The organism is Neorhizobium vignae, from assembly GCF_000732195.1.
In the GTDB taxonomy this organism is placed as follows: Bacteria; Pseudomonadota; Alphaproteobacteria; order Rhizobiales; family Rhizobiaceae; genus Neorhizobium; species Neorhizobium vignae.
Genome location: NZ_JNNU01000016.1, coordinates 1 through 115,343, shown reverse-complemented (window position 1 = coordinate 115,343; position 115,343 = coordinate 1). Strand labels below are relative to the sequence as shown.

Below are 115,343 nucleotides of genomic sequence, written 5' to 3'. Positions count from 1 at the left end.
GACTGTCGGGATCGAAACTCAGGCTCATCGGCATATCTCCGGTCACTTGACGGCAATATTACCGGATCGGTGGAACGGCTTGATCCGGTAGAGCGAAGGGCCGCAGCGGAAAAATCCGTTTTGGCGGTCGATCACGGCGTATTCTGCGGAGCGGGCCGGACGTCGTTGCCGCGCCGCGGCGGCACCTATCAAGGGGTAACGGTGACGTAGATCTTGCGGACGGTCTCGATGGTCTTCCACACGCCGACGAAACCCGGCTTCATGACGAAACTGTCGCCCGCCTTGTAGACAACGGGTTGGCCGCCTTCGGGGGTGAGTTCAACGACGCCCGACAGGATGTGGCAGAATTCGAAGGTCTGGCCCTTGATCGAATGTGTGACGCCCGGCGTTGCTTCCCAGACACCCGTGTGTACCAGTTCGCCATGGGCTGCGTCCTGCGCCCAGGTCTTGAACTGCGGATCGCCCGAGATCAGCCGTCCCGGTGCGGGAACGTTTTCGCGCGGTGTAAAGGACGGGTGAGGCTCGATGGTCTTGAGAAGCGACATGGTATTCCTTTCGAGGTTGAAGGTTCAGTAACCGCGCCGCCGATCGACCAGGCCGACCGGATCGAGCCCGGCGCGAAGCCGCTTGATATTGTCGATGACGGCGCGCGCGGCTGTATGAGGCTGGGTGATGCTGGCAATATGCGGGGTCAGCAGGATGCGTGGGTGATGCCAGAAGGGATGGCCGGGCGGCAGGGGTTCCGGGTCGGTGACGTCGATCACGGCGCCGGATATCTGCCCGCTGTCGAGCGCCGCGAGAAGCGCGTCCTGGTCGAGCTGGGGGCCACGTCCGACATGAACCAGTCCGGCGCCCGCCGGCAACCTGGTGAAAAGCTCTGCGTCGAGAAAACCGCGGGTTTCGTCGGTCAGTGGCAGGAGGCAGATCAGCACGTTTGTCTCGGCAACCATGGTCTTCAGACCATCCTCGCCGGCGAAACACCTGACACCGTCAATCTCGCGCGGGGACCTGCTCCAGCCCGACAGGGGAAAGCCGAAGGGTTTCAGCCGCTCAAGCACGGCCTGGCCGAGATTGCCAAGCCCCAGGACGCCGATACGGCGCTCTGCGGCCTGAGCCTGCGGCAGGACCTTCCAGACCTCCGCCTGCTGCTGCGCCAGATAGGCCGGCAGATTGCGGTGGAGCGACAAGACGCCGAGGAGCGCATATTCCTGCATCATTCGCACGATGCCTTCTTCGACCATGCGCACGATCTTCACGTCTTCGGGCACGCTGGCGGTGCGGAACTGGTCGATGCCGGCGCCGGTCGAGAACAGCACTTCGAGATTGCGGTAACGCGCCAGATTTTCCGGCACTGTCCATGTCATGAGATAGCGCACCCGTTCGGGATCCACCGTCACCGGATCCATGGAGAATGGCAGGTCCGGGATTTCCCGAGCGAAGGCATCCTGGAAAATCCGGCCGCGGGCCGCATCGGAATTGAAGAGGAATGTCATGGTCCAGATACGTTCCTCATCATTGGAGTTCTGGGCGGCAATGCCGACCAAGTGCTTCAATCATTGCCTGACAGTCGTCGAGTTCGCTCGCCAGGATGAACTCATTGGGTTTATGGGCGCGGGCAATATCGCCGGGCCCGCAGATGATCGCATCTACGCCGGCGCGCTGGTAGAGACCTGCCTCCGTCCCGTAGCTGACAGCCGCCAGCGGCTCGATCCCCGTCAGACTTTGCAAAAGACCGGCAAGGGGAGAGGTTGGCGCCAGCAGCAGCGCCGGATAGGTGCTGAGAACCTGCCAGTCGACATCGAAGCCCTTCATGGCCAAGGCTTCGGCGACCGCCCGCACCGGAGCGAGCAGCACTTCGGGATCGACCGAAGAAATGGCGCGGGCCTCAAGTTCGAGGCTGCAGATTTCGGGAATGATGTTGACCGCCTGACCGCCACTGATCGTGCCGATCGACAGAGAGGAATAGGGTGGCTCGAATTCCTCCTCGAACGGTCCGCGGGAAAGATCGACGGCCGCGGCAACCGCAGCCTGCTGCACGTCCGTCATGGCGTGGATCGCGTTGAGGCCGAGATCCGGTCGGGAGGAATGGCCTGAACGGCCCTTGAGCGTCACCCGGGCTGCAGCCTTTCCCTTGTGGGCCAGAATGGCGCGCATTCCACTCGGCTCCCCGATGATCGCGCCGAGCGGCGGCGCACACAGGTCCTGCAACCGTGCGAGAAGATGCGGCACGCCCCGGCAACCGGCTTCTTCGTCGTAGGACAAGGCAAGGTGGATCGGGCGGGAAAGTGGACTTTCAAGAAGTGCAGGGACGGCTGCCAGAGCGGCCGACAAGAACCCCTTCATATCGCTTGTTCCGCGCCCGTAGAGCTTGCCTTTCTCGTTCCTCAATGAAAAGGGATCGGTGTCCCAACCGGCCTCGGTGGCAGCAACCACGTCCATATGGCCGGACAGGATGTAGCCCGGCTGGTCGGCTCGACCGAGCGTGGCAAAAAGATTGGCCCGATCACCTTCAGGCCCCGGCAGGATATGCGCGGCGATCCCGAAGGATTTGAGATAGCCAGCAATCCATTCGACAATATTGCCGTTGGGCGTGCCGACGACCGAGGGAAAGCCGACCAGCTTCTCCAGGATGTCCAAAGCGCGCATCGACTGTTCCCGCCCCTAAAAACCATGACCTTTTGGCCGACACACCTTGCTTTTGCAGAGCAGCGAACCAATCCTGGCCGGCAAGGTTAGAGGCAGGAGAAACCAATGGCTGCCGAAAGTGGACGCTATACGGTCAAATCTTGTGTCCGGTCCCGCTTCAGCAGTGAAATGTTTCGCGGGATCTCGACTAACGTGACTGCCGGGATATCCGAGCGGTTCGCCCCAAGGAGGATATATTCTCTCGGCTGGATAATGATGGATAGCGAATTACCAGGAACCCTGAATGTCGATAATTTCGAGATGCGCTTTGCGGATATCTCGAGTGTCGAAATCTCCAGGCTGCAGGCTTTGTCGATCTCGGTGGGCTGGCCCCATCGGGCGGCCGACTGGCAGCATCTGCTCGACATCGGGAAAGGATATGTGGCGCTCGACGAGATCGGCCGGGTGGGAGCCTCTGGCATGTGGTTTCCTCATGGCGACGGCTTCGCCACCTTCGGGATGCTGATTACCTCTCCGAGGCTGCAGGCCAACGGCGCGGCCAGGTGGCTGATGAAGCGGATCATGACGGACTGCGGCCGCAATCGCATTCGGCTCAACTCGACGCGGGAAGCCCAGCGTCTTTATGCTTCGTTGGGATTGAAGCCAAAGCAGACGGTTTACCAGTATCAGGGGACAGCGATCGCGCCTTTGGCGCCTCCGCCTCTGGAGAAGGGGCTTTTTCTGAGGCGGCTGGATCGCGGCGATCTCGACACGATGATCGCCTTCGATGCTCCAGCCTTCGGTGCGGATCGAAGCCTGCACCTCCTGCGATTGTTCGAGAGTTCGATCTGTTACGGTCTTTACCAAGGCGAGCGGTTGCGCGCCTTCTCAATGCGCCGGCGCTTCGGGCGAGGGCATGTGGTCGGGCCGGTGGTCGCCGGCAACGACGAGGACGCCATCACGGTGACCCACCCGCATATTGCGGCCCACGCCGACGGCTTCCTGCGCGTCGATACACATTTCGATAGCGGCCCGTTTGCTGGGCTCATCCAGCAGTGCGGGCTCAGCATCTACGCCACCTTGACGACGATGGTGACTGAGGAGGCAGCCAGTTACGGCGCCGGACAAAATGGTCGTGCGAGGGTCTATGCCCTGGCTTCGCATTCCCTCGGGTGAGCCTCCTTCCCCGGGCCCCCTGCCATGGCGATATGGAAAATCGAAGCTGCCCACTCCGGTGACTGCGGGCAGAGGCTCGAGTGAGGGCCGAGAAGCAGCCTCTTCCATCTGGCTTTGACCTCAGTCAAGAAATCGAGCTAACATCCGGGACAGCAGCGGCGGGGGCCTGTCGCCGGGGGAACCCTGTGAACGGAGATGCAGATGAGGCGCGCGCTTTTCCTCCTGAAAATCACGACAATGGTGATCGGGACGATTTGTCCGGCATCCGGCGTCTTGGCGGGTGCTCAGCCGGTTCTTTGGAGCGCCCTGCGGCCTGCGGATCAATCGAGGTCTGATGCTGCCCTGCCGGGCATGGCGTCCAGCCGACCCCAAGGGGAAACACTTTCATGGCGTGACGAAGCCCGTACGGTGGAACTGACCGGGTTCATCCTGCCGGTCGACCAGGATGGCGAGATGGTCTACGAGTTCATGCTTGTCCCCTGGGCCGGCGCCTGCAGCCACAGTGCTGCTCCCCCGCCGAACCAGCTGGTGCATGTGGTCGCTGCCGAGCCGTTCCATCTCTCGCGTGTCTATGAAGTCGTCACCGTGACAGGAAATCTGCGGCCCGGTTTGGACAAGGCCCAGCTCTTCATCATGGACGGGGTACGCGTCCTCGACTACGGCTACAGCATGAGCCACGCCCAGGTGGCAAAGGCGACCGGCTTCGTGGACCCGGACCTGAAGACCATCTCGCCATTGGGGATTCTTGCGCGATAAGCAAACCGCCAACGCTGACGGCAGCGTTGCCGCCGTTCTCCCGAACAGATATGAAAGCCGGCTTTCGACCAGCGTCACGCTCGGCCATTGTCGAAAAACCCGTTGAGCAGGACGGTGACCAGGGCGATCGCGACGCCTGGCCAGATCATCAGCATTGGGTGGTCGAAAATGAACATGCGATATTCAAAGAGCATCGATCCCCAATCGGGCTTCGACGGATCGGCGCCGAGGCCGATGAAGGCGAGCGAGGCATAGGCAACTGCCGCAAGTCCCGCCTGGTTGCCGACATAGGCGAACATCAGTGGCAGGGTGTTGGGCAGCAGATGCCGGGCGATCATCCGCAAGGGGGAAACGCCGAGGCTCCTCGCCGCCAGGATGAACGGCCGGCCAAGCACCCGCTGGCTCAGCGAGTGCGCAAGCAGCGCGTGAGGCCCGATGCCGGCCAGGCCGAGCGCCAGTCCGGCGCTGAGTGGCGACAGGCCAAAAATCGCCGCCGCCGTCAGTGCGACGATGAGCGTCGGCACCATGACGAAGAACTCGCAGAAGCGCAGGATCACCGTTTCGCGCCAGCCTCCGAGGACGGCGGCAGCGGTGCCGAGCAGGGTGCCAAACACAAAGCCGATGGCGCCGACCGACAGAATGACGCAGGCCGTCCGCCAGCCGCCGGCCATGATCCGCGACAGAAGATCGCGACCGAGATGATCGGTACCGAGCGGATGGCTGGCGGTCATGCCGGAATGACGGGCAAGCATGTCCACCGCATCGGGATCTTGTGGCTGCCAGAAGCCGCCGACACAGAGAAAGACGGCGAGCGCCGCGAGCATGATCAGCCGGGGCATCAGGCGAGACGCGGATCGAGAAGGCGCATGGCGAGATTGGCGCCGGCATTCATCACAAGCATCCAGATGGCAATGACCATGACATAGGCCTGCAGCACCATCTGGTCGCGTGCCGCGATGCTTTGCACCAGGAACTGGCTGATGCCGGCAAGGCCGAAAAGGATTTCCATGGTCGCGGTGCTGCCGATCACCCAGCCCGCTTCGGAACGGACTGCCGACGAAAGGGCATAGAGCGCGCTGCGGTGGCCGTGTCGCCAGAGCGCCTGTTTGTCCGACAGGCCCTTGGCAAGTGCCGTGCGGAAATGCGGCTGCCCGGCGGTCTCCTTCAGGTCGCGCCGGTAGACCCGGGAGAGAACGGCAACGGAATGCAGCGCGATCAGCAGGACGGGCAGGACGATCGCGGTCCAATCATTGGCGAAGGGTCTGATCCATCGCAGCTGCACACCGAGGACAAAGAGAACGACAAGGCCCAGCCAGAAGGCGGGCACCGCCTGCACGAAGACCGATAGAGCCCGGTTCATCCGATCGACGACACCTGCGGGATAGGCCGCCGAGAAGAATCCGAGCGGAATTGCCAGCACGATCGCCAGCGCCAGGCCGGCGAGACCGAGCGACAACGAGACCGGCAACCGTTCGGCGAATTCGACAAGTACGGGCTCCCCGGTCCGGAAGGAGCGGCCCCAATCTCCGCCGAGGAAATCTGCCAGCCAGTGGAGATAGCGAAGCGGCAGCGGCTGGTCGAGCCCCCACTGCGCCCTCAATGCCGCGACGGTGTCATCCGTCGCCGGCAGGCTCCAGAGACGAATGGCGATCGCGACCGGATCGGCCGGCATCAAGGTGATGACCGAGAAAGAGGCGAGCGAAACCGCCAGCAGCCCCGCTATCGATTGCATGCCGAACCTGACCAGTCGCATCACGTGGCCTACTCCGCCTCGCCGATATCGGCGCGCAGGACGTGGTAGTCGGATCCCCACGGCTCGTAGTTCTTCAACCGCTTCGACAGGCCGACATACCACACGGGCGATACCAGGAAGGAGGCGGGCGCATCGGCGAAGATCTTCTGCTGGGCCTCCAGCGCGATCGCCACTCGCTTTGCCGGATCGCCCTCGGCCGCAAATTGGTTAAGGATCGCGTCGAAGTCCGGCGAGGCATATTTCGCATAGTTCAGCGAAGCGTCGCTTCTCAGCATCGAATTCAGGAAAAAGGCGGGGTCGCCGCTCGGGGCCGTGTGCTGCGCCCAGAGCGCGATGTCGAAGTCGCCGGCCGAAGCCACCTGCTGGATGTTCTCCACCACCTGCGTATCGACCGCGATGCCGATCTTGGCGAGTTCTGCCTTGACCACCGGCAGCATGGTGACGAGATCCGGGCGTTGCGGATAGGTGATGACCAGCAGGCGCAGCGGCGTGCCGCCCTTTTCGCGCATGCCGCCGCTGCCCTTTGCCCAGCCGGCTTCGTCAAGCAGCGCGCCGGCCCTGGCAAGATCGGTCGGCCGTGCCTCCCGGCCTGCAAAGGGGAAATAGGCGGCGTAGGCACCTGTGGCCGGTTCGCCGCCGTTGATCGCGGCTGCAAGCTCCTTGCGGTCGAAGGCCAGATCGATCGCCCGGCGTACCGTCACGTCACTCATCGGCGGGCGGGCGGTATTGAAGAAGGCGAGATACTGGTATCCGACCGGGAACGACTTGATCGTCAGGTCCGGATTGGTCTTGAGCCGGGTCACGACCTCCGACGGCAAGCCGAACGCCATGTCGAGTTCGCCTGCTTCCAGCGCCAGCGTCAGGGTCTGGGCATCGCCGAACTTTCGGAAATTGACCGGCGAACGCTGGTCGGCGCCGGCGAAATGCGCGTTGGGCTCCAGCGTGATCGAGGCATCCGTCTTGAAGCCGGAGATCCGATAAGGACCGCTGAAGACGGTTTTGCCGGCCTCGGTGGGTTTATAGGCAATCAGTGGCCATTCGGCGAAGAGTGCCTGAATGAGCGGCACCGGTTTTTCGGTCGTCACCTTCAGCGTCAGGTCGTCGCCCGCCTCGAAGCTCAGCCTGCCGCCGGTCGCGAGCGCCGCCTTGTTGTTGGCGAACGTGGTGTCGAAGCCGGCGGCCAGTGCCCTGGCGGTCACGGGCGTGCCATCGGAGAACAGGCGGCCGGGTTTCAGGGTCACGGTCCAGGTCAGGTCGCCGACGCGCTCCACCTTCTCGGCCAACTCCGGCACGAGCTTGCCGTCCCGATCGACGGTGAAGAGGTTCTCGCCGACGCCATGGCTGACCAGCGCCCAGCCGTTCGAGCCCTTGGCCGGGTCCGTTCCGCTGGTGATGTAGGTGGCACCGACGCGAAGCGGCTCGCCTGCGAGGACGGTGCCTGCGGTGGCAAAGGTGGCGGCGGCGAGCCAGGCGGCGGCCAGGCGCGACAGAGTCTGCGACGTCAATTCTCTCTCCTCTTGTTCTGTTCGGATGGAGTGCGAAGCCGCTGCTTGCGGCCCGTTGGGTGATAGGCGAAGTTTTCGACGATCCGGCCGCCAAGCAGGTGCTCGCCGATGATCCGGTCGATCGCACCTTCGTTGACCCCGCCGTAATAGGTGCCTTCCGGAAACACCTGCAGCACGGGCGCCAGACTGCAGGGACCGAGACAGGTGGATTTTGCGGTCATCGTGCCATCGCCGGCCGTGCGCAATTTCTGCCGCTCCTGCTGGTTGCGCAGATGTGCCCAGATCACATCGGCTCCGGCCGCGTTGCAGGGACCGCCCTGACAGACGAGCACGCGGCGTTTCTGGGCGGGCACGAGTGAACCTTCGATGACAGGTGGATTTTCGGTCTTTGGGGCATCCAGCTCCTCAGCCGTTTCCAGCAGTTCGCCGAGAAGATGCGCCATCAGCGTGCTGGAGGCGATATCCCTGGCGACGGACAAGGCCGGCCAGGGGCGGCTGTCGGCCGCCTTCCAGCGCGTCAGCGATTTCGTCAGCCAGATATGGAAGCTCGGCTCCTTGGGCAGGACGAGTGGTACGATAACGATGGTTTCGACATCCTCATCGAGCAGACTGGACAGCGCTTCGCGCAGCGAGGGGGTTCCTTGCTCGGTAAAGGCGAACCGGACGATCCCGGCCCCGGTCATGCCGGCCGCAAGCTCCGCGAGCCGCTGCATTTCCAGATGCGGCGATGCCGCAAAGGCGGATTTCGCGATCAGGAGGACGGCGCGCCCGGATGCATTCTGGGAAGATAATCCCTGTGTTTTCACTGCCTTCGTCTCACTCAAAGGAGGAGGCAGCAAAAATGAAGGTTGCGGCAGGCACGATGGCCCGACGGAACCGTCATTCCTGTGGCACACCCCGACCACGGAACTTCTATCGTCAGGCAGGTCTCCTGGCTCGCGGGTCAAAGCCTTCATCGCCCGTCTTCCCGGCATTGGCTGCCAGTGACATGTTGGACGAACGGCTCACCGCTCACAGTTGCGGGACAGCTCCGGTTTTTACCGGATTCCCTCTTAGCTTCCATCGCGGGATGGAAGAACCTTGACGCCGCCAAACTACACTCCATCTGCCGACTGTCAACGCAGCCGCTCCATGCAGCATCACGCGGCTCGTGGTTGCCAAGGTTCAAAAAGGATCCGGGAGGGCTGTCGATTGGGCGCCAGCTGCTGGATAGTCGTCCTGAAATAGGTCCTGGTCCGGAACTGCCGTGGCAATTCCGGACCCGAATGGTATCGCATCAATGCGATGCTCCGGAGCCGCCGACGGCAACGATCGTGAAGGGCTTGCCTTCGACGGGAATCGTACGGACCTCCTTCAGGCTTTGCGCATCGACAACCCGAACCAGCGAGTGCCGCGGATCGGTAATGACGATATGGCCGTCCGCAACGGCAAGGCGTGGGCGCGGATCACGCCAATGGCCGTCCTTGCTGTAGGGCTCGGTGACCTTGGCCTTGCCAACGATCTCGCCCTTGATCACGTCCAGCACATGAAGATCACCGTCCTCCGTCAGGATGTAGGCGTTGCGCGGCGTTGTCGGATCCAGGAGGAAATCGACGCGGCGGGTGGGCAGGCCGATCAGCCGGAAGTGCGCCTCGGCGTCCGGATCGATCAGGACGATTTTGTCTTCGCCGTAGTTGCCGAGGAAGAACTGCATCGCCTTGCCACCAAGCAAGGTCCCGGTGCTGCCCTTTGGCAGGTCCGCCGGGTAAGCGAGCATTTCCAGCCTCGGCCCATCAAGGCCCCCGGGCCGGGCAAGGAGAACGCCTTCCTTGCAACCGAAGGCGACGAGCCGGGTAGAGGTGGCCTCGCCGTGAAGATCGGTGCATTTCGCGACGTCGCCGATCTGTTTGCCCGCCTCATCGACGACGCGAAGACCGACCCTCGGAGGCAGTTCGTCGGGCTTGGTTTCGACTTCAGTGTTTGGGACCGACACGAGCACGAAACGACCCATCGTCACCGCTACGCCGTGATGCGGCTTCGTCGTGTCGATTGTCTTCACGTCAGCCCTGCCTTCAAGAAGAGCTGTTTCGTCGATGATATCCGCCTTGCCGCCTCGATCGTAAAAGAGGATCGCATGGTCGTCATGCGGAACGACGTGGAAGGGACGCTTGCCCTCGAAGGTCACGGGCAACAGCCCGACGTCGGAAACATTCAGATCCCGATGCTCTCCGTGATCGGAGAAATCGATGCCGGTTTTGATGACGTGAACGATGTCATGATCTGACTGGGTCGCGAACACGGTCTGGCCGGACGCGCTGGCGGTGAGAGCTGCGGGACCCTTGACGTCGTAGCTGCCGAGTTCCTTGCCGTTCTCGAAGTTGATGGCACGCACGACGGGGTTCGTGTGATCACCGACAAACAGGCGCCATGCTTCCTTCGTCTCACGATCTTCATCGGCAAACGCTCCGGAAGCCGCAAAGATCAGACCTGACGCGACAGCGGCTAGCAGACGGTTTGGGTTGAGTGGCAAATTCATGAGGTTACGTCCTTAATGTTTGAACTTTTGTCACGCCGAGCGGCGGGTACAGCACATGACCTGCCTTTAGATCTATGGCTGCTGCGATGGTGGGTCTGCATGTGTTATACTGTTACGTCCGGCTGATAAATGTAATAACATTACATGGGCGACTGTTGTCAATCCCCGCGGGGACGACACTTGCCCGTTTCACGCCAGCCACCAGGCCGTGCAGTTTTTTCGGGTTCGACGCGGCAGCGGAAAAATGGCCCTCAAAGATTGCCTGGCGGCAGGCGGGCCTTGCCGGGTTCGAGGAAAATCCGTCGTTGCTGACATAAAACTCTTACATGCCTGGAGGAAACCTGCAGCCGGCAGGCCCCGAGGCCCGGCAAACGGAAGAGGGCATTCTCTGATGACGACATTGCAGCAGGTGGCGATAAGAGCCGGATGTTCGCTGGCGACCGCGAGCCGGGCGCTCAATCGCAACGGCCATGTCAGCGACCGCATGGCCCGCAGGGTTCGCCGCGCGGCGGCAGAACTCGGATATCGGCCGATCAATTCAGCGTCCGGCAGACCCGGGCAACGGCCGGTGGTCGGCGTGCTGATCCCCAGCATCACCAATCCCGTCTTCGCCTCGTCGCTTTCCAGCATCCAGAACCGCATGCTGGTTGCAGGCCATGGCGTGCTGATCGCCCAGTCGAACTACGACCCGGCACGCGAGGCGGACGCGGTCGCCTCGCTTCTCAACGACCGGCCGACGGGCCTGATCCTGACCGTCTGCGATCCCGCCACGAGCGTCGCCCTCATGGCCTCGCTGCCGCCCACCGTGCTTCTCAACAACATGCCGACCTCGCTCTTTCCCGCCGCCGTGACCGTGGACAATCGCGGTGCCGGCCGGGAACTGACGCAGATGCTGATCGGTCTCGGCCATTGGCGCATCCTGTTCGTCTCGGGAAATTTCGCGGCTTCCGACCGCGCGCGTCGCCGGCATGAGGGTTATCGCGATGCGATGATCAAGAATGGATTTGCACCCTTGGAAGCGGTCGAGATTTCCTTCCTCAACGGCTACGACCAACTCGATCTCAGCGCTGCACTCGCGACCGTGTCGCCGACGGCGATCATCGCCTCAAATGATCTTCTCGCACTGGGCGTCATCAGTGCGCTGCGGCGCGAGGGACTTTCCGTACCACGCGATATTTCGGTGGCCGGTTTCGACGGGATCGCCATCGGACGGCTGATGGACCCGCCGCTGACGACGGTGGAGATGCCGGACGCGAGCATGGGGGCGGCGGCGGCCTCGCTGCTGCTGGACATGGCCGAGAATGCGGCGCCCGCCCGGCATCTCGACGTTGCCTATATGCTGCGCCGGGGCGGCACGGTGCAGGCAATCCGGTAACGCTTCGTCAAAAAAAGGAAAACCGCCGCTTCCGATCGGAAGCGACGGCTCGTGGTGCGGTTAGGCCGGATTGGAGTTTAGCTGCGCGGCAGTAAACCCTTCACTTCGGAAGCGGCATCTTCGAGCGCTTCCTTCGGGGTAGCCTGCTGCTCGACGATACGCGACAGGTTCTCGACGATTGCCTGGGTGACCTTGACGCCGTTGGTGCCCGGGAAGGCGTACCAGGGAACCATGCGGTCCATCTGGCTGAGGCCGGCGACGAAGAGCGGGTTTTCCTTGTAGAAATTGCCGAGGTACTCCGGCGACTTGGCGGCAAGCTCGTTGTTGGGAACGTAGCCGGTGCCCGGAACGACGACCGAGGCGCCGTAGGGGCCGGCGGCGAACTTGGCGAACTTCCAGGCGGCCTGCTGCTTTTCGGCATTGCGGGCGAGGATGACGACGGCGTTGCCGCCGGTCGGCAGCTTGCCCTTGACCGGATCGATCAGCGGGATCTGCGCGGTGCGCAGGTCGAATTTGTCGCCGACGCTCTTGATCGTGTTGCGCAGGGCGCCGGTCGTCTTGAACTCGATGCCGACCTTGCCGGCAAAGAAGGCCTGTTCACCGGCCTGGGCCGTGAAAACGGGCAGGCCGCCCTGCTTGACCATGCGGTCGAGCGTTTCGACAGCCTTCAGGCCTTCCGGTCCGGCGAAAGCGACGGACTTTTCGTCGGCGCTCAGCATCTGACCGCCGGCGCCGAACAGGAGTGCCGAGAACATCCAGTCGTCACCCTGCCAGCGGAAGTCGATGCCTTCGACGCCGTTGCCGAGCGCCTTGATCTTGGCACCGAGCGCGATGACTTCGTCCCAGGTCTTCGGAGGAACGTCCGGATTGCCGCCGGCAGCCTTCACCAGGTCGGCATTGTAATACATGATCGGGTTCGACGTCGCGAAGGCGAGGCCGACCTGCTTGCCCTTGACCTGGGCGAGCTTCAGGATGTTGTCGGAAAAGCCGAGCTTGCCCATATCGCCTTCCTTGGCGATGAAGGGAGCGAGGTCGACGGGCAGGTCGCGCTCCTGAACCATGCGCAGGCGGTTGAGGCCGATGAAGGTCAGGTCCGGCATTTCCGCCGTGCCGGCCTGGCGCATGATGAGCTGGATGCCCTCTTCATACGTCGCGGACGGGTTGGCGAACTGGATCTTGATTTCCGGATTTTCTTCCATGAACTTCTTCGAGATCGTGTCCATCACGTCCTTGAAGAAGCCGGGCATGGGATAATGCACGGTCAATGTCGTCTCGGCATGGGCCGGAAGCGACACCGTCATGGCAATCGCCGCGGCGGCGAAAAACTTGGTGAGATGCTTCATCGCATAGTCTCCTGGTTGATGCCGGTCAGCCTTTGAGACCGGTCATGGTGATGCCCTCGACGAAGCGCTTCTGTGCCAGAAGGAAAGCCGCAACGAGGGGAGTGGTGATGATCAGCGTGGCGGCCATCAGCGCGCCGTAGTCGTCGCCGGCCTCGGCGGCGCGGAAATAGAGGAGACCGAGCGGCGGCGTCGCATATGCCTGGTTGGAAACGACGATCAACGGCCAGTAGAGGTCGTTCCAGTGCGCGACGACCGAGAAGATCGCGAACGCGGTGATCGCCGGCCAGGCGTTGGGCACGATCACGCGGCCGATAATGCCGAGTTCCGACATGCCGTCGAGCCGGGCTGCATGGATCAGATCGTCCGGTATCGCACGGAAGAACTGCAGGAAGAGGAAGATGCCGAAGACCGAGATGGTGAAGGGGGCGACCAGCGCAAAATAGCTGTTTAGCACCGCCAGGCGGTCGAAGGCGACATAGAGGGGCAGAGCGGTGGCATGGATCGGCACCAAAAGGCCGAGCATGACGAGCACCATCATCAGCCTTGCGGCGCGGAACTTCAGCTTGGCCATGGCATAGGCGCAGGGGATGGCGATCATGACCTGGAAGACGAAGATCAGCGCGCAGACCACCACGCCGTTCCACAGCAGCGTCGTCATCGAGACACGGGTCAGCGCCTTGGTGAAGTTGGCGACATAGGACCAGTGCTGCGGGATGAGCGACAGCGACGAGGAAAAGATGTCGCTCTGCGCCTTGCCGGCGGTCGAGATCATGAAGACGTAGGGGGCGAGGAAGATCACCGCCCCGAAGATCAGGATCGACAGGCGGACGGCACGCCCGAGAGTGAAGGCTGAAGCGTTCATGAGTAATGCACCTGCTTGTCCTGGACGCGGTATTGCAGGAACATCAGCACCACCAGGATGAGCAGGAAGACGACCGTCATCGCCGAGGCGTAGCCGACCTTCAGGTAGACGAACCCTTCCTGGTAGATGGTAAAAAGCAACACTTCGGAAGCCTTGTTCGGCCCGCCCTCGGTCAGCGTCTTGACCGTCTCGAAGACCTTGACCGCATTGATGATGCTGATCGTCGTGACGAACAGCGTCGTCGGCCCGAGCATTGGCCAGGTGACCAGCCGGAACCGGTCGAAGGCGGAGCGGGCGCCGTCGACATGCGCGGCGTGATAGAGATCGCGGGGGATTGCGGTAAGGCCGGCCAGGAACAGGACGAGATTGAAACCGACCGATTGCCAGATACCGATGATCGACAGGCTGTAGAGGACGGATGTCGAGGCGCCGAGCCAGTTGGGACGCGGCAGGCCGCCGAGCGCCAGAAGCGCGTTGATCGGGCCGATTGTCGGATGGAACAGATATTGCCAGACCGTCGCCATGGCGACGAGCAGCGAGGCAACCGGCAGGAAATAGGCGGTTCGAAAGAGGGAACGGCCGATATTCTCGCTTTCGATCAGCATCGCAAGGCCGAGCGCCATGAAGATCGAGATCGGTGCGACGATCGCGGTATAGACCGTCGTGTTCCACAGCGAGCGGCGGAAGGTCCGGTTCGTGAAGAGCTCGGTGTAGTTGTCGAAGCCGACGAAGCGGAAACCCGCATAACCGAGCTCGTAGTCGGTAAATCCGAACAGGATCACCACCGCCACCGGCAGCAGGATGAAGACGAACAGAAGAACCATTGCCGGCAGCGACAGCACGAGTGCTGCGCGCGCCTCCTGCCGTTCGGCGGCCGAGCGGGAAGGTTTTCTGACCACCGGGAGTGGAGCAGCGATCGCCTCAGCCATGAGCCGTCTCCAAGCTGGCGGGAGCATCGACCGGTGTCGAGGGCAAGCGGCGGCCGTTCTCGGCAAAGACGAAGAGATGGCCGGCCGAGAAGTCGAGACGCACCGGCATGCCGGCGGCGAGACCGTCGCCTTCGGCAGGCGAAAGCTTGACGACCGCGGGTTCGCCGATCGCATCCAGGCGGCAGTAGAGGATGATCTCGGAGCCCAGGAACTCGATGCGGTCGATGCGTGCCGGCAGGCCCTGCTGCCCGCTGCGGGAGACGCGGATGAATTCCGGCCGAATGCCGATCGTCACGGAAGCGCCCGCAGGAACCGTCTCACGGTGTAGTCCCACCCGGATATCGCCGAACCCTATCGTGCCATCGGCCCCGACCTGCGACGGAAAAAGGTTGATGCGCGGCTGGCCGATGAAACGGGCCACCTCGATATGCGCCGGATCGTCGTAGATCACCTGCGGCGAGGCGAGCTGCAGCAGCGACCCGCCGATCATCACCGCAACGCGGTCGGCCATGGACAGTGCTTCCGCCTGGTCATGGGTGACATAGAGCGTCGGCACGCCGGCGCGGCGGTGCAGTTCGACGATCTCGCCACGGGCGTGGACGCGCAGGTTGGCGTCCAGGTTGGAAAGCGGTTCGTCCATCAGGAAGACGGAGGGGCGGCGCACCATGGCGCGGCCGAGCGCGACGCGCTGGCGCTGGCCGCCGGACATCTGGCCGGGCTTGCGATCGAGCAGATGGTCGATCTTCAGCGACACCGCCATCTCGCGCACGTCGCGCTTGATCGCGGCCACCGCCTTGCGCTGGCCGGGCATTAGCGGGCCGATCAGCGGCAGGCGCTGCGCCCGCGTCAGCTTGCGCATGACCAGCGGCACGGCGATGTTCTGCGCCGCCGTCAGATGCGGATAAAGCGCGTAGGACTGGAAGACCATGGCAATGTTGCGGTCTGCCGCCGGCACCGGCAACAGGTCGCGGTCGCCAAGCATGATTTCGCCGGCGTCAGCGCCTTCGAGGCCGGCAAGGATGCGCAGCAGCGTGCTCTTGCCGCAGCCGGAAGGGCCGACGAGGGCAATGAACTCGCCCGGACCGGCGTCAAAGCTGACGCCCTTGAGGATCGGATTGCCGGAGAACGACTTTTCGAGGCCGCGAAGCGAAAGGGCGGTCATTCGGCCGCCTCCGTCTTTACCGGACGCGGATAAATCTCGTCGATAACATCGTCGATGACATAAGCGGTCATACCCGGCACGGCGACGATCTCGGTCTTTACGTCGTCGCCGAAGGTGTGAACGGCGGCGCCGATCAGACGCTCTCCCGGCATTTCACGCTCCAACTTGTCGATGATGAAGGCGGCCGAGGGACCCCAGGTGAGTGCCATATTCTCATGGCGGCCCTGCCATGCCCAATGCAGGTGGCCACTGGCAAAAAGTGCCACGTCATGCGCGGCGAACAGGTCGAAGAGCCGGGCGCGCTCCTTCGGCCGCGCGCCCCAGTAACCGGTATCGCCCTCATGCGGTTCGTCGACGAACAGTGGCTTGTGGGCGAAGAGGGCGATGCGGCGGCTGTTCCGCTCTTCCAGGGTTTTGGTCAGCCATTCGAATTGGGCCTCTTCTTCTTCGTTTTCCTGACCGAGGAGTAGCGAATTGAGCCCGACGAGACGCCATTCGCCGGCGTCGTGAAACCAACGGTCGTCTCCTGCGAGTTCCCGCCAGCGCTCGAGGCGCTCGGCGTTGACCGGCTGCGCGGAACCGGGCGAATGCCCGACATCGTGGTTGCCGGGCAGGATCAGCATCGGGATCGAAGTCTGCCGCATCAGGTCCATGCAGAAGGTGATGTCGCCCGGCTTGTCTGCGCCATCGACGGTCAGATCCCCTGTATGGATGATGAGATCGGCCCGGGTATCCTCCATCCAGGTCAGCAGCGGCGCCCAATTGCCGTTGAAATGCGACTTCTCCGGGCTGAAATGGGTGTCGGTAATCTGGATGATCTTCACGGCAACTCTCCGGTCTCGCAAAATACCTTTCGCAAGTGCGAAGGCGTTTACGGTTCCTTAGAGCGCTATCGTGTCAGGCCGGTTACAGAGTTTTCCAGCTTTCTTTCATTTCTGTCACAGAACTGTAAAACTGGCCGGTTTGCGCCTGACGGATCGCCTCATCGCGTCCCAAAATGCTCTCTCGGACGAACAACCTCGGTGTCTTGAACCTACCGCTTCATCTCCTAAATCAGTCTGCGGTCCACGGCGAAAAGGAAAGGAGGTCGCGATGGCTAACACGTTTTTTGAAAAGCCGCTGTTTGTGAAAACATCTCATTATATTCAAGAGCTTGCCAGCCTGGAAGAGGTCTTCGACTTTCTCGACGAGTGGCCAATCGACAAAAGAGGTGACACATACGAGGTGTTGTCCAAAGCTTGTCGCCTGGCCGCCCAAGGCGTCTTCCCCTTGCCGGCAATCCGAGAGAATGTGCGCCGATTCCTGCTGAAGGAGCGCGTGTTGGCGAATATCGAGGAGGTACCTCTGTTCGCGGGGCGCATGAACGACCGCAATCTTGGCTCATGAGGCGCCCTCGATCAGCCGGAACGTAGAAAAGCCCCGCAGCCAATATGGCGGCGGGGCTTTGAACGACGAAATCTGCCCGTCGTGTCAGCAGGAATTTGCCTGGTTGGTTGGGCTGTTGGGGTTGGAGGTGGATGCGTTGGTGCCGGCGGCTCCCGCAGTCGTCGGGCTCTTGCCGCAATTGGCGTTGCTGCTTCCGGCCGTCCCTGCGCCCTGCGTGTTGGCGTTACCTGTTGCCGACGTTCCGGGCGCGGTCGTATCGGTCGCCGTCCCGGCTCCGGTTCCGGCGCCCAAAGAGCCGGTCGAACCCGAACCACCGGTGCCGGAACCACCACCAGCACCCTGTGAGAATGCAGAAGTAGCAAGACCGAGCGCGAGGGCGCTCGCAGCGAGACGTTTGGCGATCATGAAGTGTTTCCTCTCAGTTTTTCATTGCGGCCTTCTAACCGCGGTCGCATGGAAAGTTCCCGTCGCTGAAACCATTCGGCACAGGCTGGAATCGTGAGAGTTTCGGCAGCTGGTCAGGCGCACCACACGTCGCCTCCGTTATCGGAACCGTGGGTAAGCGCTGGTTTGGATACGAGAACCGATGCGTCCGGACTATCAAATGGTATCTGGCCATGGTTTTTCGGTCCAGCCGGTCCGCTCTGGGTTACGGGACGAGAGAGGCTGCTGCTTTGAGCAAGGGGTTTTCGTTCTTCGGGAAGTCTTCGCCCTGCCCTCACGGGCCCTGTCATCAGCACGGCGACCTTGTGAGAGTATTCCGACCTGCGGAAGGTTCATTCCAGCGAAGGGGACGTGCCCAGATCGCTTGATCGTTCGATTTCTCGCAGAAGTACCGATACGGTCGGACGGACGTCGCCCTTGCGGCGAAAAACTGCATAGATGTCGCGCGTCAGCGAAATCTCATTCAGTTGGAGAGCCACCAATCCCAGGCCGCTTCCTTGAAGGTTCGCTCGTGTCAGATAAGCCAGATGGTGCGTGCGCGAGATCATCGACGTGAGAAAATTGATGGACGTCGTTTCCACGGCGACCACCGGTTTTGGTAGGCCGGCCGCGCGGAAAAGAGATTCGAGCAGCAGCCTGTCGGTTTCGGGGAGCGGCGGCAGGACCCAGCTATAGTCTGCCAGATCAGAGATTGTCAGATTCTCACGATCTGCCAGCGGATGCGATTGATGTGCAACAATTCGCACGGGTTCCCTCGCAACGAGCTTCCATTCAAAGTCCTCATTCAGGATTTCGCTCGGTTTTACAGTAAAAACGATGTCGAGCTTTCCGCCGAACAACTGGGGAAGCAGGACTTCATTGATGCCCTCATGCACCATGACGCCAACATCCGGACGGGAGACCGCGAAATGGTTCAACGCATCGGGAATAAGTTGCCGCAAGGCGGCAGCCATGCTTCCAATTCGAAGGGAGCCACGGCGGGCGCCGCGGAGCGCGTCTATTTCATCGACGGCTTCGTTGGCCAGCGACAACAGCAATTCGCTGTAGCCGATGAGCCGTTGACCGAAAAGGGTCGCCTGAACTCCGCTCGGTCCTCGGTCAAGCAGGCGAACGCCAAGCGCCTGTTCCATGCCGCGGATGCTTTTGCTGAGAGCAGGCTGGGTGAGCCGCAAATTCTCGGCCGCCATGCTGAAGCTGCCAGTGTGAACAACTGCCATGAAATGCCGCAACTGACGAAGATCAAGCCTCTGAAGGTTGTTATTCATGCTTCCCACTCTGATTTAGCCGGTCCCGGCGGCCACTATGAACCATGGTCACGCCGAGGCAACCGCCAGACGGTTTACCGTCCGCGTCCGTCACATCCAATCCGAAGCCGCCGGAGCGATCCTGGGCATCAGCATCGGCGGGTAACTTCTACGATGGTCGCCTTCGCTTCACGCTGGAGTTCTCCCGGATCGTGTGAACGGCTCAGGCTCAGTTCAGCCTTTTGCCGGTCTCGGCGGCGAACAGGTGCACTCTCGCGGGATTGCCCTTCACATGTATCGTTTCGCCGACCGTGATGTCGCGCTCTCGGGGGAACTCGACCGTCAGCATTTTCGAATGGCCCACTTCGACATAACCGTAGGTCTGGCTGCCGAGCCGTTCGGCCACCATCAGTTCACCGCTGAACCAGGCCTGTTCGGGGGAACAGGGGGCCAGTTCTTCAGGACGAATTCCAAGCATGACCTCCTGGCCGGCAAGCGCGCTCGCACCAGGAATGCTGCCAGCCGCAGTCTTTCCCAGAAGTGTCAGGCGTTCTCCCTCGGAGGCGAGCTTCGCCGGCAGGATGTTCATGGTCGGGCTGCCGATGAACTGGGCGACGAAGAGGCTCGACGGCTTGTGATAGAGATCGAGCGGCTTGCCGATCTGCTCCACCACGCCGCCGTTCATCACCACGATGCGGTCGGCCAGCGTCATGGCCTCCACCTGATCGTGCGTGACATAAACCGTGGTCGCCTTCATGCGGTTATGCAGTTTTGCGATTTCCAGGCGCATCTCGACGCGCAGCGCCGCGTCGAGGTTGGAAAGCGGTTCGTCGAACAGGAAGGCCGCCGGCTCGCGGACAATGGCACGGCCCATGGCGACGCGCTGGCGCTGGCCGCCCGACAATTGTGCCGGCCGGCGATCGAGATAATCCCTGATCTTGAGGACATCTGCGGCCTGACCGACGCGGCTTTCGATTTCCCGGTCGTCGCCGCCGCGCATCCTGAGGCCGAACGACATGTTTTCCCGCACGCTCATATGCGGGTAGAGAGCGTAATCCTGAAAGACCATGGCGATGTTGCGCTCGGCCGGCGGAAGCAGGTTGACCGTGCGGCCTTCGATATCCAGTTCGCCACCGGAAATCTCCTCCAGCCCGGCGATCATGCGCAGAAGCGTCGATTTCCCGCATCCGGAAGGGCCGACGAGAACCAGGAATTCGCCGCTTCGGATCTCGATATTGATGTCGTGGATGACCTGCAGGGCGCCATACGACTTCCGGATTTTCTTCAACGCTATGCCAGCCACGAGGTCCTCCCGACTATTTTTCAAGCTTGACGCCAGTTATCGATATCAATATCGATAATGATAGTTGTTGAAATGCGCAACCGGCTGGATGAATGAGATGGCCTATTTTTCCGCTAGATCGACATCGATCAGATCGCCCAAGGCGGGCGCTGCCTTCAATGCGTTGAAGCGCGACATCATGCTCGGAACGCTGGCGCCGGGAACCGGCCTTACGGAACTCGAGCTTGCGGCCCACTTCCAGTGCAGTCAGGGCACCGTCCGCGAGGCGCTCCTGCAGCTTCAGGAGGAAGGGCTGGTTCGTCGCCGGGGGCATCGTGGGACGCAGGTTTCCGAGTGCACGGAAGACGAGGCAATCGAGATGTTCCGGCTGCGCCAGCAGATAGAGGGCAACGGCATGGCACGCGTCATGCGCGCTCGCAGCCGTACGCTGGTCAAGGAACTCGATGGCTTCCTCGACAAGATGCTGCTTGCGGCGGCGGCGGGTGACGAATTGGAGCTTGCAGCCTTCGACCGCGATTTCCATCGGCGCATTTTCGAAGATGCCAACCTGCCGGCGCTCGATCCGATCCTTCATCGCTGCCTCGTGCACAATCACCGGTTCAAGATTTCTCGCAGCCCGATGGCGCGGGATCTCGAGGCAACGGCATTGCGGCATCGCAGCATCATCGACGCGATCGAAAGCGGCGACATAGCGCGGGCGACCGCTGCCATGCGTCATCATATCGCGACCATCGTCGATCTCGGGCCTGAGGTTTTCCCGGAGGCGACACAGTGAACGACCTCTCCCAGCTGCCGGGGACGCTTTCCGACGAAATGCTGGCGCTGACGCTGCGGGTTGCGGCGGAACTCGGACCTCTGCCGGATCCGACGACCCTTCCACCGGCGGAAGGTCGTGCACAGACGCTTGCTGCCAATATGCGGTGGAATGTCAATCTGCCAGCCATGGCAAACGTCGGGGAGGTTTGGGTAGCGCAAGATACGCGCCTTGGTTCGGCCCGCTGTCGCCTCAAGGTGTGCGTGCCGCCGGATGCCGCGGATGGCGCCATCCTGTTCGTGCATGGCGGGGGCTTCGCCTTCTGCTCGCCGGAAACCCATGAGCGTTGCGCGCGGGTTCTAGCGTTGGAAAGCGGCATGCCGGTCGTGATGCCCGATTACCGGCTGGCCCCGGAAGCGCCCTATCCGGCAGGGCTATTGGATATCGTTGCAACGCTGCGTGGTCTTTTCGAGGTGACCGCCGGCGAGGGCGTCCGCCCTGGCCCCCTGGTCATTTCCGGCGACTCGGCGGGAGCCAACATTGCTCTGGCAGCGATACTGCATGAACAATCCGATGGCCGACGGCTGCCGGATGCCGCGCTGCTCTTTTACGGCACTTATGCGCGTTCTTTCGAAACGGCATCCTACGTCCATTTCGCCGAAGGCCCGGGGCTCACACGCGGAAAGATGCAGCGCTACTGGTCGTTCTATGCCGGTGAGCGCGCCGTCGGGGACGATCCGCTTGCCTGCCCCCTCATGGCGTCCGATGCGGCCCTGGTGACGCTGCCGCCGCTTTATCTGATGGCGGCGGCGGTGGACCCGCTGCTTTCCGACACCTTGAGCCTGAGCCAGCGCCTCAAGGCTCTCGGCCGGGACGACGAACTGCACGTCGTGCCGGGCGTCATCCACGGTTTCCTGCAAAACACCAATGAACTTTCGGCCGCGCGGGAGGCGTTGGCGGCCGCAGGCAGTGCAGCAAGGCGACTGACACAACGTCGATGACGTGAACGATCAAGAGGAGGAGACTATGAAATTTCTGAAGACACTCGCGCTCGGCGCCGCTTTTGCGGTTTCGGCCGCGTTCGGTCAGGCGAGGGCGGAAACCGTCCGCTTCTGGTACCATTTCGACAACCCGGCGAACCCGATGTCGGACCTGGTCAAGAAGTTCGAGACAGCCAATCCCGGCATCAAGGTCGAAGCCGAGAACGTGCCGTGGAACAGCTACTACGATAATCTTTATACCGCGCTGGTCGGCGGCAATGCGCCCGATGCGGCGATGGTGAAGCTCTTTGCCCAGCCCCGGCTTGCCGAAATGGGCGCGCTGGAGCCGATCGGCAAGCAACTCGACGCGTGGAAGGGCAAGGCCGACCTGCTGGACAACCTGCTCGACCTGAACAAGGGTCCGGACGGAAAGCAGTATTACCTGCCTATCCAGTACGTGGTTCTTTATCTCTATTACCGGACCGATCTCTTCCAGGCGGCTGGTCTGCAGCCACCCAAGACCTGTGAAGATTTCCGCAATGCGGCGATCAGGCTCACCAATGCGCCGCAGACCTACGGCTTCGGCTTGCGCGGCGGCAAGGGCGGCTGGGACCAATGGGGCGCCTTCGTCCTGTCCCAGGGCGCCGAACTGAAGCCGGGTGGCCTGACCAGGCCCGAGGCGATCGCCGCCAATCAATGGCTGGTCGATCTCTTCCAGAAGGACAAGGTCATTCCGCCGTCCGCGCCGAATGATGGTTTCCAGGAAATCGTCGCCGCGTTCAAATCCGGCAAGACGGCCATGACCATCCACCATATCGGTTCGTCCAAGGATCTCGTTGCTGCCCTCGGCGACAAGGTTTCCGCCGTGCCGGTTCCGAAATGCGGCAATGGTCAATGGACGTCCTACGGCGACGAGTCGCTTGCGATCTTCTCCTCGTCCTCGGTCAAGGACGCTGCCTGGAAGTGGATTTCCTTCCTGGCCGAAGGGCAGAACAACGTCGCCTTCAACGGAGCGACAGGCCAGCTGACCGTCACAAAGAGCGGCTCTGCCGACTGGAAACTCCATGAGCGCCGTTTCGTCGAAGCAACCGTACAATCCTTGCCGTTCGCCAGGGTGCTGCCGCAGACCTCGGCGGTCTCCGAATTCGTCAACACGGCCTGGCAGACGAACATGCAGCAGGCGCTGACCGGCCAGATCACGCCCAAGCAGATGATGGAACAGCTGCAGACGCTGTTCGCCCAGTAAAAGTCGCCTCCGGTCCCGGCACGTCCTGTGTCGGGACCTCTTTCCCCGCCTCGAGGCTGGATGCGCATGTCCCGATCGAACCCTTCTCCCGTGGAGCGCCGCACGCTGTTCAGCTGGCATTCGGAACGGCTTCTGCCGTACTGGCTGCTTGCACCGGCTGTCGTGGTGACCGTCGTCATCGTCTTCATGCCGATGGCGCAGGCCGTCTTCACCAGCTTCTACGACCTGATCCTGTTTCGCCCCAATGCCAGCAAGTTCGTAGGCTTCGGCAACTACGTCAAGCTGTTCAACGATCCGGTCTTCTGGACGGCGTTGTGGAACACCATCATCTGGATCGGATTGACCGTACCATTGCAGATGGGGCTCGGGCTTGTCGCGGCCCTGCTTCTCAATCGCGAGTTTCCCTGGCGTGGACTGGCACGGGCGCTCATCATCATTCCCTGGGCGCTGCCGAGCGTTGTGATCGCTCTGATGTGGCGCTGGATCTATGATCCGAATACGGGCGTGCTCAACGACATCCTCATCTACCTGTCGATCGTCCAGTCCGCAGTTCCGTGGCTCGCCGATCCGAAAGTGGCGATCTATGCGATCATCGCCACCCTGACCTGGCAGGGTTTTCCCTTCTTCGCGGTGATGATCCTTGCCGGTCTTCAGGGTATTCCGCGCAGCCAATATGAAGCGGCGTCGATCGATGGTGCTTCCACCTGGCGGCAGTTCGTCCATATCACGCTGCCGGGCATCGCGCCGGTGCTTGCCACCGCCGGTTTGCTGCGGGTAATCTGGGTCGCCAATTCCATGGATGTCATCTTCGTCATGACCGGCGGCGGCCCCGGTTATGCCACGCATACCTTGCCGCTTTATGCCTTCGTCAAGGCGCGCCAGAACCTTGATTTCGGATACGGCACCGCGATCGCCGTCACCTTCACGATCCTGCTCGGCGCCTTTGTGGTTCTCTATCTCTCCCGTACGATGCGCGAGGTGGAACGATGAAACAAAGTGCACTTCGCCGGATCATCACCACCGACCTTCCGGTCCTGCTGATCGTCCTCTTCGCCATGGCGCCCTTTGCCTGGATGATCCTGACATCGCTGACGCCGACCGCGGTGTTGAGTGCGACGGGCGTGTCGCTTTCGCCGCTCGGCTGGAGCCTCGACAACTACGTGCGGCTCATCGAGCAGACATCCTTCCTCAAGAACATGCTGGACAGCCTGATCATCGCCGCCGGCACGGTTGTCGTCGGGCTTATCGTCTCTGTCACGGCGGCCTATGCCTTCTCGCGCTTTCGTTTTCCGGGCCGCAAGCTGTTGATGCTGCAGTTCCTGCTGATCAACATGTTCCCGATCGTGCTGCTCATCCTGCCCCTCTTCGTTTTGATGCGCCGCTTCAACATCCTCGATACCCATTTCGGCCTGATCCTCGCCAATGCGACGGTGGCGATCCCGTTCGCGGTGTGGATGCTGACAAGCTATATCGGCGCCATCCCGAAAAGCCTCGACGAAGCGGCGATGACCGACGGATGTTCGCGCCTGTCGGCGCTGCGCAAGATAGTCCTGCCGCTGACCATGCCGGGCATCATCTCGACCGGCATCTACATCTTCATCACCGCCTGGAACGAATATCTTTATGCGCTGACGCTCGGCGGGAGGAACGTGCGCCCGGTCACGGTCGCGATCCAGACGCTGATCGGCGAATACCAGATCGAATGGGGACTGCTGGCGGCCGGCGCAGTCGTCGGCGCAATGCCTGCGACCATCCTTTTCCTTCTCGTGCAGCGGCGCCTGATCGGTGGGCTGACCCAGGGCGCGGTCAAGGGATGAGAGCAGGGATTGGTCGGCGCAGCCGACGAAACGGAATGTAAAAGAGGACGATACGATGAACCCCATCGGGTTGATTTCCATGCAGTATGCCAGGCCCTTCACGGCCGAGCATTTTCCGCTGTTTGCAAAGATGCGTCAGCACGGTTTTGACTTCGTGGAGCTTCTGGTCCCGGAAGCCGGCGAACTCGACATCAGGGAAACGAAGAAGGCGCTCGACGATGCCGGTCTCGGCGTCGTGCTCGCAGCCCGCGTCAACCTCCAGCGTAACCTTGCGTCGGCCGATGGCGAAGCCCATCGGGCCGGTGTCGAATACCTGAAATACACCGCCGATTGCGCGGCAGGCCTCGGTTCGAAGATCGTCGGCGGGCCGCTGACCGGCAATCCTCTCGTGTTTGCCGGCCGTGCCCCGCAGCCGGTCGACGAGGCCGAACGGCTGGCCCGCAAGGAGCGTTGCGTCAAAGGCCTGAGGCAAGCCGGAGACCACGCTGCCAAAATGGGTGTTGTGCTGGCCGTCGAGCCGCTCAACCGCTTCGAAAGCGACGTTCTTTGCACCACGAAACAGGCGATGGAACTGCTGGATGCCGTCGATCACCCAGCCGTCAAGCTGATGCTCGACACCTTCCACATGCACATGGAGGAAAGCTCGATCGCCGAGGCCATCCGGCTAGCCGGTGGCCGGCTGGTGCATTTCCAGGCCAATGAAAATCACCGCGGCTTTCCAGGCACGGGCTCTACCGATTGGGTCGATGTCTGCCGGGCGCTTCACGAGATCGGTTACAAGGGGCCGGTCTCGCTGGAACCGTTCCGGCGCAATGACGACCGCTTCGGTGTGCCGTTTGCCCAATGGCGCCCGCCCCACGAGGACGAGAGCGATCGCCTCGCGGCCGCGAGCGCATTCATGAAATCCCATCTCCTGCTTACGGAATATCGTCGATGACTTTGAAAATCGGTTGGATCGGTTGCGGCGTTCACGCAACCCAGATGCTGCTTCCCCAACTCGTGCGCCACGACGTCGAGATCGTCGCGCTGTGCGACATCGACGGCAAACGCCTGAAGGACGCCGGCCGGCAATTCGGCGTTGCCAACCTGACGACGGACGCGCAAACCCTGCTTTCGACCCACGGCATCGATGCGGTCGGGATGGCCGTCGGCCCGGATCAGCATCTCGCCTTCGGCAAGGCGGCGCTCGAACGGGGCTTGCCTGTCTTCATGGAAAAACCGCCATCGGGTTCCGCCGCCGGGGCGCGGGAGCTTCTGGCCGCTTCGGAAAAGGCAAAGAAGCCGCTGCTGCTCGGCTTCATGAAGCGCTATTCGATCGGCAACCGCATGGCGGCGAATATCGTCAAGTCCGGCCGCTTCGGGGACGTGCTCGGGCTGACCGGTTATTACATGACGGCACCGGGCTATTTTGCCGGCAATGTCGATTATACCGGCTTTTTCCTGCATCACTGCGTTCACTACATGGATCTGGCGTCCTTTCTCGTGTCGCCGGTTCGTTCGATCTCGACCCGCAAGGTGGAAAAAACTCCGGGCCGACTGCTCTTCCATGTCGCCTTTGAGTTCGAATGCGGAGCGATCGGCAACATCGCCATGGGTACGATCCAGTCGCGCGGCACGCCGGTCGAGCGGATCGAGCTGATGGGCGACCATCAGCGTATCGAGGTGGAGGACGTGATCGAAATCCGCTGGCATCGCAATCCGCCCTTCAAGATCGACGACCTGGGCGCAACGCTGAAGGAGGACTGCGACACGCTGGCGTGGAAGCCGAACTTCACCGCTGCAGCCAACGAGGATCCGAAGGGTTACCATTCGTTGCTGGCCGATGTGGTCCCCGCGCTTGCGGGGGCGACAACACCCGCACCGTCGATTACCGATGGCGTTGTTGCCATGGAACGCCTGGAAACGCTCCGGCGCGAACTCGCCCTCTGAGAAATCCGGCCCTGGCCAACGCCTGTTAAGGAAGCGGGAGCCACCGGACTGGCAGTCGTCCGGAGGGAACGTCGGTCCGGTTTTCCGTCGCCAGCCTGTTTTCCGCTACTTCATGAATACTGGCAGTCATGCCGCAATCTGGATCCTGCGGGCTTGCCCGCAGGATCCATTGGTCAACGAACGGTCTTGGTCAGATTTTTGCGCGTTCGCCCGCTTCCTTGAGCGAGGCGAACTTCATCGTCACGCTCTCCAGATTGTCGTCCAGCCATTTGGCCATGGCGATCTCTTCCTCGAGATTGCTTTTCAGCGCCGGCGCCAGTCCCGGAAAGCCGCCATGTTCGGCGATGGTGATAAGCGACTTGTAGGCGGCGATCTCGTAATTCTCGAAAGCGAAGTTGGCCAGCGAGTTCTTGATGATTTCGTCGCCGGCAATGCTGTGTCCCATCGCCGCCAGGCTGCCGGTGAGGGACAATGCCATGTCCTTCAAGCTCGAATGATCTTCTGCAAGGCTCTTGAGAACGTCCTCGATCCTGGCGATCTGACCCTCCGTCTCACGGATATGCTGCTCGAGCCGCGCCGCCACGTCCGGATAGTTTTCGATCCGCGAGACCTGCGGCTTCATGATCGACAGCGCCTGGTTTTCCATGGCGTGCGCGTTTCTGAGCCCGGTCACGAAGATGGAGCGGGTTTCGGATGTATCTGCCATCGCATTTCCTCTTTGGTTGTGGGACCAACTAACTGAGACAAGGGGCGATGGTTCCAGGACGCTCAGGCCCGGAGAGTATCCGGGGTCCTCCGGCACCGGGTGCAGACTTGGCAAGGTAACGCCTGAGGATGAGCGGAAGGATGCCACCGGCGCGCAACAGTTCGACCTCGGCATTTGTTTCGATTGCAGCTGACGCATTGAATGTCCTGGAAGAGCCGTCGGTTCGCGTGACGGATACCGACACATCGCAGCGCGGAGAAATCATGTCCGGTTCAGCCTGGACGGTCAGGACATCGCCGGGGCGGAGTTCGAGCGTCTCCGGCGCCTGATCATGCGCAAGGCGCAGAGGAAGGATGCCCATGCCGATCAGGTTCCAGCGGTGAATGCGCTCGAAACTGGAGGCCAGAACCGCCCGCACGCCGAGGAGCGCCGCACCCTTGGCCGCCCAGTCGCGCGACGAGCCCATTCCGTATCGCGCGCCGGCGACAATGACGACGGACCCGCCTTCGGCCTTGTAGCGCTGCGCCGCATCCCACAACGGCAGGGATTCCCCCGATCCGGCATGGATCGTGAAGCCTGGCGCGATATCCGGCACCAGAAGGTTGCGCACCGCCTTGTTGGTGAAGAGGCCGCGGATCATGACCTCCCAGTTTCCGCGCCGCGAGGAAAAGACGTTGAGATCGCCGGGGTTTTCGCCCCGCTTAATAAGATGTCGCCCGACCTCTGACCGTGCCGGGATCGCACCGGCCGGCGAAATATGGTCGGTCGTCATATCGTCGCCGAGAACAAGGATCGGATGGGCCTCGTAGGTGCCAAGCCGGGTTCCTTCGCCGAAGCTCGCAAACGGCGGGCGCCTTATATAGGTGGAGGTTTCATCCCACGGGAACAGGATGCTCGACGGGGCGGCAAGGTCTTTCCAGGCCGGGCTCGCCTCCGCCGCCTCGTAGGCCGGAGCGAAGTCGCCGACACTCGAAGCCTTTGCGAAAAGTCGGTCGATTTCCGCGGCGCTGGGCCAGAGCATCGCGAGCGTCACGGGCGTGCCATCGGCGCAAACGCCGATCGGATCGTGGAGGATGTCGATCTCGACGGTTCCGGCGAGCGCGAAAGCTACGACCATCGGCGGCGAGGCGAGGAACCCGGCTTCCAACTGCGCATGAACTCGCCCCGGGAAGTTCCGGTTGCCGGACAAGACAGCGACGGCGAGTATATTGCGTTCAGCCATCGCGTCTGCGACGGCCTGTGTCAGAGGACCGGAATTGCCGATACAGGTCGTGCAGCCGTAACCGACGATGCCGAAGCCGACCGCTTCCAGGTCCTCGAGCAGGCCGGCGCGGACGAGGTAGCGCTCGGCGGTTGGCGATCCCGGAGCAAGCGAGGTCTTGACCCAATGCGGTGGCCGCAGGCCATAGGCGCGAGCCTTGCGGGCAAGAAGACCGGCGGCCACGAGAAGCCGCGGGTCGGAGGTGTTCGTGCAGCTGGTGATCGAAGCGATCGCCACCGCTCCGTCGTTTGGTTTACCTTCAACGGCAAGATTTTCCCCGGTCCCCTTTATTTTGCGGACGGCGGCGCGCGTTTCGCCGACGGCGATCCTGTCCTGCGGGCGGCGGGGGCCTGCAAGGCTGGCTTCAACGCGGCCGAGATTCAACTCGAGCGTCGAACTGTAGCGGGGATTGGCCTCGGGATCGAACCAGATGCCGGCGCGTTTCGCGTAACATTCCACAAGCCGCACGTGCGTGTTGCTGCGGCCGGTTTGCAAGAGATAGTCGATCGATCGGCGATCGACCGGGAAATAGCCGCTATTGGCACCGAACTCGGGCGCCATATTGGCCACGACCGCGCGGTCGCCGGCGGACAGATTGGTGACGCCAGGCCCGTAGAATTCGACGAACTTGTCCTGGAGGTCGACCTGACGCAGCAGATGCGTCACCACGAGCGCGAGGTCGGTGGCCAGAACCCCTTCCTTCAGCTTTCCGGTCAGGCGAACGCCGACGACGTCGGGCACACGCAGCGTGACCGGCATGCCGAACAGGACGCTCTCCGCTTCAAGGCCACCCACACCCCATGCCAGAACGCCGATCCCGTTGATCATCGGCGTGTGGCTGTCGGTTCCGATCAAGGTGTCCGGGATGGCCCAAAGCCCGCCATCCCGTTGGTGCGCCGACACGACGGTCGCCAGGCGTTCGAGATTGAGCGTGTGCATGATGCCGGTGCCCGGCGGGTGAACGCGGAAACCGGTGAGCGTATTCGTCGCCCATTTCATGAAGCTGTAGCGCTCGGCATTGCGCTCATATTCCCGCTTCATATTGTGTTCTGTGGCGCCGGTTGTCCCAAAAGCATCGACCGCCAGCGAGTGATCGGTGGAAACGTCGACCGCGACGACGGGATTGAGCAGCGCCGGATCACCTCCGGCTTCCGCCAGTGCGGAACGCATGCCGGCGATATCGACCAGCGCCGGGCCGCACGTCGTGTCATGCATCAGGACGCGGTTCGGCAGGAACGGGATTTCGACGTCGCTCCGGCCCGTCTTCAGCCATGCGGCGATGGCGGCCTTGGCCCGTGATGCATCGTCGCCGGACGTCCTTAGAACGTTCTCCAGCAATATCCTATGGATATACGGCATGCGTGCGAGATCGCCGCCTGCCTCGGCCGGCAGGTCGATCAGATCATAGCTCAGGCCGTCGCTCTCGATTTTCGCCCGCATACCGGTCAGCACTGCCACCCGCCGTCGCCGCTACAACGTCTTCAGGCCGGCGGCGATGGCCGAAAACAGCATATCGATTTCCGTCTCCGAAATGACGAGGGGAGGAGAAAGAACGATGGTGTTCGCCACCGGCCGTATCATCACGCCGCGCTCGAAGCAGAATTCGTAGACCTTTTTCGCCATGACCTTGCCGCTGGCGACATCTTCGCCGAGTTCGATGCCGGCCAGCAGTCCGAGATTGCGGATATCCACCACGCCAGGCAGGCCCTTGAGCGAATGGGCCTGCTCCTGCCAGACCGGCTCGATCGTCGCTGCCTGCTCGAACACACCTTCGTTGAGATAGCCGTTCAGCGTCGCCAGTCCCGCCGCGCAAGCCAACGGATGACCGGAATAGGTATATCCATGCGAGAACTCCACGGCACCTTGCGGGGCGATTTCCATCAACGTCTCGTAGATTTTGTTGGAACTGATGACGCCGCCCATCGGCACCGCACCATTCGTCATGCCCTTGGCGACGGCGATGAGGTCGGGAGTAACGCCGAAACGGTCGGCGGCGAACGGCCGGCCGAGGCGGCCGAAGCCGGTGACCACTTCGTCGAAGACCAGCAGAATGCCATGGCGCGTGCAGATTTTCCTCAGCCGTTCCAGGTAGCCAGCCGGCGGGATCAGCACGCCCGTCGAGGCGGCAATCGGCTCGACGATTACCGCCGCGACCGTCGATGGATCGAAGGTCTGCAACATCTGTTCGAGCGCGTCGGCGATCTCCGCGCCGTGGTCCGGCTGGCCGCGGCTGAAGGCATTGCGGGCGGGATCATGCGTATGGGGCATGTGGGCCGCACCCGGAAGAAGCATGCCGAACTGCTTCTTGTGCGGTCCCATTCCTGCCGCTGAAAGCCCTCCGAAACCGACGCCGTGATAACCGCGCTGGCGACCGACGATGCGCTGCCGCTGTCCTTCTCCGCGCGCATGGTGATAGGCGAGGGCAAGCTTGAGCGCCGTGTCGGTGGCTTCCGACCCGGAATTGGTGAAGAAGACGTGATCCAGTCCTTCGGGCGCGATGGCAGTCAGCCGGCTGGCATATTCGAAGGCGAGAGGATGGCCGAGCCCGAACGAGGAGGCGAAATCAAGCTGTGCGGCCTGTTTCTGGATCGCATCGACGATTTTTGGATGCCCATGCCCAGCGTTCACGCACCAGAGGCCGGCGATCCCGTCCAGAAGGCGGTGGCCGTCGCTCATCTGGTAATACATGCCCGACGCGCCGGTGATGATCTGCGGCTTCTTCTTGAAGTCCCGGTTGACCGTGAAAGGCATCCAGTAGGATTCGAGCGAATTGGCGTTGAGCTGCTGCATGTGCATTGCTTTCATTCTTCGATCAGATGAAGTCGGTCTTCTTGAGGATCTGCGCGGTCACTGCGCCGCGTCCAGTCCGTCGACGGAGAGTGGTATCGGCGGCATGACGTCATCCGGGATGGGATTGACGAAGGGATTGCCATCAAGCCGGCCCCGAAGATCCGCCTTGGCCGCTTCGACGAGCGCCGGATTGCGGATGAGTTCGATGGCGGTGCCCGCCATGACCTTTGCGGCATGCGCCATGCCCTTGTGGGCGGCGGGCAACTTGCCCTGGGCGACGAGCTGCCAGGAATGGCCGGGCGTGCCGATCGCGTATGTCGCCCCGCGCATCTGCACGGTCGGCACCACCCAGCTCACGCTGCCGACATCGGTCGATCCGACCATCGATCCATCGCCTGCATAGAGCGGAACGATGAGATCGCAGAGCGGTTCGTCCTTCTTCGGTCTGAGATGGAAGCGGGCGTATGACGAGGCGATATCCTCCGGCGTGAAGGTTGCCTGGAACTTCCGGGCGGTCGCCTTGTCGGCTTCGTCGAATACTGGGGCACCCAGGCGCTCGAGCTGCGCATGCATGCATTCCTCCAGCGGCTCGTTGCCCATCAGGTTGGCATCGCCGGATATGATTTCCTGTCTCATGGTCGTTTCGGTCATCCAGGCGGCGCCTTCGGCTACGCGCTTTACCCGGGCGACGAGCAAAAGAAGCTCGGGAAGCGTTCTCGCCCGCACGAGATAACGAACGGTGGCATTGGCCTGGACCACGTTCGGGGCCGAACCGCCCGCATCGGTAATCGCGTAATGAATACGGGCGGTCGTCGGCATGTGTTCGCGCAGAAAGTTCACGCCGACATTCATCAACTCCACCGCATCGAGTGCGCTGCGCCCGAGATGGGGCGTCGCCGCCGCATGCGAGGCGCGGCCGGAGAAATGGAAGTTCATCTCGCTGCAGGCAAGCGAGATCGGGTTGTTGACGCCGCTGAAGGCCGCGGGGTGCCACGAAATGGCGATGTCGACATCGTCGAAGACGCCGGCACGCACCATGAAGCCTTTGGAAGACCCGCCTTCCTCCGCCGGGCAGCCGTAATAGCGGACGCGCCCCTTCAATCCGTGGGCAGCGAGATAGTCCTTCACCGCGGCGGCGGCCAGCATCGAGCCGGCTCCGAGAAGGTTGTGACCGCAGCCATGGCCGTGGCCGCCGGCAACGACTGGCCGCTGTTCGGCGACGCCCGCTTCCTGGCTGAGGCCCGGGAGCGCGTCATATTCCCCGAGAATGGCGATGACCGGACCAGCCTCGCCGGCCTCTCCCATGACGGCGGTCGGAATGCCGGCAATGTTGCGCTCGATCCTGAAGCCCTCGGCCTCGAGAAGCCGCAAATGTTCGGCTGAGGAACGGAACTCCTCGTAATTGATCTCCGGCGTGCCCCAGACGCGGTCGCTGAGATCAAAAAAGGCAGCGCTTTTTTCGTCGACGATTGTCCAGATGGATTGGGAATTCTGCATCGCGTCCTCGTTTCCTGATCAGTGCAGGCCGCTTAGAACCGGCGTCAGCCGTTCCAGCGCCCAGTCTATCTGCCCGCGCTCGATCACCAGCGGAGGTGCAAGACGAATGGTGTGATCATGCGTCTCCTTGGCGAGGATGCCCGACTGGCGGAGTAGCTCGCAGTAACGGCGGGCACCGCCGGCCTGCGGATGCAGTTCCACGGCGAGCATCAGCCCGCGCCCGCGCACGTCCCGAATGAAGTCGCTGCGAATGTCCTTCAGCCCCCGAAGGAAATAATCGCCCTGCTCGGCGGCATTCTCGATCATGCCTTCTTCGGTCAGCGCCTTCAGCGCCGCCCGTGCGACGGCACAGGCGAGCGGGTTGCCGCCGAAGGTCGAGCCGTGCTGCCCGGGTTTCAGCGTGCCCAGCACCTCGTTGTTGGAAAGCACGGCGGAGACGGGATAGAAACCGCCCGACAATGCCTTGCCAACCAGTGTCACGTCCGCCTCGATCGCCTCATGTTCTTCCGCAAGCAGCTTGCCGGTGCGTCCGAGACCGGTCTGGATTTCGTCCAGGATCAGCATGAGATTGTTTGCCGTGCAGAGTTCGCGGACCTTTGCGAAATAGCCCGCCGGTGGGATCAGCACGCCCGCCTCGCCCTGGATCGGCTCAACCAGGAAGGCGACCGTGTTTTCGTTGATCGCCGCCTCGAATGCCTCGACATCGCCGAACGGCACAACCCGGAAACCGGGCAGAAAGGGACCGAAATTCTTGCGTGCCGTCTCGTCGGTGCTGAAGCTGATGATGCCGAGCGTCCGGCCGTGGAAATTGTTGGAGCAGACGATGATTTCCGCCTGTTCCTCGGGGATGTTCTTGACCTCGTAACCCCACTTGCGCACAGATTTGACGGCGGTTTCGACGGCTTCGGCGCCGCTGTTCATCGGAAGCACCCTGTGCGATTTCGTCAGAGCCGCGAGCTCCCCGTAAAACAGCGCGAGCTGGTCGTTGCGGAAGGCCCGGGAGGTCAGCGTCAGCTTGCCTGCCTGCTCCACCATCGCGGCCAGGATCTTGGGGTGGCAATGTCCCTGGTTGACGGCGGAATAGGCGGACAGGCAGTCGAGATAGCGATTTCCGTCCGTATCCCAGACATAGACGCCGGCGCCTCGCGTCAGAACCACGTCGAGCGGCTTGTAGTTGTTTGCGCCGAGCCGGCCTTCGATCGCGATGAATTCTTCCGTCAACATCGTGGATTTCTCCTGCCCCAGAGAAGCGTTACTCATCGAATTTTGGCCTCGTTACGCCGCGACGCCGAGGGTCGGCGTCGCCTCGAGCAGGGCCTGCGTATAGGGGTGTTGCGGGTGGTCCAGGATTTGGCCGACGCTGCCTTCCTCGACGACCAGGCCCTGCTGCATGACGACGATCCGGTCGGCGACGCGGGAGACAGCGCCGAGATCGTGCGAGATGAAAAGGCAGGCGAAGCCGTGGTTTTCCTGCAGTTTGCGGAAGAGATCGAGTACCTGCTTCTGGATCGTCATGTCGAGCGCCGAGACAGGCTCGTCTGCGACGACGAAGGCGGGATTGCGGATGACCGCACGCGCGATCGCCACGCGCTGCCTCTGCCCTCCGGACAGGGCATGCGGATAACGATCGCCAAGTCCGGCAAGGCCGACTTCGTTGAGGATGTCACTCACCCGTTCGGCCTTTTCCGGGCCGCTGAGTTTCGGGCCATGGACCAGCGGCTCGCCGACGATTTCCGCAATCTTCTGCCGCGGGTCGAGGGACGAATAGGGATCCTGGAAGACGAGCTGGCACTGCAGACGATAATCACGGGCAGCGGCCCGGTCGGCGGATGCCATCGGGCGCCCGCGAAACAGGATGTCTCCGCCCGACAACGGCAGCAGGCCCAGCATTGCCCGTCCGAGCGTGGTCTTGCCGGAACCGGAACCGCCCACAACGGCCACGACTTCGCCGGGGCGCACGCCAAGCGAAACACCCCTCACCGCAAGCTTCTTTTCCGCCGTGCTGAACATATTGCCGGCGCCCGAGAAGGTCACCTCGACACCGCGGGCCTCGATGAGCGGCTCCGCTTGGGCGGGTGGCGCACGGCCGTGGTCGCGTTTCGGCAGGGCGTCGATCAGCGTGCGCGTATATTGCTCCTTCGGCCGATGCAGAACCTCCTCGACCGGACCTGACTCTATCAGTCTGCCCCGCTCCAGAACGAAGACCTTCTTCGCGTATTGGGCGACAAGACCGAGATTGTGGGTGATCAACAGAACCGAGGTGCCGAAGGTGCGCGTCAGATCGACCATGACCTCCATGACCTCGCGCTGGGTCAGGGTATCGAGCGCCGTCGTCGGTTCGTCGGCGATCAGCAGCTTCGGCCGAAGCAGCATGACCGAGGCGAGCATGATGCGCTGGCGCATGCCGCCCGAGAACTGATGCGGGAACGCGGCGAGGCAGGCTTCGGGGTTCGGGATTTTCACTCGTTCCAGCATCTCGGATGCACGCGCGCGCGCCGCCTCGACGCTCAGCTTCTCATGCAGCCGCAGCCCCTCGACCAGCTGTGCGCCGATCGTCATCGCCGGATTGAGCGATACCATCGGCTCCTGGAAGACCATGCCGATCTCGGCGCCGCGAACTTTGCGGATCTCGCCGCCTGTCATCTTCAGGACGTCATTGCCTTCGAACAGGATCCTTCCGGACACCGGCGTGATTGCCTTGGGGAGCAGCCGCATGGCTGCGCGTGCGGCGACTGTCTTGCCGCTGCCGCTTTCGCCGACCAGCGCGACGATGCTGCCCGCCTCGACATCGAACGACACGTCATGGAGGATCGGGTGCCCGTTCGAGGTCGTAACGCGGAGATCGCGAACGTCGAGCAATGGCCGGGAAGTCTCTGGGTTCATCACCGTTGCTCCATTCTCGGGTCGAAGCGGTCCCGCAGCGCATCTCCGAGCAAATTGATGCCGAGCAGCGTCATCGAGATGCAGATGCCGGGGGCGAGCCCGAGCCACGGGGCCTTTTCGATATAGGTCCGCGCCGCAGACAGCATGTTGCCCCAGGTCGGCGCCGGCGGAGGCACGCCGAGGCCGAGGAAGCTCAGGCCGCTTTCCGCCAGCACCACCCAGCCGAACATCGAGGTGGCGAGCACCACGATCGGCGCGGTGCAATTGGGCAGGACATGGCGAAACATGGTGGCGAATTCGGAATTGCCGATGACGCGCGACGCTTCGACATATTCCCGCTCTCTGGCCGACAGTACGCTTGCCCGCACAACACGCAGCACGGAGGGGGAGTAGGCAATCCCGAGCGCCAGGATGATGCCGTATTTGTTGGGGCCGGAAATCACCATCAGGCCGAGCGCCAGCAGGGTGCCGGGAAAGGCGAGGAGCGCGTCGCTGAAGACCATCAGGATCCGGTCTACCAGCCCTCGCGTGTAGCCTGCGATCAGGCCGGTGATCGTGCCGACCGTGATCGCGAAAGCGACCGTCAGGACGGCGACCGTCATGCTCTGCACCGCCCCGGTCATCAGGCGGGAGACGACATCGCGGCCGAATTCGTCGGTGCCGAGCCAGAATTGCGCCGATGGCGGTTTCAGCTTGGCAACGAGCTTGATTGCCGCCGGCTCGTAGGGCGTCCAGAACAGAGCCAGGAGGGCCATGCCACCGATGAAGATCAAAAGGGCCGAGCCGATGAGGAGGTTTGCGGGCTGCCTGATCATGAGGCGGTGACCCGCGGATCGAACAGCGGATAACACAGATCGACGATCAGATTGACGATCACGTAGATCAAGGCCGTGAACAACAGACATCCCTGTACCACCGGATAGTCGCGAGCGAAGATCGCATCGACGAGAAGGCGCCCGAGGCCGGGCAAGGTGAAGACGGTTTCCAGGACCGCGATGCCACCGAGGAGCCCGCCGAGGACCAGCCCGATCATCGTCCAGGTCGGAGCGAAGGCATTGGGCAGCACGTGGCGAAGCAGAACCTTGCGTTCCGAAAGACCTTTGGCGCGGGCGTGCATGACATATTCCAGCCGCAGGATTTCGATGGCGCTGGCGCGCATCATGCGGGTGAGCACGCCGACCTCGATCAGCATCAACGTCACGACCGGCAGGATGATGTAGGTGATGGCGGTCCAAGGCTTTTCGGTGAACGGCACATAACCGACGACCGGCAGCCATCCGAGCTTCAATCCAAAGACCAGCAGAAGGACGAGACCGAGCCAGAAGCTGGGAACCGACATCAGCAGCGTCGAGGCGGCGACGATGGCGACATCCACATGCTCGTTCTGCCGCCATGCCGCCACAAGGCCCGCCGGAACCGCGATCAGCGTCGCGAGCGCTACGGCGACCAGTACGATTGTGGCGCTGACCTGGAAGCGGTCGAGCATCAGGGGCAGGACGGGCGCGCCGTTGGAGATGGAGTGACCGAGATCGCCCCGCAGGACATTGCCGAGCCAATAAAGAAACTGCACCGCCACCGGCCGATCAAGACCGAGATTGGCGCGCAGACCGGCAAGCTCGTCCGGGCTGGCGCTATCGCCGAGGATCAACTGGGCCGGGTCGCCGGGGATCATCCGCACCAGGAAGAACACCATGACGGCCACGATCAGGAGTGTCGGAAGCGTCCATAACAGACGCTTCGCGACATATTTCGAAAGGGCGTGCATCGGCTATTTCCCTTGTGCGAAGGAAACGCCCCACATGCGTGGATAACCGACCGGCCATGTCTTGTATCCTTCCACATTGGCGCGAACGGCGCCAATGCGGGTGCCGGAATAGAGCGGGATCAACGGGACGTCGGCGCGGATCATGCCTTCCAGCTTGTCGAACAGCACCTGCCGCTCCTTGGCGTCGCCGATCGTTGTGCTCGCGGCGATCAGCTTCAGGCCTTCCGGATTGTCCCATACCTTGTTCGGGCTCTTGTCCTTGCTGCCGCTGACCATGTCGTAGGAGAGCGAGGGATCGAGGCGCGCGGAATAGGTGAACGACATGGCGGAGTAGTTGCCGGCCGTGTAACGGTCGAGCAGCGTCGCCCAGTCGAGCGTCTCGATCTCGATATTGATGCCGGCTTCCTGCGCCATCGCCTGGACGAGAACCGCGGCATCGAAGAGCGAGGGATAAAACTTCGTCGCCAGCCATTTGATCGGCTGGCCCTTGTAACCTGCATCCGCCAGCAGCTTCTTCGCCTCGTCGAGATCGCGGCCGGGGATTTCCTTCTGCAGCTTGCCGGAATAGGGGCTCGGGACCGGAATGACCGAGAGGTTCGCCGGCGACTGGCCGTTCGTCAAGGCTTCCGAGATCTGCGCGATATCGAGGCAAAGCAGTAGCGCCCTGCGGATACGGACGTCCTTCAGCAGCGGGTCGCGGGTCTGAAAAAGAAGACCGGTCAGGCCCATGCTGGCGACCTTGTCCACCTTCAGCTTGTCGCTGCCGGAGAGTTCCTCGACATCGGCGTTGTTGACGTCGCTCAGCACGTCGATGTCTCCGGAATAGAGAGCGGCCTTCGCCGCAGCATCGTCCGGAATAACCATGAAGCGCACGCCTGCGATCTTCGGCGACTTGTCGCCGACATAGCCGGTCCGCTCGCCGCCGGGCGAGGCGTAGTTGGGATTGGCGGCGAGCTGCACATACTGGCCGCTGCGCCATTCCTGCAGCATGAAGGGACCGGTGCCGACAGGCTTCACCCACTTGCCCTGCGCATCGAGCGAGCTTTTGTGGTAGATGCCGGTGCCGCCGCAATCGGTGCGGGCGATGGTGGCGAGGAAGAGGGCGGTCGGCTTTTCCAGCGTGAAGACGACGGTTGCGGCATCCGGCGCCGCCACGTTGGTGACATTGGCAACGCCGGACCCAGTCACGTCCTTCAGGCACCGCCAGGCGGTCTTGGGATCAACGTAGCGCTGCCAGGAAGCCAGAACATCGGCGGAGGTCAGCGGTTCGCCATTGCTGAACTTCAGCCCGTCACGCAGCTTGAACGTATAGGTCTTGCCATCGGGGGAAACGTCGACCGACTTTGCCAATAGCGGCGCGATCGAGGCGTCGTCCTTGTACCCGACGAGGCCTTCGACCATGTGCAGGACGATGGCGTCGCTATTGGCATCGCGGTTGACGCCGGGATCGGTCGAGCGGATGTCCGCATTGATGCGCACCCGCATCGTCTTGTCCTGCCCCATGGCCGTGCTCGCGGCAGTCGTGGCCAGCAGCGCGACCGCCGCCGTCGTCTTCAACAGACTTTGCATTTTCATTGGAGGCTCCCGTATTTGTTCCCTTATTGATTTTTGGTTAGGCCGCGTTCGTTTGAGCCTTGCGGGGCTCTTCGACGGGCCTGATCCTCATATCGAGGCTGTAATTCCAGAAATGCGCCCCAAGCGCCGGCAGCAATGCGACCTCCATGCGGCCTTCGCCTGGCACCATGACAATCATGGCGACCGTTGCGGACTGATTGTTGGACAGCGACTTGCGCGGTGGGCGGCAGACCGACCAGGGACTTTCGAACGTATCGGAAAGCGCGGTCTTGACGGTGTCCACCGTGACCTTGCCGACATGCGGTTCGATCAGCTGGCGGACGCGCAGGTCACGGTAGAGCGAGTCCGGCATGTTGACGACGCCCCTGTCGAGCAGCTTTGACAGCGCAACCTGGCTCTGGAAATGGTTGGCATGCACCAGCACGCCGTTTTCCGGGTGAACCAGAAAAGTTTCGTCGGGCGCACATTCAAAATCGATTGCGACGCCATGGGCGTGGCCGATCATCATGTTGTTCGACGCCGACTTGCGGGTTCCGTAAACCGCCTGCATCGACATCGCCAGATGGTCCTGTTCCAGAACCTTGCGGCGGATGATGGCGAGCGGCACGCCGAGTTCCCTGTAGTCCCGGTCGGTTTCGAGGTAGTTGCCGCTGATCGAGATGCCGGCGGAGTTGAAGCCCGTACGCGCAAGGCCGCCGGCTTCGGTGAAGGTGATGATATCGGGCCCGTCGCTGCGCTTGATCTTGAGCACGATCGCCGTTTCGGCGCATTCAGCCTTCCAGTCCCAATTCTGGGCGTGGATGAAGACGTTGTCACGCGTGGCGGAGGGCATGACGAAAACGCCGGTGCAGCCATCCGACTGGATGAAGTCCGCCTGGCCCTTTTCCCGGCGGCGCGCCAGCTTCAGGATTTCGGTGCGTGCATTGAGCAGCAGGATTGCAGCCAGATCGGTGTTCACGGCCCTGGCGATGCCGCGCATCTCCTCGATATACTGTTGGCCGTATTCTTCGATCGCGCTGGCGAAACGGTCGATCATCGCCGCCAGGTCGCTGTCTTTCAGGCCGGAGGAATGCAGCTGGTGCTTGTAGTGCCCGATGCCCTTGAGGATACGCTCCGCGGCCTGTTCCCCATATTGTTGGCCGCGCTCGAATGGCGTACCAGAAATCTCGATGAGCGGGCAGGGAAGAGGCAAGGTCATGATGACGTGTTCCAGATGCTGTATGGCGGCAGGCAGAACGGTTGCCTTCGCCTAAAAAGTATTTCATATAACAAAAACCAAAAATTTGGGAAAGGCAAGCCTAAATGTCGGACGCGTCCACGCCTCTTCAGCAGGACCTGATGCGTCGCATCATCGACGTCATCCATGAGGACAATCTTCAGCCAGGGGCCAGGCTGCGCCAGAACCAGTTGGCGGACCGGCTGCGCGTCTCCCGCACGCCGGTTCGAATGGCGCTCGAATTGCTGGAATCGCAGGGCTTCGTGCGGCACGAGCAGAACAGGGGGATGACGCTTTCGGCAATTCCTCCCCGGGTAGAGACACTGGAGGCGCCGCCCGCCGATGAAGAACTTCTCGTCGCGATCGCCAAGCTGCGGCGGGAGGGCGAATTGCCGGAGCAGTTCGCGGAACTGGAACTGATGCGGTTGACGGGGCAGGAGCGGACGCCGGTCCGTCAGGCCCTGATCAAGCTGGAAGGCCTCGGCGTGATTCAGCGCCGAAAAGGGTATGGGTGGCAGTTTTTCGACCCGGTTCGCGACGTGCGCGCTCGCGAAGAAAGCTACGATTTTCGGCTGCTTATCGAATGCGCAGCCATCCTGTCGCCGGATTTTTCGCTTTCCGCTGATTGGATCAAGTCGATGCGATCACGGCACGAGGCAATGCTGAGTGCGGCCTGGACCGACGCGTCCAGCGTCACCCTGTTCGAAATGAACGCGGAATTCCACCTCGGCATCAGCGCAGCGTCTGGAAACCGCTATATCGAGGAGGCCATGAACCGCCAGAACCAGCTTCGCCGTCTGTCCAACTACAACTGGCAGCATGGCGCAGATCGCGTGGCCGTTACCTGCCGGGAGCATCTGGAAATACTCGAGCGACTCGAGGCGGGCGACAACGAAGTCGCGGCGGCCCTCATGCGCAAGCATCTGACCGGCGCCCGCGGAACTTCAAAGGCGAAAAATTGAATTTTGTAAGATAAAAACCTCTGACTGCTAGGCCGCTCCGTGGTGCCCCGGTCGCGCACCGCTCTTTCAAAGGGCCCTGAAAGAAAAGGTCAAGCTTGCCGAGCGCTGTTCCCCCGCGCGCAGCACGAAAAGCCCTGAATCACTGCCAGGAGGAAAGCCGAAGGCGCCGGCAACGTGTGATACGGGTTCGAGGCAGACATAGTCCGCGGTGCGATGAGCCACGAGGTGTTTCAGTTCCGGCCCGGTGGTCAAGGAGGCCTCGATGCCTCCGTTGGTGATAACCGTGGCGCGCTGCCAGTCCGAAAGAAAAAGGGTATGGGCCTCGTTCGGCAGGATTTTCGCACTCCGGGCTTCAGATCGGGTTCCGTCTGGAACGCCAGCGTCACCCGGCGGCCAAATCTTTCTGGCATCGCAGGATGCCGGCCTGCCGAGATTTGCAGCAAAATACGGATGCCAGCCAAATCCGCCGGGCATGGAGGCCCGTCCTGTATTGGTCATTGAAAGCTCGATATCGAGCCGGTCGTCGCCGAGCACGAAGCGCTGTACGGCGCGGAAGTCGAAGGGCCAGTCCGGATCGGCGCGGTAGTCGAGCACCAGTTCAATCCGATCGGTGCCGAGCGAGGCCGCCTGCCAGGCGCGGCGATGGGCAGGGCCATGCTGGGCATCGGTCCGAAGCGCCGGGTGCGGCAGAACTTCATGACGCTTGCCGTCATGCGTGAAGGCGGCCCCGAGGAGCTTGTTGTGATAGGGAAACAGCGGATAGGCGCCGGCCTTCGGCCAGTTCAGCGGCTCGAACTCCCGACTGGCGGTGGGCACGAGGATATCGCCCAGCCGGTCATGGACGAGATGGGTCATGCGGCCGCCGTTCTCGGGCAGGAAACGGGCCTCAAGCGGCCCGCTTCGAATGCCTGGCCAATCCTTCGTAATCTCAGGCGAAGGCATAGGATCCGTCCGGTCGCTTCGGCACGCGACGCTGCCAATGGACGTAGCCGTCTTCCTGCATCGCCTTTTCGTCCATCTCGACGCCCCAGCCGGGACGGTCCGGGCGAAGCTCGAGATAGCCGTCCTTCGGCAGATAGGGGTCGGCGACATAACGTGCCGACGCTTCCCGCGTCTCGACTTCGGTCCCGCCATAGACATAGGCCTGGCCCGTCGGCAGGCGGTATTCGAGGATCTTGAAGTTCTGCTGGGCGGCCGAGAAATGCACGTTGACCGCCGTTGCCAGAGGTCCCATCGGGTTGTGCGGGGCCACGCCGACATAAAAGGCCTCGGCAAGCGTCGCGATGCGGCGCATTTCCGAAAGCCCGCCGACGACGCAGATGTCCGGCTGGATCAGATCCGCACCCTTTACCTGCAGCAGCCGCAGGAACTCGTAGCGACTGTAGAGGCTTTCCCCCGTCGCCAGCGTGCATTCGAGCCCCTGCTTGAGTTCGCCCCATGCCTCGATGTTTTCCGGCCGCAGCGGTTCTTCGTAGAACAGCGGGTCGTAAGGTGCGAGTGCGTTGCCGAGCTGCCGGGCGGCGGCAGGCTCGTAGATCTTGGCATGCGCGTCGAAGGCGATCTCGTAGTCGTCGCGGACCGTCTCACGGAGTTGGCGGAAATAGTCGGCCGACGCCTTCACCACATTGCCCCAGCGGTTCGTATGCATATCGATCCGCCAGGGGCTGAGCTTGAACGCGGTGAACCCCCAGCCTTCGTTCAGCCGGTCGAATTCGTCGCGCGCCGCCGGTGCATCCGGCGCGGTGTAGACGCCAGCATAAACCTTGATCTTGTCGCGCACCTCGCCGCCGAGCAGCTTGTAGACGGGCAAGCCCGCAGCTTTCGCGGCCAGGTCCCAGAGGCAATGGTCGAGGCCGGCGATCGCCGCAAGTCCCATGGCGCCGGGAGGAAACCGGCTCTGCTGGATCATCAGATTGACGAGGTAGTCCACCCGCGTCGGGTCCTGCCCGGCAACGAAACCGTAGAGATAGTCCAGCAGCGGCGGCAGGGCCTTGTCCGGCCCGTGATTGTAGCATTCGCCCCAGCCGGTCAGGCCGTCGTCGGTATCGAGCGCGACGATGACCCGCGGGCGGTCCTTGTCACGGGTCATGAAAACCCGCATCCGGTCGATCTTCATCTTCTGTGTCCTTACTTGCCGAAATATTGCCGACGCGACACACGCGTCTGCACATAGAGATGTTCGCCCCAGGTGCCCGGCGCATAGGCGCCGCTATCCGGCTGAACCTGTACGGAAAGATTGCCCTGGCTCGGGTAGCGGGCAACGAATTCCTCGTCGATATCGCAGCCCAGTCCCGGCGCGTCCGGCACCACGATCAAGCCGTTTTCCTGGACCGGATGCGGCACGATCACGCTCTTGCGTCCCTCCCAGTCGTCGTCGAGGCGTTCCAGGATCAACGCATTCGGGATCGCGGCCATCAAATGCAGAGCGGCATATTCGGCGACCGGCCCGAGCGAGCCGGAATGCGGCGCGAACTGGATGTGGTGCGCCTCCGCCATGGCAGCAATCTTCTTCATCTGGGTAATGCCGCCGGCACGCCCGGTATCCGGCTGGATGATGTCGACCAGTTCCTTCTCGATCAGCTCGCGCTCACCGAAAATCGTGGCGCTCCGTTCGCCGGCGGCAAGCGGCACATGCGCTGCATCGCGGATGCGGCGATAGCCATCCACGTTCTCCGGCGCGATCGGGTCTTCCACCCACATCAGTTCATAAGGCTCGAGCTTGCGCACCAGCCGGCAGGCATCGGCGGGCGTCATCCATGGCGCACCGTGAAGGTCGATGGCGATATCCATCTCGTCGCCGACCGCTTCGCGCAACGCGGCGACCTTTCGGACTGGATCGGAAACGCCGCCGCATTTGATCGCCTTGATGCCACGGCTCTTCACGGCAAGCGCCTGTTCCACGGTATTGGCATGCGAATAGATCGGAATATGGTCGCGAACCTTGCCGCCGAGCAGGTTCCAGACTGGGACGCCGAGCGCCTTGCCCTTGATGTCCCAGAGCGCCATGTCGACGCCGGTCATCGCACCGCCGCCGACCGTGCCGAGCATGCCATGGCCCATCATGGCGATCATCATCTTCTGCCACAGCTTTTCGATATGCGTCGGATCCTCGCCGATCAGGAGCGGCGCGAGGTCCTTGATCGCCGTCTCGATGACGCGCGGCCAGCCGGAGCATTCGCCGATGCCGGTAATCCCCTCGTCGGTATCGATCTTCAGGAACAGCCAGTTGCGGGTGCCGCCGAAATAACCGCGTTCCGACGATCCCTGACCGGAAGAAGCAGGTGCGTCGTCGGACGCCCATTTCGAACGGTGCGGCTGGCCCACATGCATGAGAAAGGTGCGGATTCCCGTGATCTTCATCGCGCAGAACTTCTATTCTTGACGTTGCTGGGATCGATGTGGGGGCTGGGTTCGATGTACCGGAACCGCTTCGAGCGATCGCGGTCGCGGGGATCCGGCCGGGGAATGGCCGAAATCAATGCCTGCGTGTAGGGGTGATCGGGGTTGTTGCAGACCTTGTCCGCTTCGCCGACTTCGACAAGCCGGCCACGATACATGACGCCGACCCGGTCGCACATGTAGCGAATGACACCGATATCGTGACTGATGAAGATGTAGGCGAGCTTGAGCTCGTCCTGCAGCCGCATCAGGAGATCCAGCACCTGGAAGCGCACCGAGACGTCGAGCGCCGAGGTCGCCTCGTCCGCCACGATGATGCGCGGATTGAGCGTGATGGCGCGCGCGATGCCGATGCGCTGGCGCTGGCCGCCGGAAAAGGCGTGCGGGTAGCGTTCCCGCCCTGCCGGATCGAGGCCGACCTGATCCATCAGGTGGCAGACCCGCTCGTCGAGTTCCTTGCCCTTCGACAGGCCATTGACCAGCAGCGGCTCGCCGATCACCTGCGCGACCGTCATGCGCGGGTTGAGCGAACCGAACGGGTCCTGGAAGACCATGCGCAGCTCGCGACGCGCGGCCTTCAGTTCGCGCCCCTCAAGCCTGGCGAGATCGACCACCCTGCCATCGGCGCGGCGGTAGTGCATCTCGCCGGATGCCGGATCGTAGAGCCGCATGATCGAGCGGCCCAGGGTCGTTTTGCCGGAACCGCTTTCGCCCACGATGCCGAGCGTCTCGCCGGGCAGGAGAGCGATCGAGACGTCGTTCAGCGCCTTCATCTCCCCGAAATGCATGGAGAGGTTGCGGATGTCGAGGATCGGTTCGGCGGTCGTGTCGAGCGGCGGCCGGGCGAGGCGGATCTCCGCCTTCTGCTCCAGCTTCAGCACGGAGCCGATAAGCATCTTCGTATAGGGATCCTTCGGCGTATGGAAAATCTGGTCGACCGGCCCGTATTCCTTGATGACGCCGTGATGCATGACCAGCACGTCGTCGGCAATCTGTGCCACCACGCCCATGTCGTGGGTGATGAACAGAACCGCCATTCCGGTCGTCTGCTGCAGGCGCTTGATCAAGTCCAGGATTTCCGCCTGGGTCGTCACGTCGAGCGCGGTGGTCGGCTCGTCGGCGATCAGCAGCTGCGGCTTGCACGCAAGCGCCATGGCGATCATGGCGCGCTGGCGCATGCCGCCGGAATACTGGAAGGCGTAGCGGTCGAGCGCCTGTTCCGGGTTCGGGATTTCCACCTGCCGGAGCAGTTCGGCAGCTTCCTTGCGGGCCTGCGCCTTGTTCATGTTCAAATGCAGCCGCAGCACTTCGGTAATCTGGTCGCCGACGGTGTGCACCGGCGAAAGCGACGACATCGGCTCCTGGAAGATCATCGCGATGTCGCGGCCGCGGACCGCGCGGATCGCCTTGCTGCGCGGATCGAGCCTCGCCAGGTCGACCGAGGTGCCGTCCTGGCGGTTGAGGATGATCGAACCGGAGGCGATGCGGCCGGGCGAGTCGATGATCTGCAAGATCGAGCGGGCGGTGACGGATTTGCCGGAACCGCTTTCGCCGACCACGCACAGGGTCTTGCCGGGTTCGATCGAAAACGAGATGTCGTTGACCGCCTTGAAGATGCCGGTGCGGAGCGGAAACTCCGTCACCAGGTTCTTCACGTCGAGCAGCGTCTTGCCCGCTGCCATCGAAGGACGGGGCGTGATGGATAGGATATCGGTCATCCGCGCCTCACTTGTTGTACGGGTCGGCCGCGTCACGCAGACCGTCGCCGAAAAGGTTGAGCGCCATGACGGCGACGACGACCGCGAGCCCCGGCATGAACAGCCATGGCGCGGTGGCGATGGAGCGGATGTTCTGCGCCTCGCGCAGAAGAACGCCCCAGGAGACCGTCGGCGGCTGCAGGCCGAGGCCGAGGAAAGAGAGCGATGTTTCCGCCAGGATCATCGCCGGCACGGCCAAAGTCATCGACGCGATGATATGGCTCGAGAAGCTCGGCAGCATATGGCGGAAGATGATCCGGCCTTCCGAGACGCCGTCGAGACGAGCAGCGGCGACGAATTCCTCGGTTCGCAGCGACAGGAAGCGGCCGCGCACGACGCGGGCAAGTTGCGCCCAGCCAGTGAACGACAGGATGATGGTGATCATCATGTATTGCAGCGCTGCGGGCCAGCCCTGCGGCAATGCCGCGGCGAGCGCCAGCCAGATCGGGATGGTCGGCAGCGACAGCACGAAGTCAATGACACGCTGCATGACGAAGTCGATCCGGCCGCCGTAATATCCGGAAATGCCGCCAAGCACGATGCCAAGCAGCAGCGACAGGAAAACGCCGACAAGGCCGATCGACAGGGAGATCTGCGCACCCTGCACCGTGCGGCTGTAGACGTCGCGTCCCAGACGGTCGGCGCCGAAGAGATAGAGCGGCTTGGTGTTGTCCGTCGTGGCGATGAGATGGATGTCGGTCTCGAACAGGCCAAGCACCGAATAGGTGTAGCCACGCCCGAAAAACTGGATCGGGATCTTCGTATTGGTATCCTCGACGAAGATCGCGGCTAGCGTGTTCGGATCGCGCGTCAGCTTCATGCCGTAATAATACGGGCCAAAACTGAACCCGTTTGTCGTATCGAGGAAATGGATGCTCTGCGGCGGATGGAAGGTCGAACGGGCGTTCTGCAGGATCGGGTCGTTGATCGCAAAGAAGCCCGGGAAGATCGCGACAATGTACATCGCGACGGTAACGACAAGGGCGGCCATGGCGAGTTTGTGCCGCTTGAAGGCCCACCAGATCAGCTGCCATTGCGCCGCGACGGCGACGCGATCGGGGCGATCGTTGAGGATGGTTGCATCGACCATTCGGGCCTCCTATTCGAGCCGGATGCGCGGATCGACCAGCGCAAGCAGGATGTCGCTGATCAGCGAGCCGATGAGCGTGAGAGCGCAGATCAGGAGCACGAAGGCGCCTGCGAGATACATGTCCTGCGCCATCAGCGCCTGGAGAAGCAGAGGCGCCGCCGTCGGCAGGTTGAGCACGATCGCCACGACGACCGAGCCGGAGATCAGGTTGGGCAGAAGCCAGGCAATCGTCGAAATGAAGGGGTTGAGGGCGATGCGCAGCGGGTATTTGATCAGCAGCCGGAACTCCGAGAGCCCCTTGGCGCGGGCAGTCGTGACGTAAGGTTTGGGCAGCTCGTCCAGCATGTTGGCACGCATGACGCGGATCAGGCTCGCGGTCGAAGACACCGCAAGGATCGCTACCGGCAACCACAGACGCGACAGAAGGTCGAGCGTCTTGGCGATGCTCCAGGGGGCCGTCTCGTATTCAGGCGAGAAAAGGCCGCCCACATCCGCGCCGAACTCGACGGCGGCGATATACATCAGCACCAGCGCCAAGAGGAAAGACGGGATCGACAGGCCGAAGAACGTGAAGGCCGTGAATGCATAGTCGCCGATCGAATATTTCTTCACCGCCGAATAGACGCCGATCGGCAGCGCGATCGCCCAGGTGGCGATCAGGCTTGCGAGCGCAAGTACCAGGGTCAGCGCCATGCGCTCCCAGATAAGGCCGGAGACCGGCTGCTGCCATTCGAACGAGATGCCGAAATCACCGCGGGAAAGAATTCCCCAGATCCATTTCAGGTATTGCACCAGCATGGACTGGTCGAGGCCGAACCGCTCGCGTAGTGCGGCTGCGGTGTTCTGATCGACCACTTCGTTGGAAGAGGCAAGCGTCGCGATATAGGTGGTCACGAAGTCGCCTGGCGGAAGCTGGATCAGAACGAAGGCGAGGAAGCTCACCGCAAACAGAGACGGGATCATCCATAGCAGACGTTTGATGATGAATTTCAGCATGCAAAGCTCGCAATTCGGATTGCACGGCATGCCAATACGAAAGCCTTCGACCGTCGTTCGGGCAGTTGATGCAATGGGACCGGAAGGGTGCCGCCGCCGATCGGGCGGCGGCACAGTTGGAGTAGATCAGCCCGTGCCCACTCAGCTCGTGAACGTGAACTGCTGCGGCAGGGCGGGGCCGGGGTTCGGCCAGGACCAGCTGTCCGGCTGTTTTTCGGGAACGTTGCGCAGATTGTTGCGGATCACGCCGAAGCCACCCACAGCGAGGCAGATCCCCATGACCTCGAACTCTTCCGCAGCGATGTCGAAGACCTGCTTCATGATCGCGCCGCGCTTGTCGACATCGGCCGTGGAACGAGCCTCGTCATAGAGCTTGAAGCGCTTCTTCTGGCTTTCCGGAGGCTCTTCGCCCTTGGTGCCGTTGGACGTGTACCAGAGCGTCCACGGAATGGCGTAACGCGATCCCTGCGGATGGAAGGCGAAGAAGTCGCGCGGGTCGAGCATCGGGTCGAGGCCGCCGGGACCCGGCCAGACCTGCGCATCATGGGCGTTGTCGTCGCCTCTCGTATAATAGAGCGCGCGTTCGATGGTGTTGACCTTCATGCTGACACCGATCTTCGCCCAATGCGCCTTCACCAGTTCCAGCACGTCGACGAGGTCGGGATAGAGCGTCGGGATGACGTCGACCGCGAAGAAGAGCGGCTGGCCGTCAGGACGGAGACGGATGCCGTTGGCATTCTTCTTGTCGAGGCCAGCCTTGTCGAGCAAGGCATTGGCCTTGTCCGCCGCAAATTCGGTGAACTGGCGTGCCAGCTTCTCGTGATACCACGGGTGGCCTGGGCGCGGGCCGGTCTGGTAGCCCTCGCTCTGCCCGAAGTAGACGATGTCGATGATTTCCTGGCGGTTGATGCCCATCGACAGCGCCTGGCGGAACGACTTGTCTGCGAAGATCTTCCGCAGCACCGGATCCTTGTGGGTCATGTTGAGGTAGAGCGAGCACTGCTGCGCCGCGGACGGCACGAGCGAGAGAAGGCGGTAATCGCCCTTCTTCATGTTCTGCGACAGCGTCGGCTTGTTCGCGAGCGAGTTGATATGACGCTCCTGAATGTCGATCTTGCCGGAGATGACGTTGAGCATCAGCGACTCGACGTCCTGCGAGATGCCGAAATTCAGCTCGTCGACATAGGGCAGCTGGTTACCCTCGGTATCGACCTGCCAGAAGTAGGGATTGCGAACCATCAGCACCCGGGTCGCGCCGCCGGAATAGGCCTCCTTGATCACCCACGGATCGAGCACCGGCTTCTCGGCATTGCCCCAGCGCTGCGGAATTTCGATATCGCCGCACTTGGCGCGGAAGAGGTCCGGCCAGCTCGATGAACCGGCCGCCTTCACGTCCGCGTCGAGGTTCGGGTTGTACTTCGGCAGGAATTTGCTGCAGTAGTGCTTGGCGAACAGCGTCGGATGCTGGCCGAGCGGGGTCGCGAGATTTTCCAGATAGAGCGCGTTGGCTGCGGCGAAGGTGAACTTGACGGTGTAGTCGTCGATCTTTTCGACCACGACCGGCTTGCCGGCCACGGAAATCTGCGCCGGCGTCGAGCTGTAGAGTTCCTTGTTCTTGACGACATCCTCGATGGCGAACACCACGTCGTCGGCCGTGAACGGATGACCGTCCGACCATTTCACCCCCTTCAAGAGGTAGAAGGTGAACTGCGAGGCGTCCGCATTGACTTCCCACCTCTCTGCGAGATTCGGCAGGGCTTGCGTGAAGTCCATGTTCCAGCGCACCAGGCCCTGATTGCCGACCATGCGCAGGATGCCGTTATGGTCAGACGAGCCGCGAAGGCCGCGCCGCAGCGTGCCGCCGTAGGTCCCTATTTTTTCCCAGGGCTTTACGACCATCGGGTTCTTCGGAAGACGTTCGGCAAGCGGCGGAAGCTTGCCGTCCTTGACGAGGGCCGCAAGCTGCGGCGCCTCCTTGGTCGCAGCCGCGCTGGCGCTGCCGCCCGCAACTGACAGGGCAACGGCCCCGCCAACGCCTGCGAGGAACGTCCGGCGGGTAACGCCGGAAGACATATTTTCGTCGTCGCGCATTAATTTCCTCCCAAATGAACCGCCGACCTGAAAGGCGATCGATGGCAGGTTCCCTACCGCCACGACCGCCGAGGACCTCCATCCCATCGGCTAAAACGACCATAAGCAGGTTTTCAGATGATTACAAGTATTGACAGATTTTTACAGGTTAAATACTGCTGGTTCAAAAGAGCCATGTCGACAGGGAGAAGACGCATGACTTTTAGCGAAGACTCGCGCCAAAAACTGACGCGTCTCGCCAGCCACGCTTACCTCGGTGCTTGTGAAGCACGGCCTGGGGAACGTCTTCATTCGCAAACTGCACAAGATCCACAAGGGCGCTCCGCGCCTCGTCGGGTCTGCCTACACACTGCGCCACATTCCGGCGCGCGAGGGTATTTTCGGGCTTTATCCGCCGGAAGCCGAAGCGGAGCAGGCTTTTCGCGAATGGAGACGTAAGAAGGGACGCTGATGAACCAATCGGGCGTGATAGCGGCCGCGAAAGCGGAGCCTCGTTTCAGCGACATCATCTACGAGAAGATCGTAGGCATGATCGCTGACGGCCGTTTTCCCATCAACGAGCGCCTTCCCTCCGAGCCGAACCTCGCAGTCATGTTCGGGGCATCCCGGCCGGTGGTGCGCGAAGCTCTGGAGCGGCTTCGCAGGGATCAGCTGATCGTATCGCGCAAGGGATCAGGTTCCTATGTGCGGCAGCGGCCGGACTCGTCGGTGCTGAAGCAGGTTCCGGTCGGATCGCTTGCCGACGTGCAACGGTTCTTCGAATTCCGCGCCGGGCTTGAGGCGGAAGCGGCGGGACTGGCGGCACGCAACTGGCAGGCCAATGACAGGATCCGCATCCTTTCAGCACTTGCGGCCCTCGAACACTGTCTGGAAATCGGCGAACTCGGTGCGGAAGAGGACCAGTATCTGCACGACGCCATCGCCGCGGCGACCGGCAACCAGTTCCACGTCACCGTCCGCGATTGGTTCAGGCCACATTTTTCGATCGGCATGTCGGTGACCCGCAGCCTCAGCCTGAAACGGACGCCGCTGCATGTGCGGCACGTGCAGGACGAGCATCAGGCGATCGTGGAGGCGATCCTGGCACGACGGGAAACGGCGGCCCATGACGCCATGAAGAACCATATACTGAATGCGCGCGCCCGCATGTTCCAGGGCGTGGGAGGCTAGGAGACCTTCGATTTCATGCGATGTGAGGCATCGCGAGGAGGGGTTTTGAAACGGATTGCGATAACGGGTGGTGCGGGCAATATCGCCACGCAGCTTAGGGGGTTTCTGCGCCTCGAGGCGGAACACATCAGGCTGATCGACATCAGGCCGGCGGAAGAACTGGCGTCGAACGAAAGCTTCTTCGAGGGAGATCTCGCGGATGCAAACGCAATGCGTGCCGCACTCGAGGGCATGGACGGCGTCATTCACCTCGGCGGGCTCCCCCGCGAGGCCGAGATCGGCGACATGCTGCAGAGCAATATTCTTGGCACCTACAATCTGTACGATGCCGCCCGCGCCAACGGCACGAACCGCGTCGTTTTTGCGTCCAGCAACCATGCGACCGGCTTCTATCCCCGTTCCCAGACGATCACGCCCCTCGACGTGCCGCGTCCCGACACGCGCTACGGCCTGTCGAAATGCTGGGGCGAGATGGTCGCCGGGTTTTATTACGACAAGGCGGGGATCCGCACTTTGTCGATCCGCATCGGCAATGCCGGTCCCTATCCGAACAGCGAACGGGCGGCGGCGATCTGGATCAGCCCGCGCGACCTGTTCCAGCTTGTGAAGATCGGCCTCACCCATCCCGACATCGCTGCTGCAGTCGTCTACGGCATGTCGCGCAACGATGCCGGCTGGTGGAAGGATGAACTTGCCGAGCGGCTCGGCTACCGGCCACGGGATTTCTCGCGCGATCACCTACGCCTCGAGCCGGCGGATGAAAGCCCGGTCGCCGCATTCTTCCAGGGTGGAGGTTTCTGCGATCCGGAACACGACGGTGCAATCCGGCTCCGGGACGAAGACGGACTGATCGTATTCACGGGGGCTGCGCGATGAGCGAAACAAAGATCATCACACCCAAGGTTCGCCGCGTCATCGACTTTCCCCTCAAGGTCGGAGAGTCTCCCACCTGGGACGAGCGCACCGGCGATCTCTGGTTCGTCGACATCCTGGCGCCCGCGGCAATCTGCCTGCGGGCCGGTGGTGCCGTCGATCGGTTCGAGATGCCGGCGAAGATCGGCTGCCTGGTTCTTTGTGAAAATGGCGAGGTCGCGGTGGCGCTGGAAAGCGGCGTATATCTGCTGAACCCTCAAACAGGTTCGATGAAACTGCTCTGCGATCCGGACGGCGGCCGGCCGGACAGTCGGCTCAACGACGGAAAGGCCGGGCCGGACGGCTGCTTCTGGGTCGGCACCCGCGACGAGGCAATACCGCAGACGGGCAACGGCCGCCTTTACCGGGTGAAGCCGGACGGGTCGTTCGAAACAATCATCGATGGCGACCTGATGACCTCCAACGGTATCGGCTGGAGCCCGGACGGGCGGACGATGTTCCATTCCGACAGTAGCCAACTCTACGCGCAGATCTTCGATTTCGATCCGGTGCACGGCGTCACAGGTCCGCCTCGCCGCTTGCATAACTTCACAGCGGAGGAAGGGCGGCCGGACGGTGCCGCCGTGGATGCCGACGGATTCTATTGGATCGCCGGCCAGCAGGGGGGACGGCTCAACCGCATCTCGCCGGACGGAAAGGTTGTCGAGGCCTATCTGATGCCCGCCAAGGGGCCGAGCATGCCCTGCTTCGGCGGACCTGATCTTGCTATTCTCTACGTGACCACGCTCTCCACCGACAACAACGGCACTTTCGAAGACGGCACGATCTACGCCTTCGAGCCGGGGGTCCGCGGCACGCCTGTTCATCGCTTTGCAATCTGAGGAAACGCTTATGGATATCCAGACATTCCGCGAAATCCTGACCGGCATTTCCGGTGTACCGATCACCGCCTATGGTGGGGATGGCGAGGTCGATATCGGTGTCACCCGTGCGATTTACGCGCGCGTGGCGAAAGCTGGCATCCACAACATCGTCGCGGCCGGCAATACCGGTGAGTTTTATGCGCTTACTCCGGCGGAAATCACGGTCGTTACCGAAGCGGCAGTGGCGGGCGTCGATGGCAAGGCGCCGGTGACGGCAGCCGTAGGGCGCTCGTTGCGAGAGGCGATCGCCATGGCAAGGACAGCCAAGACGATCGGTGCGTCCGCCGTCATGTCGCATCAGCCGGTCGATCCTTTCGCAGCGCCCACCGCCCAGATTGATTATTTCCGCAATCTTGCCGATGCCTCCCTGCTGCCGATGGTCGCTTACGTCAGGGCGGATGGTTTCAGCCTTGACGACATGCTGCGGCTCGCGGCCCATCCGAACATCGCCGGCATCAAGTTCGCAACAACTGACATCCTGCTTCTATCTCGGGCCGTCGCGGCATCCGCGGCCGGCAACGCACTGTTCGTTTGCGGCCTGGCGGAAAGCTGGGCGCCAGCCTTCACCGCTGCCGGCGCCCGGGGGTTCACGTCCGGTCTCGTCAATGTCGCGCCTCAAATTTCGCTGGCAATTCATGCCGCACTGGAGTCCGGAGATTATCAGGAGGCTCGCCGGATGATCGGGCTCATCGAGCCCTTCGAGCGGATGCGCACACAATACCGCAACGGCGCAAACGTTACGGTCGTCAAGGAAGCCGTGGAAATAGAGCTCGGCATTTCCGTCGGCGAAGTGCGGGTTCCCGGCCTGCCGCGGCTCGCTCCGGAAGACCGGATAAAATTGACCGGAACGCTCGGCCAATGGTCATCCCTGATTGGCCGAGCATCCGGATACTGAACTCGGCTCGGGGGGCGGTTTTAATCGGAGTTTGGGCCGGCCTCGGGAGCATGGGCGACCAGACAGTTCCGGCCGGCCTTCTTGGCAAGGTAGAGCGCGGCATCCGCTTGCCGCTGCAGGTGCTCCGCCGAAACGAGTTCGCGGTCTTGCTTCAGCGCCGCTACTCCAATGCTGACCGTGACATAAGGAACGACGCGGGAGGTGGGGTTCGGAAGTGACGCAGCTTCTACTCGGGTGCGAACCCTTTCGGCGACATTCATGGCCTCCTGTTCATCAGCGCCAGGGAGGAAGACGAGAAATTCTTCCCCCCCGTAACGGGCGACCTGGTCCCGCTCGTCTCTCATACTGCTCTGAATGATGCCGGCAACCTTGACCAGACAGCGGTCGCCTTCGGCATGCCCGAGACTGTCGTTGAGGCGCTTGAAGTCGTCGACATCGCACATCAGCATCGCCGCGCCTCTGGTTCGTGTCAGGTCCTCGTTCCAGAAACGATAGAGCGTTTCCATCATCGAGCGCCGGTTGGCAACACCGGTCAGCGGGTCGGTTCGTGCAAGCAGTTCCAGCTGGGAATTGGCGTCGGCAAGTTCGGCGAGGCGGCTTCGGTCTCGCAACTCCAGCAGGAAGCTCTTGTGCGCCAGGATCGTTGCGGTGCGTCGAGCAACGACGGTTGCTGCCACGCCGCTTGCAAAAAACAGCGTTCCGGCCAGAGCACTTCCCACCTCGATCCCTGGATTGTGCAGTTGAAACACGAGGTAGATAGCCAGGGCCGAAGCTCCGATCGCGATGGCCCAGCCAAGCAGGATGGGAAATATAATGATGGCGGTGACGGCCACGAAAAGCATGATGGTCAGATGGCGCTCATAAAGCTCGCCACCGGCGTTGACGCCCACCAGGGCCACGGACAGGAGGATGAAAAAGACGGCCGATAGGAGGAAAACTCCCTGCAGCCATAAAGCGCGCGGCCGCAGAAAGACCATCGCCGCAACGAGCGCTGCGGGGGGAAGGATTAATGCCGGCCACAGCATCGACATTACGGTTTCGGTCGGAAGCAGGATCGCGTAGAGGCCCAACGTCAGGACGTCGAGCACGCTGACCCAGATCATCCACGCGCGGATGATCTTGGCAGTCTGCGGCCAGGAGCGTTCGCGAAAAGCCGGGCCAGCTCGCCGTTGAGCCGGATATTCCGCGTGCGCCCACCCAGCAGGCGCTCGACTTGTTCCACAATGGCCGGGCTCGGCCTCTGGAGAGGTTTCCGCGAAGACGGTCTTGCCGGTTTGGTAGAACCTGTGGTTCGCTCAGCGTCCATGTGCCGGATCTAGGGCCCTGATGACCGGGGACAAGACGGGCTGTTGCACCGGTCGGAACCGGGTCCGCAATCGGTGTCGCTTGCCTGTTGTTGCTTCAGGGCTGGACCTCGATCGGCAGGCCCTTCTGGTCGGTCAATGTTTGAGCCACGTCCCTTTCCAGTTGCTCAGGCCTGGCGATCGGCAGCATGATTGTAAACACGGTTCCTTCTCCCTTCACGCTGTCCACGTGAATTTCGCCCTTATGTAACTCGACCACCTGTTTCACCAGGTTGAGGCCGATACCCGTCCCCGCGATACCGGACGAACTTCTCGCCCGGAAATAGCGTCCGAACATCTTGGGCAAGTCGTCCGCGTCGATGCCGATCCCCTCGTCGCGAACGGTGATCTGGACACAGTCGTTTTGCTGCCACCCCGTGACATGGACGTCTGGGGAGTGCGGCGCGTATTTTACGGCATTTGAGAAGAGATTGGTGAATACCTGCTCCAGCGCCGCAGCGTCGCCGTAGATAGTGGAGGGAAGCCGCTCCACATCGAGCAGGAAGCGGTGCGATTTGCGGATGCTTTCCTGCCGCGCACTGCAGGTCCGGATGATGTCGTCCAACGCGCATGGCTTGCGGACGACGTCGATGTGGCCGTGATCCAGGCGTCCGACCGCCAGAATGCTCTCCATCAACTCCAACATTCGTGAAACTGCGCTGCGGATCTGCTCCGTCTTCTCACCGATAAATTCCGATGTCACCGCGTTCTTGCGGCGAACGAGACGTTGCGCTGCGCCGTCGATGATCGAAAGCGGCGTGCGGAATTCGTGAGAAGCCATGGAGACGAATTGCCGCTGAAGTTCGTTGACCTGCCGCTCTTGATCAAGCATCCGTTCCAGTTCCGCAGCCTGACGGGCAATTTCTGCAGTTCTGCTGCGCACAGTTTCCTCCAGATCGTCGCGATCCTGAAGCAGCGCCCTTTCCGCACGTTTCCGCTCGGTGACATCGACTGCCGCAACCAGTGAGGCCGGATGAGTGTCGAAGGCGAGTTGGCTCGAATAGATAAAGACCTCGATTTCGGTTCCGCGAGCCGTCCGGTGCCGCTGAGATCGATTGGCGTCGCTCACCTGATCCGCACCCAGGGCCGCGGTTTTCATTCTTTCCCGATCCTCCGGCGTAAGGATGTCCAGGAGTGTCATGGAAAGAAAACGGTCACGATCATAGCCGTAGTGATCAAGAGCCGCCTGGTTGACGTCGAGAAATTGAAGGCTCTCCCGGTCCTGAACCCACATGGGCAGGGGGTTTCCTTCGAACAGTAGCCGGAAGGAAGCCTCGCGCATCTTGAGATCCGTGATGTCAACGCGAATCCCTACGCTTCCGCCGCCCGAAACATGTCGTTCCTCTATCCGGACCCATCGGTTCCCCGGCAAGCGCTGCTCATGGGCGCTGTTTGGCTCTGCGTGGCGAGCCAATCGATCGGCCAGCCATTCCTCCTCACGGCCGATCGCGTCGGGATACTGGCCACGCTGCAGCCCGCTGCGAAGTCTGTCCTCGAAACCCATGCCCTTGACGAGGGGAGCACCGCTATCGGCGTAAAGCTGTTCGTAGCGGCGATTCCACATCACATATCGATCATTTTCATCGAACAGTGCCAGGCCTTCGGGGACGACTTCGAAGGCGGCCAGCAGGCGCGCATGGGCCGCTCTTGCCTCCTGCTCGGCGCGCTCCGCCTGCGCATGCGCCTGAGCAAGAGATCGTTCGGCTAGTCGCGCCTCGGTCACGTCCTCATGCGTCGACACCCAGCCCCCGTCAGCCGTACGCTGATGACAGCCGCGGATGACCTTGCCCGATTTAAGTTCCTTGATCCACACTTGCGACGAAGCGCCAGCATTCGTCTCATCCGCCCATGCGAGGTATTCCTCTCTGGACATCGTTGGAAAGGCTCCGACTTCGTCCCTCAACTTTATGATGTCTTCGAGCGACTGTCCCGGGTGAATCAAGGCCGGATCGACCCCGTAAACCTCGGCGTAGCGATTGTTGGACAAGGCCAATCTACCGTCGGCGTGGAACAGGCAAACGCCCTGGCTCATGCTGGCGAGTGCGGTGCGAAGCTGTTCGTCCTGGCTCATGATCTGCCTGCGGGTGCGGCTGGATGCGAGTAGTGCGTTCACGCGCGCGCCAAGTTCCCTGCCGTCGATCGCGCGTGAGACACAGTCAGCCGCACCGGCCTCGAAACCCGCGATCCTTCCATCGATATCGCCCTCGGGAGCGATAAGGATCACCGGTATTTCAGACGTCGCCGAACTGTGTTTCAGCTGGCGGCAGATCTGGACGCCGCACAAGTCTGCGAATTGAATGTCGAGCAGGATCAGGTTGGGTTGTTGCTCCTCCACGATCGTCTGGAGGTCCTCCTGGCGGTCGCAGGCTGAAACAACCGAAAGCGCGACGTCGTCTGCCGGAAGCTGATCGAGGTCCAGCTTGGCCGCATCTGCGCCCATGGCGAGAACAGCTGTCCGTCGATGCGTGATCTTCTGGGCTACAGGCATCGGAGCGGCCCCGCCGTCCGAAGCCGCAGGCCGCGACGATGAATGTAATTGAGGGGGGACCGCTGTCGTCAATGAAGATCGCCTACCATTCCGCGCTGGCCTGTTGCACCCTCACAATACGTATCGAGCGTTAAGGAGAGCTTATGTGCGCTTGCGCGGGGACTTGGTGGCGCCCGATGCCCCTCAGCTTTTGGTCTGGACGTAGTCGCGCAGGACCGTGCCGAGCCTGGCGAGATTGACCTTCAACCCGTCATAACCGGCGATTTTCTCGCGGGTATCCTCGTCCATGTAGAGTTTGCGGTTGAGTTCGATCTGGATGCTGTGCCGGTTTTTTCCGGGCGAGCTGTAGGCCGAGACCAGCTCGGCCCCCTTGAAGGGCACATTGAGCGACACCGAATAGCCAAATCCCTCCAGCGTCTCGACCACGAGCTTCACGAAATCCGGTTCGCTCGACAAACCTTCGTAATCGCCGATCACGATGTCCTTGCGGACGGTACCGGCCGGATCGGGCGAGAGCACATGGCCGATTGCCGGCATCGAATGGCAGTTGACGTGATAGACCTTGCCGAAGGCGGCGTAGGTTTCATCGAGCAGCCGAACTAGCTCGCGATGGTAGGGCCGCCAATAGGTGTCGATGCGGTCCTCCAGCTCCTTCACCGTCAGCTTGCGACCATACATCGGCGTGTCACCCCAGGCGTAACGCCAGGTGAGGCCCATGCCGCGGCGGGCCGAGGCACTGTCGCGGACCGGATGCGGCCACTCGCCCTCCACCATTTCCAGGTCGACATCCTTCAGCGACCGGTTGAGGTCGAGAAAGCTCCTCGGAAAATGCGCGAGCAGCAGTGGAGCCCCGATCGACGGCGCAAAGCCGAAGAGGTCGTCCACATAGGTGTCGGAGGCGACCCGCACCAGTTCATCGGAAACCGTGCGCTCGAAATCCGGCAATGTCAGGCCGCTATGCGGCGAGTCGAACACCAGCGGGACGGCCGGAGCCGCCGGCGGAATGATCTTGAGAACGCCGTCGATCTCGACGGGGGCGAAAGTCAGCTCTGTCATCTCGGTCTCGTTCAGACTGTGGCGGCGTAAGCGGCCGGATAGGTGATGTCGGGCATGCCGATGAAGGCATTGCCGCGTCGGCCGACCATGCCGGGGGCTGCGAAGGGCCGGGGATAGACGACGGCTGCCGCGGGCTTCACCTTGGCGATCTTTTCGAGCGCCTCGATCTGGGTGGCGGGCATGTCGACATTGACGATGATGTCGTTATGCGGGCCGGTGGTCATGCGCGGCATGTTCATCGCGTCCTCGATGTCGAGGCCGGCATGCAGGATCATGCCGGTGAGCTGGGCAAGCGAGGGAACGATCTGGTTGCCGCCGGCGGCGCCATAGGCTGCAAACGCGCCGTTCTCGTCGGTGATTGCCACCGGGCACATGTTGCTCGGCGCATAGGCGTTCGGCGTCAGCGAGTTGGCGCGACCGGGGGTCGGATCGAACCAGGACATGCCGTTGTTCAACAGGATGCCCGTCGATGGCGACAGGGCGCGGGCGCCGAACCGGTTGAGCAGCGTGAAGGTGATCGCCACCATCCGGCCCTCGGAATCCACCGCGTTGACCTGTGTGGTGCTGGTCTTGTTGGTCGTCTCGGCGGGATTGAGACGCTTGCGATGGGCTCCAAAGCTTTCCCAGAGGGCTTCGGCCATGGCTGTAAAGAAACCAGCGTCGACCGGGCCTTTGCCGCGCTTCCCGTCGAAGTGATCGAGCGCGTCGAGGAGCCGCTGGCCGGCGCTGGTCTCTCCAGCCACATGCACGGTCTTGCCCTGCAGCGACATGGTCCGGGATGGGTAGAGGAGGGGGGCGTAGTTGCTTAAGTCCTCCAGGGTGATCGAACTGCCGCCGGCATTGAGATCGGCGACCAGCTTCTCGCCGATCGCGCCGCCATAGAGCGAATCCGGGCCTTGGCTGGCAAGCTGTTCGAGCGTCCTGGCGAGCTGGTCGAGCGGCAGCGTCGCTCCCGGCTCCGGCGCGTGGCCGCTCGGCAGGAAGATCGAACGGGCGCCGGGATCCATACCGAGCTCGCCCTCGGCGATCGCGATCGCCAGCGTCGTGTGCCAATCGACATACATGCCCTTGCGGGCACGATCGATCGCCGGTGCCAGCGCCCGGTCGAAGCCGATCGTGCCGTAGCGTTTCAAGGCTTCGGCGAAACCGCGCACGCAGCCCGGCACGACGGCAGCAGTAAAGCCGCGGACATTGCGGTTGTCGATCGAAGCGGGATGGCCGATGAAGGTCTTGATGCTCGGATCGGGCCTGTAGAATTCCTCGTCAAAATAGGAAGGCACGCGGCCGGTGAATTCGACGACTTCGACCTTGCCGTCCGGCTGGGCGACCAGCATGTAGCCGCAGGCGGCGAGGCTGGTCATCCAGGGTTCGACGGTCTGCAAGGTGAAGGCGGCGGTCACCGCAGCGTCGACGGCATTGCCGCCCGCTGAAAGGACCGCCGCCCCAGCCTCGGCCGCCGCGTAGTGCTGGGAGGTGACGACGCCGCGTTCGCTGACGCCGGCAATCTTGCGATAGACGCCACGCTCGACGCGCAGGTGATTGTATTGCGGATTTTCCATCATTTCGGCTCCAGCGCAGCGGCAACCAGACGGCTGGCACCGGAGAGATCGCCGAGCTTTTCGCCGGCTGCGATCTTGTCCTTGTTGCGGCCCGCCCGTGCCTGACGCGCGATTGCCTCTTCGACGACGTCTTCAGCCTCATCGATAGGGATCACCACGATGCCGCTCGCATCGGCAATCACGATATCGCCCGGCAGGACCGGAACGTTGCCGCAGGAGATCGGCAGGTTAAGCGCGCCGCCGAGATCGTTGAGCCGCGTGGTGATACCGGAGACGCCACGTGACCAGAACGGCAAATCGAGTTCGAGAATTTCCTCGACATCGGTGCACGGACCGTCGAGCACGACGCCGATAGCGCCGGCGGTCTTGATTGCGAAGGCGACACCGCCGCCGATGCAGGCATGCCGGTCGTCGCCGAGCCGGTCGACGAACAGGAAATCGCCGGGGCGGATGAAGCCGATCGCGTGGTGGAGGAGAGTGGAGTCGGTTGCCGGGATCGCCACCGTCACCGCGGTGCCGACCAGCGTCCTGCCCGGCTCGACCACCGGGGTGATCGAATGGTGCACGAAACCGCGATGCCGGAAATGGCCGATGGTCGCCACCTCGACGCTTTCGAACCTGGCGATGAGTTCCGGGTCGACCTGTTTCGGCACGCTGCCGATATGATATTTCTTCATGGGGTTTCCTCCCGGGATCTTTCCGTCCCGGCCTCGTTTTTATCGGCGTGGTGCTGCCAGCCCTTGCCGGGCACGGCGGCGAGCAGTTCCTTCGTGTAGGTTTCTTTCGGAGCACCGAACAGTGAGGCAGGATCGCCCCGTTCGACGATGCGGCCGTTGCGCATCACCGCGATATTGTCGCAGATCTGGCTGGCGACCCTGAGATCGTGGGTGATGAACAGGATGCCGAACCCAAGCCTCTCCTGCATGTCGGCCAAGAGTTTCAGCACCTGCGCCTGCACCGAGACGTCGAGGGCCGAGACGCTCTCGTCGGCGATCAGCAGCTCAGGCTCGACGGCGAGCGCCCGGGCAATGCAGATGCGTTGACGCTGGCCACCGGAGAACTCGTGCGGGAAACGGGTGGCCGAGGCACGGTCGAGGCCGCAGGCTTCGAGCAGGTCGAGCGCGCGGGCCATCGCCGCCTTGCGGTCGAGGCCGTGGATGACCGGGCCTTCGGCGATGGAATCGCCGACCTTCTGGCGTGGGTCGAGCGCGGTGTACGGATCCTGGAAGACGATCTGCACCTTGCGGCGCGCTTCGCGTAGCACCTTGCCGCTGAGGCCGGTAAAATCGCCGCCGGAGATCAGGATGTCGCCGCTTTCCGGCTGCACGAGGCGGATGACGCATTGCGCCAGCGTCGACTTGCCGGAACCGGATTCACCGACCAGGCCCAGCGTCTCGCCGCGGCGGATGGTGATATCGACGTCGTCCACGGCCTTCACCGTGCGGCCACCGCCGAACAGGCCGGACCGGGAGAAGGTCTTGACGATGTTTCTGGCGATCAGCACCGGACCACCGAGGCCTTCGCGCTCCTTGCGTGGCGTCAGCGTCGGTACGGCGGCGAGCAGGCGACGGGTATAGTCTTCCTTGGGGTGGTTGAGGATTTCGTCGCGCGTGCCGATTTCCACCAGCCTGCCCGTCTGCATGACGGCGACGCGGTCGGCGATCTCGGCCACCACGCCGAAGTCATGGGTGATGAAGATGATGCCGGTGTCGTGTTTGGCGCGCAGTTCCAGCATCAGCTTGAGGATCTGTGCCTGGGTGGTGACGTCGAGCGCGGTGGTCGGTTCGTCGGCGATCAGCACAGACGGATCGAGGGCAAGGGCTGTCGCGATCATCACGCGCTGGCACTGGCCGCCGGAAAGCTGGTGCGGATAGGAATGGAAGATCTGCTCCGGATTGGGAAGCTGCACTTCGCGGAAGAGGTCGATGACCTTCTTGCGGATTTCGGCCTGTGAGAGCGATGTGTGGATGCGGAACGTCTCCGACACCTGTTCTCCAACCCGGAAGATCGGATTGAGGGCGGCGGTCGGCTCCTGGAAGATCATCGCAATGCGCCGCCCGGTGATGTCCCGGCGCGTTGCCTCGTCGAGGGTCAGCAGGTTCTTGCCCTCGAACATTACCTTGCCTTGGGGCTTACCGAGGTTGCGGGGCAGGAGCCCCATGGCGGCGAGCGCCGTCAGCGATTTGCCGGAGCCGGATTCACCGACGATGCAGAGGATCTCGCCCTTGCTGACCGAGAGCGACAGGTCTTCGACCGCAAAGGCGCGATCGGCGCCGCGTGGCAGCGGCACGTTCAGGTGTTCGACGGAAAGCCGCTCGCTGCTCATGATGCCGCCTTTTCTTCTCGGCGTGAAAAGGCCGTCACCGAGCGCATGTCGCAGCGGCGCAGGTGCTCCACGAAACGGGCGCAGAAGCCGACGAGATGTTCGACCATCTTCTCGCCCTTTTCGGCGCTCGCCAGCAACGGGTCGCCGCCGAGCATGCCATCGGCATTTACCTCGTCGCAATTGAGCGGCACATGCACAGGCATGCCCTCGAACTGGACATTGTTGACGCCGCCGGTCGGCAGGCCGAAGGCCTTTTCGCGCACCGAGGGGCGGGCGAGATCCATGCGCATGAGCTCGGGGAAGAGATGCAGGTAGATCGAGGTCAGCGGATCGCCGCCATGGCCGCGGGCCGCAGCGACTGAGGGACCGTGCAGCTCCTTCCAGAGCGCATCCGGGATCGCCTGCCAGAGATTGATGAAGGCGACAGAAACCCCGCGCTCGGCACGGATGCGACGAAGCGTCTGGTCGAAGAGCGGCGCATTGCTGGTATGGCCGTTCAGGATCAGGATATGCTCGATGCCGTGATCCAGAAAGGCGGTCACGGTATCTTCGACCACGGCCGAGAAGGTCGACGCGCGGAGCTGTATGCCGCCCGGGATGGTCTTGAAGAAATCGGCGTAACCGAAGGGGATGATCGGCGCGACGATCGCGCCGGAGGCTTCCGCCACTTTTGCCGCCACCGCTTCGGTCAGCATGAAATCGCCCATCGGGGCGTGCGGTCCCTGTTCCTCCTGGCTTCCGAAAGGCAGCAGGATGACGGGCTTTTCGGAAAGACGTTCGCGGAACTCCGCGAACGTCATGTCCTTCAGCGCATGCTTGCGTTTGATGCTCATCATACGAACTTGAAGTAATCGCCGTAGATGCGCATCTCGCCGTTCGGCTTGAACTTGAACTGGATGCCGGCGCGGTGGGCGCAGTTGTAGACGCTCTTCCACATGTAGTAGCCGGGCGTCACCTTCTGCCAGGCGTCCGAAAGTTCCAGATAGGCTTTCTTGCGGTCCTCGAACTCGATCGCCTCTTCGAACTTCTTGCCGGCGGCCAGATATTCCGGCGTCGGATCCCACGTCTTCCAGGTGGCGGTGGAGCGCGATGCGGTCGGACCCCAATCGAGCCACAGCGGCTGATAGGGATCGCCGGGGATGAAATCCGAGCTCATCGACATGTTCATCAGATGGTAGGGGCGGCGATAGACGAGTTCGAAATTGTCGAGGATCTGCGCCTCGACATTGATGCCGACCTCGCGCCATTGCTCGACCATGATTTCGGCTGCCGCCTCATAGTTCGGATAATACTGGCGGGTGATGTGCCAGAGGAGCTTTTCTCCCTTGTATTTGGTCTTGGCGACGAGCGCCTTGGCGGCGGCGACATCGTAGGGAAGTTTCACCGGCGCCTTCGGATCGTAGAACTTGCCATATTCCGTGAAGTTGAAGGGCACTGCCGGATGTTCCGTGGTGCCGTTGAACAGCGCCTGGACGATCGCGTTCATGTCGATCGCCTGGACCATGGCGTAGCGCAGGTTAGGATCGACCAGCGGATTGTCGACCGGATCGGGCCGTGTGTTGAAGGCGAAGGCAGGATAGTTGTCGGCCAGGACGCGCTTCAGTGTCACACCCTGGTATTTCTCGAGCGCGGCTTCCTGGTCGGTCGGAATGTTGACGATAAAGTCGAATTCCTTGGAGACGAGACCGGCCATGCGGGCGGCGAATTCCGGAACGATCTTCCAGGAGATCTGCTTGACCGGCGGCGGGCCGCCCCAATAGTCGTCGAAGGCTTCCAGGACCATGATCTCGCCGGAGCGGAAGGTCGTCACCTTGTAGGGACCGGTGCCGATCGGTTTCTGGCCGAAGGCGTCGACGCCGACTTCCATGTAATATTTCTTCGGCACGACGAAGCCGATATAGCCGGTGAGCTTGCTCGGGATATTCGGGTCCGGCCGCTCGGTCTCGATCTCGAACGTGTATTTTCCGGTCGCCTCGACGCGCTTGAAGCCGGCGGTAAAAGTCTTGCCGCGCGGCTCGAACGGCTTTGCGCCCCAGAGCCGTTCGGGCGACAGCGTGAAGACCGCGTCTTCCGCCGTCATCTCGGTGCCGTCGTGGAACTTCACTCCCTCGCGCAATGTGAAGGTCCAGACATTGCCCTTCTGCTCCCATTTCGTCGCGAGCTTCGGCGCGAAGATCAGGCCGTTCTCGTCCTTGATGTAGTCGCGGTCGACGAGGTTGTCGTAGAAATTCGGGAAGATACGGCGCGACGTGGTCGAGATGCCGTTGATCGTCGCCATATTGGCCCAGAGATTGTCGACCGCGATATTGAGCGACGGCCGGTCCGCGGCATTTGCCTTTGGCAGGCTGCCCACCATCGACAGCGCTCCCGCCCCGAGGATGAGATTTCCCACTTCACGTCTTGTAAACATTGTTCCACCTTCCCTTGTTGATTTATGTTCGAACGGCATTTTCAGGTTGTCCGGGCACGCAGCATCGGATCGAGGCGGTCACGCAGCCAGTCGCCCACGATGCTCATCGAAAGAGTGACGAGAAAAATAACCGATCCGGGCCAGACCGAGATCCACCAGGCGGTCGAGAGGTAGTCGCGGCCGTCGCCGAGAATCTGGCCGAGGCTGGTCTGGGGGGCCTGGATGCCCAGGCCCAGGAAGCTGAGCGAGGTTTCCAGGAGGATGATCTGCGGAAACGTCAGGGTCACCTGGACGATCAGGGCGCTCGCCACGTTCGGCAGCACATGCTTGAGATAGAGCCGGCCGTTGCCGGCGCCGAGCGCGACGATCGCCTTGGCATAAGGCTGGTTGATCGCCGAGAGAACCACGCCGCGGGAGAGGCGGGCGTATTTCTCCCATCCGAACAGGCCCATCAGGATGATGAACAGCGTCATGCTGTTGCCGAAGAAGGCCAGCAGCGTCAGAGTGATCAGGATGAATGGCAACGACGCCTGGAAGTCGACCAGCATCATCAGCACTTCCTCGACCCAGCCGCGGAAATGCGCTGAGATGAAGCCGACAACGGAGCCGAAGACGGCGCCGATGATCGTGCCGGCAATCGCCACCGAAAGCGACATCTGCAGGCCGGCGATTACCCTCGCCACCATGTCGCGGCCGATGCGATCGGTGCCGAGCGGGAAGCTCGGATTGTTGCCAGTCATGAAGGCCGGCGGCTTCAGGCGGGCCAGCAGGTTCTGCTGCGACATGCCGTGCGGCGTGAAGACATTGCCGACGATCGCGACGAACACGGCGATCGCCAGGATGACGATGGCAAAAACGAGAATGGGGGAAACGCGCTTCATCCGCCTGCCCTCAGTTCTGCACGCGGATGCGCGGGTCGAGGAGGCCGTAGAGCAGGTCTACGACCAGGTTTGCGAGTACCATCGTCACCGCCATGACCAGCACCAGCCCCTGAACCACGGCAAGGTCACGCGAGGACACGGCCGTCACCAGCAAGCGTCCGACGCCCGGCCATGCGAACACGGTCTCGACGACGATGGCGCCGCCGATCAGTTCACCGAGATTGAGGCCGATAATGGTGACGAGCGGAATGCTGGCATTGGGCAGCGCGTGGAAGATGATGCGCTTCCAGTAACCAACGCCCTTGGCAGCCGCGGCCCGGATATAGAGCTTGTCCAGCACTTCCAGCATGGCCGAGCGGGTGAAGCGGGCGAGGGTGCCGGCCGTGAAGGTCGCAAGCGTGATGGCAGGCATGATCAGGTGCCAGACGGTGCCGGTGCCGGAACTCGGCAGCCATTGCAGGCTAAGCGAGAAGAGCAGGATCATCAGGATGCCGAGGAAGAAATTCGGCAGGGCGAAGCCGAACACGGCGGTCGCCATGATCAGGTTGTCGAAGGTCGAACCGCGCTTGATGGCGGCGATGATGCCGGCCGGAACGCCGATCAGGATGGCGCCGATATAGGAGAAAAGGCCGAGGATCAGCGTCCACGGAACCCGTTCGGCGATGATGTCGATGACCTCGCGGCCGTCGCGATAGGAAATGCCGAACTGGCCGGTCGCCATCTGCATGACGTAGCGGAAATACTGAATCCAGAGCGGGTCATCGAGACGCCAGAGCTGGCGGAACTGTTCGACTTCCTCCGGCGTGGCATCGGCGCCGACAAGCGCCACGACCGGATCCCCGGACGTTCTCAGCACCACGAATACGAAAGTCACCACGAACCAAAGCGTCAGCACGGTCCGCAAAATCTTTAACACCCAGAAACGCGTCATTACGCTCCGTTTCGGAAGCCGAAGCTCCAGCTGTTCCAATTTTATTGTCGTTTTTTTTAAAACTAATCACGGGAATAAATTATTATCTATTACAAAATCACGGGAGTATTGATATGTTTTGGATATGAAATACGGCATCGAATTTCGTCACCTCCACTATTTCGCCTGCGTCGCCGAAGAGCTGCATTTCAGCCGCGCCGCCGACAAGCTCGGCATGGCCCAGGCGCCGCTCAGCCAGCAGATCCGGCAGCTCGAAGATCGCCTCGGCACCAAGCTTTTCCGCCGCACGACGCGCCGCGTGAAGCTGACGCCGGCCGGCGAGATCTTCCTGCGTCACGCCCAGGAAATCCTAGGCGGCATCGACAGGGCGGTCACGCATACCCGTTCCATTTCCGGTGACGATAGCGGAACGATTTCCGTCAGCGGGGTGCATGTGGCGCTATCACATGTCCTGCCGCCGGTAATTTCGGACTTTCGAAAACGCTATCCGGCGATGACCGTCGACGTGCAGGTGCTCGGCACCGCACAGCAGCTTGAACTGCTCCAGAGCAGTAAGGTGCAGGTGGCCTTCATCCGCCCGACCAACCCGACAGGTTTCCTGAAGACCGAGCACATCCTGCAGGAAGGTTTCGTGGCGGTGCTGCCCAGGGAGCATCGGCTGGCGCAGAAGGAAGACCTGACGGTAAAAGACTTCGCCGGCGAGCCCATCATCACCTATGCCCCGACCGTTGGAGCGAGCTACTACCATGCGATCATGGGCGCACTGCGCCGGGCCGGCGTCTACCCGGTCATCGTGCAGGAGGTGTCCCATACCTTGGCGATCGGCACGCTGGTGGCCGCCGGCGTCGGGATTGCGATCGCGCCGTCCTGGCTCGCCCACAATCCAAGCCCGTACCTCGTCTATAGGCGGCTCGACGACATTCCCGCCGAAGTTGAACTGCTCGTCGCATGGCATGCGGAGGAAAAATCGAAAATCGTGCTCGATTTCGTCGAGACGACGCGTCGGATTGCAGCAATGAGGGACGTGAGGACCGCTATCAAGTGGCCAGCCAGGTCCATCCCGCCTGCACAATTGGAAACGATCGACGGACGGTCCGAATAGCCAGCTGGGGCAGGCGGCCCAGCATTGATTGACAGGGAGCCTGAAATCTGGTGCGATTGCGGCGCGGCTTGAGGAGGCTGCGTCATGGAGGAGGACGATCGGATATGATCAGGCTGGTTGTAGCCACGGCTTTTGTTGCCCTCATGCCCGGCTTGACGCCGGCCGTCGCCGCAGATTCTTCGCCCGAAGCCAAATGCTCGGCGGCGAAGGCCCTTCAACTGGCCGGGTTCGACATGAAGGTCGCGAGCGCCGATCACGTTAAGGACAAGGGTCCGGCGCATTGTCTCGTCAGCGGTTCGTTCGAACACCGCACCGGCGCGGACGGCAAGGCTTATGCCATCGGGTTTTCCATTGCCCTGCCGGACAGTTGGACAGGAAGGTTTCTTGTCCAAGGCGGCGGAGGTCTGAATGGCGTCGTGCGGCCGGCCCTCGGAGACGTGGCCGCCGGAGCGCAGAATGCTCTTTCCCGTGGTTTCGCCGTCATTTCCCATGATAGCGGCCACAAGGGCGAAGCATGGGATGCTTCTTTCAGGGCGGATCAGATCGCCACGTTGAATTTCGCCGGCTGGTCGGTGGAAAAGGTCACGGTGCTCGGCAAGGCACTGGTCGCCGCCCATTACGGCAAGGTTGCCGATCGCTCCTATTTTGCAGGATGCTCGACCGGCGGGCGCGAGGCGATGGCCTCGGCGCAACGATTTCCCACGTTGTTCGACGGCATCATCGCCGGGGCTCCGGCCATGCGCACAAGCCGCTCAAACATGTCGCTCGCCGCCAAGAACGTTGCGATGAACAGGATATCTCCGGCCGGCGCTGACGGCGCTCCGGACCGAACGAAAGCCTTCTCGGACGGTGATCGCGATCTGGTCCTCAAGGGGATATTGAAGTCCTGTGACGGTCTCGATGGCATCGAGGACGGCATGATCGCAAATGCATCCGCCTGCAAATTCGATCCGGCGAGCCTCCTTTGCCCTGCCGGAAAAGCCGACGGGTGCCTCACGAAGCAGCAGGTGGACGTGGTGGCCGAAACGTTTTCGCCCACACTCGACGCATCAGGTCGGCCCGCCTATGTGGCGTTTCCCTACGATACGGGCGTCATGAGCACGGTTGATTCCATTCCGGGGCTCATGCGGTTCGATGACAAGCGCAATCGCCAGTTCAAGAATAACGCCATGAGCTTCGATGTGGACGATGCCGTCCAGAAGGCCGATATCGACGATCCTCAGCAAAGGCTGATCAACGCCGATCAATGGACTGATCTCAGTTCCTTCGCCGCCCGGGGAAGCAAGATCATTTTCTTCCATGGAGTGAGCGATCCGTGGTTTTCCTCCAACGATACGGTCGATTTCTTCAACCGAATGAGCATGGCGACCAGGACCGGCAAGCGGGTGGAGGACTGGGCCAAGCTCTATCTCGTTCCGGGCATGGCCCATTGCCGTGGCGGACCTGCCGGTCTCGACCAGTTCGACATGTTGACCGAGCTGGTCGACTGGGTCGAAAAGGATGATGCTCCGCGGAGTGTCGAAGCTTCGGGCAAGGCTTTTCCCGGTCGGACCCGTCCGCTATGCCCTTACCCGTCCTACGCGCAATACAAGGGGGATGGAAATGTCGACAGCGCGGCAAGTTTCGACTGCCGGAACCGCTAACATGGGTCCCTTGGCCTTGCACGATTGAGCGCAAGCGACTGGATTCCGGACTCCAGTCGCGAGGCGGGACCATTGCTGATGGTGGGGGTCTTCCCGCATCGCCATCATTGTTCACTGCTGGTGATTCGCATATCCACCAGATGATCTATTTCCGCCTCCAGGCGAGAGAAAGCTGCACCGCGAACAGGCACCACCGAAAGGAGCAGCCGGGCCTACCTCGTTTTCTCGATTTGAAATGATGCATTCCGCTCGATCTTATGGGCTATCCGAAGATGGCGTGGAGTTCTGAATGTTTTTGGTGGCAGTCGAGGACAGCGACGACTTTTTTGCTGAAGGTATCAGGATTGAAAACGGGAGATTGTACGCATGCGTGAACGACGTTGTCCGGTCGTTCAAGCTGTCAAGCGTGCTGGAAGTCGTGCCGGTCGAGCCGGAAAGCCGCAGCCCCGTCGAACGGATCGAGGATGTGGTAGCCTCGATCAAGGATCTCTTTCGCATCGAGGTCGCCGATAGGGAAGCGGATGCCGGAAAAGTCTCGTTCAGACCTTGAGGCGACTTCCCCGACGGTGCGAGGAAGCCGCTTGAGGGACTGAGGCGGCCCGTGAAGCCACGGATCATTCCGCGCTGATATTGCCCTTTTCGATGACGTCCTTCCAGCGCGCCATCTCCTTGTTGAGATAGGTGCCGAATTCCTCGTTCGAATTGGCGACGACGTCGAAGCCCAGCTTGTTGAACTTGGCAACGACCTCAGGGTCTTTGAGCGACGCTTGGATCGCCTGGTTGAGTTTTGCCTTGACGTCGGCGGGCAGACCCTTCGGCGCGGCAACGCCCTGCCAGGCGTTGACGACGATATTGCCGTATCCGAGTTCGGTGAGCGTCGGCACGTTCGGCAGCAGCGGATGGCGTTTTTCGCCCGTCTGTGCGAGCGCCTTCATCTGCCCACCCTGCACGAAATTGATGATCGCACCGAGGTTCTGGAAGGACACGTCCACATGGCCGCCGACGAGATCGGCCTGTGCCGCGGAGCCTCCCTTGTAGGGCACATGCACGCCCTTGGTGCCCGTCGCCTGCCAGAAGAGTGCGGCCGTCAGGTGATCGGAAGAGCCGGTGCCGGAATTTGCGAAGGTGACGCTTTCCGGCTTTTCCTTCATCGTCGCCAAGAGTTCCTGGACGCTGCCCGGCTTGAATTTCGGCGTGGCGACCAGGACGTTGGGCGTGCTCACCGCGACCGTCAGGAGATCGAAGTCCTTCACCGGATCGTAGGAGAGCTTCTTTTGAAGATAGGGGTTGGTGGCGAAGGTGCCGAGCGAGGCGACCAGCAACGTCTGGCCGTTGGCTTCGGCATCGGCGACCAGGCCTGCGCCGATCGCGCCGGTGGCGCCCGGCTTGTTCTCGACAACGATGTTCGCTCCCAATACCTTGGACATGTGCGGCTCCATGAACCGCGCGGTCGTATCGGTCGCGCCACCTGGCGGGAAGGGCACGATAATTGTGATCGGGCCGTCCGGGAATGCCTTGGCAACGCCTGCGGCAAGAGCGATGCCGAGGCTAAGCGAAATGGCGAGCAGTGTTCGTGCTTTCATGGTTCATCCTCCTCAATGATCCTTGACGCCGCTTCCTGGTGATGGCCGCCGCGGCGCAGGGGCGGCCCTGTGGTTCTTTCGTCAGCGCACCAGGCACGGCCGCTTGTTGTCGAAGCGCCAGTCCTTGATGAGATATTGCATGGCGGTCGCGTCGTCGCGCGCGCCGAGCCCGTGCTTCAGGTAGAGCTGGTGGGCTTCCTCCACGCGCTCCATGTCCAGCTCGACGCCGAGTCCCGGCCGGTCCGGCACGGCGATATGTCCGTCCTCGATCTTCAAAGGCTCGCGGGTCAGCCGCTGTCCGTCCTGCCAGATCCAGTGGGTGTCGAGTGCGGTCACGCGCCCAGGCGCTGCCGCACCCACATGGGTGAACATGGCCAGCGACACGTCGAAATGGTTGTTGGAATGCGAGCCCCAAGTCATGCCGAAGGTCTGGCAGACCTGTGCGACGCGCACGGAGCCCTGCATGGTCCAGAAATGCGGGTCGGCGAGCGGGATGTCGACCGATTGCAGCTGGATCGCGTGCGAGAGCTGGCGCCAATCGGTGGCCACCATGTTGGTGGCGGTCGGCAACCCGGTAGCACGGCGAAATTCGGCCATGATCTCGCGCCCGGAATAACCCTGCTCGGCACCGCAGGGGTCTTCCGCATAGGCAAGCACGTCGCCGCGTCCCTTGCAGAGGCGAACCGCCTCCTCGAGCGACCAGGCGCCATTGGGGTCGAGGGTAACGCGCGCTTCGGGGAAACGGCGGGCGATGGCCGTCACCGCCTCGATCTCCTCGTCGCCTCGCAAAACGCCACCTTTCAGCTTGAAGTCGCGAAAACCGTAACGCTCTTGCGTTGCCTCGGCGAGCCTAACGATCGCTTCCGGCGTAAGCGCCTCCTCGTCGCGCAGCCGCAACCAGGCGTCGGTCTCGCCTTTGCCATCACGATAGAGGAGATCCGCCTTTTGGCGATCGCCGACATAGAAGAGGTAACCGAGCATTTCGACCCGGTCGCGCTGCTGGCCGTCGCCGAGAAGGGCTGCCACCGGCACGCCGAGATGTTGGCCGAGAAGGTCGAGCAGCGCCGATTCCAGCGCCGTCACCACATGGATTGTCGTGCGCAGATCGAAGGTCTGCAGCCCGCGGCCGCCGCTGTCACGGTCGCCGAAAGTCTCGCGCACCTGGTCGAGCAGACCGTTATAGCCACCGATCGTCTGGCCGATGAGGAGAGGGCCTGCTTCCTCGATCGTCTGACGGATCGTCTCTCCGCCCGGAACCTCGCCGATGCCCACATGGCCCGAATCGTCTTCGATGATCGCCAGGTTGCGGGTGAAGAAGGGAGCGTGCGCGCCGCTGAGGTTGAGCAACATGCTGTCGCGTCCCGCAACCGGGATCGCCCGCACGGAAACGATGCGCGGCGTATGCCGGGCGAGATGGCTGTTTGCGGCGTGTATCGACGAATTCGGCTCGATGAGCATCCGGTCCTCTGTCATGTCGGGTACTTCTCAGGTCATGCGGGTTTCAGGCCAGCTCGGCGCGGCAATCCTGAAATAAGTCGCGCAAGTGAACTCATTTGTCAATATGAGTAAATATTAGTAACAAAACGACCCACTTGGAAAGGGCGGATGCCGGGGATAGGATGTGGCGATGGACGAGATAATTCAGCAAACCCGCGCCGTGAAGGACCTGTCGTCGCATGTGCTCGCCCGGCTGGAAGCAATGCTGGAGGCGCCGGCCTGGCAGGGGGGCGGGCGCTTGCCTCCGGAGGCGGAGCTTGCCCGTCAATTCGGCGTATCGCGTCCGGTCCTGCGAAAGGCGCTGGTGAAGATGCGCGACGCCGGCCGGATCATATCACGGCGCGGCTCGGCCAATTTCGTGCAGCCTCGCGCGGATGTCGTGCCATCGGCCGCCGACATTCAGGGGCTGTCGATCCAGACGGTGTTCGACATGAAGCGCTGCATGCGATTTCGCCAGGTGGTGGAATGTGCGGCAGCGGAAGATGCGGCGCGGCTTTGCGATCTGGAGGGTATCCGCGGTGTCGAGGAGGCGCACCGGCGGATGCTGACCCTTCCGCCCGGGGAAGGCGTCTTTGAAGCAGACTTCGCCTTTCACATGGCCGTGGCGCAAGCCACTCGCAACCCGTATTTCCCGTTTGCGCTCGGTACGATGCGCAACCAGATCAAGCTGATGATGGAGTTCACCCGCAAGCTGCAAGAACGGCCGCCCGACCAGGTGGCGCCGCGTGTCGTCGAAGAGCACCAACGTGTCCTTGAGGCCATCAAGGCCGGCGACCCGGTGCAGGCACACGAAGTCATGAGTTTCCACATGAAGCAGAGCGTCATTCGACTTCTGGTCGAAGACGGCACGTGAAGCGACATCACGTTCCTGCGCAAGGGTACCCGATACCGGCCAAGGAGGTGTCGTCGTACCGCGCGGAAGTTCAGTCGAGCTTTTCCAGATAGGGCAGGTCATGCGGATGCACCTCGCGGGTTACCCGCGTGATGCGGTCGATCGCCCGCTGACGCGAAATCTGCAGGTGCTGTCGCAGCGAGGTCGCTGCGTCTCCCACCCTGCCGGCCTGAAGCCGCTCGACGATTTCCAAATGTTCCGGCAGGAAAGGCTCCGAGCCGAACAACCGGGGCATCCACTGGTAGAGGAAGCGATGCGCGACGAGCAGCGCCTGCGGCAGGCCGATTGCCTGCATCAGCGTGCGGTTCTCACAATGGCCGAGCAGGGTGACATGCAACTCCTCCTCCAGCCGATCGAGATCGGGACCTGCAAGCTCGGCCGCGTTGTCCATGGCCCATTGCAAGTGATCGCGCATGGCGGCAAGGTTTTCGGGCGAAACCCTTGCCGCCGCCTTTTCAAGCGCCACGGGCTCCAGCAGCCAGCGCAGTTCGTAGAGTTCACCGACGTGATCCGGCGTCATGGCAGGCGCGACCCAGCGTGCTCGCTCATCCTTGCGGACGATGCCGCGTTGCTGCAGCCGACCGACGACGTCGCGCGCCACCGTGCGGCTGACGTCGTAGAAGCGGGCGAGTTCTGCTTCGTTGACGCGCCAGCCGGCGAAGAAACATCGTGCGGCAATCTCGCTTTCCACTTCGCCGTAGATTCTCTCCCAACTCGACAACGGGGTAAGGCGCAGCTCGTCCGCCATATGGAAAAGCCCCACCGCTGGCGTTGCTTTTCCCGGCTTCGAGGCACTTACCTGATAGCCGCGGCCGGCGGATTTCTCGATAAACCCTTCGCGCTCCAATTCTGCCAGAGCCTGCCTTGCCGGCGCCCGGCTGATCCCGAACTGCACGGCGATCGAGCTTTCGGTCAGGCGGCTGCCCGGTGGAAGCACGCCTTGCGATATCTGCCCTGCGATGATCTCGTAGACCTGCTGGTAGAGACGAGGCGCAGCACCGCCTGCGACCTTCGGCCGACGCTCCTCCGCATTGGCCACGCGCCCGTCCACTATCTTGCCTCCCCGCTTCCGGTCTCCGCTTTTGTCACCTGGGTTATGCCCAACGCGGCCTCAGGATGAGGAAACTATCAGGTCGAATGCATCCCTTCAATTCGTGGGCTTCACGGGCTCGACCCGCAGCTCGTCATTTCGTGATCCAAAAACCGTCTTGCCAAAAGTCAAATAACGTCTAGTGTGCACACTAGACGTTTGTTGTGCACCTGTGGAAGAAGGTCCCGCACCGGGCCGTCTATGGGCGCGACGCTTTTGCCCGGCTTGCGGGAACGGATCGACGAGGCGGCCGATCCCGAAGAGATGCGGCGCCGCTTCATTTCCCGTCGACCGACAGGCCGGCTGGGCACGATGGAGGAGATGGCGGCGGCAGCCGTTTTTCTCCGCACCGACGAAGCGGCATCCGTGACCGGCCATATATTCGTGATCGACGGAGGACAGACGCTTTGAGCCAGATTTCAGCCACCGAGGATACGGTCCATGCGGCAATCGGCGATCTCGGGCGCTTCTGCCGCGCGGTTTTTCTCGCCGCCGGGACGGATGAGGCGACCGCGGATGCCGCGACACGGGCGATGATGCATGGCTCGCGGCTCGGCGTGGACAGCCACGGGATACGCCTGCTCGACCACTATATCGCCGCGATGACCGGCGGTCGGGTGAACAAGCGCCCGAACATCACGGTGACGCAGTCCGTACTGGCGGTGGCCTTGCTCGACGCGGACCACGGCCACGGCGCGCTTGCCGCCTATCGCGCCATGGACAAGGCGATGGAGCTTGCCGACAGATGCGGCATTGGCGCCGTTTCGATCCGCAACAGCTCGCATTTTGGCCCGGCCGGCGCCTACGCGCTGGATGCGGCGCAGAGAGGGTATATCGGCGCCGCTTTCTGCAATTCGGACAGTTTCGTACGTCTGCATGACGGGGCGATGCGGTTCCACGGCACCAATCCGATCGCCTTTGCCGCGCCCGTCACCGGACAAAGGCCCTGGCTGCTCGACATGGCGACGAGCGCAATTCCCTATAACCGCGTGAAGCTCTACCGCAGCCTCGGCCGGGAGCTTCCGGCGGGCGTCGCCTCGGATGTCGAGGGCCGCGACATCCGTGATCCGTCGCTGGCCGAGATGCTAGCGCCGGTCGGCGGCGAGTTCGGGTTCAAGGGCGCGGGGCTGGCGGGCCTGGTGGAAATCCTGAGTGCGGTTTTGTCGGGCATGCGGCTGAGCTTCGACCTCTTGCCGATGAACGGCCCGGACTTTTCCACGCCCCGCGCCCTTGGCGCTTTCGTATTGGCCATGAAGCCCGGCGCTTTCGTGCCGGAAGACGTCTTCACCGCCGGCATGCAGCGTTATGTGGAGGTGTTGCGCTCTTCGCCCCCGCGTGACGGCATGCGGGTGATGGCTCCGGGGGACCGCGAATGGGCGGTCGCCGAAGAGCGTGAACAGCGGGGCGTTCCGCTGGATCCGGCAACGCGCGAGGCGTTCGTAAAACTTGGCGAACGCTTCGGGTTGGAGACGCCCCCGCTTCTGCGGTTCTGAATGATCATGCCCCCAGGCCATAGCGGGGATGCGCGAGAGTTCGCTCGATGCCGCGAAGCTCCGCCAGCCCCTTGAGCCGGCCGATGGCGGGATAGCCGGGCTGCGCACCGCGGGTCAGGTCGTCGAGGATTTCCTGCCCGTGATCCGGCCGCATGGGGATGCGATGATCCTCGCGGCCTTCCTCGCGCCGACGGGCCTCTTCGGAAAGCAGCGCGCCGATCACCGCAACCATGTCGGTTGCGCCTTCCAGGTGCTCGTCCTCGAAGAAAGAGCAGGGGACCGTGTCGGTGTCCCGCGTCACGTTCCGCAGATGCACGAAATGGATGCGGTCGGCAAAACGCGAGGCGATGAAGGGCAGGTCGTTATCGGCCCTTGCGCCGAGCGAGCCGGTGCAGAGCGTCACGCCATTGGCGCGCGCGCCGACCTGATCCAGCATATGTGCGTAATCGGCTTCGGTCGACAGGATGCGCGGAAGGCCGAGCAGCGGCCAGGGCGGGTCATCGCCATGGGCGCAGATGTTGATGCCGACCTCTTCCGCCACGGGTGTGACTTCAGTCAGGAAGTCGACGAGGTTCTGCTGCAGTCGTGCCCGGTCGATACCCTGGTAGGAACGAAGCTTTTCCAGCAGCTGGTCGAGCGTATAGCCATCCGCCGAGCCCGGCAGCCCCGCCCCGATGTTCTTGCCCAAGGCTGCGATCTTCGCATCCGCCATCGCGGAAAACCGCTCCGCCGCGTCCTCCTGTAGCCATTCCGGATAATCACCGTAAGCCCCGGGACGTTTGAGGATATGGATATCGAAGGCGGCAAAATCGGTGAGGTCGAACCGCATGGCCTTGGCGCCGTGGCGGGTGTCCCAGCGCAGGTCCGTGCGTGTCCAATCGAGGATCGGCATGAAGTTGTAACAGACCGTGCGGATGCCGGAGGCCGAGAGACGCCGCAGCGTTTCCTGCCAGTTGGCAATGTGGCGCTTCCAGTCGCCGGTCTGCGTCTTGATGTCTTCTGAAACCGGAACACTCTCCACGACATCCCACACCAGGCCGCCCGCCTGGATCTCCCCGTGCCGCCTGGCGATCTCGTCGACTGGCCAGACCTCGCCGGTCGCAATGTGGTGGAGGGCCGAAACGATGCCTTCCGCGCCGGCCTGCGCCGCGTCTCTTACGCTCACCTTGTCGATTGGGCCGAACCAGCGCCACGTATGTCTCATGTCTCGTCCCTCACGATTTTTCCGTCTGCTCAAATGTGATCTGCACCTTGCAGGCCCTGGAACGATCCCCAGCCTGCTCGAAAGCCGCCGTCACCGCGTCAAGCGGGAAGCTGTGTGAAATGATCGGCCGCACGTCGATGCGACGCTTGCCAATCAGGTCGACCGCCTCGGCGAATTCGGCATGGAAGCGCTGCGAGCCGCGCCAGACGATCTCCTTGCCGACCAGCGCATTGAGCGGGATCGTCATGTCGCCCGTCACGCCGACCTGGACGAGGATCCCGCGCGGCTTGATCGCAGCAAATGCGGATCGCAGGGCCGCACCTGAAGCGGAGCATTCGAACACCACGTCGAAACTGCCCTTGTTGTCCTGGAAGGGAAGAAGCCCGTCCGGGTTGGAGGCGACGTTGATCGTCTCGGTCGCTCCCATGGACGGCGCGCGCGACAGTGCCGCATCGGCCAGATCCGTCACCACGATCCTGGCGGCGCCGGCATGCCGGGCCGCGGCGACCGTCAGAAGCCCGATCGGGCCCGCCCCCGTGACCAGTACGTTGCGCCCCGACAGGTCTCCAGCCTGGGCGACAGCATGCAGGCACACGGCAAGCGGTTCCGCACAGGCGGCCTCGCCCGGCGAGACATCCCGTCCCACCGGATGACACTGGATCGCGGGGGCGACCAGCCTTTCGCGGAACATGCCGTTTTCGTGCGGCAGGCGCATTGCCGAGCCCATGAAACGCATGTCGAGGCAATGGATCGGCTGGCCGGTCCGGCAGTATTGGCAATGGCCGCAGGGCTGCGATGGATTGACTGCCACCAGTTGCCCGAGCTGGAGCCCGGAAACCCTTTCGCCCAAGGCTTCGACGAAGCCGGAAGCCTCGTGGCCGGCGATGATGGGTTCGCGAACCCGCACCGGCCCGAAACCGCCATCCTGATAGTAGTGGAGATCGGAGCCGCAGATGCCGCCCGCCGCCATGGCCAGCAGGACGTCGCCCGGACCGAGGTCGGGGGCATCCAGCGTCTCAACTCGGATGTCATGCGGAGCATGAAGGCGGGCAACGCGCGTGAGCATCGCACTGGTACCTTTCAGTAAGAGATCGCCGGTCCACCACAGGTGGACCCGGCGGCTATCGGATGAGGCCCAGCTGGGTAGGCAGCCAAAGCGTGATCGCCGGGATGAAGGTAATAAGGCCGAGCGCGACGAACAACGGGATCATCCAGGGCAGGATGGCGAGCGCCGTCCGCTCCACCGACAATTTGGAGATGCGGGACAGAACAAAGAGCACCATGCCCACCGGCGGAGTGAGCAGACCGATCATCAGGTTGAGGGTGATGATGAGACCGAGATGCACCGGATCGATGCCGTAACGTGCGGCCACTGGCATCAGGATCGGCACCAGGATGCTGATGGCGGCGATCGTGTCGAGAAAGGCGCCGACGATCAGAAGCAGAATGTTGACGATGATCAGGAAGGTCCACCAGCTGTCCGTCAGGCTGAACATGAAGTTCGAAAACAGCTGCGCTGCCTGGCTGACCGTCAGCAGCCAGGCGAAGATGGATGCCGCGGTGACGATGAACAGAACGGAGGCCGTCGTTTCGATCGTATCGAAGGATGCCTTGGCCAAAGCCCTCAGCGTCATGGTACGATAGCGCACCAGGCCGAGGAAGAGCGACCAGAGGACCGCAGCGACGGCGGCTTCGGTGGGCGTGAACCAGCCCATGGTCATGCCGCCGATCAACAGGACCGGCGTCATCAGGGCCATGACCGCGGAAAAATCGAAGTACCAGTCCAGCGCCACCAGAAACGCAAGCCCGATCAGCACCGCAATATTGACCGACAGGCCCGCCAGGATCATCAGATAGACGGTGGCAGGGAAGGCAAGCACGATGGCCACTTCCAGCGAGGCGCCGAGCAATTGCTTCAGCTCGAAGGGCGTATCGGAGCCCCAGCCCTTGCGTTTGGCAAAAATATAGACGGTGAGCATCATCAGCAGGGTCATCACGATGCCCGGGATGATGCCCGCCATGAACAGTGCGCCGATCGATGCATTCGCCATCATGCCGTAGATGACGAAAGGCAGCGACGGTGGAAAGATCGGGCCGAGCGTTGCCGACGCCGCGGTAACGCCGACGGCCGCCTCGACCGGATAGCCGTGATCTTTCATGGCTTTGATTTCGATCGTGCCGATACCGGCGGCATCTGCGAGCGCCGTCCCGGACATGCCGGAAAAGACCACGGAACCGATGATGTTGACCTGCGCCAGGCCGCCCTTCATCCAGCCGACAAGCGAGAGAGCGAAACGATAGATGCGCCCGGTGACGCCGGCAATGTTCATGAGGTTGCCGGCCAGGATGAAGAACGGCACGGCAATCAGCGGAAAGCTTTCGACGCCGGCGATCATGCGCTGGGCGGCGATGATGTCAGGAGCGACGCCGTAGATCACCAGGTAGAGCAGCGAGGCGACAGCCATGGAGACGGCGACCGGCGAGCCGATCATCAGAAGTGCCAGGAATGATCCGATCAGAAGCAGCATGTCAAATTCCCCCCGCGTGGATGTCGTCCTGCGCCTGCTCGCGCACGGTCTTGGTGCCGGTCAGGTCCTTGACCAGGTTGTGGGCGGAGCGCAGGAACATCAGGAAGAAAGCTGCAAAGACCGTGTAGAAGACGATGCCGCGCGGCAGGTCGACCGTGACCATTCGCTCCTCACCGACAATCTCGAGATAGCGCCACATCAGCCATGTGATATAGGCGAAGAAGGCAATGCTGATGGCATCGACCACGAGTTCCAGGAGCCTTCCGGCCCGCTTCGACAGGAAACGGTAGATCAGGTCCACATGAATGTGCCGGACCATTCGCACGCACATGACGGAGCCGAGAAAGACCACGACGACAAGGCAGTTGGCGGCGATTTCCTCCGTCCATGCAAAGCTGTCGTTCAGCACGTAGCGTGTGAAAAACTGCAGGAATACCGCCAGACCCATTGCCCAGAAGACCGCAAGCGTTACCCAGTCCTCGATGGCATAGGAAGACAGATCAACGGGTGCTGCTTCTTCCTCAAAGGCATGCGCCATTTCTTCCACGCTTATCGGTGCGTGCGAATGCTCCGTCATCGGGTCCACTCCGTTCATGAAAAATCGCAAGAGGTTACCCCGACGCGTTGCACGTCGGGGCTGGGATCGTCACTTCAACGCGCGGATGGCTTCCCAGTCGGCCTTTTCGTAACCGAAGTCATCGAGCTTCACTTTGTCGATGACGTTCTTCTCGAAGTCTGCCTTGTCGACTTCGGTAACGGTCAGGCCCTTCTTCTTGAATTCATCGACGAGCGCCTTTTCGCGGGCTTCGATGGTCTTCGTGGTGCGGGCTGCGGCTTCAAGCATCACATCCGTGAAGATCTTCTTGTCTTCGTCGGAGAGACTGGCCCAGCGGGTCTTGGAGACGACGGTATTGAGATGATCGACGATGTGGCCGGTCAGCACGATGTTCTTCTGAACCTCGTAGAACTTCTTGGCCTCGATCGTCGTCAGCGGATTTTCCTGAGCTTCCACCGTGCCGTTCTGCAGCGCCAGGTAGACTTCCGCAAAAGCAATCGGCGTCGTGTTGGCACCGCAGGCGCGCGGCATTGCCAGATAGGCCGGAACATCCGGAACGCGCATCTTCAGACCCGCCATATCCCCGCATTTCGAAATCGGGCGATTGGATGTGGTGTGGCGCGTTCCATAGTAGCTGAGAGCGACGATGTGGTTGCCCGTCTTGTCTTCGTAGCCCTTGGCGAGCTTCTTGAAGACGTCGCTCTTCGTGTAAGCCAGAAGATGGCTCGGGTCGCGGAAGATATAGGGATAGTAGGTGACGCCGATCGGCTTGTGGTCGCGCGCTGCAAAGCTGGAGCCGGAGATGATGATGTCCACTGTGCCGAGCTTGAGGCCCTGGTTGATGTCGGCTTCTTTTCCAAGCTGCGAAGCGGGATAGACGTCGATCTTGTAGCGGCCATTGGTCCGCTTGGCGATCTCGCCGGCAGCCCAGACCGAGTCGGTGTGGAAAGGCTCGGGTGTCTCATAGACATGAGCCCATTTCAGAACAGTTTCGGCATGCGCCGAAAACGTCGATGCAAAGATGACTGCGGCGGCGCCGAGTAGTGTCTTCAGTCGGTGTTTCATGCTTTCCTCCCAGGTGAAACGGAACTGTATGGTCGATCCGGCCGCGATGGCGGCCGGTCAGTCTTCTCTGGTCGGCTCCTCCCCGAAGCTTTCCGAGAATCTCTTTTGCGCCAGCGTCAGGTGACGACGCATGGCCTCGCGCGCTGCGGCGGGATCCCCCGCGGCAATGGCGTCACGAATGACACGGTGCTCCTCGAGCGCCAGCTTCCATGTGTGCGGCCCTTCGAAATAGCTGGCGAGCTTGGTGAAATAGGGCGACATCCGCGTATCGTAGATCAGCCCCGTGAAGTGCTTCAGCGCCGAATTGCCGATGATGTCGGCGATCGCCGTGTGAAAATCGCGGTCGCAGGCAAGAGCGACCGGGCCGTCGTCCAGCGACTGCTCCATGCGCTCCAGCAGCAGATCGATGCGGGCGATACTGGCGGGCGTCACGAGACGCGCGGCCTCTTCCGCGATGCCGCTTTCGATCAGGCAGCGCGCCTGAAGGATTTCGAGAGGGCCGCCGCCTTCGTCGTTCGGCAGGACACCGGCGGGCTGTTTCGGGCCGCTGCTGATGTAGACGCCGGATCCCATCCGGATCTGGATCCGACCTTCGACCTCGAGCACGATCAGTGCCTCGCGGACTGTCGGTCGGGAAACCGAAAATCGCTCGGCAAGCTCCCGTTCCGGCGGAAGCCTCGAACCCGGTTTCAGTTCCCCCGTATCGATCAGCACACGAATCTGCTCCGCGACCTGGCGATAAAGCCGGCGCGGCTCCAAAGCCACGAACATCGAACTCCTCCGAGCGCATCACTCCCTTGATGCGCAGGCGGTCAGATTGTCTGACCAATTTCTACTATGAGTTAATTGGAAAATCTGTCAAGGCTCAGATGGCCGGGAACTGAATTTCATTCCGCGCGCGGGGTCTCGGTTCTCAAAGCGGCCACCAGCATTTCCACGAATGCAGAGACTTTGGGCGGACGGAAGCGTGCAGCCGGATAGACCGTGAACACGCCGCCCGACGGCAGCTGCCAATCGGGCAGGACGTGAATCAGGCGTCCACTGGCCAGTTCAGCGTTGGCGAGGAAGTCCGGCAGGACCGACAATCCGCCACCTTGCCTCGCAGCTTGCATGACCGCCGGCGTGGTATTGATCGCGATGGATGCCTTAAACCGCACCGTGAACGTCTCCTGATCGCCGCGCGTGAACCTCCACTCCAAAGGTTCTCGCAGCGCGTTGTTGGCAACGAAGGGCAGGGTGGGCAAATCGGCGAGCCCACCCAGTTCCGCTATTCTGCCGGCAAACTGAGGGGGACCGACCAGATATTGCTGAAACGAGCCGATCCGCCTTGCCTGCAGGCTTGAGTCGGCCAGCCAGCCGACACGAATGGCGAGGTCTATATTGTCGGCGACCAGATCGACCATCTTGTCGCTGAGGTTCAGTTCGACCTTGCAATCCAAATAGCGGGACGTGAAGGCGGTGACCACCGGCACGATGACCGAGGTGCCGTAGTCATAGGGCGCCGTGATCCTCAACAGGCCTTTGGGTTCTGACCTGGCCTGCGCCAGCTCCCCCAGGGCATCCTCGGCCTCTCTCAGGATCGATACGCATCGGGCATGGAACATCCGGCCGGCCTCGGTCGGTTGGAGACGCCTCGTCGTGCGCATCAGCAAGGTCGTGCCGACCTCCTTCTCGAGCCTTGCAACCTGCTGGCTGACGACCGCCTTGGTAATGCCGAGATATTCGGCCGCCCGGGTGAAGGATCCGGCATCGATGACAGCCACAAAATAGGCGAGCCGATTGAGGTTGGTCGCATCCTGCATGAAGGATTCCCCGGTTATTGTCAGCTCTTAACATACATTCTGTCGTGTTTGTCGGTCTTCCTGGTTCTATCTCGTCATGTCATTTACGGCTCCACAAGCAGCGCGGCATGAGCGGCGAGATCATATCCCAATCCGTTGGATCCGATGGCGGGATCAGACCGGCATCCATCAGGCTGCCAGCCCAGTCGTCGTAACCGGAATTCCGAAGACTGACGCAACACCAGGAGACAGCCATGTTCACAAGGAGAACGATCATGAAAACCACTCTCGCCGCAGGTGCGACCGCCGCCTTTGCGCCCGCGGGTCTCGGCCATGCCGCCACCGGCCTGGCGTGGAAGCACTTTCCTGCCGGACAGAACGGCTTCTTCCGCAGTCCCGTTCTGATCTCCGGCGCAACGGAGGCCATATTGATCGACGGCGGCTTCACGCTCGCCGACGGCAAGGCTGTCGCCGAAGCGATCAAGGCCACGGGCAAGACACTCACCACGATCTATGTCAGCCAGTCCGATCCGGATTATTATTTCAGCCTTGGCCCGATCAAGGCTGCCTTCCCCGGTGCCAGGGTTATCGCGGCCTCGGCAACGGTCGCTGCCATCAGGAGCAGCGTCGAGAAGAAGCTTTCTGTTTGGGGACCGCAGCTCAAGGAGAACGGCCCGCAGGCGTTGGTAGACGTCGTCATGCCGGAAACCTTTGACGGCAAGACGCTGACGGTTGACGGCGAAATCGTCGAGATCGTCGATGCGGAGGGCTTATCCAATCGCCGCTACCTCTTCGTCCCGTCGCTGAACGCCGTTTTCGGCGGCGTGATGATCTTCAGCGGCGTTCACGTCTGGACGGCCGACACCAACGGCGCGGAACTGCGGGTCGCCTGGATCGCCAATCTCGAGAAGATCGCTGCGCGCAACCCAGCCATCGTGGTCGCCGGCCATATGACGCCGGAAGCACTGAGCGACCTTTCAGGCGTTGCGCATACCATCGCCTATTTGAAGGCGTTCGAGGAAGAACTGGCAAAGGCCAAGGGTTCGGCCGAGCTCAAGGCGGCGATGGAAGCACGCTTCCCGGGCCTCGGCATGGGCATCGCGCTCGACATAGGCTCCAAGGTCGCCACTGGCGAAATGAAGTGGGGCTGACCGGCACCGAGCAGATCTCGATCCCATCCCGCCCTGCCAGCCGGGAGGTGGTCTCAAGACAAGGGTCGCAATCTTGTTGCGGCCCTGCATGCGAAGCCGCAGGATGTACCCGCGATCCCTCTTGATCAGCATCAATCCAAGCAAAGCCGAGACGCCAGGCGTCTCGGCCCACATCAACTCACGGCGATAAACTTCCAGCAAATTCCCAAAACTGCTGAACCCAGAAGCGTCGTGATGACCGACAGGCCGAAGCGGAAGATGGATATGGCGGCGATGGCCGTCAAAACGAGCGAGGGCACAATGACCGAGCTCAAGACAGGAATATCCATGGACCACGGACCCGCCGATATCTGCCGAACCTCGCCAAACAGGACGTGCAGGCCGAACCAGACCGCGAGGTTGAGGATCACGCCGACGACGGCCGCGGTGATTGCCGACATTGCCCCCGTCAGGGCGACGTTGCCCCGCATCTTTTCGATGAATGGTGCGCCTGCAAAAATCCAGAGGAAGCTTGGAAGGAACGTAACCCAGGTCGTCAGGATGGCGGCGAGGGTGGCCGCGGTCAGTGGATTGAGAGCTCCCGGATCACGATAGCCCGCCAGGAACCCGACAAATTGCGTGACCATGATCAATGGCCCGGGTGTCGTCTCCGCCATGCCGAGGCCGTCGAGCATTTCACCCGGACGGAGCCAGCCGAACTGCTCGACGGCCTCCTGCGCGACGTAGGCGAGCACGGCATAGGCGCCGCCGAAGGTGACCACGGCCATCTGACTGAAAAACACACCGATTTGCGAAAATACGTTGTCGCGGCCGAGCGTCAGCAGCAGAACGACGACCGGAAGGAGCCACAGCGCCGCAAGGACGCCTGAGGTCTTCAGCGACCAGGCCAAGTTGGCTCGCGCATGGAGGGGGATGTCTTCGCCGAGAGCGGAGTCCCGATCTTCCAGGATTTTTCCCGAACCGGATTTGTGCCCGCCGCCGACCCTGAACGCAACGGCCCCGGCGCGGCCACCAAAATATCCGATCGCACCCGCACCTATGATGATCAGCGGAAACGGCACATGAAGGAAGAAGATCGCGACAAACGCCACGGCGGCAATCGCCACCATCACCCTGTTTTTGAGGGCGCGACTGCCGATTCGAAAGACCGCCTGAATGACGACCGCGAGAACGGCGCATTTCAGGCCGAAGAACATCCCCTCAATGACGGTCACGTCGCCGAAGAGGACGTATATGTAGCTCAGCGCCAGGATGGAGATGAAACCGGGTAGAACAAATAGAAGGCCGGCAATCATGCCGCCCTTCGTTTTGTTGAGCAGCCAGCCGATGTAGATGGCGAGCTGATGGGCCTCGGGACCGGGCAGAAGCATGCAATAGTTGAGGGCATGAAGAAAACGATGCTCTCCGACCCAGCGTTTTTCGTCGACGATGATCCGGTGCATGACCGCGATCTGGCCAGCCGGACCGCCGAAGCTCAATGCGGCCACCCGTGTCCAGACCTTGACTGCTTCGGAGAGGGGCACGACGTCGCCGCCAGCGACCGGCTGACTGACGGTGAGGCCCTTCGCTATGTCGGTCATAGCCGCTACCCCTTCCTCGGATTTGGCCAGTTATGTGTCTCATCCGTGGCGTCGCGACACCAGCGATACATTGCGTCATAAACCAACAGGCCTGCCTCCAGTTGCTCGAGGTCGTCGTTGAACATCCGTGACAATCCGAGCGAGATGGCCAGCAGGCCCTGCACTTCTGGGGCCAGTTCGGGTCTGGCCGTGTCGGCGCCCCGCACGATGGTGGCCAGATGCAAAAGAGCGTCGCTTTTTAATCCGAACTCGTCGATCATGACGTCAAAAGTGCATAGTTCCCCGCGGTGGCTCCAGAAGACGTCTTCGATGTCAAACGGTGTCGCGTTGAAACGGTCGCCCACCAGCGCGACTTCGCTGGCCGGCACGAACAGAAAGATCGCGGAAGGGTCGATGAACCGGCGGATCAGCCAAGGACAGGCGATGCGGTCTATCTTTGGGCGGGACCTCGTCACCCAGACGGTACGTCCGCTTGCGTCACGCGTGGGGAGCCTGTCTTCGGGGACCAGCATGCCGTGGGCATCTCTCCATGCTTCGAAGCCTCCCTCGAGAGTCTCCGCTTGTTTCCCCATCGCCCTCAGGTGTGCGGCAACGCCATGGCCAAGCTTCTGTCCTCTCTGACACAGAACGATGGCAGGGACATTGATCTCGGGACCCCATTCGGCGACACGGCGGAAATCACGCCGGACGGATCCGGGAATGAGGCGGGAATCGCTATCGAAGTCCTGATCGATCCGGACATCGATAATGGCTGGCAGGTTTGGGGTGCCAAGGATGCGGGCAAGCTTGTCAGGTGTGATCTCTAGAAATGACGGCATAACGCGTCCTCCGTTTCAGCGGGTTTGTGGACGCGATTCTTCGGCCGTGGCCTCGTGGGGCGATCGCAACCCCATGGCAGAGAATTTGCCTCAGCCGATCCGGATGTCAAGCGTTTTGCGACACTCGTCAGTCCGAACTGCGAGATCCCTGTTCCGATTTTAATCAAAAGCCGTTGAGCGCCTTCTCGCGCGACAACCAGGATATCCCCGAGCAGGCAATTCAGCCGCTTGCGCCTTCGATCAATGTCATGGGCCAGATCACGCGGGGTGTCTGTCCAACATAGTCCGACTGATAGGCTGGCATGACTGAGAGCAGATGCTCAGCCAGGCTGATTCCAAGATCGCGAAGAGACAACGTAAAGCATGTCAATGCCGGAGAGAGGAACTGAGCCTGAGGACTATAGCGACCGACGATTGCAACGTCCTTGCCCGGCTTGACGCCTGCATCCTCAAGTCCTTTGTAGAGCCCTGTCACCAGTATCTCGTTGACCAGGACGATTGCCGACGGGCGTGGAGATCGCGATGCGATCTCCTGTCCCACGGCGTAGCCGCCCGCTTCGCTCGGTTTTGCCCGGAAGACATGATCCTCCCTGAGGACAAGCCCATGTTTGGCGAGCACCTCGCGGCATCGATCGGCGAACAGGTACCCCAGGTTGAGATCGCCATGGGGCCAGATGATCCCGATATTTCTGTGGCCCGCCTTGACCAGCCGTTCGATTGCGACCTCCGCCATCCCTTCAAAGTCCAGATCGATCCAGGGCTGGCCGACATCGGTCAGGCTGCGGCCGAGCGAGATGAACGGAATGTCGTGCCGGTGGAGCAGTTCGAACCGTGCATCATTGCGGCGGGTGGCCGAGAGGATGATGGCATCGGCAAAACCGCGCGCCACGGTGCGTTGCAGATAGGCATAGGGATCTTCGTTGGAAGAGCACAGGAGGGCGACGAGATCAAGCTTATGGCGGCTAAGCACCGTCTGCACACCGTCGAAGACGCTCATGAAGAAAGCGTCTCCCTGGCTGGTGATTTCAGGTCCTGTCTGCATCATGAACCCCACCACACCGGTCGAGCCCTTGCGCAGCGAGCGGCCTGACTGGTTGGGGACATAACCCAGCTTCTCCGCCGCCTCCAGAACGCGCCTGCGGGTTTCCGCATTCACATCCGCCTTTCCATTGAGCGCGCGGGATACGGTGCCAATGGAAATATCCAGGTAGTCGGCAAGTTGGCGGATGCCTGTCACAGGGGAGCCTTTCAAGGGTACGACACCGTAATCGTTTTCGTGAGCAGTATTGACAAAAAAATCGACGGGTTCATAGTATCGTAAACGTTTACGGTCGCACAGGAGGTGTTGTGCCGTAAATATTGCACGGGAGGATGTCGGTGACATACAGGGTCGTTTTGTGTGGCTGCGGAGCCATGGCCAAAGGGTGGCTGCGTGCGCTCCGGTCCACGCCCAAGCTGAGGCAAGCGTTCACCATTGTGGGCCTGGTCGATCTCGATGTGTCGCTCGCACAGGCCTTGGCCGCGGAGTTTTCTCTTCAGCCCGTCTCTGTCGGATCCGATCTCACCACCATGCTGAACGAAACCCGTGCAGACATTGTATTCGACGTTGTCATACCCGCGGCACGCCATTCCGTGGTGAAGGCCGCACTTTCCCACGGATGCCATGTGCTGAGCGAAAAACCCATGGCCACCTCGATGGAGGAGGCTACAGACCTCATCCGCGCCGCCGAGGCTGCGGGGCGCATTCATTCCGTTGTCCAGAACCGGCGTTTCATTTCCGGCGTGCGGCGCATGCGACGCTTTGTCGATAGCGGCGCGATTGGCGATATCACCGCGATCCATTGCGATTTCTTCATCGCGCCGCATTTCGGCGGCTTCCGGGAGCAGATGGACAATGTCCTGCTTCTGGACATGGCAATTCACACTTTCGACGCTGCCCGGTTCGTTTCCGGCAAGACACCACTTTCCGTATACTGCCTGGAAACAAATCCGGCCGGCTCCTGGTATGCCCACGGCGCCAGCGCCAATGCGGTGTTTGAGCTTACCGACAACGTGGTGTTCACCTATCGCGGCTCCTGGTGCGCGGAAGGCCAGCGTACGAGTTGGGAAAGCGAATGGCGCATTGTCGGCTCGAACGGCATGCTGACCTGGGATGGGGAAGACATCTTCCGTGCCTGCGTTGCGGGACGCGATGGCGGTCTGCTGCGCGGTGCAATCCCGATCGAGGTTCTGCCGCCCCTCCGTGAGGAGGAAACCCACGGCCATGCCAGCGTCATCGCCGATTTCCTCTCAGCCATAGAGACCGGGGCCGTCCCGGAAACCGCAGGACAGGACAACATCAAGAGCCTTGCCATGGTGTTCGGCGCGATTGAAAGCGCCAGGTCCAGGCAGGCCATCGACCTTGCAGCATAAGGGCCAACAATATGACCGGACAGTTAAACCATTCCATCCGTATCGGCACCATGATCAGCGCCACGAAAGGGCAGGCGGCCGCGCGGATTTCCCAGATCGCCGATATGGGCTTTGAGAGCTTCCAGCCCTTTTTCTGGCAGACCACCAACGGGCAGGACGTCGCCGAGCTTGGCAAGCGTTGCCGCGACGCGATCGGTTCGCGGGACATTACCATCTCCACCATCGGCATGTTCGGCAATCCGCTGGAAGAAACGGAACTCGATCTCGAGACGCTTCAGGGCTGGCAGGATTGCATCGATAACGCCCACCACTTCGGGGCCACCTGCGTTGCCGGCTTCACCGGGCGCATCCGCAACAGGCCGCTGACGGAAAGCCTGCCGCGTTACCGGCAAATCTGGAGCGAGCTTGCCCGCCGCGCCGCCGACAAGGGCATCCGCATTGCCTTCGAAAATTGCGCCATGGACGGCAATTGGGCGACCGGCGACTGGAACATCGCCCATAACCCGGATGCCTGGGAACTTATCTTCAACGAGACGCCGGACGAGCATATCGGGCTTGAATGGGAGCCTTGCCACCAGATGGTTTATCTCATCGAGCCCTTGCCGCAGATCCGCAAATGGGCACAGCGGATTTTCCACGTCCACGGCAAGGATGCCACCATCCGCTGGGACGTGATCCGGGAGCACGGCATTTTCGGAAAACAGCCCTTCGTTTTCATGCGCACGCCAGGTTTCGGCGACAGCAACTGGACCGACATTATTTCGGAACTGCGGTTGGCCGGCTGGTCCGGCTCCATCGACATCGAGGGATGGCACGATCCCGTCTATCGGGACGCCTTGGAAATGACGGGCCAGATTCACGCCTTGAACCATCTGAAACGGGCAAGGGGCGGCACATTCGTCGTCGATCCGGCCTGATGCGCAGGTCGGCTGGCCAATGTAGGAGCTCTGCGCCAGCCGGACGAGAATTGAGGATAACCAAGAAGGAGGAGAACCATGGGTATCCGCAGGACTATGATTTCCATTGCGTTGGCTTTGGCCAGTGCGTCACTTGCCGGATTGAGTGCGAGAGCGGAGGATGTGAAACTCGTTCTCTGGTCGCTGGACCGCGATATCCAGCCCGCGCCGAACCTCATTAAGGAATTCAACGCGCAGAAGAACGGCATCCAGATCGAATATCGCCAGCTTCAGTTCGACGATGTGGTGAGCGAGGCGATGCGCGCCTATTCTACCGGGAAGGCGCCGGACATCATCACCATTGACAATCCCAACCATGCCATGTTCGCGTCCCGCAAGGCTTTTCTGGATCTGACCGACATGATCCGGCAATCCAAGGTCATCAAGCCGGAGAATTATTTCCCCGGTCCGCTGAAATCGGTGACCTGGGACGAAAAATATTACGGGGTGCCGAAAGCGACCAACACGATTGCGCTTTACTACAACAAGGATCTGTTCAAGGCCGCAGGTCTCGATCCCGAAAAGCCGCCGCAGACTTGGACCGAACTGGTGGCGACAGCGAAAAAACTCACCAATCCTTCCAAGAACATCTACGGGCTCACCTTTTCCGCAAAGGCCAACGAGGAGGGCACGTTCCAGTTCCTGCCCTGGGCGCAGATGGGCGGCGCCACCTATAAGACAATCAACAGCGAAGGCGCCGTCAAGGCTCTTTCGGTCTGGAAGCAGATGCTGGATGAGAAGCTGGCCTCGCCGGACACGCTCACCCGAAGCCAATGGGATTCGACGGCCACCTTCAATGCCGGAAATGCGGCCATGGCAATTTCCGGTCCATGGGAAATCGACCGGATGTTGAGCGACGCCAAGTTCCAGTGGGGCACCGCTCTTCTGCCGGTGCCGAGCGAGGGCGCTCAGCGTTCATCCGCCATGGGCGATTTCAACTGGGCGATCTTTTCCAGCACCAAGCATCCGAAGGAGGCCTTCAAGGCGCTGGAATTCTTCGCCTCCAAGGATGTGACCATGTACAAGGATTTTGGTCAGCTTCCGGCCCGGTCCGACCTTCCGGTTCCGCCGACGGGCAATGCCCTGAAGGATTCAGCGCTCGCCACCTTCGTGGAACAACTGCGATATGCGCAGCCTCGCGGCCCTTCGCCGGAATGGCCGAAGATCTCGAAAGCCATCCAGGACGCGATACAGGCAGCCCTGACAGGCCAGATGGAGCCGAAGGCCGCGCTGGATCAGGCGTCTGCGAAGATTAGGTCGATCGGGGGCTGAGGCCGCCGCCATCCCAGTGACGGTCCGGCATCCACCACCGGACCATCATCCAGGCTTCAGCGAGGTTTCGATGAAAAGAATGTTCTCCAGCATTACGGATGGCCGTGGCTTTGACCTTGTTCTGGTCGGGGTGCCCTTCACGTTTCTCCTGGCGCTTTCAGGACTTCCGCTGCTCTACAACATCCTGATGAGCTTTCAGGAGGTGGATATGTTCAGCCTCGGCAGCGTCGTGCGCCCTTTCGTCGGCTTTAAAAACTATGTGGACCTGTTCACCCAGCCTGAAACCATGTCCATCCTCAGGAACACGATTGTCTTCGTGGTCGGGTCGATCACGGGGCAGTTCATCGTCGGCTTTGCGCTCGCCTTGTTCTTCTGGATCAATTTTCCCGGCGCATCCTGGCTTCGGGGATTGTTTCTCGTTTCCTGGGTCATGCCCGGCCTCGTCGTCGGTGCCATTTGGAACTGGATCCTGTCGGGTGATTTCGGCGTACTTAATTTCCTCTTGCAGCAAACCGGCCTGATGAGCGGCAATATCTTCTGGCGCTCTGACCCGAATTTCTCGCTCTGGGCGGTCATCCTGGCCAATATCTGGCTCGGCACCTCCTTCAACATGATCCTGCTCGCCACCGGTCTTGCCGCCATTCCAACAGATCTCTACGAGGCGGCGGAAATGGATGGCGCCAATGCCTGGCAGCGCTTCTGGACCATCACCCTGCCGATGATGCGCTCCACCATCGGCGCCATCATCGCGCTCGGCCTGATCTTCACCCTTCAACAGTTCGATCTGTTTGCCGCGATTACCGACGGAGGCCCCAACAATTCCTCCAATGTCGCACAATACTGGGCTTGGGATCTTTCCTTCCGCCAATATGATTTCGGAAAGGGCGCCACCATTTCCGTGATCATGACCGTCTTCGTGATGTTTGCCGCAACCGTCTATGTCCGTTCCACACGCCACGAGGTGCGCGGATGAGTGACGTCGCGCGAAACCGGCTGTTGCTCACCCTGTCCGTTGTGATGGCGGCGATCTATCTCTTCCCGCTCTACTGGATGTATGTGACAGCGCTCAAAAGCGGCTCGGAAATGTTTGCCACGCCGCCCAGCTTTTGGCCCTTGTCTGCCCAATGGAGCACCTTCGCCTATGTCTGGGAAAGCCGGAACATGGGACGCTATCTGTGGAACTCCACCGTCATCGCCTTCGGTGCGGTAACCCTGATCGCGGTCCTCGGCACCGGCTGTGCCTATGTGCTGGCACGCTATCGCAACATCTGGGTGGATATCGGGCTTTTCCTGATCCTGATGTTCCAGGTTCTGCCCGCCTCGCTGATGATAACGCCGATCTTCGTGGGCTTTTCTCAACTGGGGCTGCTTGAATATCCACGCTTTGCCGTTACCCTTGCCATTACCGCCAAAAGCATGCCCTTCTTCGTCGTGCTTGTGCGCGCAACCTTCATGGCCGTTCCGATGGAACTGGAAGAGGCTGCCTTGGTGGACGGCAATTCCCGCATCGGGGCCTTCTTCAATATCGTTCTGCCGCTGGCGCGCAACGGCATTCTGGTCAGCGCTATCCTCATTTTCATGCAGGCTTTCGGCGAATTCGTCTATTCCAAATCGATGATCCAGGACATCCAGCTGCAGCCCGCCAGCGTGGGGCTCAATTCCTTCATGGGGCCGAACACCAGCGAGTGGAACAACATCATGGCCTACGCCACCATGTATGTGACGCCCATCCTCGCCATCTTCGTTCTCTTGCAGCGCCGCATCGTGTCCGGACTCACATCGGGAGCACTGAAATGACCCATCAAATCGAACTCTCGGCCGTCAACAAATATTACGGCGCCTATCACGCGCTAAAGGATATCGATCTTTCCATCCGAAAGGGTTCGTTCGTTGCACTGGTCGGCCCGTCCGGCTGCGGCAAGTCCACGCTGCTGCGCTCGCTGGCGGGGCTCGAGACCATATCGAGCGGCGATCTCGTCATCGCCGGAAAACGCATGAACGGAGTGCCGCCCCGCAAGCGCGATCTGGCCATGGTGTTCCAGTCCTATGCGCTCTACCCACATATGACCGTCGAACAAAACCTGACCTACAGCCTGAAGATCAACGGAGTTGGAAAGGCGGAGAGAAGAAGGGCGGCCGCCGACGTCGCGGCGATCACCGGATTGTCGAACCTGCTGCACCGATATCCACGGGAACTTTCGGGGGGACAGCGTCAACGCGTCGCGATGAGCCGTGCCATCATCCGCAACCCCCAGGCCTTCCTCTTTGACGAACCGCTCTCGAACCTCGACGCAGCACTGCGTGTGCACATGCGCAAGGAGATCAGGGCACTGCATGATCGACTCGGCGCTACCTCGGTTTATGTCACACATGACCAGGTCGAGGCCATGACGATGGCGGATCATGTCGTCGTCATGCGCAATGGCATCATCGAGCAGCAGGGCAAGCCTCTCGATTTATATGACCGACCAAGCAATCGCTTCGTTGCCGGCTTCATCGGTTCGCCGGCAATGAACTTCATTCCGGCGCGATCGACGCCTGACGGTAGAGCCCTTGTTCTAGATCTTGCCGAGCCGCAAACCATTCCATTCGATAGTCCACTGCCGGCGGAGCGTGCCTTGATCGTCGGCATCCGCCCGGAGCACCTTACCCTGGCCCCGGCTGACACCGCCGGCTTCAAGGTGGATGTCGGGACAGTTGAAACGACCGGCGCGGTGACATTTATCACGACTGCCACCACGCCCGAGATTGTCATTGCCTTGAACGGCAGGAGCGTGCTGGTGACGGGCGAAACCATTCGGCTGACGTTTTCCGGACACCATGTCCATCTGTTCGACGCCGGGACCGAGCAGCGTCTCACATGATCTTCCTCGCGCGCTGCAGCGTGAGTTGATTGCCATCGAGTACCGACTGCTGACCCTGCCAGGGCCGCCCCGCCGACCTGGATCGTCTACGCCGCTGCTGGGAGGCACACGTGAAAAGCAGACCTCGCAGAAATGCGACATGGTCTGCAACCGTAGGCTTTATCATTGCGCGCTCATCTTGGCTAAAGTTCTCTGGTCACACCAATGACATAGAAGAGCAGCGGCGTCGTCAGGATGGACCCGCCTCCGAGCAGACCGAGCATGAAGCCGACAATCCAGCTGGAGCCGATTGCCGCCTAGATGGAGGTGCTCACGTCCGGCTGCTCCATACTCTGTCGTACAAGGTCATTCCCGCTAGCATGGCGATGACGAACAGTGCTGTCTGCGGGATTCCAACCGACAGGGACGCGACCGCCGGGCCGGGACAGAAGCCACCGAGACCCCAGCCCAGGCCGAACAAGGCCGAGCCGATCACCAGCGGCGCGTCGATCCGACGGTTCGCCGGCACCTGGAAGCTATCGTCGAAGGCCGGATGGCGCATCCGCTTCATCACCTGCACGCCGATGGAGGCGACGATGACGGCGCCACCGAGAACGAAGGCAAGGCTCGGATCCCACGTGCCGAACACGTCGAGGAAGCCCTGGACGCGGGCCGGGTTCAGCATGCCAGACAGGGCCAGGCCGAAACCGAAGACGATGCCGGAAGCGAGAGCGGCCCCGAATTGATGGATGTTCCGATTCATGGTCCCAGACCTCGAAGAACCGTGACGGCAACCACGCCGGCCGTCAGGAATGTGGCGACCGCGACCATCGAGCGCGGCGACAGGCGGGCAAGCCCGACCACGCCGTGTCCGCTTGTGCAACCCGATCCCATGCGCGAGCCGAAGCCGACCAGCAGGCCCGCGACGATGATCAGCGGCCAGCCGGCAGTAATCTGCACGGCAGGCCAGCCACCGAACACGAACAGGTAGGTAAGCGGCCCGAGCAGCAGCCCGAGCACGAACGCAAGATTGGTGGACAATCCGACGCCTTGGGCGAGGCGCCCGACAATCCCGCTGATCCCGGCAATCCGGCCGTTGAGGAGCAGGAGCATGACGGCCGATGTGCCGATCAGAATGCCCCCGGCCAATGAGGGGAGATATGCGTTCATTTGTCTTCCTTCACGCAGAAGAGGTCATAGAGGGCCAGTAGTGCGGTCTTCGCCCCCGTCAGCCTATAGAAATCTGTTTCCCTTCCCATCGGATTTCGACGATGCCGGAGCCAGGCAACACCGCCAGGTGCTGCGACAGATGCCGCTGGTGGACGTAGACCTTCTCTTCAAGATCACCCTCCGAATAGTCGCCTTCCACGAGCGTGCGATCGTCAGGCGCGCCGGTTTCAACGCAGCCTTGCCATCATTTTTCCAGGATGCATCCTGCCGCTTACCTTGGCGGGAACGCCGCATGCCAGGTTCGGACGTCCTCCGACGTCACATGGACGTGCCCACAGGAATCGAGCAACCGTTCATCGAACTTTGCGCTTGCGATCCGGCTGAAGACGTCGATGTATTCCTGTAATCTGAATTCGTCCGCGCGAGGGGGATCGGCAACTGCCTCAAGCGCGTCGCGGGCGACGATGACGATCTGATCGCCGGCACCCGAATCCATCACGAGCCGGCCTTCGTCGCCGGACGACATCAGAAATCCGGATTTCAGTTTCAGTGGCATGACATCCTCCTTCTCTGCTTCCTGCAGAGTAGTGATTGGAAAGGTATCGGCAGTGACGTAGATCAACGCTCAAATCTCGAAGCCGCAAAAGCCCTTCTCGAAGGCTTCCAGGCCGCCGCCGTCCTCGCCGACGCCTGGCCGGATAACAATCGGCTCTAAGGGTCACCATGGATCCCACTGTCGGCATCTTCTCTTGGGTTAGGTCGAGGGCAAGACAGCGGCCAGTGCTGTCCTCGATGTTGGTCAACGGACCGTTCTCATCGCAACGACCGACGAAATCCGAGCAGTGAAAACGCGAAGAGGCCCGCAGAGATGCTCGTGAGCCAGAGGAACTGCGGCCAGACCACCGAGAACCCGGCGCCGCGATAGAGGATCGCCTGGGCGAGCAGGATGAAATGTGTGTTCGGTGCGGCAAGCATGATCGTCTGGATCGCTTCCGGCATGCTTTCGCGGGGCGTGGTCGCGCCGGAGAGGATTTGCAGCGGCAGGAGCACCAGCATCAGCAGCAGGCCGAACTGTGGCATTGAGCCCGCAAGCGTTGCAAGCGCGATCCCCATGGCGGTCGCCGCCAGCAGGTGGAGTGCAGCTCCCGCCATAAACAGGACGATCGATCCTTCGATCGGAACCTTCAGCAATGCCTGAACCACGAAGATCAGCGAAAGCAGAGTGGCAACGAACACCACCAGCCCCATCGACCACACCTTTGCGGCCATGATTTCAAATGGCGTCAAAGGCATCACCAGAAGATGCTCCACCGTCCCATGCTCCCGCTCGCGGATGAGAGCTGTTCCGGTCAAGATGATCGCCAGCATGGTGACGTTGTTGATGACGTTCATCACCGATGCAAACCACATCTGGTTGAGTTGAGGATTGAACCGGGCACGCAATGCCAGATCCACTGACGGTATACGATCATCGATATCCGCGGCGGCAAAACCGGCGACTTCGGTCGAGACGATGTTCTGCACATATCCCGATCCGGAAAACGCCTGGGTCATTCGGGTCGCATCGACATTGAGCTGGATGACGGGGGATTTGCCGGCGATCAGGTCACTCTGGAAGTTCGGCGGAATATCGAGCGCGAACGTCTCCGTGCCGGCATCCATGCGGGCGTCCATCTCGCCCGCCGTGATCATCGCCGGCGGCTTGAAATAGGGCTTCAGGAAGGAATCGGCGATCCGACGCGAGAGCGGTGAACTGTCTTCGTCGACGATCGCGATCGGCGCGTTGTTCAAAGTCTCGGGAACAGCTTTTGCTTCCGTATAGACCGCGATCGTGAAGGAATAGACGATCAGCCCGAGCAGGATGGGATCACGCAGCAGGCCGCGCAGTTCCTTGATCCCGAGATGGAAGATGTTGGCGAGCCGCATCCGTCACCTCGCCTGTTTCTTGAGAAAGAAGGCGCTTGCCGCGATCAGCAGCGGCGCGGCGAGGATAAGCGGCAGGAAGGCCTCGATGAGGCTGTCGAAGCCGAGGCCCTTCGAAAAGGTTCCCCGGGAGATGATGTTGAAATAGGTGGTCGGATAGATCCGGCCGATGACCGCCCCGATGCCCTGCAGCGAGGAGACCGGGTCGATCATGCCGGCGAACTGCACGGCCGGTATGATCGTCATCAGCGTCGTCCCGAAGATCGCGGCGATCTGGCTCGACATGAAAGTCGAGACGAGCAGGCCGAAGGCGGTCGCGAAAGCGACATAGAGAAGCGCCGCCGTCGCGAAGGCAGCCAAGCTGCCGGTGAACGGCACCTGGAACACCAGGACCGCGAACAGCCACAGGAGCACGGCGTTCATCATGCCGAGCGCCAGGTAGGGAAGCTGCTTGCCAAGCAGGAATTCAAGTCGCGTCACCGGCGTCACGTAGAAATTGACGATCGAGCCGAGCTCCTTCTCCCGCACCACCGAGAGCGCCGCCAGCATGGCCGGGATCAAGAGAAGCAGCAGCGGAATGACGGCGGGCACCATAGCCACCAGGCTTTCGATGCCAGGATTGTAGCGGAAGCGGGTCTCGATCGAGAACTGCCCGTTTGCCGCATCGCCGTAGATCTCGCGCGCCTTCTGCGACAGCCAGTGGGCATGCATGCCCTGCACGTAGCCGCGCGTCGTTTCCGCCCGCTGAGGCATTGCGCCGTCAATCCACGCGCCGATCTCCACGTCGTGGCCGCGCGCGACATGTTCGGCAAAACCGGCGGGGATCTCGATCGCCAGCTTCAGCGTGCCGTCGCGCATGCGCCTGTCGAGATCGGCATAATCTGCAAGCGGTGGCTGCTCGATGAAATAGCGGGAACCGGCGATACTGGCGACGTAGTCGCGGCTGGCGACCGTATCGTCCCGATCGAGAACCGCAAAGGTGAGGTCCTTGACGTCCATGTTGATGCCGTAGCCAATGACGAACATCAGGATGACGCTGCCGATCAGCGCCAGTGTGGCGCGGATCGGGTCGCGACGGATTTCCAGGGTTTCGCGAAGGCTGTAGCTCCAGATGCGGCGCAGGTCGAAGGCGCGGTGCCGGCGTGTGGCGGTGAACTTGCCGCCGTCGTCCGCCGTCGATGATGCCGGTGCGGATGAAGCAGCTGTCTCGCCGATCGCATCTTCAAGATAGGCGATGAAAGCCTCTTCCAGCGTCGTGGCATAGCGGGTTTTGCGGATTGCATCGGGCGTATCGCTCACCAGCACCTTGCCGGCATGCATCAGCGATATGCGGTCGCAGCGTTCCGCCTCGTTCATGAAATGGGTGGAGATGAATATGGTGACGCGATCTTTGCGGGAAAGCTCGATCAGCGCCGCCCACAGCTGGTCGCGGGCGATCGGGTCGACGCCCGAAGTCGGTTCGTCGAGGATCAGCACCTCCGGCGAATGGATCAGCGCCACCGCAAGAGAGAGCCGCTGCCGGACACCGAGAGGCAAGCCCTCCGGCAGTGCTTCCATGACGTCCATAAGCTCGAAACGCCGGCCCATTTCCGCGATCCGGGCCGAAATCGTGTCGGCCGGTAGCTGAAACAGCCGCGCATGCAGGTCGAGGTTCTGCCGGACCGTCAGCTCTGTATAGAGCGAGAAGGCCTGGCTCATGTAGCCGACACGCCTGCGGACCTCCATGTCCTTCGGATCGACCGTTTTGCCGAACAGCTTCGCCGTACCTCCGCTTGCCGGCAGCAGGCCGGTCAGCATCTTCATTGTCGTGGACTTGCCGCAGCCGTTCGAGCCGAGGAAGCCAAAGATCTCGCCGCGGCGGATGCGGAAGCTGACATCGTCCACCGCCGTGAAATCGCCGAAGCGCATGGTCAGGCCTTCCGCCTCAATGGCAAAGTCCGCCGCGTCGAAATCTGCCGGTGGATGAAGCGCAATGGCCTTGTGTGTGGCCCGCCTCTCCTGCGGCATGAGCGCAATGAAGGCATCGTCGAGCGTGGCGGCGCCGGTATGGACAAGGATTTCGCGTGGCGTGCCGGTCGCCAGCACTTTTCCGGCATCCATGACCGCCAGCCAGTCGAAACGCGCCGCTTCCTCCATGTAGGCGGTCGCAACGATCACGCTCATCGCCGGCCGCTCCCTGCGGATATCGTCGACGAGGCTCCAGAACTGCCGGCGCGACAGCGGATCGACGCCGGTCGTAGGCTCGTCGAGAATCAAAAGGTCCGGATCGTGAATGAGGGCGCAGCAGAGGCCGAGCTTCTGTTTCATGCCGCCCGAAAGCTTGCCGGCGGGGCGATCCTCGAAGCCCGAAAGGCCGGTGCGTTTCAGAAGGGTTGCAATGCGGTATTCCCGCTCCTCTCGGCCCTGGCCGAACAGGCGGGCGAAGAAATCGGCATTCTCGAACACCGATAGCGTCGGATAGAGGTTCTTGCCGAGCCCCTGCGGCATGTAGGCGATGGCCGGGCAGGTGCGGTCCCGGTGGTGGGCGCTGCGCATGTCGCCGCCAAGCACTTCGACCTCGCCCGTCTGGACCTGGCGCGCGCCGGAAATCAGCGAAAGCAGCGAGGATTTGCCCACCCCGTCCGGGCCAATCAGCCCGATCATACGCCCGGACGGCAGGTCGAGACTTATGCCGGCGATGGCCTGCGTCTTGCCATAGGAATGGCCGACATCCGTCAGCCGCGCCACGTAGGTGGGTTCCGCCGGGGTGCTCTTCGCCTCCGGTCTCATGGGGTAATCGGCCGTGACAGGGCCGCCGGCCACTCTGCGGCGGGATCGAGTTTCACATAGGTCCGGCCCGGCAACCCGGTCTTGACCTGCGCGATATATTTCTGGAGCAGTTCCGGAGAGACCCGCGCCCGCAGGCGGAACATCAGTTTCTGTCGTTCCTCCTCGGTTTCCACCGTCTTGGGCGTGAATTGCGCCACATCGGACACGAAGGATATCCGGGCCGGAATGACATATTGAGGGGCGGCATCGAGAACGATGCGCGCTTCGCCGCCGATCGGGACGCGCCCGGCCTCCCCGGTCGGTAGGAAGAAGGTCATGTAGACATCGCCGACATCGAGGATGTTGAGCACGCGGCCGCCGGCGGCAACCACTTCGCCCGGCTGCGCCACGAGATATTGCACCCGTCCGTCGCGCGGAGCCTTGAGCTCGGAATCGCGCAGATCGGCGTCGATCCGCGCGACGGTTGCCTGTACCGCCTCGACCGAGGCCTCGGCATCGATGACCTGAGACTGCGCCGCGCCGATTGCCGCATCGGTCGCCGCAAGGTTGGCTTTGGCCGCCGAGACGGTTGCCACTCCGCCCTCGACCCTGGCGCGGTCGTCGTCCAGCAATTGTTCGGAAACCGATCCGCTACGGCTCATCTGCTCGCTACGGGCCAGCCGCTTGCGGGCTGATTGCAGTTGGACCTCGTTCTGGGAGACGGTTGCCGCCGCCGCTTGCTTTTCCGCCTGGCGCTGGACGACGAGGCTTTTCGCGGTTTCAATGGCGATCCTGGCTCTAGCAAGCTGGGCTTCCGCTTCCCGCTTCTGGGCGGCCAGCTGTTCGATATCCATGCGGGCGACGACTGCGCCGGCTTTGACCAGGTTGCCTTCCTTCACCAGAATATCGGAAAGCCGTCCGGGCGTCCGCGCCGCGATATCAATCTCGACTGCCTCGATGCGGCCGTTTCCACTGGCAATGCCCGGCATTGCCTCCGCCGAAAGTCGCATGTCATAATAGCGCCACGCGAAATACCCAAGACCCGCAGCAGCGATGATGGCGAGGCCAAATCTCAATTTACGGCTCAACACAGGCTCTATTCCTTTCAGGTGGGAACAGGTGTTCATCGGCCATTCCTGGCAGAGCCACCTTGACCGCAATAAGGCCAGGAAAGCTCGTCGCCCTCCGGCCTCTTACCACGTCGCGAATGCCCTTGGTCACGAGATCGAGCCAGAGAGGCTGAACGGCCCTCTCTGGCTGGGGCGAAAAAAGGCTGGCCGGCACTCCTGACGCAACTCGATGTGAACACGCCGCGATCCGCGAACTGTGGTGTATGATGATCACGATGCAGATGAGAAATCCAGCACCATGCGCCCATCGATCCTGCCGTCCTTCAGGCGCGCGAAGATGTCGTTGATGTCTTCGAGCGGTGCCTTGTGGATCTCCGCCTTGACCTTGCCTTCGGAGGCAAAGGCGATCGCCTCATCGAGATCACGCCTTGTGCCGACGATCGAGCCGCGCAGCGTGATACGTTTGAGTACGACGTCGAAGATCGGCGTCGGGAACTCGCCGGGCGGTAGGCCGACCAGGCTCACCGTTCCCTTGCGTCTTACCATCCGGATCGCCTGGGAGAAAGCCGGCGGCGAGACGGCGGTGACCAGCACCCCGTGCGCTCCGCCTCCGGTTGCCTTCAGCGTGTCCTCGACCGCGGTCAGCGAGCGGGCATCCACGGCGAGATCGGCGCCCAGGCTGCGGGCAAGCTCCAGCTTTTCCGGGCTGACGTCGAGCGCCACCACATGGAAACCCATCGCCTTGGCATACTGAATCGCGACATGGCCGAGCCCCCCGATGCCGGAGATCGCCACCCATTCGCCGGGTTTCGCTTCGGTCTCCTTCAGCCCCTTGTAGGTGGTCACGCCCGCGCAGAGGATTGGCGCGATCGCCGCGAAATCGACATTCTGCGGCAGTCTTGCGGCGAAGGCGGCGGAGGCGATGACATATTCGGCAAATCCGCCGTTGCAGCTATAGCCGGTATTGTGCTGGTGTTCGCAAAGCGTCTCCCAGCCGGTCTCGCAATATTCGCAAGCGAGACATGCGTCATGTAGCCAGGCGACGCCGACGGCGTCACCTTCTTTCAATCCCGTCACTCCTGGGCCAAGCTCGACCACAATGCCGGCCGCCTCGTGTCCGGGAATGAACGGCGGGCTGGGCTTGACGGGCCAGTCGCCATCGGCGGCGTGAAGGTCGGTGTGGCAGACGCCGCAGGCCATCACCTTGACGAGGATTTCGCCTGGGCCCGGTACGGGCACCGGGACGCACTCGATCGCAAGCGGCTTGCTGAATTGATGCACGACAGCGGCCTTCATCGTTCGCTTCATGTTCGTCTCCTTGTTGTGGAAGGCATGAATGCCGCAACGATTATACCGGGCAAGGGCCGTTTCATTGACCCAGCGCAATCGCGGAACCCTCGTTGGCTTAGACTGCACCGTGAAGGCCTGCCATCCGAACGGGAAACGACGATCGGCACGCTGATGGGGACGGTAGGTCTGGTGTCATTTGGCACCTCTGAGGGCTGACCTCGCAACGGGCTCTAGGCCAAAGGCAACAACTCAGGCCTCTGAGCAAAGGCAGACCTACGTGATGCTGGTGGGTCGACCGGTACCGGGTGCATCGGAGCGTTGATCGAACGTTGGCTTGATCCTGAGTGCCCGAAGAGCATTCAGGATAACAGCCACGTCGATCAGTTCCTGGAGCAGAGCCCCCTGGACGGGCGTCAAATATCCAAGTGCGGCTGCGATCATTCCGCAAATGGACATTCCGATTCCGGCGATCACGCTTTCCAGCGCGATACCTCGCGAGCGTTTTGCTATTTCAATGCCTGGGAGCAAGCGGTCCAGGTGGTCGACCAAAAGAACGATATCCGCCGCCTCTGCGGAGGCGGCGGCTCCCCGGGCGCCCATAGCCACCCCAATATCGGCGGCGGCAAGCGCTGGCGCATCGTTTACCCCGTCGCCGACCATCATGACCGGCCCATTCTTGCGCTCGGTCAATACCAGCAGAACCTTCTGGTCCGGTGTGAGGTCTGAGCGGACTGCGTCCAGATGCAACCCTTTGGTCACCGTCTCAGCGACCGCCCGGCGGTCACCGGTCGCCAGCAAGATGCGCCTGATGCCTAACCGCCGTAGACCCGCGATGAGCTCGGCAGTGCCGGATCGCAGCGCGTCCGCCATGGTGAGATACCCAGCGATCCTGCTATCAACCGCAAGGGCGACGACCACGGTCCCCGCCGTCATGGCCAGGCTCCCTGCCGGCTTAACGCCGACCTTCGCACTTACGAACGCGATACCTCCTACGGCGACCTTGCGGCCGGCGACTGTTCCGGCAAGGCCTTCACCGGCCTGTTCGCTCACATGTTCCGGGACAGGCAGCACGATCCGTTGTCGGTGTGCTGCCGCGACAATCGCTTGGGCCATCGGGTGTTTCGACGCCTGTTCCAGAGCCGCCGCGAAGTAGAGGACCTCGCCTTCTGACATGCCGTTGTGGGATTCTATGGAAACGATCTGCGGTCGTCCATCTGTCAGTGTACCGGTCTTGTCGAGGATCAACGTGCTGATCCCTGCCAGAGCCTCCAGCGGCTTTGCTCCTTTGATGAGGACGCCGAAGTGTGCCGCTCGAGACAGACCGGCCACCAAAGCCACCGGAACGGCAAGTATCAGGGGGCATGGTGTTGCCACGACCAGAACAGCCACCGCGCGAATGGGATCGCCGCTGAGCCACCAGGCCGCGGTCGATAATGCGATGGTGACGACCAGAAACAGCAGGGAATACCGGTCGGCCAGCCGGGCCATCGGCGCCTTTGATGCCTGAGCTGCCTCGACAAGTCGCACGATGCCGGCATAGGTGCTGTCTGCCACACGATGCCGGACCCGCAGGTCAAAGGCATCGCCGGCATTGGTCGACCCACTCATTGCTTCCTGACCACGCTCCAGTCGTACCGGCATGGACTCACCGGTCAGCGCCGACTTGTCGAGGATCGCCCGCGGGCTTTCGATATCACCGTCTGCCGGCACGACGGCGCCCTGGGGGATCATCAGCAGATCGCCAGGTTCGATTTCCTGCAACCCGATCTCTTCGAGGCCTTCTTTCGTGTGACGCGTGGCGGATCTCGGCACGCGCGAGAGGAGTGCACTCATTTCGCGCCTTGCACGCCCCTCGGCAAAACTCTCCAGAAAGGTCCCACCAGAATACATGACGGCAACGACGGATGCGGCGAGTGTTTCCCCGAACAGCAACGCCGCCGACATTGAAAGTGCCGCCACGATGTCCAGTCCGACTTCTCCGCACCAGAGACCGTGCAGGATTTCGATGATTAGGGCGGCAAGAACCGGGATGACGCCCGCCTGCCACGCGAGTCTGGCCGCATCGGCCTTATCAAAATCATAAAGAACCAGCCCGAGCGCGAGACCTGACGCAGCCAGGATTAATAACGCAGTCTTCAGACGGTCGGAGTTCGGATAGACCATGGTTTTCTTTCCTCCCCGTTTGAGAGAGCCCAGACTGCTTTCCTGTCGTGATACGTGCGTCATGGCTTACAGGCGATCCAGTACCGGAAATTAACGGCAAGGCGACGGGATAAGGACAGGCGCCTTATCCTGCGGAACCGAAGAGCGCTCCGATTCCCGCGGTCAACGCCATTGCAAAAGCACCCCAAAAGGTGACCCGGACGGTTGCTTTCAAAATGTTGGCGCCGCCCGCTCTAGCTCCAACCGCTCCGAGGAGTGCGAGGAATAGAAGCGAAGCGATCGAGACTGCCATTACGAGGATATGCGATGGTGCGACCAACACCATGCCCAGGGGCATCATTGCTCCAACAGCGAAAGTGAGCGCCGAAGTCAGAGCAGCGACGACAGGCCGGGCGGTGGTGATTTCCGAGAGGCCAAGTTCGTGTCGCGCATGCGCCTCGAGTGCATTGTTTTTCATCAACTGGTCGGCAACACGCTCCGCCAGTTCGATCTCGACACCGCGGTTGACATAAAACCGGGCAAGCTCCTCGCGTTCCGCTTCGGGTTGAGTCGCAAGTTCTTGCGTCTCGCGGGCAAGATCTGCCTGCTCGGTGTCTGACTGAGAGCTGACCGACACATATTCACCGGCCGCCATCGACATGGCGCCAGCCACCATTCCCGCCACGCCGGCGACCAATATTTCGGAGCTTTCAGAAGAGGCCGAGGCGACACCGACGATCAGGCTAGCCGTCGAGACGATACCGTCATTGGCACCAAGGACTGCCGCCCTCAGCCAACCGATACGGGAGACGAGATGGTTCTCATGATGCAACCGGCTCATGCCTTCCTCTTGATGGTACCATCAAAGTGCGTCGCTTCGGACACGGTGTTTGAGACCGTGCCGTATTTCGAACCCCGTATCCTCGGCCGGTCTTGCACTCCGACGCTACCTTCGGCGTTGATCCTTCGGGCTGCCATCCGGTATTCCAACATTTCATGTCCCACTCAAACCCGGCCGTGATTGCCACAGCACAAGCTAGCCCGTGGCGTCAGTGTCGGGCTTGACCAGGATCAATGGTAAAGTGATGCCGCGAGAAGCACCATTCCTGAACCGCCTGCTCAGCAACCGGGCATCAAGCCGAGCAGACGAATACCGAGAGTAATCGTGCGGACCTGTATGTCGAATAGCCGGCCTTGATGAAAGTCAATGTGAAGCGCCCTTGGCCCGCTACATCTGTCTTACTATGTCTCGAGGAACTGGCGATGCCATTTACAACCGTCCTATGTGTCACGAGGAGCGACGCAGGTGATGCCGACATCGATGCCGGGGTGAAATTCGCCCGATCCGCATCTGCGCATCTGTCGCTCTCCCTCCACCGGTCGGGGTGCAGGCGGAAAGTGTCTCCAGGGCCTGGCAGAAAGAACGGGACACCGATCAAAAGAAGCTTCGAGCACGAGCCGCGGTGGTCGAAGACTTGTTAAGTGGAAGAACGATTGCCCACGATGTTACGGAACTCTATACGGACCTCCTCCACGTCGATAACGCGGTGGGTGAACAGGCGCGCTACGCCGACCTGGTCATTCTCGGGCCTCATCTCATAACTGACCCCATGCTGAGAAACGCGGTGCTCGACGGCGCCCTTTTCCATTCCGGCGTTCCGGTGCTTCTGGTTCCCGATGGAGCAACTCCCACGATCGAATCTGCCTCAGTCATACTGGCTTGGAATAATTCCATCGAAGCCGCCCATGCTGTTAAGGGAGGTCTACCCCTCCTGCAATCTGCCCGTCACGTTTATGTGGTTACGGTTGATGATCAAGCTGTACCCCCTGAGCTATCAGCCTACCTGATGCGGTCGGGCGTCAAGTTCAGCGTCCACGTGTTGGAGAGCGGCGGTCGAAAAGTCGGTGCGGCGATCAATGAGTTTGGCGACGAGGTTGCGGCGGATCTGATCGTGATGGGCGCATACGGTCATTCCCGTCTGCGTGAGCGCATCCTCGGCGGGGTCACGTGGGCCATGATCGAAAACCCCGAGCGACCGGTTTTGCTCGCGAGATGACGCCGTTCAGTCAGGCTGCAACAGTCGGCGCCACAACGCTCGCGCTCAGAGGCTCTCGGTTATCATGACAATGAAGTGGCTTGCCTGCGGCTTTGGTTGGAGGCCTTGGCCCCTAACTCCTCGGCCAGTCAAATCCCGTCACCACCGTTTTTGGCCCTCGCTCGGTCCCGGATCAGGCTGTGACTCCGGCGCGCGCCGATGGCAAAGGTTAGCGACATGGCTGCCGCTCCCCACGGTGACGCGTAGCGTGCCTTTGCCGGCGCCTGGTCAACGAGTAAACAAACCACACCCGGTCCCTTTCAGCTGGCCGTGTTTGAGGAAGAGGACGGACAGCCCGAGCTTTTCTGCGAGCGAAACACCGCGCACCTCGCCAACAACCATCATCGCCGTTGCCCACCCGTCGGCGCTCATGCAATCGCGGCCCATAACGGTTGCCGAGGCCGGGGAATGCTTGAGCGGCATTCCCAGACGGGGATCCATTGTGTGCGAGAGGCGGTGTCCGCCAACATCGACCCAGCGCCGGTAGTCACCGGACGTGGCGACGGCGATATCGTGAAGTTCGAGAATGGAGTGCGGGCCACGCATTTCGAAGTCGGGCATTTCGATGGCGACGGTCCAGCCGCGACCGTCGGGCTGGATGCCGAGCGCTCGCAACTCACCGTCGATGGCGAAGAGGCCGGCCTCGATACCTTGTTCGCCCGCAGTCATCGTCAGCCGGTCGACACCATATCCCTTGGCGATACCATTGAGGTCGAAGCGCATGTTTGCATGCTTCCGGGCCCGTCCGGCGGCTTCGTCGAGTTCCAGGACCTCATGGGCCGGGCCACGGCTCATAAGGCGGGCGGCCTTGATCCGGTCCTTGTTCGCCTCCTGCGGGCCGAAACCCCAAGCGGCGACGGCATCACCCATGCCGATATCGAAAGCGCCATCGGAGGCGCGGCCGATGGCAAGACCGGCTTCCAGCACGGTGAGCAGCCGCGCCGGCAGCGCGATCCATTCGCCCGGCCTTGCCGCGTTCAGGCGGTTGAGATCGCTGTCTGGTTTCCAGGTCGACATTTGCCGGTCCACTTCGGCCATGGCTTCGGCCATAGCGGCGCGAGCGGCTTCGGCGTCGAAATCCGCAGGCATGTGGAACAGGGCCGACCAGCGCGTGCCCATGGTCGCTCCGTTCATCGCATGGCGCGTCATGTCAGTAAACGTCTTCGGCATAACGTCCCTCGGCTTTGAGAGTGGCAAGACCTATGCCCTGCGGCGCGAGAATATCGGCAAGAGCGGCGGCGACGCCCGCGGCCATCTCCCGTCCGCCGCAGACGAGGATCTGGCCGCCGTCCGCAACGAGCTTGCCGAGCCTGTTCGCATCCTTGCGCAGAATGTCCTGCACATAGGCCGGCGTCGCCGTCCGTGAATATGCGTTTGAGACCGATGTCAGCTGTCCACCCTCCTTCCAGTTGGCAAGCTCCTCGGCATAAAGTGCATCGCTGGCCGGATGGCGGGTACCGAAATAGAGATGCATGGGCCGGCACGCCTTATTGGCGCGGGCAAAGCCGGCTAACGGTCCGATGCCGCTGCCAGCACCAATGAGGATGACTGGTCTGCGTCCTGGCACGGGGCGGAACCTCGGATTGGGGCGCAGGAAGGCAGAAATGGTTTCACCCGGCTCCAGCGCCGTCAATAGACCGGAGCAGAGACCACCGGCCTGCTTGCGTACGCAGATTTCAACGAAGCCATCCTTCGTAGAGGAAGCAAGCGAATAGAAGCGTGGCAGATCGGAGCCTTGCGGAAGCTTAGGCTCGCCGCGTCACCTCACAATCGATTCATCGATCGCAGGACATGCTCTAGCATCCTGCGATTGATGGCACCGTCACCGCCCTCGATTTCCTTGCGCCATCGCGTATTCGCCAGGAATAGCGGCTTGCGGACCCAACCGCTTGAAGCACTTCCTCTGACACTCAGACATGACTCGCGGCCTCCAGCCGATCGATCAATCCCCGCGTCGCCGCTCGATCCGGGCGGTTCACGCAACCAAGATATACCACTTTGGGCCGAAAGACGAATTGAAAGCCGATGGTGAGAAGCTGCTAGCCATCGCAAGCGAGAAAGTTGAATCATGCAGGGCGGCTTCTTTAGCTGCTTTCGACCTACCGTTCCGGCCAGAGCGCCTTCCCAGGCGAGATCGGACCTTTCGATGGTGTATTGGTCAGCGTTCCGGCAATCCCGTTAGCCTCAAAGCTTCGGCCACCCTGTCTGCCCATTCCGGCATGTGTCGAAAGAAAGGCAGCGACCTATATTGCTTGATCGTGAAGTCTGGCTGGGCGGCGACGAGCTTCTGCGCGGCCCACCGGGCAGTCTCCAGGTCACCGCTCATCGCCGACCAGGCGGCGAGGTATCGATATGACATGATAATGTCGGGGTGGCCGGCAATGACCTCACGGGCGATCGCGATAGCCTGGGAAAAAGAGCCTGCCTTGGCCAACGAGGTGGCCATTCCCAATCTCATGTTGAATGCAAGCGGATCCATGGGGCTCAGTGTCATCGCCCGCTGAAACCGCTCCGTCGCCCGAGTGTCGTCGCCTTTGTAGAGCGCAATCCAGCCGTGGCGTGCCCAAGCCCAGGCATTGTTTGGATCAAGCGTGAGCGCCTTTTCGATAAAGGTCGTGGCACGCTCTTGGTCGCCGCACATGCTCATTGCCGCGCCGGCGGCAGTCAACGCGGCTGGATCATCGCTGATCGAGCCTGCAGCCTCAACCGCCCCGCGCGCCTGATCCAACTCGCGTTCCGGTTGCTCGGTCCAAAGGTACGAGGCGTTTGAGGCGTGGCACCACGCCAAAAGTGCTTGCGCGCGGCCATAGGACGGATCGATGGCGATCGCTTTCTGCAGCAACTCGATCGCCTGGTTGTTGGCATCCTTGCGACGACCCCAAAGATTCGGATAGGCGCGCATGACGAGATCGTAGGCCCGCAGACTGGTCGGCGGTTTGCGCTTAGCCAATTCGATTTCGGCACTGCGGATGGCCGGATGGATGGCGCCAGCCACTTGCGCCGCGATCCTGTCCTGGAACTCGAAAATGTCCTCGATCGCGCCCTCGAAGCGCTCGGACCACAGCTGGGTCCGCGTCATAGCGTCGACCAGTTGCACCGAAATGCGCAGCCTGTCGCCACCCCGGCGAACGGTTCCTTCGACCACATAGTTGACGCCAAGATCCCTGCCGACCTCTTGCACGTCGATGAAACGCCCTTTGTAGGTGAACGCAGACTGGCGCGCGATGACGAAGAAGTCCCGGACCCGCGACAGGGCCGCGGTGATCTCTTCGACGACACCGTCCACGAAATATTCGTCGCCTTCTCCACTGAGATTATCGAACGGCATAACCACGATCGAAGGTTGATCCTTGTCGCGGCGGGTCGCCCACACCGGGAGCGCGATGTCTGCTGGCTGCGGCTGGGGGGCGGCCAGGCGCATCTGCGATTGCGAAGGGATCAGTTCTCGGGTCTGGTCCTCGGGTTCGACGCCAAGGTCACGAAGCAAAGCCTCTTTGCACCGCTCGAGTTGCTGTAGTGCCGCATTCGTCCGTCCCTGAAGCTGGTGCAACCGGATCAAGGCACGATGGGCCTCCTCGGCTGCCGGATCCGTCGCGAGCAGCCGTTGGGCCAAGCCTTCGCAGGCCCCAACCGCCATTCCTTGTTCCCTGGAGACGAGTTGGCTGAGCTGCTCGCAGAGCACCAAGGCCTTGTCCCTGAGGGCCTGCTGATGCGATCTAAACCATTGATCAAGCGGCTCAGGAAGCGCCATAGTTGCAAGGAGATCGCCCTGGTAGAGCTCGGCCGCGGCAGCAAGATACTCTGCATCTTGCCGTCGAATGAGCCCCTCGAACAGCTGAACATCCACTTTCAAGGAGTCTGCGACCAACCTCACGGTTTCGGTATCGCCCTCGATTCTCACAGAGCCGTCGCCCACCTCGGCCACAACCTGTCGGATTGCGGCCAGGGCCTGCCGAAGGCTGCCCCTGGCCTGGGGCTCTCCGCGGTGGGGCCAGAACAGCTCGCACAGGGCCTCTCTACGAGCTCCCTTCTCTCCAAGGACAGCCAGAGCAGCCAGCAGCAGTGATGCCTTGCGGGCCGGAGGATGGATCGTTTCACCCGTAGAGGACAACAGATCCAGGCCTCCGAACAGGCGTATCAGCATGAGCGCCTCCCCCCTTAAAAGAAGCAGCTTAGCACTGATCGCTTATCGATTTAACGCAGTTTTCACGGCCAGCGCGCTCGTCATCACATCTCATTCACGTCCATCTCGCAGCGCATGAACGCCGTTGCGGGACACTGTTCTCCATTGGCAGCCTATTTGCCAGGATTGCTCGGGAGATTTGCAATGTCGAACACGCTCTTTAACGCCCCACAAACGAACAGCCTTACTCGCAAACTGGTGGGGTCATTGACCGGCAGCGCAGTCTTCTTCTTCAGGATGGCCTACCGGCACTTCCGGCGGGCACGAACGAAAAGAATCCTACTCTCGCTCAGCGAAGAGCAACTCAATGACGCCGGTATCGACCGCTCACTGATTCATACGAGCCCGGAAGTCGAGGTGGACGTCCGACTGATGAGCACCTTGATGTCGCAGCGATGAATTCCCATCCACGAAAGCGTTGACTCCGCACAATGTCCGGAATGTGGCGCTCTCTCGCGGTTCATCCAGAGCATGGCTCGAACCCAGCAATCGTTCGAAGCGCGGTTTTGAAGGATATGAATCCGCCGATTTTCGGCATGTTTTTCTGCACGCGAAACGGTCGCTCTCAATGCCTTGCTGGAGATGCTTGGTAACATAGTGAACCGGGTCTGGATGCAGGAAGCCGTCATTGACGGCCGTCGTGATCATTGATGGGTTCGCGCCATCGGTTCCGATCTTCCCCGGCGAGAGGAGCGGTTCGTCCTTGAGCACTCTTCTCGATCATCGGTCCCTAGGCGAGAACCCAGCGATTGCTCGTGCTGTGGACGACCTCGAAGCCCCGCTCAAGGTCGCGGTAGCTGAGCGGATAGCGTAGATGTCGAGGTTCAAGTCGACACCTCGACCTCCACGTCCATCGATATGAATGCATCAGACGCGCCGACGAAACTGCCGGCGACGGGAACGGATTGCGCGATATCGCGGGTGACGGCGACAGGGATGAGATTGGCCCCGCCCATGCTGCGGTTGGTCGGATCCAACGTGATCCATCCGGCGCCTGGAACGAATACCTCTACCCAAGCATGGGTCGAGCCCTGATCCTGGGAACCGAGCAATATCTGATCGGGATTGAACAGGTATCCGGACACGATACGCGCTCCAAAACCTAGTGATCTAACGGCTTCGACAAACAACACCGCGAAGTCACGGCACGATCCCCACCCGCGGTCCAGCGTTTGCGTTGGCGTCTGTGTGCCTTCCGCCTCACGGCTTTGATAGGAGATCGATGACGATACGCCTGAGCTAATATCCTTCAATAGCGAAAGCGTGTCCGTCGCATTTCCAGCGACAAACCCTTGTGCCCACCGCCGCAGTTGCTGGGACGGGTCGGAATACTGCCGAGCCGCCAGCGCGCCGAGATCCGTCCATTCCTCATCCGAATAACGGAAGGGGAAGGTGAGGGCGGAGCCTGCAATCGCAAAGACCGGCCATGCTGCGGCGGTAAGGTCGACCAGGGCGACGCTATCAACGGTCAGGACGTCAGCCATCTCGCTGAAAACCGCAGTGGCAACGGCGTTGCCGAATACATCGGTCGCCCAACTGACCTTGGCCTGTGGCGTTACCGAGACCTCATGCGACAGCAGCCGGAGATCGCGGCCCTCCCGCGGCCTCAACATCAGCCGGTGAGGTCTGAGATTCACCGCATGGCGGTAGCGATAGGTCGTACGATGGTGGATGCGGATATGTGCCATGAGTATTTCCGGTTCTCTGGGCGTTGGCGTGGATGAGCCACCGCATCCATCAGACAGGCTCGCTCGTCATCGCCTGCAATTCGTCACTCCCGTCCTGCATTAGAGTGGCGGGTAGCCGGTGAGTTCTCATTCAATACTTTGGGCTGTGATCTCTCTGCATTCTGCTGTTCAGCGAACAGCGACCATGCGGCGATGAACAAGGCGGCAATCAACGGGCCGATGACAAAGCCGTTGATGCCGAACAGAGAGATGCCGCCGACTGTCGAGATCAGCACGACATAGTCGGGCAGTCGCGTTCCCTTGCCCACCAATGGCGGGCGCAGCAGATTGTCGATCAGCCCGATCACGAATATGCCAATCAGGACCAGGATCGCTGCTTTCAGCCAGGCGCCCGTGAGGACCAGCCAGATGGCTGCCGGAGCCCATACGAGCGCCGCTCCAATTGCAGGCAGCATCGACAGGAAGGTCATCGTCACGCCCCACAGCAGGGCTGCCTCCACGCCCAAAGTCCAGAATGCCACACCGCCGATCGTGCCTTGGATGATTGCGATGATGATGTTCCCCTTGACGGTGGCGCGCACGACAGCGGAAAACTTGTCGAGAAACTGCCGCGTATAGTCGTCGCTGAGCGGGATTGCATGGCGGATCTTGCCGCTGAGGTCAGCGCCATCCCTGAACAAGAAGAAGAGCAGGTAAAGCATGATGCCGAAGCTGATGAAGAATTGCAGCGTGTTCTGACCAAGGCTCAGCAGGCTGCCGCCGACCGATCGGCTTGCCTGCACGATGCCTGAGGAGATGTTCGCACGCAATTCCGAAAAACCGCCGAGCTTCAGTGAGTTCAGCCAGTTGTCGATGAAGGCGGGCAAGACATTCTGGATCCGGACGAGATATCCATTGAGGTCGATTTCGTTGCTGCTGATCCGCTGGTAGAGGCTGGTTCCTTCCTGGATAAGAGAACCGAGAATGATCATCGCAGGCACGATAACGAGACAGATGCACATCAACACTGTCAGCAGGGCGGCAATGCTGCGGCGACCCCCTAACAAACGCTCCAGTCGCTTGTGAACCGGAAAGAAAATGATCGCGAGGATAACGGCCCAGAAGACAGCGGTGTAATAGGGAATAAGCAGCCAGATGAACGCAATCGTCACCAGCGCCAAAAGAACGTAAAAACTCGTGCGCTGAATCGACATGCCTGATTCTTTCCGGGGCGGCCTCTTTCTCGACCAGCTATACAAGAGAATTGACCACAAGACAGCTCCGGCGACCCTCTCAGCTGCGGAAAGCCTAGGGTCATCCGGAAGCATGCCGGCCATCGCATCGGCTATGGCACGACCGCCAATGGCTTTGAGAGGAAGCGGCTTCCCCGGGGAGGCTGCCACCATTCGAAACCTTTCTGACGAAACACATCGTGCTCTGCGGGTGCGAGCGGCTCATCATGGCCGGAGTACAGAGGCCGAGATCCGTGACATTATAGAAGCCGCTGTTCGTCCTCCTGAACGTATTAAGCTCGGTTCCTTGCTGACGGCCATTGGCCGAGACGCCGAGCTTTCCAACAGCGACGTTGAAGCCCTGCAGAAAAGTCGCGACAAGACACCTGCTGAACCGATGACCTTCGAA

General features: G+C 61.8%; 103 protein-coding genes, 2 pseudogenes and 1 riboswitch (1 of these 106 running past the window's edge). Of the genes and pseudogenes, 33 read left to right on the top strand and 72 right to left on the bottom strand.

Features of this window, described 5'->3' with window-relative positions:
- From GQ59_RS24075 to argE, 4 genes are all read right to left on the bottom strand, one after another.
- Positions 1-28: the beginning of an aldehyde dehydrogenase family protein gene (locus GQ59_RS24075; protein ID WP_037086080.1), read on the bottom strand. It extends 1,436 nt beyond the left edge of the window; 28 of the gene's 1,464 nt are visible here — the first part of the coding sequence; the start codon lies at positions 26-28; the stop codon falls past the left edge of the window.
- Between the two features lie 160 nt (positions 29-188).
- Positions 189-545, bottom strand: coding sequence for a cupin domain-containing protein (locus GQ59_RS24070; protein WP_037086077.1), 357 nt, complete (start codon positions 543-545; stop codon positions 189-191).
- A 24-nt stretch (positions 546-569) separates the two neighbouring features.
- Positions 570-1,493 carry a 2-hydroxyacid dehydrogenase gene (locus GQ59_RS24065; protein ID WP_037086199.1) on the bottom strand — a complete coding sequence of 308 codons (924 nt, stop codon included), beginning with the start codon at positions 1,491-1,493 and terminating at the stop codon, positions 570-572.
- 19 nt (positions 1,494-1,512) lie between these two features.
- The gene (argE, locus tag GQ59_RS24060; protein ID WP_037086074.1) at positions 1,513-2,646 is read right to left on the bottom strand and encodes an acetylornithine deacetylase; all 1,134 of its coding nucleotides are present in this window, start codon (positions 2,644-2,646) and stop codon (positions 1,513-1,515) included.
- 105 nt (positions 2,647-2,751) lie between these two features.
- Between argE and GQ59_RS24055 the strand changes: the two genes are divergently transcribed.
- Complete coding sequence (locus GQ59_RS24055; protein ID WP_244448048.1) at positions 2,752-3,801, top strand: GNAT family N-acetyltransferase; 1,050 nt, start codon at positions 2,752-2,754, stop codon at positions 3,799-3,801.
- Between the two features lie 201 nt (positions 3,802-4,002).
- Positions 4,003-4,557, top strand: a complete 555-nt coding sequence (locus tag GQ59_RS24050) for a DUF3299 domain-containing protein (RefSeq protein WP_037086071.1) — start codon at positions 4,003-4,005, stop codon at positions 4,555-4,557.
- 74 nt (positions 4,558-4,631) lie between these two features.
- Here GQ59_RS24050 and GQ59_RS24045 read toward each other — a convergent pair whose 3' ends face one another.
- The 5 genes from GQ59_RS24045 to aztD all read right to left on the bottom strand — a co-directional run bounded on the left by GQ59_RS24045 (position 4,632) and on the right by aztD (position 10,330).
- Positions 4,632-5,396 (bottom strand): ABC transporter permease, encoded by a 765-nt coding sequence (locus GQ59_RS24045; RefSeq protein ID WP_037086068.1) that lies wholly within the window; start codon positions 5,394-5,396, stop codon positions 4,632-4,634.
- Positions 5,396-6,310 (bottom strand): ABC transporter permease, encoded by a 915-nt coding sequence (locus GQ59_RS24040; RefSeq protein ID WP_244448047.1) that lies wholly within the window; start codon positions 6,308-6,310, stop codon positions 5,396-5,398. Before GQ59_RS24040 ends, GQ59_RS24045 begins: the two co-directional genes overlap by 1 nt.
- 8 nt (positions 6,311-6,318) lie before the next feature.
- Positions 6,319-7,815, bottom strand: a complete 1,497-nt coding sequence (locus tag GQ59_RS24035; protein WP_037086065.1) for an ABC transporter substrate-binding protein — start codon at positions 7,813-7,815, stop codon at positions 6,319-6,321.
- Positions 7,812-8,621: a (2Fe-2S) ferredoxin domain-containing protein gene (locus tag GQ59_RS24030; RefSeq protein ID WP_244448046.1), complete on the bottom strand. Its 810-nt coding sequence runs from the start codon at positions 8,619-8,621 to the stop codon at positions 7,812-7,814. Before GQ59_RS24030 ends, GQ59_RS24035 begins: the two co-directional genes overlap by 4 nt.
- 98 nt (positions 8,622-8,719) lie before the next feature.
- Positions 8,720-8,914: riboswitch (cobalamin riboswitch) on the bottom strand.
- Positions 8,915-9,091: 177 nt separating this feature from the next.
- Positions 9,092-10,330, bottom strand: coding sequence for a zinc metallochaperone AztD (gene aztD / locus GQ59_RS24025; RefSeq protein WP_037086062.1), 1,239 nt, complete (start codon positions 10,328-10,330; stop codon positions 9,092-9,094).
- A gap of 391 nt (positions 10,331-10,721) precedes the next feature.
- On the opposite strand from aztD, the gene GQ59_RS24020 reads away from it, so the two are divergent.
- Positions 10,722-11,705: a substrate-binding domain-containing protein gene (locus tag GQ59_RS24020; RefSeq protein ID WP_037086059.1), complete on the top strand. Its 984-nt coding sequence runs from the start codon at positions 10,722-10,724 to the stop codon at positions 11,703-11,705.
- Between the two features lie 77 nt (positions 11,706-11,782).
- Here the strand turns inward: GQ59_RS24020 and GQ59_RS24015 are convergent, their stop codons facing one another.
- The 5 genes from GQ59_RS24015 to GQ59_RS23995 are packed head-to-tail and all read right to left on the bottom strand — an operon-like array spanning position 11,783 to position 16,825.
- The gene (locus GQ59_RS24015) at positions 11,783-13,048 is read right to left on the bottom strand and encodes an ABC transporter substrate-binding protein (RefSeq protein WP_037086056.1); all 1,266 of its coding nucleotides are present in this window, start codon (positions 13,046-13,048) and stop codon (positions 11,783-11,785) included.
- A 25-nt stretch (positions 13,049-13,073) separates the two neighbouring features.
- Positions 13,074-13,910 carry a carbohydrate ABC transporter permease gene (locus GQ59_RS24010; RefSeq protein ID WP_037086054.1) on the bottom strand — a complete coding sequence of 279 codons (837 nt, stop codon included), beginning with the start codon at positions 13,908-13,910 and terminating at the stop codon, positions 13,074-13,076.
- Entirely contained in the window at positions 13,907-14,839 is a 933-nt protein-coding gene (locus GQ59_RS24005; RefSeq protein WP_037086052.1) for a carbohydrate ABC transporter permease, read from the bottom strand. Before GQ59_RS24005 ends, GQ59_RS24010 begins: the two co-directional genes overlap by 4 nt.
- On the bottom strand, positions 14,832-16,001 hold the full coding sequence (locus GQ59_RS24000; protein ID WP_037086049.1) for an ABC transporter ATP-binding protein: 1,170 nt from the start codon (positions 15,999-16,001) through the stop codon (positions 14,832-14,834). Before GQ59_RS24000 ends, GQ59_RS24005 begins: the two co-directional genes overlap by 8 nt.
- A complete protein-coding gene (locus tag GQ59_RS23995) occupies positions 15,998-16,825 on the bottom strand; it encodes a metallophosphoesterase family protein (protein ID WP_037086047.1) in 828 nt (275 codons plus the stop codon). Before GQ59_RS23995 ends, GQ59_RS24000 begins: the two co-directional genes overlap by 4 nt.
- Before the next feature lie 268 nt (positions 16,826-17,093).
- Here GQ59_RS23995 and GQ59_RS23990 point away from each other — a divergent pair, with 268 nt between their 5' ends.
- Positions 17,094-17,387: a DUF982 domain-containing protein gene (locus GQ59_RS23990; RefSeq protein WP_037086044.1), complete on the top strand. Its 294-nt coding sequence runs from the start codon at positions 17,094-17,096 to the stop codon at positions 17,385-17,387.
- Positions 17,388-17,471: 84 nt separating this feature from the next.
- On the opposite strand, the gene GQ59_RS32095 is transcribed toward GQ59_RS23990, so the two are convergent.
- The 3 genes from GQ59_RS32095 to GQ59_RS23980 all read right to left on the bottom strand — a co-directional run bounded on the left by GQ59_RS32095 (position 17,472) and on the right by GQ59_RS23980 (position 20,378).
- On the bottom strand, positions 17,472-17,792 hold the full coding sequence (locus tag GQ59_RS32095; protein ID WP_152564444.1) for a hypothetical protein: 321 nt from the start codon (positions 17,790-17,792) through the stop codon (positions 17,472-17,474).
- Between the two features lie 371 nt (positions 17,793-18,163).
- The gene (locus GQ59_RS23985) at positions 18,164-19,096 is read right to left on the bottom strand and encodes a LysR family transcriptional regulator (RefSeq protein ID WP_037086041.1); all 933 of its coding nucleotides are present in this window, start codon (positions 19,094-19,096) and stop codon (positions 18,164-18,166) included.
- A 208-nt stretch (positions 19,097-19,304) separates the two neighbouring features.
- Positions 19,305-20,378, bottom strand: a complete 1,074-nt coding sequence (locus GQ59_RS23980) for an ABC transporter ATP-binding protein (RefSeq protein ID WP_037086038.1) — start codon at positions 20,376-20,378, stop codon at positions 19,305-19,307.
- A 97-nt stretch (positions 20,379-20,475) separates the two neighbouring features.
- Here GQ59_RS23980 and GQ59_RS23975 point away from each other — a divergent pair, with 97 nt between their 5' ends.
- From GQ59_RS23975 to GQ59_RS23945, 7 genes are all read left to right on the top strand, one after another.
- Entirely contained in the window at positions 20,476-21,153 is a 678-nt protein-coding gene (locus GQ59_RS23975; RefSeq protein WP_051904182.1) for a GntR family transcriptional regulator, read from the top strand.
- Positions 21,150-22,133, top strand: coding sequence for an alpha/beta hydrolase (locus tag GQ59_RS23970; RefSeq protein WP_244448045.1), 984 nt, complete (start codon positions 21,150-21,152; stop codon positions 22,131-22,133). Before GQ59_RS23975 ends, GQ59_RS23970 begins: the two co-directional genes overlap by 4 nt.
- Positions 22,134-22,158: 25 nt before the next feature.
- On the top strand, positions 22,159-23,358 hold the full coding sequence (locus GQ59_RS23965; RefSeq protein WP_037086035.1) for an ABC transporter substrate-binding protein: 1,200 nt from the start codon (positions 22,159-22,161) through the stop codon (positions 23,356-23,358).
- A 66-nt stretch (positions 23,359-23,424) separates the two neighbouring features.
- Complete coding sequence (locus GQ59_RS23960) at positions 23,425-24,348, top strand: carbohydrate ABC transporter permease (protein ID WP_037086190.1); 924 nt, start codon at positions 23,425-23,427, stop codon at positions 24,346-24,348.
- The gene (locus GQ59_RS23955) at positions 24,345-25,175 is read left to right on the top strand and encodes a carbohydrate ABC transporter permease (protein ID WP_037086033.1); all 831 of its coding nucleotides are present in this window, start codon (positions 24,345-24,347) and stop codon (positions 25,173-25,175) included. Before GQ59_RS23960 ends, GQ59_RS23955 begins: the two co-directional genes overlap by 4 nt.
- A 55-nt stretch (positions 25,176-25,230) precedes the next feature.
- Entirely contained in the window at positions 25,231-26,112 is an 882-nt protein-coding gene (locus GQ59_RS23950) for a sugar phosphate isomerase/epimerase family protein (protein ID WP_037086031.1), read from the top strand.
- Positions 26,109-27,104 carry a Gfo/Idh/MocA family protein gene (locus tag GQ59_RS23945; protein ID WP_037086028.1) on the top strand — a complete coding sequence of 332 codons (996 nt, stop codon included), beginning with the start codon at positions 26,109-26,111 and terminating at the stop codon, positions 27,102-27,104. Before GQ59_RS23950 ends, GQ59_RS23945 begins: the two co-directional genes overlap by 4 nt.
- Positions 27,105-27,294: 190 nt before the next feature.
- Here GQ59_RS23945 and GQ59_RS23940 read toward each other — a convergent pair whose 3' ends face one another.
- From GQ59_RS23940 to GQ59_RS23895, 10 genes are read right to left on the bottom strand one after another with little or no spacing between them, the layout of a single operon-like run.
- Positions 27,295-27,810, bottom strand: a complete 516-nt coding sequence (locus tag GQ59_RS23940; RefSeq protein ID WP_037086026.1) for a ferritin-like domain-containing protein — start codon at positions 27,808-27,810, stop codon at positions 27,295-27,297.
- Positions 27,811-27,838: 28 nt separating this feature from the next.
- Positions 27,839-30,511, bottom strand: coding sequence for an aconitate hydratase AcnA (gene acnA, locus GQ59_RS23935; RefSeq protein WP_084683278.1), 2,673 nt, complete (start codon positions 30,509-30,511; stop codon positions 27,839-27,841).
- Between the two features lie 30 nt (positions 30,512-30,541).
- A complete protein-coding gene (aptA, locus tag GQ59_RS23930) occupies positions 30,542-31,876 on the bottom strand; it encodes an omega-aminotransferase AptA (RefSeq protein ID WP_244448044.1) in 1,335 nt (444 codons plus the stop codon).
- A 42-nt stretch (positions 31,877-31,918) separates the two neighbouring features.
- The gene (locus GQ59_RS23925) at positions 31,919-33,358 is read right to left on the bottom strand and encodes a M20 family metallopeptidase (protein WP_037086021.1); all 1,440 of its coding nucleotides are present in this window, start codon (positions 33,356-33,358) and stop codon (positions 31,919-31,921) included.
- 18 nt (positions 33,359-33,376) lie between these two features.
- Positions 33,377-34,582: an ornithine--oxo-acid transaminase gene (gene rocD / locus GQ59_RS23920; RefSeq protein WP_037086018.1), complete on the bottom strand. Its 1,206-nt coding sequence runs from the start codon at positions 34,580-34,582 to the stop codon at positions 33,377-33,379.
- A gap of 51 nt (positions 34,583-34,633) precedes the next feature.
- Positions 34,634-36,241 carry an ABC transporter ATP-binding protein gene (locus tag GQ59_RS23915; RefSeq protein ID WP_037086015.1) on the bottom strand — a complete coding sequence of 536 codons (1,608 nt, stop codon included), beginning with the start codon at positions 36,239-36,241 and terminating at the stop codon, positions 34,634-34,636.
- Positions 36,241-37,056: an ABC transporter permease gene (locus GQ59_RS23910; RefSeq protein ID WP_084683276.1), complete on the bottom strand. Its 816-nt coding sequence runs from the start codon at positions 37,054-37,056 to the stop codon at positions 36,241-36,243. Before GQ59_RS23910 ends, GQ59_RS23915 begins: the two co-directional genes overlap by 1 nt.
- Positions 37,053-38,006, bottom strand: coding sequence for an ABC transporter permease (locus GQ59_RS23905; protein WP_037086011.1), 954 nt, complete (start codon positions 38,004-38,006; stop codon positions 37,053-37,055). The genes GQ59_RS23910 and GQ59_RS23905 overlap by 4 nt, the downstream gene beginning before the upstream one ends.
- A 3-nt stretch (positions 38,007-38,009) precedes the next feature.
- On the bottom strand, positions 38,010-39,581 hold the full coding sequence (locus tag GQ59_RS23900; protein WP_201772435.1) for an ABC transporter substrate-binding protein: 1,572 nt from the start codon (positions 39,579-39,581) through the stop codon (positions 38,010-38,012).
- Positions 39,582-39,618: 37 nt separating this feature from the next.
- The gene (locus tag GQ59_RS23895) at positions 39,619-40,779 is read right to left on the bottom strand and encodes a C45 family autoproteolytic acyltransferase/hydrolase (protein ID WP_037086009.1); all 1,161 of its coding nucleotides are present in this window, start codon (positions 40,777-40,779) and stop codon (positions 39,619-39,621) included.
- A gap of 104 nt (positions 40,780-40,883) precedes the next feature.
- On the opposite strand from GQ59_RS23895, the gene GQ59_RS23890 reads away from it, so the two are divergent.
- On the top strand, positions 40,884-41,759 hold the full coding sequence (locus GQ59_RS23890; protein WP_051904181.1) for a GntR family transcriptional regulator: 876 nt from the start codon (positions 40,884-40,886) through the stop codon (positions 41,757-41,759).
- 66 nt (positions 41,760-41,825) lie between these two features.
- Here the strand turns inward: GQ59_RS23890 and GQ59_RS23885 are convergent, their stop codons facing one another.
- The 7 genes from GQ59_RS23885 to GQ59_RS23855 form a co-directional block, all read right to left on the bottom strand.
- Positions 41,826-42,701 carry an aldose epimerase family protein gene (locus tag GQ59_RS23885; RefSeq protein ID WP_037086007.1) on the bottom strand — a complete coding sequence of 292 codons (876 nt, stop codon included), beginning with the start codon at positions 42,699-42,701 and terminating at the stop codon, positions 41,826-41,828.
- Positions 42,688-43,875, bottom strand: coding sequence for a galactarate dehydratase (locus GQ59_RS23880; protein ID WP_037086004.1), 1,188 nt, complete (start codon positions 43,873-43,875; stop codon positions 42,688-42,690). The genes GQ59_RS23885 and GQ59_RS23880 overlap by 14 nt, the downstream gene beginning before the upstream one ends.
- 11 nt (positions 43,876-43,886) lie before the next feature.
- Positions 43,887-45,119 (bottom strand): mandelate racemase/muconate lactonizing enzyme family protein, encoded by a 1,233-nt coding sequence (locus tag GQ59_RS23875; protein ID WP_037086002.1) that lies wholly within the window; start codon positions 45,117-45,119, stop codon positions 43,887-43,889.
- Complete coding sequence (locus GQ59_RS23870) at positions 45,116-46,876, bottom strand: ABC transporter ATP-binding protein (protein ID WP_037086000.1); 1,761 nt, start codon at positions 46,874-46,876, stop codon at positions 45,116-45,118. The genes GQ59_RS23875 and GQ59_RS23870 overlap by 4 nt, the downstream gene beginning before the upstream one ends.
- Before the next feature lie 7 nt (positions 46,877-46,883).
- Entirely contained in the window at positions 46,884-48,005 is a 1,122-nt protein-coding gene (locus GQ59_RS23865) for an ABC transporter permease (protein WP_037085998.1), read from the bottom strand.
- Between the two features lie 9 nt (positions 48,006-48,014).
- Positions 48,015-49,001: an ABC transporter permease gene (locus GQ59_RS23860; protein ID WP_037085996.1), complete on the bottom strand. Its 987-nt coding sequence runs from the start codon at positions 48,999-49,001 to the stop codon at positions 48,015-48,017.
- A 141-nt stretch (positions 49,002-49,142) separates the two neighbouring features.
- Positions 49,143-51,092 carry an ABC transporter substrate-binding protein gene (locus tag GQ59_RS23855; protein ID WP_037085993.1) on the bottom strand — a complete coding sequence of 650 codons (1,950 nt, stop codon included), beginning with the start codon at positions 51,090-51,092 and terminating at the stop codon, positions 49,143-49,145.
- A 256-nt stretch (positions 51,093-51,348) separates the two neighbouring features.
- Here GQ59_RS23855 and GQ59_RS33150 point away from each other — a divergent pair, with 256 nt between their 5' ends.
- From GQ59_RS33150 to GQ59_RS23830, 5 genes are read left to right on the top strand one after another with little or no spacing between them, the layout of a single operon-like run.
- Positions 51,349-51,543, top strand: a complete 195-nt coding sequence (locus GQ59_RS33150) for a hypothetical protein (protein ID WP_037085991.1) — start codon at positions 51,349-51,351, stop codon at positions 51,541-51,543.
- Positions 51,543-52,262, top strand: a complete 720-nt coding sequence (locus tag GQ59_RS23845; protein WP_037085989.1) for a FadR/GntR family transcriptional regulator — start codon at positions 51,543-51,545, stop codon at positions 52,260-52,262. Before GQ59_RS33150 ends, GQ59_RS23845 begins: the two co-directional genes overlap by 1 nt.
- A 45-nt stretch (positions 52,263-52,307) precedes the next feature.
- Positions 52,308-53,138, top strand: a complete 831-nt coding sequence (locus tag GQ59_RS23840) for an NAD-dependent epimerase/dehydratase family protein (protein WP_037085987.1) — start codon at positions 52,308-52,310, stop codon at positions 53,136-53,138.
- Positions 53,135-54,016 carry an SMP-30/gluconolactonase/LRE family protein gene (locus tag GQ59_RS23835; protein WP_037085983.1) on the top strand — a complete coding sequence of 294 codons (882 nt, stop codon included), beginning with the start codon at positions 53,135-53,137 and terminating at the stop codon, positions 54,014-54,016. The genes GQ59_RS23840 and GQ59_RS23835 overlap by 4 nt, the downstream gene beginning before the upstream one ends.
- Positions 54,017-54,026: 10 nt before the next feature.
- A complete protein-coding gene (locus GQ59_RS23830) occupies positions 54,027-54,953 on the top strand; it encodes a dihydrodipicolinate synthase family protein (RefSeq protein WP_037085980.1) in 927 nt (308 codons plus the stop codon).
- Between the two features lie 20 nt (positions 54,954-54,973).
- Here the strand turns inward: GQ59_RS23830 and GQ59_RS23825 are convergent.
- The 10 genes and pseudogenes from GQ59_RS23825 to GQ59_RS23775 all read right to left on the bottom strand — a co-directional run bounded on the left by GQ59_RS23825 (position 54,974) and on the right by GQ59_RS23775 (position 67,947).
- A pseudogene (locus GQ59_RS23825) lies at positions 54,974-56,259 on the bottom strand (GGDEF domain-containing protein).
- 95 nt (positions 56,260-56,354) lie between these two features.
- Entirely contained in the window at positions 56,355-58,784 is a 2,430-nt protein-coding gene (locus tag GQ59_RS30735; protein WP_244448043.1) for a PAS-domain containing protein, read from the bottom strand.
- 183 nt (positions 58,785-58,967) lie between these two features.
- Complete coding sequence (locus GQ59_RS23810; protein WP_037085978.1) at positions 58,968-59,840, bottom strand: N-formylglutamate amidohydrolase; 873 nt, start codon at positions 59,838-59,840, stop codon at positions 58,968-58,970.
- An 11-nt stretch (positions 59,841-59,851) separates the two neighbouring features.
- Positions 59,852-61,399, bottom strand: a complete 1,548-nt coding sequence (locus tag GQ59_RS23805; protein WP_051904179.1) for a gamma-glutamyltransferase — start codon at positions 61,397-61,399, stop codon at positions 59,852-59,854.
- Positions 61,399-62,076, bottom strand: coding sequence for an RraA family protein (locus GQ59_RS23800; protein WP_037085976.1), 678 nt, complete (start codon positions 62,074-62,076; stop codon positions 61,399-61,401). The genes GQ59_RS23805 and GQ59_RS23800 overlap by 1 nt, the downstream gene beginning before the upstream one ends.
- Entirely contained in the window at positions 62,073-63,725 is a 1,653-nt protein-coding gene (locus tag GQ59_RS23795; protein ID WP_037085974.1) for an ABC transporter ATP-binding protein, read from the bottom strand. The genes GQ59_RS23800 and GQ59_RS23795 overlap by 4 nt, the downstream gene beginning before the upstream one ends.
- Positions 63,722-64,558, bottom strand: coding sequence for a creatininase family protein (locus GQ59_RS23790; protein WP_244448042.1), 837 nt, complete (start codon positions 64,556-64,558; stop codon positions 63,722-63,724). The genes GQ59_RS23795 and GQ59_RS23790 overlap by 4 nt, the downstream gene beginning before the upstream one ends.
- Positions 64,558-66,135, bottom strand: coding sequence for an ABC transporter substrate-binding protein (locus GQ59_RS23785; protein WP_037085968.1), 1,578 nt, complete (start codon positions 66,133-66,135; stop codon positions 64,558-64,560). The genes GQ59_RS23790 and GQ59_RS23785 overlap by 1 nt, the downstream gene beginning before the upstream one ends.
- 41 nt (positions 66,136-66,176) lie before the next feature.
- Positions 66,177-67,016, bottom strand: a complete 840-nt coding sequence (locus GQ59_RS23780; protein ID WP_037085965.1) for an ABC transporter permease — start codon at positions 67,014-67,016, stop codon at positions 66,177-66,179.
- 10 nt (positions 67,017-67,026) lie between these two features.
- The gene (locus tag GQ59_RS23775; protein ID WP_037085963.1) at positions 67,027-67,947 is read right to left on the bottom strand and encodes an ABC transporter permease; all 921 of its coding nucleotides are present in this window, start codon (positions 67,945-67,947) and stop codon (positions 67,027-67,029) included.
- 124 nt (positions 67,948-68,071) lie between these two features.
- Between GQ59_RS23775 and GQ59_RS23770 the strand changes: the two genes are divergently transcribed.
- The 3 genes from GQ59_RS23770 (at position 68,072) to GQ59_RS23760 (ending at position 71,242) form a co-directional block, all read left to right on the top strand.
- Complete coding sequence (locus GQ59_RS23770) at positions 68,072-69,049, top strand: LysR family transcriptional regulator (protein WP_244448050.1); 978 nt, start codon at positions 68,072-68,074, stop codon at positions 69,047-69,049.
- A gap of 104 nt (positions 69,050-69,153) precedes the next feature.
- Positions 69,154-70,692 (top strand): tannase/feruloyl esterase family alpha/beta hydrolase, encoded by a 1,539-nt coding sequence (locus GQ59_RS23765; RefSeq protein ID WP_051904178.1) that lies wholly within the window; start codon positions 69,154-69,156, stop codon positions 70,690-70,692.
- A 370-nt stretch (positions 70,693-71,062) separates the two neighbouring features.
- The gene (locus tag GQ59_RS23760; protein ID WP_152564443.1) at positions 71,063-71,242 is read left to right on the top strand and encodes a hypothetical protein; all 180 of its coding nucleotides are present in this window, start codon (positions 71,063-71,065) and stop codon (positions 71,240-71,242) included.
- Between the two features lie 64 nt (positions 71,243-71,306).
- On the opposite strand, the gene GQ59_RS23755 is transcribed toward GQ59_RS23760, so the two are convergent.
- Together GQ59_RS23755 and gudD are read right to left on the bottom strand one after the other, a co-directional pair.
- Positions 71,307-72,275, bottom strand: a complete 969-nt coding sequence (locus GQ59_RS23755; RefSeq protein WP_051904177.1) for a Bug family tripartite tricarboxylate transporter substrate binding protein — start codon at positions 72,273-72,275, stop codon at positions 71,307-71,309.
- Between the two features lie 81 nt (positions 72,276-72,356).
- Entirely contained in the window at positions 72,357-73,748 is a 1,392-nt protein-coding gene (gene gudD, locus GQ59_RS23750) for a glucarate dehydratase (protein ID WP_244448041.1), read from the bottom strand.
- A 154-nt stretch (positions 73,749-73,902) separates the two neighbouring features.
- Between gudD and GQ59_RS23745 the strand changes: the two genes are divergently transcribed.
- On the top strand, positions 73,903-74,625 hold the full coding sequence (locus tag GQ59_RS23745) for a FadR/GntR family transcriptional regulator (RefSeq protein ID WP_037085958.1): 723 nt from the start codon (positions 73,903-73,905) through the stop codon (positions 74,623-74,625).
- 70 nt (positions 74,626-74,695) lie between these two features.
- On the opposite strand, the gene GQ59_RS23740 is transcribed toward GQ59_RS23745, so the two are convergent.
- Complete coding sequence (locus tag GQ59_RS23740) at positions 74,696-75,715, bottom strand: GntR family transcriptional regulator (protein ID WP_201772434.1); 1,020 nt, start codon at positions 75,713-75,715, stop codon at positions 74,696-74,698.
- Positions 75,716-75,955: 240 nt separating this feature from the next.
- Here GQ59_RS23740 and GQ59_RS23735 point away from each other — a divergent pair, with 240 nt between their 5' ends.
- Both GQ59_RS23735 and GQ59_RS23730 read left to right on the top strand, forming a co-directional pair.
- Positions 75,956-76,165 (top strand): SDR family oxidoreductase, encoded by a 210-nt coding sequence (locus tag GQ59_RS23735; protein ID WP_037085956.1) that lies wholly within the window; start codon positions 75,956-75,958, stop codon positions 76,163-76,165.
- A gap of 5 nt (positions 76,166-76,170) precedes the next feature.
- Positions 76,171-77,247 carry an Ldh family oxidoreductase gene (locus tag GQ59_RS23730; protein WP_037086155.1) on the top strand — a complete coding sequence of 359 codons (1,077 nt, stop codon included), beginning with the start codon at positions 76,171-76,173 and terminating at the stop codon, positions 77,245-77,247.
- 4 nt (positions 77,248-77,251) lie between these two features.
- On the opposite strand, the gene uxuA is transcribed toward GQ59_RS23730, so the two are convergent.
- From uxuA to GQ59_RS23695, 7 genes are all read right to left on the bottom strand, one after another.
- Positions 77,252-78,451 carry a mannonate dehydratase gene (gene uxuA, locus GQ59_RS23725; RefSeq protein ID WP_037085954.1) on the bottom strand — a complete coding sequence of 400 codons (1,200 nt, stop codon included), beginning with the start codon at positions 78,449-78,451 and terminating at the stop codon, positions 77,252-77,254.
- 10 nt (positions 78,452-78,461) lie between these two features.
- Positions 78,462-79,517 (bottom strand): L-idonate 5-dehydrogenase, encoded by a 1,056-nt coding sequence (locus GQ59_RS23720; RefSeq protein ID WP_037085952.1) that lies wholly within the window; start codon positions 79,515-79,517, stop codon positions 78,462-78,464.
- Positions 79,518-79,572: 55 nt separating this feature from the next.
- A complete protein-coding gene (locus GQ59_RS23715) occupies positions 79,573-80,979 on the bottom strand; it encodes a TRAP transporter large permease (protein ID WP_037085950.1) in 1,407 nt (468 codons plus the stop codon).
- A 1-nt stretch (position 80,980) separates the two neighbouring features.
- The gene (locus GQ59_RS23710; RefSeq protein ID WP_037085947.1) at positions 80,981-81,556 is read right to left on the bottom strand and encodes a TRAP transporter small permease; all 576 of its coding nucleotides are present in this window, start codon (positions 81,554-81,556) and stop codon (positions 80,981-80,983) included.
- Between the two features lie 69 nt (positions 81,557-81,625).
- Entirely contained in the window at positions 81,626-82,600 is a 975-nt protein-coding gene (locus GQ59_RS23705) for a sialic acid TRAP transporter substrate-binding protein SiaP (protein WP_037085944.1), read from the bottom strand.
- Between the two features lie 57 nt (positions 82,601-82,657).
- The gene (locus GQ59_RS23700; RefSeq protein WP_037085941.1) at positions 82,658-83,371 is read right to left on the bottom strand and encodes a FadR/GntR family transcriptional regulator; all 714 of its coding nucleotides are present in this window, start codon (positions 83,369-83,371) and stop codon (positions 82,658-82,660) included.
- A 116-nt stretch (positions 83,372-83,487) separates the two neighbouring features.
- Positions 83,488-84,402, bottom strand: a complete 915-nt coding sequence (locus GQ59_RS23695; RefSeq protein ID WP_037085938.1) for a LysR family transcriptional regulator — start codon at positions 84,400-84,402, stop codon at positions 83,488-83,490.
- A gap of 233 nt (positions 84,403-84,635) precedes the next feature.
- Here GQ59_RS23695 and GQ59_RS23690 point away from each other — a divergent pair, with 233 nt between their 5' ends.
- Positions 84,636-85,532 (top strand): MBL fold metallo-hydrolase, encoded by an 897-nt coding sequence (locus GQ59_RS23690; RefSeq protein ID WP_174459633.1) that lies wholly within the window; start codon positions 84,636-84,638, stop codon positions 85,530-85,532.
- Between the two features lie 173 nt (positions 85,533-85,705).
- Here GQ59_RS23690 and chrA read toward each other — a convergent pair whose 3' ends face one another.
- The 3 genes from chrA to GQ59_RS23675 form a co-directional block, all read right to left on the bottom strand.
- Positions 85,706-87,112 (bottom strand): chromate efflux transporter, encoded by a 1,407-nt coding sequence (gene chrA, locus GQ59_RS23685; protein WP_037085933.1) that lies wholly within the window; start codon positions 87,110-87,112, stop codon positions 85,706-85,708.
- Positions 87,113-87,117: 5 nt separating this feature from the next.
- Positions 87,118-87,930, bottom strand: a complete 813-nt coding sequence (locus GQ59_RS23680; RefSeq protein WP_037085932.1) for a chromate resistance protein ChrB domain-containing protein — start codon at positions 87,928-87,930, stop codon at positions 87,118-87,120.
- Positions 87,931-88,150: 220 nt separating this feature from the next.
- Entirely contained in the window at positions 88,151-89,167 is a 1,017-nt protein-coding gene (locus GQ59_RS23675; RefSeq protein WP_037085928.1) for a LacI family DNA-binding transcriptional regulator, read from the bottom strand.
- A 140-nt stretch (positions 89,168-89,307) separates the two neighbouring features.
- On the opposite strand from GQ59_RS23675, the gene GQ59_RS23670 reads away from it, so the two are divergent.
- The 6 genes from GQ59_RS23670 to GQ59_RS23645 all read left to right on the top strand — a co-directional run bounded on the left by GQ59_RS23670 (position 89,308) and on the right by GQ59_RS23645 (position 95,434).
- Positions 89,308-90,342: a Gfo/Idh/MocA family protein gene (locus tag GQ59_RS23670; RefSeq protein ID WP_037086153.1), complete on the top strand. Its 1,035-nt coding sequence runs from the start codon at positions 89,308-89,310 to the stop codon at positions 90,340-90,342.
- An 11-nt stretch (positions 90,343-90,353) separates the two neighbouring features.
- Positions 90,354-91,259, top strand: a complete 906-nt coding sequence (locus tag GQ59_RS23665; RefSeq protein WP_037085925.1) for a sugar phosphate isomerase/epimerase family protein — start codon at positions 90,354-90,356, stop codon at positions 91,257-91,259.
- A 78-nt stretch (positions 91,260-91,337) separates the two neighbouring features.
- Complete coding sequence (locus GQ59_RS23660; RefSeq protein WP_037085922.1) at positions 91,338-92,570, top strand: ABC transporter substrate-binding protein; 1,233 nt, start codon at positions 91,338-91,340, stop codon at positions 92,568-92,570.
- A 70-nt stretch (positions 92,571-92,640) separates the two neighbouring features.
- Positions 92,641-93,543 (top strand): carbohydrate ABC transporter permease, encoded by a 903-nt coding sequence (locus GQ59_RS23655; protein WP_037085919.1) that lies wholly within the window; start codon positions 92,641-92,643, stop codon positions 93,541-93,543.
- Positions 93,540-94,367: a carbohydrate ABC transporter permease gene (locus GQ59_RS23650; RefSeq protein ID WP_037085917.1), complete on the top strand. Its 828-nt coding sequence runs from the start codon at positions 93,540-93,542 to the stop codon at positions 94,365-94,367. The genes GQ59_RS23655 and GQ59_RS23650 overlap by 4 nt, the downstream gene beginning before the upstream one ends.
- Positions 94,364-95,434, top strand: coding sequence for an ABC transporter ATP-binding protein (locus tag GQ59_RS23645; protein ID WP_037085915.1), 1,071 nt, complete (start codon positions 94,364-94,366; stop codon positions 95,432-95,434). The genes GQ59_RS23650 and GQ59_RS23645 overlap by 4 nt, the downstream gene beginning before the upstream one ends.
- Before the next feature lie 310 nt (positions 95,435-95,744).
- Here the strand turns inward: GQ59_RS23645 and GQ59_RS23640 are convergent, their stop codons facing one another.
- From GQ59_RS23640 to GQ59_RS23595, 9 genes are all read right to left on the bottom strand, one after another.
- Positions 95,745-96,176, bottom strand: coding sequence for a YeeE/YedE family protein (locus tag GQ59_RS23640; protein ID WP_037085913.1), 432 nt, complete (start codon positions 96,174-96,176; stop codon positions 95,745-95,747).
- The gene (locus GQ59_RS23635) at positions 96,173-96,583 is read right to left on the bottom strand and encodes a YeeE/YedE family protein (RefSeq protein WP_037085910.1); all 411 of its coding nucleotides are present in this window, start codon (positions 96,581-96,583) and stop codon (positions 96,173-96,175) included. The genes GQ59_RS23640 and GQ59_RS23635 overlap by 4 nt, the downstream gene beginning before the upstream one ends.
- A gap of 271 nt (positions 96,584-96,854) precedes the next feature.
- Positions 96,855-97,139, bottom strand: coding sequence for a hypothetical protein (locus GQ59_RS23625; protein ID WP_037086151.1), 285 nt, complete (start codon positions 97,137-97,139; stop codon positions 96,855-96,857).
- Between the two features lie 257 nt (positions 97,140-97,396).
- Positions 97,397-98,509 (bottom strand): ABC transporter permease, encoded by a 1,113-nt coding sequence (locus tag GQ59_RS23620; protein WP_037085908.1) that lies wholly within the window; start codon positions 98,507-98,509, stop codon positions 97,397-97,399.
- Between the two features lie 3 nt (positions 98,510-98,512).
- Positions 98,513-101,275 carry a ribosome-associated ATPase/putative transporter RbbA gene (gene rbbA / locus GQ59_RS23615; RefSeq protein ID WP_037086150.1) on the bottom strand — a complete coding sequence of 921 codons (2,763 nt, stop codon included), beginning with the start codon at positions 101,273-101,275 and terminating at the stop codon, positions 98,513-98,515.
- On the bottom strand, positions 101,272-102,381 hold the full coding sequence (locus GQ59_RS23610; RefSeq protein ID WP_051904175.1) for an HlyD family secretion protein: 1,110 nt from the start codon (positions 102,379-102,381) through the stop codon (positions 101,272-101,274). The genes rbbA and GQ59_RS23610 overlap by 4 nt, the downstream gene beginning before the upstream one ends.
- Before the next feature lie 213 nt (positions 102,382-102,594).
- Entirely contained in the window at positions 102,595-103,632 is a 1,038-nt protein-coding gene (gene adhP / locus GQ59_RS23605; RefSeq protein ID WP_037085903.1) for an alcohol dehydrogenase AdhP, read from the bottom strand.
- Between the two features lie 255 nt (positions 103,633-103,887).
- Entirely contained in the window at positions 103,888-105,777 is a 1,890-nt protein-coding gene (locus tag GQ59_RS23600) for a heavy metal translocating P-type ATPase (RefSeq protein WP_037085901.1), read from the bottom strand.
- A 124-nt stretch (positions 105,778-105,901) separates the two neighbouring features.
- Positions 105,902-106,597 (bottom strand): VIT1/CCC1 transporter family protein, encoded by a 696-nt coding sequence (locus GQ59_RS23595; RefSeq protein ID WP_037085898.1) that lies wholly within the window; start codon positions 106,595-106,597, stop codon positions 105,902-105,904.
- Between the two features lie 622 nt (positions 106,598-107,219).
- Between GQ59_RS23595 and GQ59_RS23590 the strand changes: the two genes are divergently transcribed.
- Positions 107,220-107,813, top strand: a complete 594-nt coding sequence (locus tag GQ59_RS23590) for a universal stress protein (protein WP_051904174.1) — start codon at positions 107,220-107,222, stop codon at positions 107,811-107,813.
- Between the two features lie 267 nt (positions 107,814-108,080).
- On the opposite strand, the gene GQ59_RS23585 is transcribed toward GQ59_RS23590, so the two are convergent.
- From GQ59_RS23585 to GQ59_RS23575, 3 genes are all read right to left on the bottom strand, one after another.
- A complete protein-coding gene (locus GQ59_RS23585; RefSeq protein WP_244448040.1) occupies positions 108,081-109,022 on the bottom strand; it encodes an FAD:protein FMN transferase in 942 nt (313 codons plus the stop codon).
- Complete coding sequence (locus GQ59_RS31400) at positions 109,003-109,419, bottom strand: ferredoxin reductase domain-containing protein (RefSeq protein ID WP_244448039.1); 417 nt, start codon at positions 109,417-109,419, stop codon at positions 109,003-109,005. Before GQ59_RS31400 ends, GQ59_RS23585 begins: the two co-directional genes overlap by 20 nt.
- Positions 109,420-110,010: 591 nt before the next feature.
- On the bottom strand, positions 110,011-111,996 hold the full coding sequence (locus tag GQ59_RS23575; RefSeq protein ID WP_037085892.1) for a BTAD domain-containing putative transcriptional regulator: 1,986 nt from the start codon (positions 111,994-111,996) through the stop codon (positions 110,011-110,013).
- Between the two features lie 183 nt (positions 111,997-112,179).
- Between GQ59_RS23575 and GQ59_RS23570 the strand changes: the two genes are divergently transcribed.
- A complete protein-coding gene (locus tag GQ59_RS23570; RefSeq protein ID WP_037085890.1) occupies positions 112,180-112,434 on the top strand; it encodes a YjiS-like domain-containing protein in 255 nt (84 codons plus the stop codon).
- A gap of 76 nt (positions 112,435-112,510) precedes the next feature.
- Here GQ59_RS23570 and GQ59_RS31395 read toward each other — a convergent pair.
- The 3 genes and pseudogenes from GQ59_RS31395 to GQ59_RS23555 all read right to left on the bottom strand — a co-directional run.
- A pseudogene (locus GQ59_RS31395) lies at positions 112,511-112,852 on the bottom strand (DDE-type integrase/transposase/recombinase); the annotation flags it as partial.
- A 7-nt stretch (positions 112,853-112,859) separates the two neighbouring features.
- Positions 112,860-113,723: a transglutaminase family protein gene (locus GQ59_RS23560; RefSeq protein ID WP_037085884.1), complete on the bottom strand. Its 864-nt coding sequence runs from the start codon at positions 113,721-113,723 to the stop codon at positions 112,860-112,862.
- 83 nt (positions 113,724-113,806) lie between these two features.
- Positions 113,807-114,916: an AI-2E family transporter gene (locus tag GQ59_RS23555; RefSeq protein WP_051904172.1), complete on the bottom strand. Its 1,110-nt coding sequence runs from the start codon at positions 114,914-114,916 to the stop codon at positions 113,807-113,809.
- A gap of 148 nt (positions 114,917-115,064) precedes the next feature.
- On the opposite strand from GQ59_RS23555, the gene GQ59_RS32895 reads away from it, so the two are divergent.
- Positions 115,065-115,343: FitA-like ribbon-helix-helix domain-containing protein (locus GQ59_RS32895; RefSeq protein WP_037086147.1), on the top strand; the 279-nt coding region annotated here is incomplete at its 3' end.

Bases quoted from the DNA above. Each gene is read 5' to 3' on its own strand.
- GQ59_RS23885 (WP_037086007.1), bottom strand. From the start codon at position 42,701: ATGCCTTCGCCTGAGATTACGAAGGATTGGCCAGGCATTCGAAGCGGG.
- GQ59_RS23595 (WP_037085898.1), bottom strand. From the start codon at position 106,597: ATGAGCCGGTTGCATCATGAGAACCATCTCGTCTCCCGTATCGGTTGG.
- GQ59_RS23845 (WP_037085989.1), top strand. From the start codon at position 51,543: ATGAACCAATCGGGCGTGATAGCGGCCGCGAAAGCGGAGCCTCGTTTC.
- GQ59_RS23805 (WP_051904179.1), bottom strand. From the start codon at position 61,399: ATGGAAAATCCGCAATACAATCACCTGCGCGTCGAGCGTGGCGTCTAT.
- GQ59_RS24055 (WP_244448048.1), top strand. From the start codon at position 2,752: ATGGCTGCCGAAAGTGGACGCTATACGGTCAAATCTTGTGTCCGGTCC.
- GQ59_RS23895 (WP_037086009.1), bottom strand. From the start codon at position 40,779: ATGACCTTGCCTCTTCCCTGCCCGCTCATCGAGATTTCTGGTACGCCA.
- GQ59_RS23755 (WP_051904177.1), bottom strand. From the start codon at position 72,275: ATGAAAGCACGAACACTGCTCGCCATTTCGCTTAGCCTCGGCATCGCT.
- GQ59_RS23925 (WP_037086021.1), bottom strand. From the start codon at position 33,358: ATGCAGAATTCCCAATCCATCTGGACAATCGTCGACGAAAAAAGCGCT.
- GQ59_RS23570 (WP_037085890.1), top strand. From the start codon at position 112,180: ATGTCGAACACGCTCTTTAACGCCCCACAAACGAACAGCCTTACTCGC.
- gudD (WP_244448041.1), bottom strand. From the start codon at position 73,748: ATGACAGAGGACCGGATGCTCATCGAGCCGAATTCGTCGATACACGCC.
- GQ59_RS23690 (WP_174459633.1), top strand. From the start codon at position 84,636: ATGTTCACAAGGAGAACGATCATGAAAACCACTCTCGCCGCAGGTGCG.
- GQ59_RS23890 (WP_051904181.1), top strand. From the start codon at position 40,884: ATGTCGGACGCGTCCACGCCTCTTCAGCAGGACCTGATGCGTCGCATC.
- GQ59_RS23710 (WP_037085947.1), bottom strand. From the start codon at position 81,556: ATGACGGAGCATTCGCACGCACCGATAAGCGTGGAAGAAATGGCGCAT.
- acnA (WP_084683278.1), bottom strand. From the start codon at position 30,511: ATGCGGGCGAAAATCGAGAGCGACGGCCTGAGCTATGATCTGATCGAC.
- GQ59_RS23635 (WP_037085910.1), bottom strand. From the start codon at position 96,583: ATGAACGCATATCTCCCCTCATTGGCCGGGGGCATTCTGATCGGCACA.
- GQ59_RS23985 (WP_037086041.1), bottom strand. From the start codon at position 19,096: ATGAATAACAACCTTCAGAGGCTTGATCTTCGTCAGTTGCGGCATTTC.
- GQ59_RS23585 (WP_244448040.1), bottom strand. From the start codon at position 109,022: ATGCCGAAGACGTTTACTGACATGACGCGCCATGCGATGAACGGAGCG.
- GQ59_RS23705 (WP_037085944.1), bottom strand. From the start codon at position 82,600: ATGAAACACCGACTGAAGACACTACTCGGCGCCGCCGCAGTCATCTTT.
- GQ59_RS23600 (WP_037085901.1), bottom strand. From the start codon at position 105,777: ATGGTCTATCCGAACTCCGACCGTCTGAAGACTGCGTTATTAATCCTG.
- GQ59_RS23875 (WP_037086002.1), bottom strand. From the start codon at position 45,119: ATGAAGATCACGGGAATCCGCACCTTTCTCATGCATGTGGGCCAGCCG.
- GQ59_RS23560 (WP_037085884.1), bottom strand. From the start codon at position 113,723: ATGGCACATATCCGCATCCACCATCGTACGACCTATCGCTACCGCCAT.
- GQ59_RS23575 (WP_037085892.1), bottom strand. From the start codon at position 111,996: ATGCTGATACGCCTGTTCGGAGGCCTGGATCTGTTGTCCTCTACGGGT.
- GQ59_RS23680 (WP_037085932.1), bottom strand. From the start codon at position 87,930: ATGCCGTCATTTCTAGAGATCACACCTGACAAGCTTGCCCGCATCCTT.
- rbbA (WP_037086150.1), bottom strand. From the start codon at position 101,275: ATGAGACCGGAGGCGAAGAGCACCCCGGCGGAACCCACCTACGTGGCG.
- GQ59_RS23640 (WP_037085913.1), bottom strand. From the start codon at position 96,176: ATGAATCGGAACATCCATCAATTCGGGGCCGCTCTCGCTTCCGGCATC.
- GQ59_RS23975 (WP_051904182.1), top strand. From the start codon at position 20,476: ATGGCCTATTTTTCCGCTAGATCGACATCGATCAGATCGCCCAAGGCG.
- GQ59_RS23765 (WP_051904178.1), top strand. From the start codon at position 69,154: ATGATCAGGCTGGTTGTAGCCACGGCTTTTGTTGCCCTCATGCCCGGC.
- aztD (WP_037086062.1), bottom strand. From the start codon at position 10,330: ATGAATTTGCCACTCAACCCAAACCGTCTGCTAGCCGCTGTCGCGTCA.
- GQ59_RS23835 (WP_037085983.1), top strand. From the start codon at position 53,135: ATGAGCGAAACAAAGATCATCACACCCAAGGTTCGCCGCGTCATCGAC.
- GQ59_RS23880 (WP_037086004.1), bottom strand. From the start codon at position 43,875: ATGAAGATCGACCGGATGCGGGTTTTCATGACCCGTGACAAGGACCGC.
- GQ59_RS24005 (WP_037086052.1), bottom strand. From the start codon at position 14,839: ATGGCTGAGGCGATCGCTGCTCCACTCCCGGTGGTCAGAAAACCTTCC.
- GQ59_RS23910 (WP_084683276.1), bottom strand. From the start codon at position 37,056: ATGATCAGGCAGCCCGCAAACCTCCTCATCGGCTCGGCCCTTTTGATC.
- GQ59_RS23960 (WP_037086190.1), top strand. From the start codon at position 23,425: ATGTCCCGATCGAACCCTTCTCCCGTGGAGCGCCGCACGCTGTTCAGC.
- GQ59_RS23780 (WP_037085965.1), bottom strand. From the start codon at position 67,016: ATGAAGCGCGTTTCCCCCATTCTCGTTTTTGCCATCGTCATCCTGGCG.
- GQ59_RS23955 (WP_037086033.1), top strand. From the start codon at position 24,345: ATGAAACAAAGTGCACTTCGCCGGATCATCACCACCGACCTTCCGGTC.
- GQ59_RS23945 (WP_037086028.1), top strand. From the start codon at position 26,109: ATGACTTTGAAAATCGGTTGGATCGGTTGCGGCGTTCACGCAACCCAG.
- GQ59_RS23950 (WP_037086031.1), top strand. From the start codon at position 25,231: ATGAACCCCATCGGGTTGATTTCCATGCAGTATGCCAGGCCCTTCACG.
- GQ59_RS23830 (WP_037085980.1), top strand. From the start codon at position 54,027: ATGGATATCCAGACATTCCGCGAAATCCTGACCGGCATTTCCGGTGTA.
- adhP (WP_037085903.1), bottom strand. From the start codon at position 103,632: ATGAAGCGAACGATGAAGGCCGCTGTCGTGCATCAATTCAGCAAGCCG.
- GQ59_RS23795 (WP_037085974.1), bottom strand. From the start codon at position 63,725: ATGAGCAGCGAGCGGCTTTCCGTCGAACACCTGAACGTGCCGCTGCCA.
- GQ59_RS23785 (WP_037085968.1), bottom strand. From the start codon at position 66,135: ATGTTTACAAGACGTGAAGTGGGAAATCTCATCCTCGGGGCGGGAGCG.
- rocD (WP_037086018.1), bottom strand. From the start codon at position 34,582: ATGTTGACGGAAGAATTCATCGCGATCGAAGGCCGGCTCGGCGCAAAC.
- GQ59_RS23790 (WP_244448042.1), bottom strand. From the start codon at position 64,558: ATGAGCATCAAACGCAAGCATGCGCTGAAGGACATGACGTTCGCGGAG.
- GQ59_RS23665 (WP_037085925.1), top strand. From the start codon at position 90,354: ATGACCGGACAGTTAAACCATTCCATCCGTATCGGCACCATGATCAGC.
- GQ59_RS23655 (WP_037085919.1), top strand. From the start codon at position 92,641: ATGAAAAGAATGTTCTCCAGCATTACGGATGGCCGTGGCTTTGACCTT.
- GQ59_RS23645 (WP_037085915.1), top strand. From the start codon at position 94,364: ATGACCCATCAAATCGAACTCTCGGCCGTCAACAAATATTACGGCGCC.
- GQ59_RS23695 (WP_037085938.1), bottom strand. From the start codon at position 84,402: ATGCAGGATGCGACCAACCTCAATCGGCTCGCCTATTTTGTGGCTGTC.
- GQ59_RS23735 (WP_037085956.1), top strand. From the start codon at position 75,956: ATGGGCGCGACGCTTTTGCCCGGCTTGCGGGAACGGATCGACGAGGCG.
- GQ59_RS23625 (WP_037086151.1), bottom strand. From the start codon at position 97,139: ATGCCACTGAAACTGAAATCCGGATTTCTGATGTCGTCCGGCGACGAA.
- GQ59_RS23660 (WP_037085922.1), top strand. From the start codon at position 91,338: ATGGGTATCCGCAGGACTATGATTTCCATTGCGTTGGCTTTGGCCAGT.
- GQ59_RS23715 (WP_037085950.1), bottom strand. From the start codon at position 80,979: ATGCTGCTTCTGATCGGATCATTCCTGGCACTTCTGATGATCGGCTCG.
- GQ59_RS24020 (WP_037086059.1), top strand. From the start codon at position 10,722: ATGACGACATTGCAGCAGGTGGCGATAAGAGCCGGATGTTCGCTGGCG.
- GQ59_RS23900 (WP_201772435.1), bottom strand. From the start codon at position 39,581: ATGAAAATGCAAAGTCTGTTGAAGACGACGGCGGCGGTCGCGCTGCTG.
- GQ59_RS24070 (WP_037086077.1), bottom strand. From the start codon at position 545: ATGTCGCTTCTCAAGACCATCGAGCCTCACCCGTCCTTTACACCGCGC.
- GQ59_RS30735 (WP_244448043.1), bottom strand. From the start codon at position 58,784: ATGCCTGTAGCCCAGAAGATCACGCATCGACGGACAGCTGTTCTCGCC.
- GQ59_RS23990 (WP_037086044.1), top strand. From the start codon at position 17,094: ATGGCTAACACGTTTTTTGAAAAGCCGCTGTTTGTGAAAACATCTCAT.
- GQ59_RS23620 (WP_037085908.1), bottom strand. From the start codon at position 98,509: ATGCGGCTCGCCAACATCTTCCATCTCGGGATCAAGGAACTGCGCGGC.
- GQ59_RS23870 (WP_037086000.1), bottom strand. From the start codon at position 46,876: ATGACCGATATCCTATCCATCACGCCCCGTCCTTCGATGGCAGCGGGC.
- GQ59_RS24045 (WP_037086068.1), bottom strand. From the start codon at position 5,396: ATGCCCCGGCTGATCATGCTCGCGGCGCTCGCCGTCTTTCTCTGTGTC.
- GQ59_RS23775 (WP_037085963.1), bottom strand. From the start codon at position 67,947: ATGACGCGTTTCTGGGTGTTAAAGATTTTGCGGACCGTGCTGACGCTT.
- GQ59_RS23700 (WP_037085941.1), bottom strand. From the start codon at position 83,371: ATGTTCGTGGCTTTGGAGCCGCGCCGGCTTTATCGCCAGGTCGCGGAG.
- GQ59_RS23865 (WP_037085998.1), bottom strand. From the start codon at position 48,005: ATGGTCGATGCAACCATCCTCAACGATCGCCCCGATCGCGTCGCCGTC.
- GQ59_RS23745 (WP_037085958.1), top strand. From the start codon at position 73,903: ATGGACGAGATAATTCAGCAAACCCGCGCCGTGAAGGACCTGTCGTCG.
- GQ59_RS24010 (WP_037086054.1), bottom strand. From the start codon at position 13,910: ATGAACGCTTCAGCCTTCACTCTCGGGCGTGCCGTCCGCCTGTCGATC.
- GQ59_RS24040 (WP_244448047.1), bottom strand. From the start codon at position 6,310: ATGCGACTGGTCAGGTTCGGCATGCAATCGATAGCGGGGCTGCTGGCG.
- GQ59_RS23915 (WP_037086015.1), bottom strand. From the start codon at position 36,241: ATGAACCCAGAGACTTCCCGGCCATTGCTCGACGTTCGCGATCTCCGC.
- aptA (WP_244448044.1), bottom strand. From the start codon at position 31,876: ATGAAAGCAATGCACATGCAGCAGCTCAACGCCAATTCGCTCGAATCC.
- argE (WP_037086074.1), bottom strand. From the start codon at position 2,646: ATGCGCGCTTTGGACATCCTGGAGAAGCTGGTCGGCTTTCCCTCGGTC.
- GQ59_RS24050 (WP_037086071.1), top strand. From the start codon at position 4,003: ATGAGGCGCGCGCTTTTCCTCCTGAAAATCACGACAATGGTGATCGGG.
- GQ59_RS23860 (WP_037085996.1), bottom strand. From the start codon at position 49,001: ATGCTGAAATTCATCATCAAACGTCTGCTATGGATGATCCCGTCTCTG.
- GQ59_RS23810 (WP_037085978.1), bottom strand. From the start codon at position 59,840: ATGACAGAGCTGACTTTCGCCCCCGTCGAGATCGACGGCGTTCTCAAG.
- GQ59_RS24015 (WP_037086056.1), bottom strand. From the start codon at position 13,048: ATGAAGCATCTCACCAAGTTTTTCGCCGCCGCGGCGATTGCCATGACG.
- GQ59_RS23555 (WP_051904172.1), bottom strand. From the start codon at position 114,916: ATGTCGATTCAGCGCACGAGTTTTTACGTTCTTTTGGCGCTGGTGACG.
- GQ59_RS23855 (WP_037085993.1), bottom strand. From the start codon at position 51,092: ATGCGCGACGACGAAAATATGTCTTCCGGCGTTACCCGCCGGACGTTC.
- GQ59_RS24065 (WP_037086199.1), bottom strand. From the start codon at position 1,493: ATGACATTCCTCTTCAATTCCGATGCGGCCCGCGGCCGGATTTTCCAG.
- GQ59_RS23940 (WP_037086026.1), bottom strand. From the start codon at position 27,810: ATGGCAGATACATCCGAAACCCGCTCCATCTTCGTGACCGGGCTCAGA.
- GQ59_RS32095 (WP_152564444.1), bottom strand. From the start codon at position 17,792: ATGATCGCCAAACGTCTCGCTGCGAGCGCCCTCGCGCTCGGTCTTGCT.
- uxuA (WP_037085954.1), bottom strand. From the start codon at position 78,451: ATGAGACATACGTGGCGCTGGTTCGGCCCAATCGACAAGGTGAGCGTA.
- GQ59_RS23905 (WP_037086011.1), bottom strand. From the start codon at position 38,006: ATGCACGCCCTTTCGAAATATGTCGCGAAGCGTCTGTTATGGACGCTT.
- GQ59_RS23720 (WP_037085952.1), bottom strand. From the start codon at position 79,517: ATGCTCACGCGCGTTGCCCGCCTTCATGCTCCGCATGACATCCGAGTT.
- GQ59_RS23800 (WP_037085976.1), bottom strand. From the start codon at position 62,076: ATGAAGAAATATCATATCGGCAGCGTGCCGAAACAGGTCGACCCGGAA.
- chrA (WP_037085933.1), bottom strand. From the start codon at position 87,112: ATGACCGACATAGCGAAGGGCCTCACCGTCAGTCAGCCGGTCGCTGGC.
- GQ59_RS23650 (WP_037085917.1), top strand. From the start codon at position 93,540: ATGAGTGACGTCGCGCGAAACCGGCTGTTGCTCACCCTGTCCGTTGTG.
- GQ59_RS23965 (WP_037086035.1), top strand. From the start codon at position 22,159: ATGAAATTTCTGAAGACACTCGCGCTCGGCGCCGCTTTTGCGGTTTCG.
- GQ59_RS24000 (WP_037086049.1), bottom strand. From the start codon at position 16,001: ATGACCGCCCTTTCGCTTCGCGGCCTCGAAAAGTCGTTCTCCGGCAAT.
- GQ59_RS23610 (WP_051904175.1), bottom strand. From the start codon at position 102,381: ATGAACACCTGTTCCCACCTGAAAGGAATAGAGCCTGTGTTGAGCCGT.
- GQ59_RS23770 (WP_244448050.1), top strand. From the start codon at position 68,072: ATGAAATACGGCATCGAATTTCGTCACCTCCACTATTTCGCCTGCGTC.